This is a genomic window from Undibacterium sp. Tian12W (assembly GCF_049339405.1).
Classification (GTDB): domain Bacteria; phylum Pseudomonadota; class Gammaproteobacteria; order Burkholderiales; family Burkholderiaceae_D; genus Undibacterium.
The window spans coordinates 1-115,343 of record NZ_JBMPPK010000008.1 but is presented as its reverse complement, the minus strand read 5'-3'; the positions used below and the strand labels follow the sequence as shown (position 1 = coordinate 115,343).

Annotated in this window: 104 protein-coding genes (1 of these 104 running past the window's edge); 45 read left to right on the top strand and 59 right to left on the bottom strand. The window is 49.6% G+C overall.

Translation table 11 applies throughout. From position 1 onward, the window contains the following. The 9 genes from ACO0LI_RS11790 to mltG form a co-directional block, all read right to left on the bottom strand. A protein-coding gene (locus tag ACO0LI_RS11790; RefSeq protein ID WP_423032706.1) for a branched-chain amino acid ABC transporter permease crosses the window boundary here: on the bottom strand, nt 1–308 show its 5' portion. 640 nt of this gene lie to the left of the window's left edge; only the first 308 of its 948 coding nucleotides appear in the window; it begins with the start codon at nt 306–308; its stop codon lies off the left edge, out of view. 94 nt (nt 309–402) lie between these two features. Beyond that, on the bottom strand, nt 403–1,638 hold the full coding sequence (locus tag ACO0LI_RS11785; protein ID WP_422949793.1) for a branched-chain amino acid ABC transporter substrate-binding protein: 1,236 nt from the start codon (nt 1,636–1,638) through the stop codon (nt 403–405). A 98-nt stretch (nt 1,639–1,736) separates the two neighbouring features. After that, nucleotides 1,737–3,389 (bottom strand): 3-(methylthio)propionyl-CoA ligase, encoded by a 1,653-nt coding sequence (locus tag ACO0LI_RS11780; protein ID WP_423032705.1) that lies wholly within the window; start codon nt 3,387–3,389, stop codon nt 1,737–1,739. 265 nt (nt 3,390–3,654) lie between these two features. After that, complete coding sequence (locus ACO0LI_RS11775; protein ID WP_422949791.1) at nt 3,655–4,560, bottom strand: 23S rRNA (adenine(2030)-N(6))-methyltransferase RlmJ; 906 nt, start codon at nt 4,558–4,560, stop codon at nt 3,655–3,657. 94 nt (nt 4,561–4,654) lie between these two features. Beyond that, entirely contained in the window at nt 4,655–5,158 is a 504-nt protein-coding gene (locus ACO0LI_RS11770) for a GNAT family N-acetyltransferase (protein ID WP_423032704.1), read from the bottom strand. 5 nt (nt 5,159–5,163) lie between these two features. After that, nucleotides 5,164–5,553 (bottom strand): PilZ domain-containing protein, encoded by a 390-nt coding sequence (locus tag ACO0LI_RS11765; protein WP_162041274.1) that lies wholly within the window; start codon nt 5,551–5,553, stop codon nt 5,164–5,166. Nucleotides 5,554–5,577: 24 nt separating this feature from the next. Then, a complete protein-coding gene (gene holB / locus ACO0LI_RS11760) occupies nt 5,578–6,618 on the bottom strand; it encodes a DNA polymerase III subunit delta' (RefSeq protein ID WP_423032703.1) in 1,041 nt (346 codons plus the stop codon). Beyond that, complete coding sequence (gene tmk / locus ACO0LI_RS11755) at nt 6,615–7,262, bottom strand: dTMP kinase (protein WP_423032702.1); 648 nt, start codon at nt 7,260–7,262, stop codon at nt 6,615–6,617. The genes holB and tmk overlap by 4 nt, the downstream gene beginning before the upstream one ends. 38 nt (nt 7,263–7,300) lie before the next feature. Beyond that, a complete protein-coding gene (gene mltG, locus ACO0LI_RS11750; RefSeq protein ID WP_423032701.1) occupies nt 7,301–8,287 on the bottom strand; it encodes an endolytic transglycosylase MltG in 987 nt (328 codons plus the stop codon). A 140-nt stretch (nt 8,288–8,427) separates the two neighbouring features. On the opposite strand from mltG, the gene ACO0LI_RS11745 reads away from it, so the two are divergent. Genes ACO0LI_RS11745 through ACO0LI_RS11735 form a run of 3 tightly spaced genes read left to right on the top strand, consistent with a single transcriptional unit; the run spans nt 8,428 to nt 10,522 of the window. Next, the gene (locus tag ACO0LI_RS11745) at nt 8,428–9,468 is read left to right on the top strand and encodes a YgfZ/GcvT domain-containing protein (RefSeq protein WP_423032700.1); all 1,041 of its coding nucleotides are present in this window, start codon (nt 8,428–8,430) and stop codon (nt 9,466–9,468) included. 29 nt (nt 9,469–9,497) lie between these two features. Further along, nucleotides 9,498–9,785, top strand: a complete 288-nt coding sequence (locus tag ACO0LI_RS11740) for a DUF4936 family protein (RefSeq protein ID WP_423032699.1) — start codon at nt 9,498–9,500, stop codon at nt 9,783–9,785. Beyond that, entirely contained in the window at nt 9,776–10,522 is a 747-nt protein-coding gene (locus ACO0LI_RS11735; RefSeq protein WP_423032698.1) for an NRDE family protein, read from the top strand. Before ACO0LI_RS11740 ends, ACO0LI_RS11735 begins: the two co-directional genes overlap by 10 nt. A 26-nt stretch (nt 10,523–10,548) precedes the next feature. Here the strand turns inward: ACO0LI_RS11735 and ACO0LI_RS11730 are convergent, their stop codons facing one another. The 3 genes from ACO0LI_RS11730 to ACO0LI_RS11720 all read right to left on the bottom strand — a co-directional run bounded on the left by ACO0LI_RS11730 (nt 10,549) and on the right by ACO0LI_RS11720 (nt 14,444). After that, nucleotides 10,549–11,790: an MFS transporter gene (locus ACO0LI_RS11730; protein WP_423032697.1), complete on the bottom strand. Its 1,242-nt coding sequence runs from the start codon at nt 11,788–11,790 to the stop codon at nt 10,549–10,551. An 85-nt stretch (nt 11,791–11,875) separates the two neighbouring features. Continuing rightward, nucleotides 11,876–13,186 carry a homoserine dehydrogenase gene (locus tag ACO0LI_RS11725; protein WP_423032696.1) on the bottom strand — a complete coding sequence of 437 codons (1,311 nt, stop codon included), beginning with the start codon at nt 13,184–13,186 and terminating at the stop codon, nt 11,876–11,878. Between the two features lie 28 nt (nt 13,187–13,214). Beyond that, nucleotides 13,215–14,444 (bottom strand): pyridoxal phosphate-dependent aminotransferase, encoded by a 1,230-nt coding sequence (locus ACO0LI_RS11720; protein ID WP_423032695.1) that lies wholly within the window; start codon nt 14,442–14,444, stop codon nt 13,215–13,217. 363 nt (nt 14,445–14,807) lie between these two features. Here ACO0LI_RS11720 and bla point away from each other — a divergent pair, with 363 nt between their 5' ends. From bla to ACO0LI_RS11665, 11 genes are all read left to right on the top strand, one after another. Next, entirely contained in the window at nt 14,808–15,719 is a 912-nt protein-coding gene (bla, locus tag ACO0LI_RS11715; RefSeq protein ID WP_423032694.1) for a class A beta-lactamase, read from the top strand. Nucleotides 15,720–15,803: 84 nt separating this feature from the next. Beyond that, nucleotides 15,804–16,181, top strand: a complete 378-nt coding sequence (locus ACO0LI_RS11710; protein ID WP_423032693.1) for an Mth938-like domain-containing protein — start codon at nt 15,804–15,806, stop codon at nt 16,179–16,181. Continuing rightward, nucleotides 16,178–17,869, top strand: a complete 1,692-nt coding sequence (locus ACO0LI_RS11705) for a glycosyltransferase family 39 protein (RefSeq protein WP_423032692.1) — start codon at nt 16,178–16,180, stop codon at nt 17,867–17,869. The genes ACO0LI_RS11710 and ACO0LI_RS11705 overlap by 4 nt, the downstream gene beginning before the upstream one ends. A gap of 6 nt (nt 17,870–17,875) precedes the next feature. Beyond that, the gene (locus tag ACO0LI_RS11700) at nt 17,876–18,247 is read left to right on the top strand and encodes an EamA family transporter (RefSeq protein WP_423032691.1); all 372 of its coding nucleotides are present in this window, start codon (nt 17,876–17,878) and stop codon (nt 18,245–18,247) included. Nucleotides 18,248–18,309: 62 nt separating this feature from the next. Continuing rightward, on the top strand, nt 18,310–19,437 hold the full coding sequence (locus ACO0LI_RS11695) for a DegT/DnrJ/EryC1/StrS family aminotransferase (RefSeq protein WP_423032690.1): 1,128 nt from the start codon (nt 18,310–18,312) through the stop codon (nt 19,435–19,437). 19 nt (nt 19,438–19,456) lie between these two features. Continuing rightward, a complete protein-coding gene (locus ACO0LI_RS11690; RefSeq protein WP_423032689.1) occupies nt 19,457–20,422 on the top strand; it encodes a glycosyltransferase in 966 nt (321 codons plus the stop codon). A gap of 10 nt (nt 20,423–20,432) precedes the next feature. After that, a complete protein-coding gene (locus ACO0LI_RS11685) occupies nt 20,433–21,371 on the top strand; it encodes a formyltransferase (RefSeq protein ID WP_423032688.1) in 939 nt (312 codons plus the stop codon). Between the two features lie 57 nt (nt 21,372–21,428). Beyond that, on the top strand, nt 21,429–22,469 hold the full coding sequence (locus tag ACO0LI_RS11680) for a bifunctional UDP-4-keto-pentose/UDP-xylose synthase (protein WP_110253336.1): 1,041 nt from the start codon (nt 21,429–21,431) through the stop codon (nt 22,467–22,469). Between the two features lie 11 nt (nt 22,470–22,480). Beyond that, nucleotides 22,481–23,416 (top strand): polysaccharide deacetylase family protein, encoded by a 936-nt coding sequence (locus ACO0LI_RS11675; RefSeq protein ID WP_423032687.1) that lies wholly within the window; start codon nt 22,481–22,483, stop codon nt 23,414–23,416. Nucleotides 23,417–23,452: 36 nt separating this feature from the next. Continuing rightward, the gene (locus tag ACO0LI_RS11670) at nt 23,453–23,935 is read left to right on the top strand and encodes a peroxiredoxin (protein WP_423032686.1); all 483 of its coding nucleotides are present in this window, start codon (nt 23,453–23,455) and stop codon (nt 23,933–23,935) included. Nucleotides 23,936–24,051: 116 nt separating this feature from the next. Further along, on the top strand, nt 24,052–25,770 hold the full coding sequence (locus ACO0LI_RS11665; protein ID WP_423032685.1) for a PhoH family protein: 1,719 nt from the start codon (nt 24,052–24,054) through the stop codon (nt 25,768–25,770). Between the two features lie 100 nt (nt 25,771–25,870). Here the strand turns inward: ACO0LI_RS11665 and ACO0LI_RS11660 are convergent, their stop codons facing one another. The 6 genes from ACO0LI_RS11660 to ACO0LI_RS11635 form a co-directional block, all read right to left on the bottom strand. Next, nucleotides 25,871–26,068, bottom strand: a complete 198-nt coding sequence (locus tag ACO0LI_RS11660; RefSeq protein WP_162041255.1) for a hypothetical protein — start codon at nt 26,066–26,068, stop codon at nt 25,871–25,873. A 365-nt stretch (nt 26,069–26,433) separates the two neighbouring features. Next, complete coding sequence (locus tag ACO0LI_RS11655) at nt 26,434–28,320, bottom strand: MFS transporter (RefSeq protein WP_423032684.1); 1,887 nt, start codon at nt 28,318–28,320, stop codon at nt 26,434–26,436. A gap of 89 nt (nt 28,321–28,409) precedes the next feature. Next, nucleotides 28,410–29,141 (bottom strand): polysaccharide deacetylase family protein, encoded by a 732-nt coding sequence (locus tag ACO0LI_RS11650; protein ID WP_422949769.1) that lies wholly within the window; start codon nt 29,139–29,141, stop codon nt 28,410–28,412. A gap of 2 nt (nt 29,142–29,143) precedes the next feature. After that, nucleotides 29,144–30,541, bottom strand: coding sequence for a hypothetical protein (locus ACO0LI_RS11645; protein WP_423032683.1), 1,398 nt, complete (start codon nt 30,539–30,541; stop codon nt 29,144–29,146). Nucleotides 30,542–30,547: 6 nt separating this feature from the next. Next, entirely contained in the window at nt 30,548–31,285 is a 738-nt protein-coding gene (gene lolD / locus ACO0LI_RS11640; RefSeq protein ID WP_423032682.1) for a lipoprotein-releasing ABC transporter ATP-binding protein LolD, read from the bottom strand. Continuing rightward, nucleotides 31,278–32,534, bottom strand: coding sequence for a lipoprotein-releasing ABC transporter permease subunit (locus tag ACO0LI_RS11635; protein WP_423032681.1), 1,257 nt, complete (start codon nt 32,532–32,534; stop codon nt 31,278–31,280). The genes lolD and ACO0LI_RS11635 overlap by 8 nt, the downstream gene beginning before the upstream one ends. A 65-nt stretch (nt 32,535–32,599) precedes the next feature. Here ACO0LI_RS11635 and ACO0LI_RS11630 point away from each other — a divergent pair, with 65 nt between their 5' ends. Next, nucleotides 32,600–33,595 carry a hypothetical protein gene (locus tag ACO0LI_RS11630; RefSeq protein WP_423032680.1) on the top strand — a complete coding sequence of 332 codons (996 nt, stop codon included), beginning with the start codon at nt 32,600–32,602 and terminating at the stop codon, nt 33,593–33,595. Then, nucleotides 33,592–35,280, top strand: a complete 1,689-nt coding sequence (gene recJ, locus ACO0LI_RS11625) for a single-stranded-DNA-specific exonuclease RecJ (RefSeq protein ID WP_423032679.1) — start codon at nt 33,592–33,594, stop codon at nt 35,278–35,280. The genes ACO0LI_RS11630 and recJ overlap by 4 nt, the downstream gene beginning before the upstream one ends. A 22-nt stretch (nt 35,281–35,302) precedes the next feature. Here the strand turns inward: recJ and ACO0LI_RS11620 are convergent, their stop codons facing one another. After that, nucleotides 35,303–36,010, bottom strand: a complete 708-nt coding sequence (locus ACO0LI_RS11620; RefSeq protein WP_423032678.1) for an alpha/beta hydrolase — start codon at nt 36,008–36,010, stop codon at nt 35,303–35,305. A gap of 351 nt (nt 36,011–36,361) precedes the next feature. Between ACO0LI_RS11620 and ACO0LI_RS11615 the strand changes: the two genes are divergently transcribed. The 6 genes from ACO0LI_RS11615 (at nt 36,362) to ACO0LI_RS11590 (ending at nt 44,343) form a co-directional block, all read left to right on the top strand. Continuing rightward, on the top strand, nt 36,362–37,981 hold the full coding sequence (locus tag ACO0LI_RS11615; RefSeq protein WP_423032677.1) for an ABC transporter substrate-binding protein: 1,620 nt from the start codon (nt 36,362–36,364) through the stop codon (nt 37,979–37,981). A 134-nt stretch (nt 37,982–38,115) separates the two neighbouring features. After that, complete coding sequence (locus tag ACO0LI_RS11610; protein WP_110253324.1) at nt 38,116–39,120, top strand: ABC transporter permease subunit; 1,005 nt, start codon at nt 38,116–38,118, stop codon at nt 39,118–39,120. Nucleotides 39,121–39,168: 48 nt separating this feature from the next. Continuing rightward, on the top strand, nt 39,169–40,104 hold the full coding sequence (locus ACO0LI_RS11605; RefSeq protein WP_423032676.1) for an ABC transporter permease subunit: 936 nt from the start codon (nt 39,169–39,171) through the stop codon (nt 40,102–40,104). Nucleotides 40,105–40,118: 14 nt separating this feature from the next. Beyond that, entirely contained in the window at nt 40,119–41,135 is a 1,017-nt protein-coding gene (gene dppD / locus ACO0LI_RS11600) for a dipeptide ABC transporter ATP-binding protein (RefSeq protein ID WP_423032675.1), read from the top strand. Then, nucleotides 41,135–42,121 (top strand): peptide ABC transporter ATP-binding protein, encoded by a 987-nt coding sequence (locus ACO0LI_RS11595; RefSeq protein WP_422949759.1) that lies wholly within the window; start codon nt 41,135–41,137, stop codon nt 42,119–42,121. The genes dppD and ACO0LI_RS11595 overlap by 1 nt, the downstream gene beginning before the upstream one ends. 191 nt (nt 42,122–42,312) lie before the next feature. Then, on the top strand, nt 42,313–44,343 hold the full coding sequence (locus tag ACO0LI_RS11590) for a M13 family metallopeptidase (protein ID WP_423032821.1): 2,031 nt from the start codon (nt 42,313–42,315) through the stop codon (nt 44,341–44,343). A gap of 136 nt (nt 44,344–44,479) precedes the next feature. On the opposite strand, the gene ACO0LI_RS11585 is transcribed toward ACO0LI_RS11590, so the two are convergent. Continuing rightward, nucleotides 44,480–46,603: a hypothetical protein gene (locus tag ACO0LI_RS11585; RefSeq protein WP_423032674.1), complete on the bottom strand. Its 2,124-nt coding sequence runs from the start codon at nt 46,601–46,603 to the stop codon at nt 44,480–44,482. Between the two features lie 231 nt (nt 46,604–46,834). On the opposite strand from ACO0LI_RS11585, the gene ACO0LI_RS11580 reads away from it, so the two are divergent. Both ACO0LI_RS11580 and ACO0LI_RS11575 read left to right on the top strand, forming a co-directional pair. Beyond that, nucleotides 46,835–47,530: a response regulator gene (locus ACO0LI_RS11580; protein WP_422949757.1), complete on the top strand. Its 696-nt coding sequence runs from the start codon at nt 46,835–46,837 to the stop codon at nt 47,528–47,530. A gap of 62 nt (nt 47,531–47,592) precedes the next feature. Continuing rightward, on the top strand, nt 47,593–49,551 hold the full coding sequence (locus tag ACO0LI_RS11575) for an ATP-binding protein (RefSeq protein ID WP_423032673.1): 1,959 nt from the start codon (nt 47,593–47,595) through the stop codon (nt 49,549–49,551). Here ACO0LI_RS11575 and ACO0LI_RS11570 read toward each other — a convergent pair. Both ACO0LI_RS11570 and ACO0LI_RS11565 read right to left on the bottom strand, forming a co-directional pair. After that, nucleotides 49,548–51,548: an ATP-dependent DNA helicase gene (locus ACO0LI_RS11570; protein ID WP_423032820.1), complete on the bottom strand. Its 2,001-nt coding sequence runs from the start codon at nt 51,546–51,548 to the stop codon at nt 49,548–49,550. The two genes, ACO0LI_RS11575 and ACO0LI_RS11570, sit on opposite strands and share 4 nt — an antisense overlap. Nucleotides 51,549–51,592: 44 nt before the next feature. Beyond that, complete coding sequence (locus tag ACO0LI_RS11565; RefSeq protein WP_162041241.1) at nt 51,593–51,793, bottom strand: YdcH family protein; 201 nt, start codon at nt 51,791–51,793, stop codon at nt 51,593–51,595. A gap of 84 nt (nt 51,794–51,877) precedes the next feature. Here ACO0LI_RS11565 and ACO0LI_RS11560 point away from each other — a divergent pair, with 84 nt between their 5' ends. Beyond that, a complete protein-coding gene (locus tag ACO0LI_RS11560; RefSeq protein ID WP_162041240.1) occupies nt 51,878–52,678 on the top strand; it encodes a PP2C family protein-serine/threonine phosphatase in 801 nt (266 codons plus the stop codon). A 46-nt stretch (nt 52,679–52,724) separates the two neighbouring features. On the opposite strand, the gene ACO0LI_RS11555 is transcribed toward ACO0LI_RS11560, so the two are convergent. From ACO0LI_RS11555 to ACO0LI_RS11545, 3 genes are all read right to left on the bottom strand, one after another. After that, nucleotides 52,725–53,372 (bottom strand): glutathione S-transferase, encoded by a 648-nt coding sequence (locus ACO0LI_RS11555; RefSeq protein ID WP_423032672.1) that lies wholly within the window; start codon nt 53,370–53,372, stop codon nt 52,725–52,727. A 98-nt stretch (nt 53,373–53,470) separates the two neighbouring features. After that, complete coding sequence (locus tag ACO0LI_RS11550; protein WP_423032671.1) at nt 53,471–55,279, bottom strand: type IV pilus assembly protein FimV; 1,809 nt, start codon at nt 55,277–55,279, stop codon at nt 53,471–53,473. A gap of 518 nt (nt 55,280–55,797) precedes the next feature. Then, on the bottom strand, nt 55,798–56,556 hold the full coding sequence (locus ACO0LI_RS11545) for an RNA methyltransferase (RefSeq protein WP_423032670.1): 759 nt from the start codon (nt 56,554–56,556) through the stop codon (nt 55,798–55,800). A gap of 199 nt (nt 56,557–56,755) precedes the next feature. On the opposite strand from ACO0LI_RS11545, the gene ACO0LI_RS11540 reads away from it, so the two are divergent. The 3 genes from ACO0LI_RS11540 to mutS all read left to right on the top strand — a co-directional run bounded on the left by ACO0LI_RS11540 (nt 56,756) and on the right by mutS (nt 61,870). Continuing rightward, nucleotides 56,756–57,547, top strand: coding sequence for an inositol monophosphatase family protein (locus ACO0LI_RS11540; protein ID WP_422950012.1), 792 nt, complete (start codon nt 56,756–56,758; stop codon nt 57,545–57,547). Nucleotides 57,548–57,636: 89 nt separating this feature from the next. Beyond that, a complete protein-coding gene (locus tag ACO0LI_RS11535) occupies nt 57,637–59,013 on the top strand; it encodes a DEAD/DEAH box helicase (protein ID WP_423032669.1) in 1,377 nt (458 codons plus the stop codon). Between the two features lie 226 nt (nt 59,014–59,239). Next, nucleotides 59,240–61,870: a DNA mismatch repair protein MutS gene (mutS, locus tag ACO0LI_RS11530; protein WP_423032668.1), complete on the top strand. Its 2,631-nt coding sequence runs from the start codon at nt 59,240–59,242 to the stop codon at nt 61,868–61,870. A 95-nt stretch (nt 61,871–61,965) separates the two neighbouring features. Here the strand turns inward: mutS and ACO0LI_RS11525 are convergent, their stop codons facing one another. Continuing rightward, nucleotides 61,966–62,523 (bottom strand): FKBP-type peptidyl-prolyl cis-trans isomerase, encoded by a 558-nt coding sequence (locus tag ACO0LI_RS11525; RefSeq protein WP_423032667.1) that lies wholly within the window; start codon nt 62,521–62,523, stop codon nt 61,966–61,968. Between the two features lie 78 nt (nt 62,524–62,601). On the opposite strand from ACO0LI_RS11525, the gene ACO0LI_RS11520 reads away from it, so the two are divergent. After that, complete coding sequence (locus ACO0LI_RS11520) at nt 62,602–63,738, top strand: JmjC domain-containing protein (RefSeq protein ID WP_423032666.1); 1,137 nt, start codon at nt 62,602–62,604, stop codon at nt 63,736–63,738. Between the two features lie 444 nt (nt 63,739–64,182). Here ACO0LI_RS11520 and ACO0LI_RS11515 read toward each other — a convergent pair whose 3' ends face one another. From ACO0LI_RS11515 to ACO0LI_RS11505, 3 genes are all read right to left on the bottom strand, one after another. Continuing rightward, complete coding sequence (locus tag ACO0LI_RS11515) at nt 64,183–64,305, bottom strand: hypothetical protein (protein ID WP_422949748.1); 123 nt, start codon at nt 64,303–64,305, stop codon at nt 64,183–64,185. A 180-nt stretch (nt 64,306–64,485) separates the two neighbouring features. Further along, a complete protein-coding gene (locus ACO0LI_RS11510) occupies nt 64,486–64,833 on the bottom strand; it encodes a c-type cytochrome (protein ID WP_422949747.1) in 348 nt (115 codons plus the stop codon). A 27-nt stretch (nt 64,834–64,860) separates the two neighbouring features. Next, nucleotides 64,861–65,184: a c-type cytochrome gene (locus ACO0LI_RS11505; protein WP_162041229.1), complete on the bottom strand. Its 324-nt coding sequence runs from the start codon at nt 65,182–65,184 to the stop codon at nt 64,861–64,863. A 271-nt stretch (nt 65,185–65,455) separates the two neighbouring features. Between ACO0LI_RS11505 and ACO0LI_RS11500 the strand changes: the two genes are divergently transcribed. After that, complete coding sequence (locus ACO0LI_RS11500) at nt 65,456–66,319, top strand: AAA family ATPase (protein WP_162058843.1); 864 nt, start codon at nt 65,456–65,458, stop codon at nt 66,317–66,319. 82 nt (nt 66,320–66,401) lie between these two features. Here ACO0LI_RS11500 and acs read toward each other — a convergent pair whose 3' ends face one another. Beyond that, nucleotides 66,402–68,396 (bottom strand): acetate--CoA ligase, encoded by a 1,995-nt coding sequence (acs, locus tag ACO0LI_RS11495; RefSeq protein ID WP_423032665.1) that lies wholly within the window; start codon nt 68,394–68,396, stop codon nt 66,402–66,404. 301 nt (nt 68,397–68,697) lie between these two features. Here acs and ACO0LI_RS11490 point away from each other — a divergent pair, with 301 nt between their 5' ends. The 7 genes from ACO0LI_RS11490 to ACO0LI_RS11460 all read left to right on the top strand — a co-directional run bounded on the left by ACO0LI_RS11490 (nt 68,698) and on the right by ACO0LI_RS11460 (nt 74,895). Then, nucleotides 68,698–69,297 (top strand): YqhA family protein, encoded by a 600-nt coding sequence (locus ACO0LI_RS11490; RefSeq protein ID WP_422949745.1) that lies wholly within the window; start codon nt 68,698–68,700, stop codon nt 69,295–69,297. A 182-nt stretch (nt 69,298–69,479) separates the two neighbouring features. Then, nucleotides 69,480–71,003, top strand: a complete 1,524-nt coding sequence (locus ACO0LI_RS11485; protein WP_423032664.1) for a fumarate hydratase — start codon at nt 69,480–69,482, stop codon at nt 71,001–71,003. A gap of 65 nt (nt 71,004–71,068) precedes the next feature. After that, nucleotides 71,069–71,914, top strand: coding sequence for a glutamate racemase (gene murI, locus ACO0LI_RS11480; RefSeq protein ID WP_423032663.1), 846 nt, complete (start codon nt 71,069–71,071; stop codon nt 71,912–71,914). Between the two features lie 141 nt (nt 71,915–72,055). After that, a complete protein-coding gene (locus ACO0LI_RS11475) occupies nt 72,056–72,715 on the top strand; it encodes a MarR family winged helix-turn-helix transcriptional regulator (protein ID WP_423032662.1) in 660 nt (219 codons plus the stop codon). Between the two features lie 203 nt (nt 72,716–72,918). After that, nucleotides 72,919–73,689, top strand: coding sequence for a hypothetical protein (locus ACO0LI_RS11470; protein WP_422949741.1), 771 nt, complete (start codon nt 72,919–72,921; stop codon nt 73,687–73,689). 30 nt (nt 73,690–73,719) lie between these two features. After that, nucleotides 73,720–74,271 carry a carboxymuconolactone decarboxylase family protein gene (locus ACO0LI_RS11465; protein ID WP_423032661.1) on the top strand — a complete coding sequence of 184 codons (552 nt, stop codon included), beginning with the start codon at nt 73,720–73,722 and terminating at the stop codon, nt 74,269–74,271. Nucleotides 74,272–74,343: 72 nt separating this feature from the next. Beyond that, complete coding sequence (locus tag ACO0LI_RS11460) at nt 74,344–74,895, top strand: redoxin domain-containing protein (protein ID WP_423032660.1); 552 nt, start codon at nt 74,344–74,346, stop codon at nt 74,893–74,895. Between the two features lie 31 nt (nt 74,896–74,926). Here ACO0LI_RS11460 and ACO0LI_RS11455 read toward each other — a convergent pair whose 3' ends face one another. From ACO0LI_RS11455 to ACO0LI_RS11435, 5 genes are all read right to left on the bottom strand, one after another. Then, nucleotides 74,927–75,274 (bottom strand): hypothetical protein, encoded by a 348-nt coding sequence (locus tag ACO0LI_RS11455; protein WP_422949738.1) that lies wholly within the window; start codon nt 75,272–75,274, stop codon nt 74,927–74,929. Nucleotides 75,275–75,289: 15 nt separating this feature from the next. Continuing rightward, on the bottom strand, nt 75,290–75,805 hold the full coding sequence (locus tag ACO0LI_RS11450; protein ID WP_423004841.1) for a hypothetical protein: 516 nt from the start codon (nt 75,803–75,805) through the stop codon (nt 75,290–75,292). 126 nt (nt 75,806–75,931) lie between these two features. Further along, nucleotides 75,932–76,408, bottom strand: coding sequence for a hypothetical protein (locus ACO0LI_RS11445; protein WP_423032659.1), 477 nt, complete (start codon nt 76,406–76,408; stop codon nt 75,932–75,934). Nucleotides 76,409–76,467: 59 nt separating this feature from the next. Continuing rightward, complete coding sequence (locus ACO0LI_RS11440) at nt 76,468–77,661, bottom strand: aromatic amino acid transaminase (protein ID WP_423032658.1); 1,194 nt, start codon at nt 77,659–77,661, stop codon at nt 76,468–76,470. A 251-nt stretch (nt 77,662–77,912) separates the two neighbouring features. Continuing rightward, entirely contained in the window at nt 77,913–81,185 is a 3,273-nt protein-coding gene (locus tag ACO0LI_RS11435; protein ID WP_423032657.1) for an amidohydrolase family protein, read from the bottom strand. A gap of 286 nt (nt 81,186–81,471) precedes the next feature. Between ACO0LI_RS11435 and ACO0LI_RS11430 the strand changes: the two genes are divergently transcribed. Beyond that, the gene (locus ACO0LI_RS11430) at nt 81,472–85,368 is read left to right on the top strand and encodes an ATP-binding protein (RefSeq protein WP_423032656.1); all 3,897 of its coding nucleotides are present in this window, start codon (nt 81,472–81,474) and stop codon (nt 85,366–85,368) included. A 5-nt stretch (nt 85,369–85,373) separates the two neighbouring features. Here ACO0LI_RS11430 and ACO0LI_RS11425 read toward each other — a convergent pair whose 3' ends face one another. Next, the gene (locus tag ACO0LI_RS11425; RefSeq protein WP_423032655.1) at nt 85,374–86,525 is read right to left on the bottom strand and encodes a CaiB/BaiF CoA transferase family protein; all 1,152 of its coding nucleotides are present in this window, start codon (nt 86,523–86,525) and stop codon (nt 85,374–85,376) included. A 24-nt stretch (nt 86,526–86,549) separates the two neighbouring features. Further along, a complete protein-coding gene (locus ACO0LI_RS11420) occupies nt 86,550–87,692 on the bottom strand; it encodes an acyl-CoA dehydrogenase family protein (RefSeq protein WP_423032654.1) in 1,143 nt (380 codons plus the stop codon). A gap of 142 nt (nt 87,693–87,834) precedes the next feature. Between ACO0LI_RS11420 and ACO0LI_RS11415 the strand changes: the two genes are divergently transcribed. Continuing rightward, on the top strand, nt 87,835–88,497 hold the full coding sequence (locus ACO0LI_RS11415) for a TetR/AcrR family transcriptional regulator (RefSeq protein WP_423032653.1): 663 nt from the start codon (nt 87,835–87,837) through the stop codon (nt 88,495–88,497). Nucleotides 88,498–88,504: 7 nt separating this feature from the next. Here ACO0LI_RS11415 and ACO0LI_RS11410 read toward each other — a convergent pair whose 3' ends face one another. The 14 genes from ACO0LI_RS11410 to ACO0LI_RS11345 all read right to left on the bottom strand — a co-directional run bounded on the left by ACO0LI_RS11410 (nt 88,505) and on the right by ACO0LI_RS11345 (nt 100,346). After that, nucleotides 88,505–89,491 carry a hypothetical protein gene (locus ACO0LI_RS11410; protein WP_423032652.1) on the bottom strand — a complete coding sequence of 329 codons (987 nt, stop codon included), beginning with the start codon at nt 89,489–89,491 and terminating at the stop codon, nt 88,505–88,507. Between the two features lie 5 nt (nt 89,492–89,496). After that, nucleotides 89,497–89,883, bottom strand: a complete 387-nt coding sequence (locus tag ACO0LI_RS11405; protein ID WP_423032651.1) for a hypothetical protein — start codon at nt 89,881–89,883, stop codon at nt 89,497–89,499. Nucleotides 89,884–90,118: 235 nt separating this feature from the next. Next, on the bottom strand, nt 90,119–91,549 hold the full coding sequence (locus tag ACO0LI_RS11400) for an aldehyde dehydrogenase family protein (protein WP_423032650.1): 1,431 nt from the start codon (nt 91,547–91,549) through the stop codon (nt 90,119–90,121). A 27-nt stretch (nt 91,550–91,576) separates the two neighbouring features. Then, nucleotides 91,577–92,866 (bottom strand): FAD-dependent oxidoreductase, encoded by a 1,290-nt coding sequence (locus tag ACO0LI_RS11395; RefSeq protein ID WP_423032649.1) that lies wholly within the window; start codon nt 92,864–92,866, stop codon nt 91,577–91,579. 2 nt (nt 92,867–92,868) lie between these two features. After that, nucleotides 92,869–93,153 (bottom strand): 2Fe-2S iron-sulfur cluster-binding protein, encoded by a 285-nt coding sequence (locus ACO0LI_RS11390; protein WP_423032648.1) that lies wholly within the window; start codon nt 93,151–93,153, stop codon nt 92,869–92,871. Continuing rightward, the gene (locus ACO0LI_RS11385; RefSeq protein WP_423032647.1) at nt 93,146–94,273 is read right to left on the bottom strand and encodes an NAD(P)/FAD-dependent oxidoreductase; all 1,128 of its coding nucleotides are present in this window, start codon (nt 94,271–94,273) and stop codon (nt 93,146–93,148) included. Before ACO0LI_RS11385 ends, ACO0LI_RS11390 begins: the two co-directional genes overlap by 8 nt. Nucleotides 94,274–94,319: 46 nt before the next feature. Continuing rightward, complete coding sequence (locus tag ACO0LI_RS11380) at nt 94,320–95,216, bottom strand: dihydrodipicolinate synthase family protein (RefSeq protein ID WP_423032646.1); 897 nt, start codon at nt 95,214–95,216, stop codon at nt 94,320–94,322. Between the two features lie 315 nt (nt 95,217–95,531). After that, nucleotides 95,532–96,134, bottom strand: a complete 603-nt coding sequence (locus tag ACO0LI_RS11375; protein ID WP_423032645.1) for a HupE/UreJ family protein — start codon at nt 96,132–96,134, stop codon at nt 95,532–95,534. A 26-nt stretch (nt 96,135–96,160) separates the two neighbouring features. Next, on the bottom strand, nt 96,161–96,805 hold the full coding sequence (ureG, locus tag ACO0LI_RS11370) for an urease accessory protein UreG (protein ID WP_423032644.1): 645 nt from the start codon (nt 96,803–96,805) through the stop codon (nt 96,161–96,163). A gap of 24 nt (nt 96,806–96,829) precedes the next feature. After that, nucleotides 96,830–97,510: an urease accessory protein UreF gene (locus ACO0LI_RS11365; protein WP_423032643.1), complete on the bottom strand. Its 681-nt coding sequence runs from the start codon at nt 97,508–97,510 to the stop codon at nt 96,830–96,832. Nucleotides 97,511–97,512: 2 nt separating this feature from the next. Further along, a complete protein-coding gene (ureE, locus tag ACO0LI_RS11360) occupies nt 97,513–98,031 on the bottom strand; it encodes an urease accessory protein UreE (protein WP_423032642.1) in 519 nt (172 codons plus the stop codon). A gap of 3 nt (nt 98,032–98,034) precedes the next feature. Next, nucleotides 98,035–99,732, bottom strand: a complete 1,698-nt coding sequence (gene ureC, locus ACO0LI_RS11355) for an urease subunit alpha (protein WP_423032641.1) — start codon at nt 99,730–99,732, stop codon at nt 98,035–98,037. Further along, nucleotides 99,729–100,034 carry an urease subunit beta gene (locus tag ACO0LI_RS11350; protein WP_305260214.1) on the bottom strand — a complete coding sequence of 102 codons (306 nt, stop codon included), beginning with the start codon at nt 100,032–100,034 and terminating at the stop codon, nt 99,729–99,731. The genes ureC and ACO0LI_RS11350 overlap by 4 nt, the downstream gene beginning before the upstream one ends. A 9-nt stretch (nt 100,035–100,043) precedes the next feature. Further along, nucleotides 100,044–100,346, bottom strand: coding sequence for an urease subunit gamma (locus ACO0LI_RS11345; protein WP_110253278.1), 303 nt, complete (start codon nt 100,344–100,346; stop codon nt 100,044–100,046). A 290-nt stretch (nt 100,347–100,636) separates the two neighbouring features. On the opposite strand from ACO0LI_RS11345, the gene ACO0LI_RS11340 reads away from it, so the two are divergent. The 5 genes from ACO0LI_RS11340 (at nt 100,637) to ACO0LI_RS11320 (ending at nt 105,700) form a co-directional block, all read left to right on the top strand. Then, nucleotides 100,637–101,239: an RNA polymerase sigma factor gene (locus ACO0LI_RS11340; RefSeq protein ID WP_423032640.1), complete on the top strand. Its 603-nt coding sequence runs from the start codon at nt 100,637–100,639 to the stop codon at nt 101,237–101,239. Between the two features lie 8 nt (nt 101,240–101,247). Next, on the top strand, nt 101,248–101,745 hold the full coding sequence (locus ACO0LI_RS11335) for a hypothetical protein (protein WP_423032639.1): 498 nt from the start codon (nt 101,248–101,250) through the stop codon (nt 101,743–101,745). 85 nt (nt 101,746–101,830) lie between these two features. Beyond that, on the top strand, nt 101,831–103,075 hold the full coding sequence (locus ACO0LI_RS11330; RefSeq protein ID WP_423032638.1) for a hypothetical protein: 1,245 nt from the start codon (nt 101,831–101,833) through the stop codon (nt 103,073–103,075). Nucleotides 103,076–103,493: 418 nt separating this feature from the next. Next, nucleotides 103,494–104,567 (top strand): threonine ammonia-lyase, encoded by a 1,074-nt coding sequence (locus ACO0LI_RS11325; RefSeq protein ID WP_423032637.1) that lies wholly within the window; start codon nt 103,494–103,496, stop codon nt 104,565–104,567. Between the two features lie 188 nt (nt 104,568–104,755). Continuing rightward, the gene (locus ACO0LI_RS11320; protein WP_423032636.1) at nt 104,756–105,700 is read left to right on the top strand and encodes a VTT domain-containing protein; all 945 of its coding nucleotides are present in this window, start codon (nt 104,756–104,758) and stop codon (nt 105,698–105,700) included. Nucleotides 105,701–105,705: 5 nt separating this feature from the next. On the opposite strand, the gene ACO0LI_RS11315 is transcribed toward ACO0LI_RS11320, so the two are convergent. Beyond that, nucleotides 105,706–106,602, bottom strand: coding sequence for a LysR family transcriptional regulator (locus tag ACO0LI_RS11315; RefSeq protein WP_423032635.1), 897 nt, complete (start codon nt 106,600–106,602; stop codon nt 105,706–105,708). 97 nt (nt 106,603–106,699) lie between these two features. Between ACO0LI_RS11315 and ACO0LI_RS11310 the strand changes: the two genes are divergently transcribed. Beyond that, nucleotides 106,700–107,767: an NAD(P)H-binding protein gene (locus ACO0LI_RS11310; protein ID WP_423032634.1), complete on the top strand. Its 1,068-nt coding sequence runs from the start codon at nt 106,700–106,702 to the stop codon at nt 107,765–107,767. Here ACO0LI_RS11310 and ACO0LI_RS11305 read toward each other — a convergent pair. The 7 genes from ACO0LI_RS11305 to ACO0LI_RS11275 all read right to left on the bottom strand — a co-directional run bounded on the left by ACO0LI_RS11305 (nt 107,711) and on the right by ACO0LI_RS11275 (nt 115,128). After that, on the bottom strand, nt 107,711–108,589 hold the full coding sequence (locus ACO0LI_RS11305; protein ID WP_423032633.1) for an urease accessory protein UreD: 879 nt from the start codon (nt 108,587–108,589) through the stop codon (nt 107,711–107,713). The genes ACO0LI_RS11310 and ACO0LI_RS11305 overlap by 57 nt on opposite strands. 28 nt (nt 108,590–108,617) lie before the next feature. Then, nucleotides 108,618–109,316 (bottom strand): urea ABC transporter ATP-binding subunit UrtE, encoded by a 699-nt coding sequence (urtE, locus tag ACO0LI_RS11300; protein ID WP_162058805.1) that lies wholly within the window; start codon nt 109,314–109,316, stop codon nt 108,618–108,620. 12 nt (nt 109,317–109,328) lie between these two features. After that, the gene (gene urtD / locus ACO0LI_RS11295) at nt 109,329–110,171 is read right to left on the bottom strand and encodes an urea ABC transporter ATP-binding protein UrtD (protein WP_423032819.1); all 843 of its coding nucleotides are present in this window, start codon (nt 110,169–110,171) and stop codon (nt 109,329–109,331) included. Nucleotides 110,172–110,182: 11 nt separating this feature from the next. Continuing rightward, nucleotides 110,183–111,304 (bottom strand): urea ABC transporter permease subunit UrtC, encoded by a 1,122-nt coding sequence (gene urtC / locus ACO0LI_RS11290; protein ID WP_423032632.1) that lies wholly within the window; start codon nt 111,302–111,304, stop codon nt 110,183–110,185. Beyond that, on the bottom strand, nt 111,301–112,899 hold the full coding sequence (urtB, locus tag ACO0LI_RS11285) for an urea ABC transporter permease subunit UrtB (protein WP_423032631.1): 1,599 nt from the start codon (nt 112,897–112,899) through the stop codon (nt 111,301–111,303). The genes urtC and urtB overlap by 4 nt, the downstream gene beginning before the upstream one ends. Before the next feature lie 97 nt (nt 112,900–112,996). Next, entirely contained in the window at nt 112,997–114,250 is a 1,254-nt protein-coding gene (urtA, locus tag ACO0LI_RS11280) for an urea ABC transporter substrate-binding protein (protein ID WP_423032630.1), read from the bottom strand. A 515-nt stretch (nt 114,251–114,765) separates the two neighbouring features. After that, a complete protein-coding gene (locus ACO0LI_RS11275; RefSeq protein ID WP_423032629.1) occupies nt 114,766–115,128 on the bottom strand; it encodes an alpha/beta fold hydrolase in 363 nt (120 codons plus the stop codon). Between the last annotated feature and the right edge of the window lie 215 nt (nt 115,129–115,343).

Genomic DNA, 115,343 nt, shown 5'->3' with positions numbered 1-115,343 from the left:
ACATAAGACAGCCCGAAGGTAAATAGTAGTTCGGGGATATGTCCGTATTTATGCACGGAACGCAGGCCATATCGCTCCACCATCGCACCGAGCAAACCGACTAGCAGTGGTGCTAAAAACAAAGCCGGCCAAAAGCCGATCTTGACGCTGATGGTATAGGCGAAATAAGCGCCCAACATATAAAAACTGGCGTGGGCGAAATTGAGTACGCCCATCATGCTGAAGATCAGCGTCAGTCCGGATGAAAGCATGAACAACAGCAATCCGTAACTGACACCGTTCAGCAAAGTGATCAGTGTGAATTCCACAGCAAAGATCCTTTTCAGAAAATTCTTGAACGATCGTACTATTTATAGGTAAAAAAAGAGAGTGCGCATCAAGCGACTCTCTTTTTTTAAAGAATTAGCCTGGTCGTTTCATCTGGCAAGAAGATGGCTGCGATGCGACGAATGCATCTATCTTCTGATTGGTTTTCCAACCCATGCCGGTATTTTCCTGGTCAAATTTAACATCCTTGCCATTGGTTTTAACCCAGGTTGCTATATACAAAGGCTGTTGAATCTGGTGATCAACCTTACGCATGTTCGCGTCACCATTCAGGCTCTTGAAATTCAAGCCCTCCAGTGCAAATGCGACTTTGACTGGATCAACAGATTTAGCCTGCTTGACAGCCTGGCCCATGGCAGCCAGGACAGAATAAGTCGCCATGGAATAATAGTCATCCTTATACTTGGTTTTAAAGCCCTCTACGATATCCTTGCCAGCGAAGGTCTCGTTATTTGGATTCCAGTAACCCACATATTTGACGCGATCCATACCAGCAGCACCCATGGCCGTTGGCACGCCCGTTGTCGCTGCATAATAGGTATAGAAATTTGATTTCAGATCAGCATCCTTGGCAGATTTAATCAGCAAAGCCAGGTCGGCACCCCAGTTACCGGTGATGACAGTGTCCGCGCCGGAAGCTTTGATTTTTGCCACATACGGGGAGAAATCCTTGACCTGGCCAATTGGATGCAGATCATCGCCAACAATTTGTATATCAGGACGCTTGCGTGCCAAATACTCTTTGGCCGCACGGGTAACCTGTTGGCCAAATGAGTAGTTCTGACCAATGATGTATACCTTCTTGATATTCTTGTCGGCAGCCATGAAAGTTGTCAAGGCTTCCATTTTCATGTCTGAGTTGGAATCAAAGCGGAAATGCCAGAAACTGCATTTGCTATTGGTCATGTCAGGATCAACAGCTGCGTGATTCAGATAAACGATTTCCTTGCCTGGGTTACGTTCGTTATGTTTATTGACAGCATCCTGCAAAGCCAGGCCCACGGCAGAGCCATTACCTTGCGTGATGTAGCGAAAGCCTTTATCAATCACTGTTTTCAATACATTCAGTGACTCTTGTGCACTACCTTTATTATCAAAACCGACGACTTCGAATTTGTGTTCGCCAGCCCATTTTTCGGCATTGGCCTTATCAGCGATGTACTGATAGGAATTAAGGATATTTTGCCCAACTGGCGCAAAAGCACCCGACAGTGGATCGATGTAGGCGATCTTGATGGTATCGGCCATCACTGCGGGTACGGCGAAGGTTAAAGCGACTGCAGCGAGGCTGGCACGTAAAGGAAATTTCATTTGTCTCTCTCCGGTATTCTCATTGTTGGAATCTAGATTTTTTTCGTTTTATCGCTACTTCCAGAACTTGAACTATACATAGTCAGGTTCTGCACGTCTTATGCAGTTGGTAGTTTATATTCCTTAAATTGCTCCCTCAGTTTATTTTTCAAAATTTTTCCTGTTGCACCTAATGGCAGACTTTCAATAAAAACCACGTCATCAGGCAGCCACCATTTCGCAACTTTTCCATCAAAAAATTGCAGCAATTCTTCTCTTGTAACTTCTGCTCCGGGTTTCTTGACTGCTAACAACAATGGACGTTCATCCCATTTGGGATGAAATACACCGATACAGGCCGCTTGCAGGATTGCCGGGTGTGACACCGCTACATTTTCCAGGTCTATCGTACCTATCCACTCACCACCCGACTTGACCACATCCTTGCTGCGGTCAGTGATCTGCATATAACCATCATCATCGATGGTAGCCACATCACCAGTCGGGAACCAGCCATCTTCAAGAACATCACCGCCTTCATTCTTGTAATAGCTATTGATAATCCAGGGGCCTTTGACCAGCAGGTTGCCATAGGTTTTGCCGTCCCATGGCAACTCCTGACCAGCATCGTCAACGATCTTCATATCCACGCCGTACAAGACATGGCCTTGTTTCTGGAGTATCGCTTGCTTCTCTTCTTCGGCCAGATCAGCATGTTTGGTCATCAAGGTACCAGCAGTGCCAAGTGGAGACATCTCTGTCATGCCCCATGCATGCACGACTTCTACCCCGTAAGTGTTGCGCAAGGTTTTCATCATGGCTGGCGGGCAGGCAGAACCTCCGATCACCGTGCGTTTAAAAGTCGAGAATTTCAGATTATTCTGTGCCACATAAGTCAACAGGCCCAGCCAGACTGTGGGTACGCCAGCAGAGAAAGTGACTTTTTCCTGTTCAAACAATTCATAGAGAGATTTGCCGTCCAGATGCGGACCAGGGAAAACCAGTTTAGCGCCATTCAGAGGTGCAGAATAAGGAAGGCCCCATGCATTCACATGGAACATGGGCACTACCGGCAAAACAGAATCACGTGCCGATACATTCAAGCCATCTGGCAAGGATGAGCCATAAGAATGCAGGATGGTTGAGCGATGAGAATACAAGGCCCCTTTAGGGTTGCCTGTCGTGCCTGAGGTATAGCACAGACTGGAAGCAGAATTCTCGTCGAAGAGTGGCCAGACAAAATCATCACTATTGGCTTCGATTAAATCTTCATAGGCCATCAGGTTAGCGATTTTGCCATCGGTTGGCAATTTGTCCCGGTCGCACATCATGATATAGCCTTTGATACCAGGGCAATGCGCGACAATTGCCTGTACGATGGGCAGGAAGGTCATGTCAAACAACAGGTATTGGTCTTCTGCGTGATTGGCAATGTAAGCAATCTGTTCTGGGTGTAATCTCGGATTAATCGTATGCAAGACAGCGCCGGAACCTGACACAGCATAATAGGCTTCCAGATGACGGTAACCATTCCAGGCCAGGGTGGCAATACGGTCACCCAGTTGCACACCGAGTTTGGCGAAAGCATTCGCCAGTTGTTTTGATCTCTTATGACATTCGCTGTAGTTATAGCGATGAATATCCCCTTCCACCCGGCGGGAAACAATTTCATTTTTTCCAAAATAACGGTCGGCATGTTCAATGAGGCTGGAGATAAGCATGGGCTTGCTCATCATTTGCCCCATCACGGGACTCTTCACATAAGACGACATTTGTTCTCCTGAAATGTGCAGCGTTATCGATTACTTTGGCAATTAAGCAAATTGCTGAATTTTATTCTTCGTCGATTTTTGTACGACCGTACTAATCCGTCAATCAGTATTTTTTTTGCAATGCACAAAGTAGTCTCTATTCGCTTCCTATGTTTGTCCTTCCCCACAAACAAAAATGCGGAAGATAAGCTCTCCCGCATCGCACCATTCAACAAATTTACTTTGTGTCGAAAAAAGAGTCCGACACCCTTAGTCTGCCACCTTCTTAACGCTTACCCGGCGGGCCACCTTCTCCCGACTCCAGCACAAAACCTGCTTTTGCATCTTTTCCCAATACCTTGACCAGATAGGGCATGACTTCTTTTAGAGTAGCCAGCAAAGTCCATGGCGGATTAAGGATAAACATGCCACTGCTATGCAAGCCAAAACCATCTGGCGTTGGGCCACTGATGGACAAGGTGACATTCAGCCAGCTATTCGCCTGCAGGCGCTTGAGTTTTTCTGGCAAAGAACGGGATTCCTGACGTTGCAGTACCGGATACCAGACAGCAAAGGTGCCGGTAGGGAAACGCTTCAGGCCATCTTCCAGAGACACTTTGACGCGTCGGTAATCGTCCTTGACTTCGTAAGGGGGATCTATCAGCACCAGGCCACGACGTGATGGAGGTGGTAGCAAGGCTTTCAGGCTTTCAAAACCATCGCCGGCAGAAATGATGACGCGCTTGCCCCTGACGGTCTGACGCTGGCCCTGCTCTGCCGCATGGTTATCTAGCTTGCGGAAATTTTCGCTCAGTATTTTAATTTCGCTGGGGTGCAATTCAAACAGGCGCAGGCGGTCTTGTTCGCGCATGACGATATTGGCGCAGTAAGGCGAACCTGGGTAATAACGCATTTTGCCGCTGGGATTGAGGCCCTTGATCAAATCCATGTAGGCGGCAAAAGACTCAGGAATATCCTTTCTATCCCACAAAGGACCGATGCCAGTTTCAAACTCGGCATTTTTACTCGCATAACCACTGTCAAGTGCATACAAACCGGCACCTGCATGTGTGTCTATATAGGTATAGGCAGTGTCTTTCTGTCCCAGATATTCCAGCAATTGAATCAGAACAAAGTGCTTCAGGACGTCGGCATGATTACCGGCATGAAAGCCGTGGCGGTAGCTCAGCATAATAAATCTTTCAAAAATGAATAGGCGACCTGCCAATGGCAAGTCGCCCTAAAATGGTAGCAAGCGGTAAGAAACTAGCTAATTTAGCTTGAACCTAGCCTACCCGTTTGCCAAGTATGATCAAATCGCGCTCTATGCCGTCGAGCGTCGCCACCTTTGGCATATTTGCAAAGGTGGCAAAGTCAAATGCAGCAAATAACTTCAAACTTGGCACATTATGACCAAAAATGAAGCCCAGCAAAGTGTGAACCTTGATTTCAGGAGCATGCGCAATAGCCTGCGTTAGGAAATAACGCCCCAGACCCTGACCACGTGCCGCCTCATGCAAGTAGATGGATAATTCAGCAGTACCAGAATAAGCAGGCCTGCCATAAAAATTTGAGAATGACAACCAGCCTATGATTTGAGCATTTTGCTCGCAGACCCAAAGTGGCCGCGATTCAGGTTTGTGCTCATGAAACCACGCATGGCGCGATTCTACCGTAATTGGCTCTGTATCGGCGGTAACCACGCGCGAAGCAACGGTGGAATTATAAATAGCGACAATTTGCGGCAAATCTTCAAACTGTGCCAGTCTATGAGTAAATTCTGCTGCCATCGTCATTAAATTGTATGGGTAGCCCGGGAAGAACGTACTGCCGCACCTAACAATTCTTCTACACGCAAGCGTATGCGGTTACCACTTTCATCTTCAGGGAAATGCACACCTATGCCTTGCGACTTGTTATTACCCGCACCTGCCGGTGTAATCCAGGCAACCTTACCAGCGATAGGGTATTTATTGGGGTCATCCAATAAAGTCAAAATCAGGTAAATCTCTTCACCCAGACGATAAGTCTTATTGGTAGGCACGAAAATGCCGCCATTTTTTAAAAATGGCATATAGGCTGCAAACAGGGCAGCCTTTTCTTTAATCGCCAGCGACAACACCGAAGGACGATTCGGCGAAGGCATATTAAGCGGAGCACCTGGATCTGCTGGTAAATCTGACATGTTCTGGCTTTCGCAATTCTTTAATCAAATACTGCCGAATAATGCGGAATATTCAAGCAGCATATCTTCCAAAAATAATTTGGCCGACAAAGGGTGACTGGCAATCGCCTGCCTTTCATTGCAATTCTTGATGAATTGCTGCAAAGCTGACTCATCAACCTGCATGGACAATGCCTTCAACTCCCTCTCATAGCGAGGATGATACCGGATTCTGCCACTTTGTTTATAGGAAAATATATCGTAGAGCCAACGTTGTAGCCAGCCGACGACGACTGGCATTTCCATTTTCTGCATCTTGTCGGCAGTTTTCAGGCTGAGTTCCGTACCAGGTTTGCTCAAAAACCGTATAAATTCATCCAGATCAGCACGCAAGTCTGAATGTGCCATATCAAATGCCGCCAAAGGCGCTCCACCCTGCTGGGCCAGCCAGACATCAGCATCCTTGATACCCTGTTTATGCAGCCACTCCAGCGCAATACCGGCATCCGGCAAGCCGAGTCCAAATTTATGGCAACGCGATAAGATGGTAGGTAATAATCTGTCTATGCTATTCGATACCAGAATGAATACCGTATTGGCATTGGGCTCTTCCAGCGACTTCAACAAGGCATTTGCCGCTGGCACATTCAATGCCTCGGCTGGATACAAGACGATGACACGCCGGCCGCTACGATGGGTAGAAATATTCATGAAATCCGACAATGCCCGAACTTGATTAATGACGATTTCCTTCGAAGGAGCTTTGCTGGCCTTGCTGGTTTTCGCGGGAGCCTCAGCATCGTCACCAGCCGGCGCATCTTCTTCGTCCAGCAGTTCTGGCCTGACGCGGCGATAATCCGGGTGGCTGTATTGAGCAAACCAACCGCAAGAACCACATTGCTGGCAGGCGTGCCCACCCTGCCCCGGATTTTCGCAAAGCAGTGACTGTGCCAAATGCTCGGCAAACACGGTTTTACCTATACCTTGTGGCCCATGCAACAAAAAGGCGTGCGGCAGGCGCTGCCCCAGAGCCTGTATTTGTTGCCAGGAATCCTCTTGCCAGCTATATAAAGGGTGTTGCGTCATATTGCTTGCCGGGGAGAGCTGAGCAGATCATCAATCAATACATCCAGTTGCAAGCGTATAGCTTCTATACTTTGTGTGGAGTCGATGATCCTGAAACGTTGAGGAAATTCTTTGGCGCGGCGCAGGTATTCATTGCGGGTGGCGGCAAAAAAATCTGCTTTTTCCTGTTCAAACTTGTCCAGGTCGCGGGTTGCATCCAGGCGCGCGCGCGCCACTTCCAGCGGCACATCAAACAACAGTGTCAAATCTGGCTGCAAATGCGGATGCACCCATTGTTCCAGCGCATTGAGTTTATCCAGCGACAAATTCCTGCCTCCGCCCTGATACGCAAAGCTGGCATCGGTAAAACGGTCTGAAATAACCCAGTCGCCACGTGCCAGGGCTGGCTCTATGACCTGGGCAATGTGCTCGCGCCGGACGGCAAACATCAGCAAGGCCTCTGTTTCCAGATGCATTTTTTGTTTTAATAGCAATTCGCGCAAGGTTTCACCCAATGGCGTGCCACCAGGCTCACGGCTGCAAATCACTTTTACATCTTCAGCTTGCAGCTGGTTTTGCAAACGCTCTGCCACATAGGCGATATGAGTGGATTTACCCGCACCGTCTATGCCTTCAAAACTGATAAATTTTCCTGAGTGCTTCATTGTTTAATTCTATATTCTATTAATGCACCTTGACGCCATCAACGTTGGTACTTGTTCACTGCGCGATTATGGTCATTCAAATTATCGGAGAACTGACTGGTCCCGTTTCCACGCGCCACGAAGTATAAAGCATCGCTGCGAGCAGGGTCCAAAGCTGCAGAAATGGACTCCATGCCTGGCAAAGCGATTGGCGTAGGTGGCAGTCCAGCTCGTGTATAGGTGTTATAAGGTGTATCTGTCAGTAAATCACGCTTATAAATCTTGCCCTGATAACGTTCGCCCATGCCATAGATAACAGTAGGATCGGTTTGCAACAACATGCCCGTACGCAAGCGATTGACGAAAACCGAGGCTATCATGGGGCGTTCAGATTTTTGCCCCGTCTCTTTTTCAATAATGGAAGCCATGGTCAAGGCCTCATAGCGGTTCTTGTAAGGCAAGCCATCTGCACGTTTTTTCCAGGCCTCATCGAGCTTCTTCAATAATTGACTATGCGCCTGCTGGTACAGTTGCAGATCAGTGCTGCCCTTGGCAAAACGATAGGTATCCGGGAAGAACAATCCTTCTGCCTGCGGGAAATCTGGCGTGATCTTACGCATCAGTTCAGCTTCACTCATGCCCAGGGTTTCATGTTTGATGGCAGGATGCGCATCTACCAGTTTGCGCATTTGCTGGAAAGTCCAGCCTTCTATGACCGCCAGGCTGGCCATGGAAAAATCGCCATTGACGATCTTGTTCAGTAACTCCACCGGAGTTTTACCTGCCTCGATTTCGAAAGAACCAGCTTTCAGGCGATTTTCTTTACCCATCACGCGTGCCAGCGCTTCAAACATCAGGGGCTGAATCGGCACGCCAGCGTCATACACCTGGCGGGCAGACGAACGAACGCTACTGCCCGGCTTGATGGTGAATTCCTTGACCTCGCCCTCTGCAAAAATGGCTTGCTGCATCCAGTAATAGAAGCCACCACCTGCAGCTAGCGCCAACAGGATCAATAATACTAATAGTTTTTTTATGAAACCCATGTAGGCAGCTTAATCAAAATTGAGGGAGTTCTGACGAGATTTTACAGACGCTACTATAATTCGCCTGAACAGGTGCAGGCGGTATTGTAAAGCCAGCGCAGACAATAAGCGAATCAGCAAAGAAGAGTGAGTATAACAATATGACGTGGGAAAACTTTTTATCCAGCCAGGGCGCAACCGTGGAAGACCTGAATACAACCGGTTTTACTCCACACTGGCAATCAGATGCCCTGCAAACGGGATTTATTGCCCCTTTGACTGATCTGGGCCTGATCAGGGTTACTGGCGAAGACGCCCCTTCTTTTTTGCATAATCAATTAAGCAATGACGTAGAGCACTTGGGAAGTGCCGAGCTGCGCCGTGCCGCTTACTGCACCCCAAAAGGTCGCATGCTAGCCAGCTTTGTGTATTGGAAAGATGGCCAGGATATTATCTTGCAGCCATCAAAAAGCATACAAGCTACTGTACAAAAACGCTTGCAAATGTTTGTTTTGCGGGCGAAAGCCAAATTACACGATATCAATGCAGAGTACGTTGTTCTGGGGCTGGGTGGGATTGCTGCCCCGGCGGCACTGCAAGAATGGTTTCCTGAATTGCCAGCCAGACCTGACCAAAAGCTGACTAATGAGTATGGCAGCCTGCTACGCGTCGCAGATGCCAACAATGCACCGCGTTATCAATGGATAGTGCCGCTGGAAATTGCACAGCAAGGCTGGCTCAAATTGAGCACCCAGCTACAAGTGCTTAACACAAGTGCCTGGCGCGTAACTGAAATCCAGGCTGGCATCGCCATCGTCATCGCCAGCACGCAAGAAAAATTTGTCCCGCAGATGATCAATTTTGAACTCATCGGGGGCGTGAATTTTAAAAAAGGCTGCTACCCCGGCCAGGAAATAGTCGCGCGCAGCCAATACTTGGGCAAACTCAAGCGCCGTATGGCAATAGCTCTGGTGCACGCAAAAGATGTAGTAGCAGGAACCGAAGTATTTCATAGCGATGATGTCAGCCAACCCTGCGGCATGATCGTTAATGCAGAACAACATCAGGAAGACAGCTCACTGGCCTTGATAGAAATGAAGCTGGCTGATCAGGAGAGTGGTCAGCTCACCTTAGGCTCGGCAACTGGCACTGCAATAGAGCTATTGCCTCTGCCGTATGCAATAACAGACATCACGCAATAATCGCGCAATAAAGAATCAAAAGCAGGCATATGAATTGCTATATCTATTTTAAAGCCAGCGCTGGCAAAGAAGCAGAAGTACTGCAGCAGGAACGGCTGTTGCAAAACCTGATGCGCCAGGAAAATGAAAAAAGCCCGGCCTTGCAGAGACGCCCGACAGAACAGGATGGCATGCATACCTGGATGGAGATTTATCATCAGGTCACGTCTGATTTTGAACAGCGTCTTGAACTGGCTTACGCGCAAACTGGATTGAAGCAATTACAGTCTGGTGAGCGACATATGGAATATTTTGTGGATGTAGACTTATGTGCCTGATTGTCTTTGCCTGGAAACTGATACCTTGCACACCTATCGTGTTTGCAGGAAACCGTGATGAATTTTATGACCGGCCTGCAGTTGCTGCTGACTGGTGGCAAGACTACCCTAACATATACGGGGGGCGTGACCTGCAATCTGGCGGCACCTGGCTGGGCATGACTACAGTGGATGGCGCAGATAGTCTGACCAGCAAATTTGCCGCCATTACCAATATCCGTGCACCATCTGAAAAGCGTGAAGATGCCCCATCGCGCGGCGATCTGGTTGCCAATTACCTCAAGAGTGATTTAAGTGCGCAAGAGTATATTGCCAGCATTCGTGACACTGTTGCTGACTATAACGGTTTCAATTTACTGATCGGCGACAAGGAAGACCTGATCTGGTTTTCCAACCGCAATCAGGATGATGTACGGAATGGCCAGCCCCTGCCTCCAGGCATCTATGGTATTTCCAATGCATCACTGGATACGCCCTGGCCAAAAGTTGTCAGGACCAAGGCAGAATTTGCCAGCATGATATGCCAGCGTGCGCCAGTGGATGCCTATTTTGAAGTGCTGGCCAACACCACCCCCGCCCCCGATTGCCGCTTGCCTGACACCGGCGTTTCTTTTGAAATGGAACGACTATTATCATCGCCCTGCATAGTCTCGCCGAGTTATGGCACCCGGGTTTCTACGGTAGTCAAAGTCCATAAAGACTATCCTGCAGAATTCAATGAAAAATTGTTACGCTGAATAATTTTGCACGGCACTGTATACATCTATACTTTTTCCAAACTTGCTTTCCACAGCAAGGCAGCCGCCAGCAACTTTAATAGGCACGGTAAAGCTGCGTAAGCCAATGTCAACGCCTGCAAACCACTCTCGCTGGCAACACCCGGCACATAGCCCAGGTACTCAAGTGCTGGCAACGCCAGGCCTGCGGCCAGCGCCAGGTTCATCTTGCTGGCCCAGTTCCAGACACCAAAATAACTGGCTTCGTTCTTGTCACTATGTCCTGCTGCATGAATGACTCCTGCCAGCAAGGCGGGTGGCAAAGCCAGATCGGCTCCCAGGCTCATACCTGAAAAAATGCAAATCAGGGAAAAAGCCCACGCATCACCAACACCCAATGCAAGTACGCCAACAAAACTGAGTACTGACAAAAGCATTGCTAACAACCATGCTTTGACTTCACCTTTTCTGTGTGCCAGGCGAGTCCATAAAGGCATGGATAAAGCAGCGGCCAAAAAATACATCAACAACAAAATCCCGGACAAATGTTCCAGATGCAAACGATCTTTTGTGAAAAACAGAAACAAGGTTGCCGGTATCGCTGCGGCAATGCCGTTAACCACAAAGACTAGAAACAAGGCGCGAAAACTGCGGTTGGCGAATAGTTGGCGCAAAGACAGCGGCGCATGCGCCCCACCTGCCACCCCGGACTTTCGCGGTGTATGGCGTATCAGCAACCATGCCGTTATCAGCAGGCTGATACTCAACATGCCAGACAAGATCGTGACATTGCCAAACTGGATGATGATGGCTGTCGCGATCACACCAGCCAAACCACATGCCTCACGGACACTGGTCAGCCTTACTCTTTGCCCAGGCTCTTGCGTCAGGGACGCCCCCCAACTCTGGTAAGCAATACTGGCCAGACTGAATCCGGCATATACAACCACCAGTGTAACAAAGAACCACAGAAAAGCAGGATTGCCTGATAGTTGCGGAGGATGAAACAAGCCAATGAAACCGGCAATCAACAATGGCAAGGCCAAAACTATATACGGCGCGTAAGTACGGCTTTGCGGTCTCCGGTCTATCACTGCACCAATAAAAGGATCAATGAAAGCATCCATGATGCGGGTCAGTAATAGTGCCGTGCCTATAGCCGATAAAGACATGCCCAGGCGGTCTGCATAAAACTGGGGTACATAGACATAAATGGGCAATGCCACCATCGCCAGTGGGAAGCCAAACATGGCATAGGACAGCAAGTGCGATAGGGAGAGGCGCGGCATATCTTCCTGTTCATCCTGTCTTTAGAAAGTAAAAAAGCGTGGTCATTATTCCATGACCACGCTTTTTCGTTTGAAGCCTGCTGAATTAGCTCAATTCTTCCAGGCGCAGCTTCGTCACTTCGCCAAAGACTGAATCGAGCTTTTCTATCTTATCTATGGCTGCGACAATATTTTTTTCCTTGGTCTGATGCGTCAGGATGATGATATCTGTCTGCGTTTCGCCTTCTGCCGGTTCTTTTTGCAGCATGGCATCGATAGAAATCGTCAAATCTGCCAGGATGCGTGTGACATCGGCCAGAACACCAGGCTTGTCTGCCACATGCATGCGCAGATAATAGCTGGTGACGATTTCTGCCATAGGCAAGACTGGCAAATCACTGAGGGAATTAGACTGGAAGGCCAGATAAGGCACACGATGCTCAGGATCAGCCGTTGCCAGACGTGTGATATCAACCAGGTCGGCAATCACTGCGGACGCGGTAGGCTCAGAGCCTGCACCCTTGCCATAGTAAAGTGTCGCACCAACTGCATCACCATGCACCAGCACCGCATTCATGGCACCTTCTACATTGGCAATCAGGCGTTTTTCAGGAATCAGGGTTGGATGCACGCGCAGCTCTATACCGTCTTCAGTGCGCTTGCTGATACCCAGCAATTTGATGCGGTAGCCCAATTCTTCTGCATAGCGGATATCGCTGGCTTGCAGCTTGGTGATGCCTTCGACGTGGGCTTTATCAAACTGCATGGGGATACCATAGGCTATCGATGCCATGATGGTCGCTTTATGTGCAGCATCGACGCCTTCGATATCAAAGGTAGGGTCTGCTTCTGCATAGCCCAGTTCTTGCGCCTGTTTCAGCACAGTCGCAAAGTCCAAGCCCTTGTCACGCATTTCAGACAAGATGAAATTGGTCGTGCCATTGATGATGCCAGCAATCCACTGTATGCGATTGGCAGTGAGGCCTTCACGCAAAGCCTTGATGATAGGAATGCCACCAGCAACCGCAGCCTCAAATGCGACCATGACACCCTTTTCTTCTGCTGCTTTGAAGATTTCATTGCCATGTGTTGCCAGCAAAGCCTTATTGGCCGTAACCACATGCTTGCCATTGGCGATGGCTTTCATGACCAGGTCTCTGGCGATGCCATAACCGCCTATCAATTCAATGACGATATCGATATCAGGATTGCTGACCACCAGATTGGCATCATTCACGACTTCACATTCGCCATTGGTCAACTCACGTGCCCGCTCAACGTTCAGGTCTGCCACCATGGCAATCTCAATCGAGCGACCTGCGCGACGCGTAATCTCTAATTGATTGCGCTTCAAAACGTTGAAAGTGCCGGAGCCGACGGTGCCTATGCCTAACAGGCCTACTTTGATGGGTTTCATAAGTTTTCTAAACAGTAAATTAAATTAATTAATTGGTGCCGTGACGCTTTCGGTATGACTCCAGGAAACTGGCAATACGTCCGAAAGCATCTGTCAAATCATCCGTATTGGGCAAGAACACCACACGGAAATGGTCGGAATTGATCCAGTTAAATCCCGTTCCCTGTACCAATAACACGCGCTGCTCGGTCAGCAGTTCGTGGATAAACTCCTGGTCATCCTTGATGGGATACATCACAGGATCCAGTTTGGGAAACATATACAGCGCAGCCTTGGGTTTAACGCAAGTCACACCGGGAATTGCCGTCAACAGCTTGTGCGCCAGATCGCGTTGCTTGAGCAAACGTCCACCCGGCCCTACCAGGTCATTAATACTCTGGTAGCCGCCAAGTGCAGTCTGAATGGCAAACTGGCCAGGTGCATTTGCGCACAAGCGCATGGAGGCTAACATATTCAAGCCTTCAATATAATCCTTGGCATGACGTTTTTCTCCCGATACCACCATCCAGCCAGCGCGATAACCGCAAGAACGATAGTTTTTAGAAAGTCCATTCAGTGTCAGGAACAAGACATCATCGGCCAGAGAAGCAATGGAAGTATGCTCTTCGCCATCATACAAAGTCTTGTCGTAAATTTCATCTGCAAAAACGATGAGCTGGTGCTGGCGTGCTACTTCGACTATTTGCTGCAAGACCTCAACCGGGTACAAGGCACCGGTAGGGTTATTCGGATTGATGACAACAATTGCCTTGGTGTTGGGCGTGATCTTGCTCTTGATATCGTCAATATCCGGCATCCAGTCTGCACTTTCATCGCAGACATAATGCACAGGTTTGCCGCCTGACAGGCTGACAGCAGCTGTCCACAAGGGATAATCAGGCGCCGGCACTAATACTTCATCACCACTGTTGAGCAAGGCATTCATGCCCATGACGATCAGTTCAGAAGCGCCATTGCCGATATAGATATCTTCTATTGTCACACCACGGATATGCTTTTCCTGGGTGTAATGCATAATCGCTTTGCGCGGTGCAAACATGCCTTTGGAGTCGGTATAACCGGCAGCATTTTGCATGTTGCGTATCATATCCTGCACGATTTCATCGGGCGGGTCAAAATTGAAAACTGCCAGATTGCCGATGTTGAGCTTGATGATCTTGTGACCTTCATCTTCCATCTGCTTGGCTTTTTCCATGACCGGGCCACGGATGTCATAACAAACGTCTGCTAGTTTTTGTGATTTTTGTATGGGGCGCACCGCAACAATCCTTGATAATATTCATGAGTTGGCTACATCCACATTTCCAATCCAGACCGAAATGAGATAAAAGCACATGTTAAGCTGCAATACAGAAATGCTGCACTGCCAAACGTTCCATTCTGCACAATGCGCCGAATTTTATCAATCAGAACTTAGCAAAAGCTGAATTCCAGAATAGATTTGCATAGATAGAGTCGCATCATGTATCGTAAATGATGGTTTTACAACCTAATGCGCTTGAGCAAACATAGCTACGAGGACAAAAAATGGAAGTTATGGGTCTGAATACTAAATATTGAATATTGACTATCGGCCCCAAGCACACATATAGAGTGTGTACTTATTCCAGTAGAAACCACCATGAAAAAACTACTCCTATCTCTATTGTTCAGCATGGTCAGCGTGAATGCGGCATTTGCACAAAACGTGATTGAATCCATTGCGACAGACAGCGGCGGCAGGTTGGGTGCCAGCCTGCTGGTGCTGGAAACTGGCCAAAGCTTGTGGATATTGCCTGACACTGCTGCTCCCATGCAAGGTGTCAGCAAATTGCCTATCGTTATGGCTGCACTAGCTGCCGTCGATAAAAACAAGCTCAAGCTGGATCAAAAAGTCAGTATCAGCAAAGAAGATTTGATGCCTGCAGACCTGCCCAGCCCTCTGCGTGATGAACATCCAGACGGTAATTTTAAAATTACCGTCAAAGAATTGATGCATCACGCCATTGTTGATAGCGATGGAACAGCTAGTGATGCATTGCTGCGCTTGCTAGGCGGGCCACCTATGGTCATGCAATATCTGGTGCAACTGGACATCCAAGATATCAAAGTCCTGGACACAGAAAAGGACATGGCAAAATCGTGGAGTACGCAATACCGCAATACGGCCACACCCAAAGCCATGATCAAATTGCTGCAAACTTTGCAGCAAGGCAAGGCCTTAAGTCCCAAAAGCAGTGAATTATTGCTGAAATGGATGGTCGATACTGAAGCGGATCTGAAATCCACTGCAAACACTTCCCCCAATCCCAATGCTGCCCGCATCAAGGCTTTATTGCCTGCAGGCACAGCCGTGGTTCATAAAGCCGGTAGCTCGCCCACACACGGCAGCCTGACTGCTGCCCATAATGATGTAGGAATTGTTACTTTGCCTAATGGTCACCACATGGCGGTAGCTATATTTTTGACGGATAGTAAGGCTCCCCATGCATCCCGTGATTTAACTATCGCCAAAATTACCCGCGTTGGCTGGGATGCATGGTCAAAAAAATAGGCCCGCAACAATTGAACGCCCCATGACAGCGTATAAAAAACGTTACAATGCGCCTCTTTACAGTCTTAACCTTGAGCTATATCGATGAAGTTGCACTCTACTCCTACGCAGCAATACCAGACCATCACTGCTTATGAAAAAGACAGTGTAGAAATTAATGCAATTACTTATACCTACAGCCTGATCGTGTTGCCAGAGACCAAACCGCAGCAATGGTCGGCTACCAGTTTCGAGCAATTGAGCGCTGAAGATTTTGCGCAAATTGAAGCGACCGTGCCCGATGTCGTGATTTTAGGCACAGGCAATAAACAGCGCTTTGTTCATCCCAAACTAACCGCCGCACTGGCCGCCAAACGTATAGGTGTTGAATGCATGGACAATCAAGCCGCCTGCCGTACCTATAATATTCTGATGGCCGAGGGCCGTAAGGTTGCGCTGGCCTTGATTATGGAAACTGCATGAACCAGACCTCTCCCTACGATTCACCGCGTACATTATGGGCGCTGACTATCGCTTTTTTGCTGGCCTGGTTTTACATGCTGGGTGCCAGGACACTGGTGCCAACCGATGAAGGCCGTTATGCAGAAATGGCGCGTGAGATGCTGGCCTCGGGAGACTGGATTACCCTGCGACTGAACGGTATCAAGTATTTTGAAAAACCCCCCCTGCAAAACTGGATGAATGCTCTGACCTTTGCCGTCTTCGGCCTGGGTGATTGGCAAGCACGTCTATGGACTGGCTTGAATGGTTTGCTGGGCGTTGCCGCAGTAGCTTACACCGGCAATAAGATATTCAGCCGTCGCGTTGGCATCGTTGCTGCTCTGGTACTGGGCTCAAGTTTCTGGTGGGCGGGCATGGGTCATGTCAATTCTCTGGACATGGGCTTGTCCGGCATGATGACGCTGGCTCTGTGTGGCTTGCTGGTCGCGCAAATGGCTGATGCCAATAGCAAGACTGAGCGCAATGCCATGCTGCTTTGCTGGGCCGGCATGGCGCTGGCGACGATGTCAAAAGGCTTGATCGGATTTGTTTTGCCGGGAGGTGTATTGGTTATTTATACCCTGGTGACGCGTGACTGGGGTTTATGGAAGCGCCTGCACATGGCCAAGGGTTTAATCCTGTTTTTTGCTATCACAGCGCCTTGGTTTATCTTGATAGCGATAAAAAATCCTGAGCATCCGCATTTTTTCTTTATCCACGAACATTTTCAGCGGTTTACCAGTACTGTACACAAACGTGGCGGCCCATGGCATTACTTCATCCCTTTGCTGATCGTCGGTATCGTGCCCTGGATAGGGGTATTACTTCAAGGCTTATGGTCTGGAGTCAAAGATAAAACACCGGGTTTTCAACCGCAAAAAATGCTACTCATTTGGGCAGCCTTCCTGTTTTTCTTTTTTAGTATTTCAGGTTCAAAATTGCCAGGCTATATTCTGCCTATCTTCCCTGCGCTCGCACTTCTTATCGCTTGTCACCTGGAGAAATCAGATAATCATCCAGTGAAAATAGCGGGCATTCTGTTCATTATATTTGGCATAGCTATCGCGGTCGGCCTCACAATCTATCTGGGTAAATTACATGAAGCAGACGCATTTGACCAAGCCTTGGCGATTGCATACAAACCCTGGATAATCTGCGTCGCCGTGTTGGCGATCATCGGCGGGGCGCTCACATGGCTGCTGGCACGCAAAGGCACAACAGGAAAAGACTGGGCGATTATTTGCCTTGCTGCCAGTGGTTATCTGGTAGGTCAAATTGGTTTTCTGGGACATAATCCCTGGGGTAAATACATTGCGGGCAGCGAATATATACCTGCAATCAAGGCAGAATTGACCTCGCCAACAACGCCTTTCTATGCAGTTGGCCGTTATGAACAGGCTCTGCCGTTTTATCTGGAGCGCACTACGACACTGGTGGAGTTCCCTGATGAAATGCAGTTTGGTCTTGAGCAGCAACCTGAATTATGGATACCCAAGCGTGAAGACTTCGTCAAACAATGGCAAGCGCATCAGGATAAGGGCGAAGCTGCAGTTGCCATCTTGCGCAATGATATTTATGACGATCTGAAAAAAACTGATTTCCCCATGCGGATAATCGCCAAGGACCCGCGCCGGGTCATCGTCGCCAATCTGGTCAATAAAAACAAATAAATCATTATGAATATCAATACCTTTGGCTTTATCTTCACCGGCATCATGCTCAATGCTGTCGCCCAGCTTTTGCTGAAGAAAGGTACCAATGCAGTTGGTGCCATACATCTCACTGCAGAGAACTTGTTTTCTACAGGCTTGCAACTGGCGACACAGTTACCCATCATCGGCGGCCTGACATGCTATGTCTTTTCTGTCGTCGTCTGGATCATAGGTTTGTCGCGTGTTGATGTCAGTATTGCCTACCCCTTGCTGTCCTTGGGCTATATTGTTAATGCCATCGGCGCATGGTATTTCCTGGGTGAAGTGATGTCCATGCAAAGGATGCTGGCAATAGGTGTCATCATCATTGGCGTAGCTTTGCTGGTAAAAAGCTGAATTGCTACATTGGCGCCCCTCATATTCCATAAGAATAGCTTTGTTTTATTGAAAGGTTCACCATGAGTGACACATCCAAATTCCTGCCATTCACCAAACCGACTATCGATGAAGAAACCATCGCCGCCGTCACAGAAGTCTTGCGTTCTGGCTGGTTGACCAGTGGTCCTAAAGTTCAAGCTTTGGAAGCGCAATTGTCTGAATATTTTGGTGGCCGTTCAGTGCGTACTTTCAATTCTGGCACCTGCACCATGGAAATAGCCCTGCGCATAGCAGGCATAGGTGCGGGCGATGAAGTGATCACGACACCAAATTCATGGGTGGCAACCGCCAATGTCATCATAGAAACTGGTGCGACGCCGGTGTTTGCTGACATTGATCCAAAAACACATAATATCGATCTCGACAAAGTCGAAGCCGTGATCACACCACGTACCAAGGCCATCATCCCCGTGCACATGTGCGGCCTGCCTTGCGATATGGATAAGCTATATTCCATCGCCGAAAAATATAAATTGCGCGTTATAGAAGATGCGGCGCAAGCCATAGGTTCCAGCTGGAAAGGCAAGCGCATAGGCTCTTTCGGCGACTTTGCTTCATTCAGCTTCCAGGTCAACAAAAACATCATGACAGGCGAAGGTGGCTGCCTGGTCTTGAATAACGCAGAAGAAGTACGTCTGGCCGAAAAATACAGGCTGCAAGGCGTGACGCGCAGTGGGCTGGATGGTATAGATGTGGATGTACTCGGTGGTAAATACAATATGACCGATATTGCCGCTGCCATAGGTCTGGGGCAAATGAAACATCTGGCAGAGTTTAATGCCAAGCGTGCAGCCCTGGCAAAGCACTATTTCACCAGCTTTGGTACTGACTTTGAACAAAAGACAGGCGCAGAGTTGCCCGTTGCCGACTTTGAAAACAGTAACTGGCATATGTTCCACCTGGTCTTGCCAGAAAGTGTCAATCGTGCGACTTTCATGCAGCAAATGCTGGATCAACAAATTGGCCTGGGTTATCACTATCGCGCCATTCATTTATTCAGTATGTACCGCGAGCGCGGCTTTACTGATGGCATGTTCCCGATTGCAGAACGCATAGGCAAACAGATTGTTACTTTGCCACTATTTCCTTCGATGAACACAGAAGATGTCGAAAGAGTCGTGTCTGCGGTAAAATCCTGCCTTCTCTGAAATCGGCAAAACAATACCAATGAAACCCGAACTCTCTGTTGTCATACCCGTATATAACGAAGAAGCTGGCCTGGCCAAGCTGTTTGAACGCCTGTACCCGGCGCTTGATACGCTGGCAGCACGTGGTGTCAGCTATGAAATAGTCTTTGTCAACGATGGCAGTCGCGATAACACGCCTGCCTTGCTGGCTGACCAGTATCGCCTGCGCCCGGATGTAACCCGTGTCGTGCTGTTCAATGGCAATTATGGCCAGCACATGGCTATTCTGGCTGGATTTGAAGCTACGCGTGGTGAGATTGTTGTCACCTTGGATGCGGATTTGCAAAATCCGCCAGAAGAAATCGGTGCCCTCGTTGATAAGATGCGCGAAGGCTATGATTATGTAGGTTCCATACGCCGCAAACGCCAGGATTCTGCCTGGCGTACTTATGCATCCAAGGCGATGAACCGCTTCCGCGAGAAGATCACGCGCATCAAGATCACTGATCAAGGCAACATGTTGCGCGCCTATGGCCGCAATGTGATTAACCTGATTAATCAGTGCAGTGAAGTGAATACCTTCGTCCCTGCCCTGGCATATACATTTGCGCGCAAACCTACCGAAATTACGGTTGAACATGAAGAACGCTCAGCCGGTGAATCAAAATATTCACTGTACAGCCTGATACGCCTGAATTTCGATTTGATGACGGGGTTTTCCATCATGCCTTTGCAATGGTTCTCCATGCTGGGTATGGTGCTGTCAGTCTTGTCTGGCGCCCTGGTTTTGCTGTTGCTGATACGCCGCTTTGTACTGGGTGCAGAAGCGGAAGGCCTGTTCACCTTGTTTGCCATCGCCTTTTTCCTGATGGGAGTAATACTGTTTGGCATAGGTTTGCTGGGCGAATACGTAGGCCGGATTTACCAGCAAGTGCGTGGTCGCCCACGTTATGTGGTGCAAACCATACTTGAGCAATCCAGCGCAGATTTGCCTGAAGTTAATTAAGAAAGCAGAGATGACACCATCAGTATCCCCTGCAACAGAAGTGGTAAAAGCGGTGGTTTTTGCCTATCACAGTGTAGGCGTGCGTTGCATCAAGACTTTGCTGGCACGCGGTATAGATGTCAAACTGGTCGTCAGTCACACTGACAACCCGGCAGAAACCATCTGGTTTGAATCAGTGGCCGATCTTTGCCGTGAGCAAGGCATACCTTGCATCACACCAGATGATACAAAATCAGCAGAGCTGAAAGAACAGGTCGCAGCCATAGCGCCTGATTTCATTTTCAGCTTTTATTATCGCCACATGTTGCCGCTGGATGTATTGGCACTGGCCAAACGCGGAGCTTACAACCTGCATGGTTCTTTGCTGCCTAAATACCGTGGGCGTGTACCAGTCAACTGGGCAGTCTTGCATGGTGAAACTGAAACTGGTGCCACCCTGCATGAAATGGCCTTGAAACCTGATGCCGGTGACATTCTTGCTCAAGTATCAGCACCTATTTTGCCGGATGACACAGCCTATGAAGTATTTGGCAAATTGACTGTGGCAGCAGAGCAATGCCTGTGGGCCGCGTTACCGGATTTGATCGCTGGTACCGCCAGGCGTTTGCCCAACGATTTATCTGCCGGTAGTTACTTCGGTGGCCGCAAACCGGAAGACGGACGTATCAACTGGCAACAGACTGCCCAGCAAGTGTACAACCTGCACAGAGCCGTTGCCCCGCCCTACCCTGGTGCATTTACCGACCAGGCTGGCCATCGTTTTGTTATCGGAAAAGCACGCTTATCCAAATCTGATACTGCAAATTTGCCGACAGGCTTACATGTAGTAGATAATATCGTCCTTGGCGTGTGCGGCGATGGCCGGGCACTGCATATTATTGAATTGTTAATGGATGGCAAAATCGTGGGAACGCAGGAATTGGCGGCCCTATTGAAGCAAGCGGCATAAGCCTTTGTTTTGCGCATCTGAACTGGCAATCAACATTTACTTTAAAAAGAATTCATTATGAAAAAAGTCCTCATACTTGGCGTGAACGGTTTTATCGGTCACCATCTGTCCAAGCGCATTCTGGAAACCACAGACTGGGAAGTGTATGGCATGGACATGCAAACCGAGCGTCTGGGCGACATGATCAATCACCCACGCATGCATTTCTTTGAAGGTGACATCACCATTAATAAAGAATGGGTGGAATACCATGTCAAAAAGTGCGACGTCATCCTGCCTCTGGTGGCGATCGCTACACCTTCCACATACGTCAAACAGCCTTTGCGCGTGTTTGAGCTGGACTTTGAAGCCAATCTGCCTATCGTTCGCTCCGCTGCAAAATATGGCAAGCATCTGGTATTCCCATCTACTTCTGAAGTTTATGGCATGTGCCATGATGAAGAATTCGATCCAGAAGAATCTGAACTGATCTGCGGCCCTATCAATAAACCACGCTGGATTTATTCTTGCGCCAAGCAATTGATGGACCGCGTGATCTGGGGCTATGGCATGGAAGGCCTGAACTTCACTCTGTTCCGCCCATTCAACTGGATCGGTGCTGGTCTGGATAATATCCACACACCAAAAGAAGGCAGCTCACGTGTTGTGACGCAATTCTTTGGCCATATCGTCCGTGGTGAAAATATTTCCCTGGTCGATGGCGGCGCGCAAAAACGTGCTTTCACCTATATCGACGACGGTATTGATGCACTGATGCGCATTATCGATAACAAAAACGGCGTAGCCAGTGGCAAGATCTATAACATCGGCAACCCGACCAATAATTTCTCCATTCGCGAACTAGCTCACATGATGCTTGATCTGGCGGCTGAATATCCTGAGTACGCTGAAACAGCCAAAAAAGTAGAACTTACAGAAACCACTTCTGCAGCCTACTACGGCAAAGGTTACCAGGACGTGCAAAACCGCGTTCCAAAAATCACCAACACCTGTGAAGAACTGGGCTGGAAGCCAGTAACCACGATGCCAGACACCATGCGCAATATTTTTGATGCTTATCGCAGCCAGGTAGCTGAAGCACGCGCCTTGATGGACTAATACTGGACTACATGCCTACCATCGTTCTCAAGATCGACGTCGATACCTATCGCGGCACCAAAGAAGGCGTACCTAATCTGGTGCGCATTCTCAAGAAGCATAATGCAGGCGCAACTTTCCTGTTTTCTTTGGGCAAGGACCACACAGGCTGGGCCTTGCGCAGGGCATTTCGCCCTGGTTTTTTCCAAAAAGTGTCGCGCACATCGGTTTTGGAGCATTATGGCTTCAAGACCCTGATGTATGGTGTTTTTCTGCCAGCCCCGGATATCGGCAGTTGCACGACCGAAATGCAGGCAGTGCGTGATGCAGGTTTTGAATGCGGCATCCATACCTGGGACCATGTGGTCTGGCAAGACAATGTGCGCGTCCGCGATCTTGACTGGACACGCAAACAAATGCAGCAAGCCCAGCAGCGCTTCCAGCAAATTTTTGGTGTCACACCAAAAACCCATGGTGCTGCAGGCTGGCAAATGAATGATCACGCTTTTGCCCAGCTTGACCAGTTTGGCATGCAATACGCTTCTGACGGGCGCGCCATGCTCAATGATGATGGCAGCCTCGCCAATGCAGACGCTGGCCCCTACCGTCTGCAAGTGGGTAGCAATGTCATGTCCTGCATACAGATGCCAACTACCCTGCCAACTCTCGATGAGTTGCTGGGGCGCGACATCACTGGCAATGTCATTAGTGAGTCAAATATCGCTGCCAATATACTGAAACTGACAGCAAATCCAAAAGATCATGTATTTACCTTACATGCAGAGCTTGAAGGACAAAAACTCGCCCCCATATTCGAGGAATTGCTGACAGGCTGGCACAAGCAAGGTTATCGTTGTATTTCCATGGCGGACTACTATGCGTCCATCAAGAATAGTGACTTACCGACACGTCCATTGTCATGGGCAAGCTTGCCAGGTCGTTCCGGAGAGTTGGTCGCCCTGATCTAGTCAGTCAGCAACATTTCTCCACCCCTAACCAAGGAGATGAAAGTGGCTGAGACCCCTTCTGCACTAAATTGCCAGGTACCAGAATTTTCCGCCGTCATGACTGGCGACAAAGCGTTTCAATTAAATGATCACGTTGGTAAAAATATCATTATTTATTTTTACCCAAAAGACAACACTCCCGGTTGCACCACGGAAAGCATCGCCTTCCGTGACCTGCACCCGCAATTCCAGCAAGCTAATTCTGTGGTTTTTGGTGTCAGCCGTGACAGCCTGCGCTCTCATGATGGTTTCAAAAATAAATTAGACCTGCCTTTCGAACTGATTTCTGACCCTGACGAAACTTTATGCCTGTTGTTCAATGTCATGAAAATGAAGAACATGTACGGCAAACAAGTGCGCGGCATAGAGCGCAGCACATTTGTGATTGACGGCAACGGTAAATTAGTGAAAGAATGGCGTGGAGTCAAAGTAGCAGGACACGTAGATGAAGTACTCGAATTTGTGAGCGCCCAAACTTAATTGAACTCTCCAGAATTACTCTTGATAAAAGCCGCAAAAGACAGTGCCAGCAGCAATGCTGGTATGTGCTTAGCGGCTTTTAACTTTTCAGCTCTCACTTTTTGATTGAGGTTTTCATGCCATTGCCAAAAATGCCGACCAAGCCAGCAGCACTGCTTTCTCCCAAGGATTATCCGAAGGCAGAAAAAGGCAAACCAGCCAAAACAATAAAATCCGCAACGCCAGAGAAAATCAAAGCTATTGATGTAGCACCCGCACCACAAAGAAAAAAAGCCGCACCTGTACCAGCAGTCGTCAGTAAAGCGGTTGCAGAAAAAGTGGCACCAGCCGTTATTGCAAAAACCTTGCCGCTTGTTGCAGCAAACAAGGCCAAAACGCCGCAGGACAGCCGCGTCAAGTCGGGCACCAGCCGTGCTGCAGACAAGTCAGGTACTACCAAGTTGTTTGTGCTTGATACCAATGTCCTGATGCATGACCCGTCATCCCTGTTCCGTTTTGAAGAGCATGATGTTTACCTGCCTATGATCACTCTGGAAGAACTGGATGATCACAAGAAAGGCATGTCTGAAGTTGCCCGCAATGCGCGCCAGGTATCGCGTTCGCTGGATGCGCTGGTAGGTGATATCGACCATCACGATATAGAAAAAGGTATCTTGTTGTCCAAACTGGGCAACAAAGATGCCAAGGGCCATCTGTACTTCCAGACCAAGCTGCAAAGTGCAGACTTGCCAGTTGGCCTGCCAAAAGGCAAGGCAGATAACCAGATCCTTGGGGTCGTACGCGCCCTGGAAACAGAAATGCCTGGTCGCCCTGTGGTACTGGTGTCGAAAGACATCAATATGCGCATCAAGGCGCGTGCCATGGGCCTGCCTGCCGAAGATTATTTCAATGATCATGTGCTGGAAGATTCTGATCTGCTGTATTCAGGCATAGTACAATTGCCTGACGACTTCTGGAACAAGCACGGCAAGGGTATAGAAACCTGGCAAGAAAACCGCAATGGCCTGAGCACGACTTTCTACCGTATTACTGGCCCGGTCATCCCTTCGTTGCTGGTGAACCAGTTCGTGTATCTGGAACCCAAGAACGGTGAAGCCTCTTTCTATGGCCAGGTAAGGCAGATCAACGGCAAGACTGCAGTGCTGCAAACTTTGCGCGACTATGGCCATATCAAGCATAGCGTCTGGGGCATCACATCACGCAACCGCGAGCAAAACTTTGCATTGAATCTGTTGATGGACCCTGAATGCGATTTCGTTACCCTGCTCGGTCAGGCAGGTACAGGCAAGACCTTGCTGGCTTTGGCTGCAGGTTTGGCGCAAGTACTGGAAACCAAAACCTATAATGAAATCATCGTCACGCGCGTTACTGTGCCTGTAGGCGAAGACATAGGTTTCCTGCCGGGTACAGAGGAAGAAAAAATGTCGCCATGGATGGGTGCTTTTGACGACAATCTGGAAGTGCTCAACAAGTCTGACAATGATGCCGGTGACTGGGGTCGTGCAGCCACTCAGGATTTGATACGTTCGAAGATCAAGATCAAGTCACTGAACTTCATGCGTGGCCGTACTTTCGTCAATAAATTCCTCATCATCGACGAAGCGCAGAATTTGACACCGAAACAGGTCAAGACGCTGGTAACACGCGCAGGTCCTGGCACTAAGATCATCTGCCTGGGCAATATTGCCCAGATCGATACGCCATACCTGACTGAAGGTTCCAGCGGTTTGACTTATGTCGTAGACAGATTCAAAGGCTGGGCGCATAGCGGTCATGTGACACTGGCTCGTGGTGAACGTTCGCGCCTGGCAGATCACGCGAGCGAGATTTTGTAATCAATAAATAGCTGGCGGCAATTGAAAATGGCACCCAAATTTGGGTGCCATTTTTTTAGCTGCTCATGAGTTCAGTCGAGTAGAACCCATAACGAAACCATTAAGGTTTAGGCAACTCCCATGGATAAGGAACATAACCTGGAGGTGGTTCCTCACCTGCACTTGGATCGTGGTTTTGTCCGCCATCACTATTATCACCACCAGAAACCATCAATATTTCCTGCTCACTCAATTCGCGTGCAATCTTCATTCCCATAACATCAGCCTTCGCTTGATTTTTTTCAGCTTGGATATTCATTATCAAAATTTCCTATGATTGCGCAGATTTTATGTGCTTAGGTACATGGTCTGCGGTCCCATGCACCAAACAAGTGCATCACAACCATGTGTAGTCGTCATTCCCTGAAAGAACTATCAAGCAGACTAATTACACAGTACAAGCTAACTTTTATAAAAAATGTTAAATTGCGTATTAAGTATTAATTCCTTACCAAGGTATGTCAAGCGAATTGAATATTATATAAATAATTTGTTGTAAATCGGCTTACAAATCATAGAGAGAGTTGAAAATTATTTCACCACAAAAAAATTGGCACCCTAAGGTGCCAAAATTTTCTGTCATAGTCCAGCCGTGGGTGGCTTTGTCAAACTGAGCAGAGCACTTTATTTCCATTCACCACGCAACTCACTGACCTTTTCCTGCAACGCTTGAGGCGTCACATCCTGAGGCTGCATGACCTCGCCCACAACCAGTTCCAACTTGGAAAATGGCCCCTGACGGAATGCGCGACCAAAGGAATTACTTTTATCTCGTGAAAATACACTGCCCCATAGCCCACGCAAAGCTAGTGGATAAACAGGAACAGGGCTACGTTCCAGTATTTTCATAATGCCGCCTTTGAATTCATTCAATTCCCCTGTCGCGGTCAATTTACCCTCAGGGAAAATACATACCAAGTCGCCTTCATGCAAAGCCTGAGCTACATCGATAAAAGACTTTTCCATCAACCATGGATCTTCTTTGGCTGGAGCGATAGGAATGGCCTTGGCAGTACGGAATACCCAGGACAGGAAAGGTATTTTGAAAATACGGTGATCCATGACAAAGCGCACTGGCCTCGGGCTTGATGCCATGATGACGATGGCATCCATGTAGCTGACATGGTTACAGACCAGAATGCCCGCACCTTCATCAGGCAGTCGCTGAGTATTAATGGTTTTGACCTTGTATATGGTGTGTATCAATATCCAGGCAATAAACCGCATCAAGAATTCTGGCACCAGGCTGAATATGTAGATCGCGACGATGGCATTCAGGATGGCGGTCGCCATGAAGATTTGCGGTATCGTGAAGCCTTTTTCCAGCATGGCCACTGCAGACAATGAAGCAACTACCATGAACAAAGCGTTCAGGATGTTCATACCGGCGATCGTGCGTGACAGATGTTTTGGGTCGCAGCGCGTCTGTATCAGGGCAAACAAAGGCACGATGTATAAACCACCGAAGATACCTATCATTGTGATGTCGAACAGGATATGCAAACTCCCAGCTTGCTTGACGAACTCCATAGCACCGACCGTCGCCACATTGGTATAGCTGAGGCTGGATAAATACAAATCAAAACCAAATACCGACAAACCGATGGCACCAAACGGCACCAAACCTATCTCCACCTTATGGCCAGATAGTTTCTCACATAACAAAGAACCAGCACCTATACCGAAAGAGAATATAGTCAGCAAAAGCACGAAGACACTGTGATCGCCATGCAGGTAATTTTTGGCATACAAAGGGAATTGTGCCAATACGATGGCACCATAGAACCAGAACCAGGAATTACCCAGCAGAGATAAAAATACAGGACGGTTTTGTTTGCTAAAGCTGATGTTCCTGATGGTTTCAGTCGCCGGGTTCCAGTTAATTTTCAATTCTGGCGCTGGGGCTGGCGAATCAGGGATACGCAATGCCGCCAGATACCCCATGATGGCAACAACTATCGCGCCACCTGCTACTAACTCAGTACCCCATGGTTTGTGTACAACCAGCATGGCACCGAGAATTTCGCCGAGCAAAATGCCGACAAAGGTACCCATTTCTATCAGACCATTGCCACCGACCAGTTCATCAGTCTTCAGATGCTGAGGCAAGTAGGCATACTTGACCGGGCCAAACAAGGTGGAATGTATACCCATGCCGCAAACAGCGGCAATCAAAAGCCATAAATTATGTGTTTGCCAGCCAACTGCAGCAACCAGCATGATGCCGATTTCGAGCAATTTGACATTGCGGGCCATGCGGCCTTTTTCAAATTTATCAGCCAATTGTCCTGAGGTTGCTGAGAACAGCACGAAGGGCAAAATGAATAAGCCGGGGATCAAGTTATTCAGCAACCCAACATTCATGTCCGTCCAGGACAATGCGTCATAGGTCAGTATGGTCAGCAAGGCCGTCTTGAATACATTGTCATTGAATGCGCCAAGAAATTGCGTCCAGAAGAAAGGGGCAAAACGGCGCTGTGACAGCAGGGTAAACTGGCTATGTTGGCTCATGGATGTTGTCTGCTACCTAGAAATTAAGATTAAAACCGCAAGAATTGTAACTTACCCAAGTCTGAATTGAGTAAAAACCATGTGCACCGTCAGGAAAGAAAAAAATCAATTGCTTTTTGCACTGGCAATATCTGGCAACTTTCCTGTGTTGCTGTCTGCAAGGCGCTTTCCAACAAAGCAGGCGTTGCCCCCCATGGGCCAGGTGTTTCACTGACTTCATGGCTATACAAAATCAACCAGCCACCTGTTGAGGCAGTGTGTTTGATCAGTGCACCAATCTCATCCTGATTGTTGTTCGCAGAATACAGGGCTTGCGCACGCAATGCTGACAAGTCTGCACGGCCAGTCTGGGTGCCACCACCAGTAATGCGGTTATATGAGAAGCGTTTGGTTGCGGCCAGCTTGCTACCCAGGTCATAGGCACCAAAAGGAAAAGCAAAGCCGTGATTAGCGATATTGTTTTGCTTGAAAAAAGCCTGATTGCGTTCCCAGTCAGCCACTAAAAAATCGGAAGAAGCATTGGCGCAATTAGTATGTGAGTAGGTGTGACAACCAATTTCATGCTCGTTTTGTAGCAAGCGCTGCAAGTCTTGTACGCTATGACAAGGCTGATTTTGCTCGACACCACCAGTCAGGCTGCCACATATATAGAAAGTACCACGGGCCTGATACAACTCCAGCAGCATGGCACCCTGATGACAGGCACTGGCTGGTACATCATCAAAACTGAAACTGACCACCCCCCGGCCCTTATTGAGTGGCAACCAGCGATTTGCTGTGTGGCGCGCCGCAAAGCGGCTTAATTTTTGTGTCAGCCCCATGATCAGCGCAAACTATCCGAAGCACTCAGGGAATGCTGGTAGCGTTTCAAACCCATACGCGAATTACTCCCCGGTAAATTTTCGTAGGTATATTCCAGGCCCAGTTTGATCACGGCCTGCTTCAGATTAACACCATCAGATTCACGCTGGACTTTTTCATAAAAACTATCAAACACCAAGCGGAAGCCCCGCTCAAACTCATAAGCCCCCCCCAAACCGACGCGTATCAATTTCTCCTTGCGCGAGGTGCCATCAGCCAGTGTCGCCAGACGAGGCACTAACACATTATCGCTGTTTTGAAAAAGCGTGGAGAAATTCATCTGTGATTTGTCCGAATACTTCCATTGCGCGTCAAAGCGCAATGCCTTGCTCAGCACATAAACGACAGTGCGGTCAACAATGGTAAATGGCCGATCCCACAATTGCAAATCAAGCCGCACTTTAGGCGAGTAATGATAAGTGCCACGCAAAAGAATATTCGACAAATTGGTGTTTCGCTCAGTCAGTACGTCGTATTGGCGCCTGATCACCCCTAGATGCGCACTGGTCACAGACTTGCTACTGTAACGCCACTCAGTATCGAGAAAAACTTCAGATTCTTTATATGCCTTGTCGAGGTCAGCGATATCCTGCTCATTGCGGTCTGGAAAATTAGTTTCAGACAAACGCGTCCCTACCTCAACGCTTGACCCAGTTGGAGAATAATAGCGCCCACTCAATTGCCTGCCGCGCTCGTCAAAGTTATATAACTGATTCAAGGGCAAATCGTAACTCAGACCAGCCCTGTCCAGGCTGACATTCAAGGACCATTCATCAGTCAGTTTAAAATTGACATTGGCAGAGGCACGCTTTTGGTGCGAGATATCTTTATCTGTGAGACTGCCATTGATGTATTGAAATAACCTGTCTTCTTTACCAGCCGTGATTTGGCCGTTAATAATTTGCCCTGCCGCCCATTGCAGCGTGGCATCGCCGGCTGTCAGGTGGTGATCGAGTTCTTTATAGTTTTTGTAATGCCGGTTACCAAGTGAGCCAGTCAATATCAAGCGGGTTCTGTCCGACAAAATGGGAATGATGGCACCAGCACGCACATCGGTGCCAGTTACACTATCGCGATTGCGGAACTGCCTGTCATCTGCAACACCAGGCTGGACAGTCTGATCACCTTGATCAGACTGCACTGGTTTGGTTGTCTGCTCATAGAAGCGAAAAGGATTACTGTCGCTGGTCAGCGAGGTTTCCAGTTGTAAAACCAGCTCTACCGTATCTGCCGCATATACCGATGGATTCAATACGAATAACAGACCAGACACCAGCCAGCTACCTGGCCGGGTAGAAAAATGAGCTATGGAGAACGTGCCATGACGCCTCCTGAGTTTCATTTTGCTGGTCTTTTGCATGTCACTCTATTGTTGTTGCAGTCCACGATCAGTTAAACGGAAAACACGGTCACAACGCCCGGCCAATTCTGCATCGTGGGTCACGATAACAAAAGCAGTGCCCAGAGTACGCGACAATTCCAGCATCAGGGCAAATACCTGCTGGGCTGTGCTGCCATCCAGATTACCGGTGGGTTCATCTGCCAGTACACACGCAGGCTGGGTGACCAGTGCGCGCGCCAATGCTACGCGCTGGCGTTCACCACCGGATAACTCACCCGGCACATGTTTGAGTCTATGGCTGAGGCCTACTTTTTCCAAAATGGCTTGTGCTATTTTTTGCGCCTCAGTCCGCGCCATGCGACGAATGATAAGTGGCATGGCGACATTATCGAGTGCTGAAAATTCAGGCAGCAAATGATGAAACTGGTAAACAAAACCAAGGGCATGATTACGCAAAGTGCCGCGTGCCGTCTCACTCAGGCTGGCAAAATCCTTGCCTTGCAGTGTCACAGTACCTTTGCTCGGTGTATCCAGGCCACCCAGCAAATGCAGCAGCGTGGACTTACCGCAGCCAGAAGCACCTATGATGGCAACCCGTTCACCTCTGAAAACACTGAGGTTGATTTCTTTCAAAACATTGACAGATTCCAGCCCCTGAGAAAAAGTCTTGCCCAGGTCAATGCAAGATAAAACTGCCTCTTGCTTATTAACTTGCTTATTAACTTGTTTGTTCTCTTCTTTGTTCAATACTTGATCACTCATAACGCAATGCCTCCGCAGGTTTCACGCGTGAAGCACGCCAGCTAGGGTAAATGGTAGCCAGCATAGCCCAGATCAGGGCTACACCGCCTATGGTCAATACATCGGATAATCGCACGTCAGATGGCAACTTGCTGATGACATACACTTCTTTTGACAGTAATTGTATGCCCAGCAAGCGCTCTATGACAGGTACGATGACATCAATATTCAAAGAGATCAATAAACCCATACCGACGCCCAATAGCGTGCCAAGACAACCGACTATCGTTCCCTGTATTACAAATATTTTCATGATGGATGAAGGTGCTGCACCCAAGGTACGCAAGATAGCAATATCCGCCTGTTTGTCAGTAACCGTCATGACCAGCGTGGACACCAGATTGAAGGCCGCCACTGCGACAATGAGTGTCAGGATGATGAACATCATGGTTTTTTCTGCTTTTACTGCAGCAAAATACACTTTATTCTGTTGCGACCAGTCACGGATCAGCAAGTCGCCCGACAAGGTACGCGACAACTCTTGCGCAATTTGAGGTGCCTTGAGCATTTCCTTGATACGCAAACGCAAACCAGATGGAGAACTCAGACGGAAGAATTTTTGCGCATCTTCTATATGCATGAACGCCATGCCAGAGTCATATTCATAGTGACCAGCTTCAAATATCCCAACCACGTTAAAAGCTTTCAAGCGGGGCACGACACCTGCAGGTGTCATTTGCCCTTCTGGTGCGGCCAGGGTAATTTTTTCACCTATGCGCACCCGCAAGCTGCTGGCAAGCGCAGAACCCAGTACGATATTGAACTCGCCCGGCTTCAAGTCTGCCCATTTACCATACTTGATCTTGCTGGCGACATCCGAGACCTTGGGTTCTTCTTCCGGCAAGATGCCTCTGATAATAACACCGCGCATGACATCTTCGCGGATGATCATGGCCTGACCATCGACATAGGGTGCAGTACCCGTGACTGCCGGATTTTTTTGCACTTCCAGTGCCGTTGAGCGCCAGTCAGGCAAGGCACCGCTGGCATCAAAGACTTCGACGTGGGCCAGTACGGACAACATGCGGTCCCGCACTTCTTTCTGAAAACCGTTCATGACTGAAATGACAACAATCATGGCTGCCACACCCAGTCCTATACCCGCCATCGAGATCAGCGAGATAAAAGAAATAAAGCCATTACGTCCACTACGCCGCCCTGCCCGCGTATAACGCAAGCCGACCAGCCATTCAAAAGAGAGATTTTTCACTGCATTTACACTTGTTATGAAGGCAGCCAGCAGTTTGCCATACGTTTGCCCTACAATACAGCACTATGAGCTATTTAGAATTGATAATCCCTTTCGGGATACCGCCAGCAAGCCTTGCCAAAGACCTGTTAAAAGAAATGCATACCCCTGCGTTGGCCCGCTTGATTGCCTGTGCCGGCAAAGCACAGGTGCAGTCTGCAGACGATTTTTCACGCGCACTGAGCTATGAATACTGGCTTGCCGGCGAATTTCCTCCCAAAGAAAAAGCCAATAGTCCATCTATTGCCTGGAACCGCATGCAAACGCATGGTCTGACACCTGAAGCCGGTCATTGGTTCATCTTGCAACCGGTGCACATCCATATTGCCCGTGATCATCTGGTACTGACAGATCAGCGGCAACTGAATATCACCGAAGCCGAATCCCGCGCCTTGTTTCAACAAGCGAAAGCAAGTTGCGAAGAAATGGGGCTGCAACTCTTGCTCGGCGATGCGCAGACCTGGTTCTTGCGCGCTGATGAATGGGCTGAGCTGCAAACCGCAACAGTAGATGCTGGTTGTGGACACAATATTGACATCTGGATGCCAAAAGGCGAATTTGAACGGCCATGGCGCAAGCTGCAAAATGAAATACAAATGCAGTGGTTCACCCATGACATCAATGCCCAGCGTGAGATGCGCGGTGCCAAAGTCATCAATTCTGTCTGGATATCAGGCGGTGCGCAGAGTTTGAATCCGGACTTGAAACAAATTAGTACGGCCAGTAACTACGCGCAACATCTGTTTCAGTCACAAGCAGCGAATCAACAATTACCTGTTTTGCTCGGTAGTCTATGTGAAGCTGCCATCAATAATGACTGGGCGTTATGGCTGGATAATATGCATAAGCTGGAAAAAAACTGGTTTTCACCATTGATAGCAGGTTTGCAGAACAAACAAATCACGAGTTTGAAACTGAACTTCAGCGATGCTCATAGAATCGCCAGCTTTGATGCCACTCCTTGGTCCCTGCGTAAATTCTGGGTCAAACCCTCATTACATCACTTATTTTCGATTTCATGACACGTATTACTGTACGCCCCTGCCCTTTCCGTGAATCTGAAATGTTGCGTCAGAATGGCTTGCATCCAGTGCTGGCACGCTTGTACGCCTCACGCGGCGCAACAGGTGAAAAAGAACTCAGCACCGAATTGAATGCAATGCTGCCACCTGCCGGGCTCTTGCATATAGATCAGGCTGCAAAGTTTTTGGCAGATGCCATCGCGCAAAATAAAAAACTCGTCATCGTGGCCGATTATGACTGCGATGGTGCCACTGCCTGCGCAGTAGGCTTGCGTGGTTTGCGTATGCTGGGGGCAAATGTCGATTACATCGTGCCGAATCGCTTTGAATATGGCTATGGCCTGACGCCAGAAATCGTTGCGCTAACACAAAAAGAAAAGTCGCCAGACGTCATTGTCACCGTCGATAACGGCATAGCCAGTGTGGATGGCGTAGCGGCAGCCAATGCCCAGGGCATTGCCGTGGTCGTCACCGACCACCATTTGCCGGGTGATCATTTGCCGGACGCTGCTGTCATCGTCAATCCCAATCAGCCTGAATGCGGCTTCCCCAGCAAGAACCTGGCTGGTGTGGGCGTCATGTTTTATGTCTTGCTGGCTTTGCGGGCAGAATTGCGCCAACGCGGCGTGTTCGACCAGCAAAGTCAACCCAAACTCGATACTTTGCTGGATTTGGTTGCGCTGGGTACGGTTGCTGACGTGGTTAAGCTGGATGCCAATAACCGTATCCTGGTAGCGCAAGGCCTGAAGCGCATGCGCGCTGGCCGCATGTGTGCAGGCATCGCTGCCTTGTTCCGCGTAGCTGGCCGCGAACCGCGCAATGCCAGCCCATTTGATCTTGGTTTTGCCTTAGGGCCCAGGCTGAATGCTGCTGGCCGCCTGGCTGATATGGCACTCGGCATAGAATGCCTGACCACGGATGACGAAGGCCACGCCTGGCAAATCGCCCAGGAACTAAATAGCATCAATGCTGACCGCAAAGACATAGAACGTGAAATGCAGGATGTGGCTCTGCTGCACCTGGACGATTTCCAGCCGCAAGACAGCAATACCATTACGGTGTTTGATGAAAGCTGGCATCAAGGTGTCATTGGCATCGTCGCCTCGCGCCTGAAAGACAAGTTTTATCGCCCCACCATCACCTTTGCGCCTGGTGGCGAAGGCCTGATCAAAGGTTCAGGCCGTTCCATCCCTGGCTTTCATTTGCGCGATGCACTTGATCTGGTATCCAAGCACGCACCCAGCCTGATACAAAAATTTGGCGGTCATGCAATGGCCGCTGGCCTGACTTTGCGGGCTGAAGACTTTCCAGCATTCCAGCAGGCTTTTGAATCTGTAGGGAAAAGCTGGTTACAAGCACACCAGCTTGAACGTGTCGTGGAAACAGATGGCCCACTGGAAGAAGCGTATTACACGACAGACTTTATCCGCCTGCTGGATACTCAGGTCTGGGGACAGGGTTTCCCGCCTCCCATATTTTGTGATGACTTTAAACTGATATCACAGAGGATATTAAAAGAGCGTCATTTAAAACTGGTGCTGGAGAAAAACAAGCTGCGCTATGATGCCATCTGGTTCGGCCATACTGATACCCTGCCTGAAAACGTCCACGTCGCCTTCAGGCTCGATGCCAATGAATACAATGGCGTCACCAGAGTACAGTTAATGGTGGAACACATAGATTAACGCCGTGTTGGTGGCACTCAATTTATTGAAGCAAGAAGTCCTGGATGTGGGTGGCTAGCAAAGCCAGGTTGCGCTCCAGTTTGCTGGCCGCCACCGTCGTATCGTCATGAGGTATCTCCAGACTGTGGTTACCTTCCAGCACGACAATTTTGAATAGTGTTGCCATGGGCGCGGCAAACTCCCGCAGAGTATCGAGTTCGCAATAAGGATCTGCATTCCCGGCCAGCATAAGAACTGGCCTTTTTTCTAGCTCAGCGCCGGGATAATTCTGTTTCACCAGGCTGAATTCATCCCCTCCAAATTTGTCTGCCACACATAAGGGCGTCAATAGCACGCAACTTTTCACCGCAGGCTGTTTCTGAAAAAAGCGCCAGGCGACTATGGAGCCAAAAGATTTCCCTGCGACCGAAATATTCTGCTGTTGTATGCGCCCATCATTTGTTGCCAGGCGCAACACTGATGTCATGTCCTGCAACTCTGGTATTAAATCTGCTGAAGGCTGTCCATGGGCAGCGTCAGAAGTATAAAAAGACCAGTTGAACCTGAATACAGCAAAACCTTGCAACAGCAAGTGATGGGCAACTTGCGCCATGACTGGCCGATGCATGTCATAGCGCAGGCCTGGTGCCAATATCACTGCAGGAAACGGACCAGGCCCTGCCGGGAACCCTGCGATAACATCGGGGAGTATGGCATCCGACCAGTTGATTTCTTCTAAGTCGGCATGCATGAAACGCTGAGATGGATAGTGAAGTGCATTGTTTTTGTAAATTGCTTATACCTGAAACTCATATTGAGTTTGACGGCACAAGCAATCTTTTGGTTCCGCGCAAAAAAAGTGAAAAAATTTATTCTCTACTATGCATCATATTTGCAACACTGAGCAAATCTTCTTTGCAAGAGATTGCGTTCCATGGTGGCTATATGATTTGTCGATTTTGTTTTCAAAATTTTCTTCGGCCTTGTAACAAAATAATACAAATCTTATCGAATTGCTGCACAATACAAAAATCTGTGCGGTCGGCTATGGCACAATCGTTTTGTCGTTTTTACTGGTACTTATTCACTGTGGAGAGTCTGGATGAAAAAAGGTAATTGGTTGTTGAAGACTGGCGCTTTGGTTGTGATTGGCGCTTTTGCAGGTTTGCATGCTGGTGCAGCGATGGCCGCAAAGACTTTGGTATTTTGCTCCGAAGGTAGTCCAGAAGGTTTTAATCCGCAATTCTTTACTACCGGCACGACTGCAGATGCAGGCTCAGTGCCCATGTATAACCGCCTGGTGGAAATGGAAACCGGCACTACCAATATCACGCCTGCACTGGCAGAGTCCTGGGATATTTCTGCCGATGGCCTGACCTATACCTTCAAGCTGCGCAAGGGTGTCAAGTTCCACAGTAATGCCAAGTTCAAACCCAGCCGCGACCTGAATGCCGACGATATACTTTTCAGCTTCTATCGCATGGCAGATGAAAATCATCCCTTCCATAAAAATACGCCAGGTCAAACCTATGCCTACTTCCAGGATTTGGGTATTAACAAGATCGTTGATAAACTCGAAAAAGTCGACGACCTGACTGTACGTTTTAAACTCAAGCGTCAGGAAGCGCCTTTCCTCGCCACGCTGACAATGGATTTCATGTCTGTTCATTCTGCTGAATATGCGCAGAAAATGAAAGCAGCAGGAACGCCAGAACTGATCGATAAAGAAATCATAGGCACAGGTGCCTTCCAGTTCGTCTCTTACCAAAAAGACGCCATCATCCGCTACAAGGCACATGATGGCTATTGGGATGGACGTCCGAAAATCGACAATCTGATTTACGCAATCACCCCGGATGCATCAGTACGTTATGCCAAACTCAAGGCTGGCGAATGCCATGTCATGGCCTTGCCAAAACCGGCCGATGTTGAGTTGATGAAGAGTGATCCAAATATTAAACTGCTGACACAACAAGGTTTGAATATTGGTTATGTCGGCTTCAATGTCGAGAAAAAGCCATTTGATAGCAAGCTCGTGCGCCAGGCTTTGAATCTGGCGGTAGATCGCGCGTCGATACTGAAATCTGTCTATGCAGGTACGGGGCAAATCGCCAAGAATGTTATCCCGCCTACCATGTGGTCGTATAACGACAAGATCAAAGAATATCCTTACGATGTCGCCCAGGCCAAGGAATTGCTGGCCAAGGCAGGTTATGCGAATGGCCTGGAAGTTGAGCTTTGGTATTTGCCGGTATCCCGCCCCTACAATCCAGACGGCAAGCGCATGGCCGAATTGATACAGGCAGACTGGGCAAAAATCGGCGTTAAAACCAAGCTGACCACTTACGAATGGACAGAGTATAAAAAACGCAGCAAAACTGGTGAACAGCATGCCATGATGTTTGGCTGGTCTGGCGACAATGGTGACCCGGATAATTTCTTTGAACCAATTCTGGGCTGTGAAGCTGTCAAAGGCGGCGGCAATATTCCAAGATGGTGCAATAAGGATTATGAGGATTTGATCCAGAAAGCCAAATTGACACCAAAGCAAAGTGAAAGGGCCAAACTTTACGAGAAAGCCCAGGAAATAGTGCGCGAAGAAGCACCTTTACTCTTGCTGGCACACTCTTTGCGTTTCACTCCAGTACGCAAGAATGTGATTGGTTTCAAAATGGATTCCACTGCCCATCATTACTTCAAAAAAGTAGATTTGGATAAATAAGTACTGCTTACTGGTGAACAACACGTGGCACCATTTTGCTCAACACTTGCAATTTGGTGCCATCGTTGTATCTGCTTGTTGCTTTTTCAGTTTTTATAATGCTGTTGGCAGGTTTGTCTTAAAAAGGTTTTTCGATGCTGGGTTTTATTCTCCGACGCCTGGGTGTAGTCATCCCTACTTTCCTTGGCATCACGCTGTTGGTTTTTTCTTTGATACATCTGATACCTGGCAATGTTGTCGAAGCCATGACAGGCGAGCGCGGCATGGATGCCGAACGGTATGCCAGCCTCATGCATCTGTATGGGCTTGATCAGCCTCTGTACCAGCAATATTTTTCTTATCTGGGCAAAGTTCTGCAAGGCGACCTGGGTCGTTCCATTATCACGCAGGAACTGGTCAGCAAAGAATTTTTCACTCTGTTTCCGGCAACACTGGAATTGTCTCTATGCGCGATTATTTTTGCCGTTGTGCTAGGCTTGCCCGCAGGCATATTGGCTGCCTTGAAGCGTAATACTTTTCTTGATTACTCTGTCATGGGCGCTTCCTTGACTGGCTATTCCATGCCTATCTTCTGGTGGGCACTTTTGCTGATTCTGATGTTTTCTGTGACTCTGGGCTGGACGCCGGTGTCTGGCCGCATCGACATTTTGTTTGATCTGCCGCATGTGACTGGCCTGATGCTGGTCGATACCCTGCTGTCAGGTGAAGAAGGTGCTTTCAAATCAGCCGTCATGCATTTGATTTTGCCTGCGATTGCGCTGGGCACGATTCCACTGGCTGTGATTGCCCGCATGACCCGCTCTGCGATGCTGGAAGTACTCAAGGAAGATTATGTGCGTACTGCGCGTGCCAAAGGCATGTCTTGGATGCGGGTAGTCTGGGTACATGCCTTGCGCAATGCGCTGATACCAGTCGTTACCGTCATCGGCATGCAAGTCGGTACGCTGCTGGCGGGCGCCATTTTGACTGAAACCATTTTCTCCTGGCCTGGCATAGGTAAATGGCTCATCGAAGCGATACAAAGGCGTGATTACCCGACCGTGCAAGGTGGGATATTGCTGATCGCCACCATCGTCATCACCGTCAACCTGATTGTTGACGTGCTGTATGGCGTGATCAATCCGCGCATACGCCACTAATACAATGCGTAACTTCAATCCTCGTTTAAAAGATTTGATCGCAGAATTATGAGCAATACCAATTTACCTGCAAATGCCGTAGCTGTTACTGCAAACTTGTCACCGCCGCATCCCTTGATTGAGTTCTGGCATTACTTCAAGCAAAACCACGGTGCTGTCATTGGCCTGGTGCTGGTTAGCATACTGAGTTTATGCGCCCTGTTTGCGGATTGGATAGCGCCGCATTCTGCCATAGAACAATTTCGCGAATCCACGCTGGTACCACCCGCATGGACAGCAACTGGCAGCAGTAAATTCATACTTGGTACGGACCCGGTTGGTCGCGATATTTTGTCCCGTCTCATTCATGGCTCACGCCTGTCGCTGTTTATAGGTCTGGTCTCCGTCACCCTGTCCATGGGCGTGGGTGTGACCCTGGGTCTGATCGCCGGTTTTTCACGTAGCTGGACCGGGCGCTTTGCCCGCATGCTGGAAACGATCATCGTACGTTTCATGGATATCCTGCAAGCCCTGCCCAGTCTGCTTTTGGCAATCGCAGTCGTCGCGATACTCGGCCCTGGCCTGATGAATGCCATGTATGCCATTGCAATTGTTCTCATGCCTTCATATGCAAGGCTGACACGTGCGGCTGTCAGTGGTGAGCTGAACAAGGATTATGTCAATGCATCCCGCATTGCAGGCGCCGGCAATTTGCGTTTGATGTTTAATTGCGTGCTGCCTAACTGCGCGGCCCCTATCATTGTGCAGGCTACGCTGGGATTTTCTACCGCGATACTGGACGCAGCAGCACTGGGCTTCCTGGGTCTTGGTGCACAGCCGCCAACACCAGAATGGGGCTCTATGCTGGCCAGCGCCATGGAATTTATACAAAGTGCCTGGTGGGTGGTCACCTTCCCTGGTCTGGCGATTCTGATTTCCGTACTGGCCTTTAACCTCATGGGTGATGGCCTGCGCGATGCACTCGACCCCAAGTTAAAACGCTGAACAAAAGATTCAACATGAAACCATTATTGGATATTAAAAATTTGCGCGTTGAATTTGGCTCGGAAGCTCAGCCATTCAAGGCAGTTGATGGTCTTGATCTGTTCATAGAACAAGGTGAAGTGGTTGGCATCGTCGGAGAATCCGGCTCAGGCAAGAGTGTCACCTCGCTGGCCTTGATGGGGCTGATCGATTTTCCTGGACGTGTGCGTGCCGATCAAATGGAATTTGATGGCCGCGATCTGCTGAAGATGAAGGACAAGGAAAGACGGCAATTGCTGGGCAAGGATATTGCAATGATCTTCCAGGATCCCATGACCAGCCTGAATCCTTGCTACACCGTCGCTTTTCAGTTGATGGAGACCTTGCGTCTGCATCAAGGCGGCAAGGAAAAAGACTTACGCGCCAAGGCGCTGGCTTTATTGAAGCAAGTCGACATCCCCGACCCGGAAAGACGCATGGATGCCTACCCCCACCAACTGTCCGGTGGCATGAGCCAGCGCGTCATGGTGGCTATCGCCATTGCCTGCAACCCGCGCCTGCTGATTGCAGATGAACCTACTACGGCGCTGGACGTTACCGTGCAAGCGCAAATGCTGGAATTATTACTGCAATTACAGCGTGAACGCGGTATGGCCCTGATGCTGATTACCCATGATCTGGCCGTCGTTGCCCAGACTGCCAAACGTGTTGTGGTCATGTATGCAGGCCAGGTATTGGAAACTGGCACCGTGCCAGAAATATTCGATACCCCCAAACATCCTTACACCCAGGCATTGCTGGCAGCCCTGCCCGAACACAATATTGGCAAAGCACGCCTGCAAACCATACCGGGTGTTGTACCAGGTTTATATGACAGACCAACAGGCTGCCTGCTCTCACCGCGTTGCAGTTATGCGACAGAGCGCTGCCAAACTGACAGACCACAATTACAAGGACAGGCAAATGCCCAGGTGCGTTGCCATTTTCCTCTGGATGCGCAAGGTGTGCCGGGTAATGGATGGCAAGCACCACAAATTGATCAGGCAGCATGATGCAAAATACCACTACTACTCCCGTATTGCTCGAAGCAAAAAACCTGGCCAAGCATTACGCTGTATCACAAGGTTTTCTCAAACCCAAAGCGCTGGCAAAAGCACTCGACGGCGTCTCATTCCAACTGACTGCAGGCAAAACCCTGGCCGTGGTGGGTGAATCAGGTTGCGGCAAATCTACCCTCGCCCGCCAGATCACCATGATAGAAACGCCGAGCAGCGGCGAGTTATGGATGGGGGGCAAGAATATTGCCCATGCTGACAAACTCACACTCAAGCAAGTGCGCCCATTGGTGCAGATGGTATTCCAGAATCCTTATGCCAGCCTGAACCCGCGTAAAAAAGTCGGGGCCATGCTAGAAGAACCCTTGATCATCAACACTCGCCTGCCATCTACCGAGCGTGAAGAAAAAGCGCGCGCCATGATGGCAAAGGTAGGCTTACGACCTGAGCACTACGGACGCTACCCTCACATGTTTTCCGGAGGACAAAGGCAGCGCATCGCTATTGCCAGGGCACTGATGCTGGATCCTGAAGTCATCGTCGCCGATGAACCAGTCTCTGCCCTCGACGTGTCGATACAGGCACAGGTCTTGAATTTATTAATGGATTTGCAACAACAAAATGGTGTTGCCTATCTGTTCATCTCCCATAATCTGTCAGTGGTTGAGCATATAGCTGACGATGTGCTGGTCATGTATCTTGGGAAAACCGTTGAGCATGGCGACAAGCAAAGCATTTTCCAGCGCCCACTACATCCCTACACCAAGGCATTGCTGGCATCAACACCACGCATAGATCCGGCGCAGCGCCAGCAAAAAATGATGCTGGATGGTGAATTGCCCTCACCACTGGCCCCGCCACCAGGATGCGCCTTCAATAATCGCTGCCCGCATGCCATTGAAAGATGCCGTCAAGAAATGCCATTATTGAGGCCATTTGATAACCGACTCGTTGCCTGCCACAGAGTGGAAGAAATTACCTGAAACTTTTACTAAATCTAGCGAACTTCGTTAAACTCTTGCAGTCTTAAGCAGACAAGGAATTGTTGCAAACGATTTATTTACTTTTGCAATAATTACCAAAGACAGCCTAAAAGGCTGTCTTATTTTTATTCCTACCTTCACTCTCAGGAGACCCCAAAGTGAAAGCACAAGTACTTAGCGCTATCGCGCTGATGATCGCCGGCACAGTTGGCAGTCAGCTCGCAATTGCCGCAGAACCAGCAAAAGCGGCATCGGCGACACCAGTTCTGTTGTCAGGTATAGAATCCATGCATAACGATGCCACAGTGCGTGCCCAGGATGATTTTTTTCGCCATGCAAATGGCCGCTGGTTAAAAAATACCAAAATTCCTTCCGACAAATCTTCTGCGGGTGCCTTCATGGACTTGCGCGAAGCGACCATTCCTCATTTGCACGCTCTCATCGAAAGTTTGTCCAAAACAAAAAATGAGCCCGGAACAGACGCGCAAAAAATTGCGGATATGTATGCCAGTTACATGGATACGGCACACATTGAATCCCTGGGCCTGAAACCGTTGCAAGCTGAATTTGCCAAAGTAGATGGCATAACGGACAAAAAACAGATTTCTGGCCTGATGGCCTGGCTGAACCGTGCCAGCATAGGTGCGCCCTACGATTTCCAGGTTCATCAAGACAACAAGGATTCCACGAAATACGTATTTGACATAGCCCAGGCTGGTTTGGGTTTACCCGACCGCGACTATTACCTCAATAATGACGACGCGAAATTAAAAGATTTCCGCGCCAAGTATCAGAAGCATATAGCAAAGATGCTGACGCTGGCTGGTGACAAAGAGGCAGTAAAACATGCTGCAGATGTACTCGCCCTCGAAACAGAACTGGCAAAAATACAATGGACCGAGGTTGAAAAGCGAGATCCAGTCAAGGCTTACAACAAAATTGAAATAAGCAAACTTGATGCTTTAACACCGGGCTATGACTGGAACGCTTATCTTGCCGAAATGGGCGTCAAAGGCAAGGTCGATTACATCATCGTCAGCCAACCTAGTTACCTGACTGGCCTGAACAAGATTTTACAAGATACGTCCTTGGATACTCTCAAAGTCTATTTCAAATGGCATATCCTGCGTTCTGCAGCAGGGCAGTTGCCAACAAAATTCAGTGATGAAAGTTTTGCGTTTAACTCCACCGTATTGTCTGGTGTTCCAAAACAAGAAGCACGCTGGAAACGTGGCGTGCGACTGGCGGATTCTGCGCTCGGCGAAAGCTTGGGGAAACTTTATGTATCCAGACACTTTCCAGCGGAAAGCAAAGCAAGAATGGAGCAATTGGTCGGCAATTTACTGCTGGCCTATAAACAGAGTATAGATACGCTGGACTGGATGAGCCCGGAAACCAAGAAAGAAGCACAGGCAAAGCTGGCTACCTTCACACCCAAGATTGGCTACCCAAACAAATGGCGCGACTATTCTGGCCTGAACATTACTAAAGGTGATGCAGTCGGCAACTTGCGCAATGCCCGCATGTATGCCGCGCAATTTGAACTGAACAAACTTGGCAAACCTGTCGATCGTGACGAATGGGGTATGACGCCGCAAACCGTCAATGCCTATTACAATCCAGAGCTCAATGAGATCGTCTTCCCGGCAGCAATACTGCAACCGCCATTCTTTAACGCTAAGGCTGACGATGCAGTCAACTATGGTGGCATAGGTGCCGTCATTGGGCATGAAATCAGCCATGGCTTTGATGATCAGGGCGCGCAATATGATGGTCAGGGTAATTTACGCGACTGGTGGACGAAAGAAGATCATGACAAGTTCGCGGCCAAAACTGCTGTCCTGGTCAAGCAGTATGGTGCCTTCAGTCCTATCCCCGGCTACAAGGTCAACGGCGAATTGACTTTGGGTGAAAATATTGCAGACAATTCTGGTCTGGCAATTGCCTACAAAGCCTACAAGCTGTCACTTGGTGGCAAACCAGCACCAGTGATTGGAGGCCTGACTGGCGATCAGCGTTTCTTCATGGGTTTTGCACAAGTGTGGCGAGGGAAAATGCGTGAAGCAACCATGATTGCGCGCTTGAAAACAGATCATCACTCCCCAGGAGAAATCCGCGCAAATGGCAGCCTGCGCAACATGCAGGGTTTCTATGATGCCTACAAACTCAAGGAAGGTGACAAGATGTTCCTGGCACCTGCTGAGCGTGTCAGTATCTGGTAATGACTGCCGTTCTTTAAGTTTACATTAAGTTAAAAAGCCAGCATTGAAAACAGTGCTGGCTTTTTGCATTCAGACTTGATCAGTTTGACTTACTGATTGCCTGCAATTTCACGACTACTTCCCGGCTATTTCCCGGCTATTTGATCCTGACTCTGACGGCACCTTCGGCAAGCAGGAGTGCCTTTTTCGTCGGATCTTCGGTAGAGCTCAGACCCAGATTTTCCAGGGTAATCTCAAATTTTTTCCCGGCTATTGTCGCGTTGATCTCAGGGATGGTGTACACATCAAATGTCTTGCCACCCAGCCCCAATCTTACGGCAGCCATCACAACGGGATCAAAGGCATTCAATATGCCACTGATCATGCTATCCATCCAGCCAGGCAAGCCGTTGAAATGCCAGTTCACGACGATAGCGTCCAGTGACTGGAAGATCAGCCTGACCTTGTTGTCAGACGTGATATCAACCGACGCTGTCACATGCGCAAACCCATCGCCACCTGCACCTGGATTAACAATGCCTATGGCAAAATCTGCATATCCTGAAATATCTATTTTGAGTTTATAGGTATTGCCAGAGCGTGCTGTCACTGTGAAATTCGGGTTCTTGAATTTCAACTCATATCTTGCAGAGATATCAAAAGACCCGAGTATGCCAAAGTTGATGCGCGTACTCCATTTATCGTCAATCGAAAAATCTTTCAAGACACTGGCAGCGGCGGCGTCCAAAGCGTTTGCGTCTACACCACAGAACAGGCGTCCGCGCGGCCATGCTTGTGGAAATGGCGGGTTGACCGAGTCCGGAAGTATGCTGGTTGATGCCAGTATGTATGGTGGCTGGGAAGAAATAACTGGATTGGCAAATGGAATGCCATTCAACTCAAGAGCAGGAATCGCTATATGGTCCAGAATATTTTTATTCAGGTGATTCAACAAGAGTGGCAAGAAGACGTGATTCAAGGATGCTTCCAGCAGCTTTTGCAGATTCTCATCCATCTGATGACCAGGTAGATGCAACACGCCGGCATTCAAATGTATCGTCAGGCCATGCTCTGGATTAGTGTGAATAAGGGCAGAAGCATCCAGCGTAGCGTGTACTTCGGCGGCAATACCCCCTCCGACATTGAGTCTGATCTCATCCACCCGCACTGAAAAACTTGCCGAGTTTGCAGCCGTCAACCAGGCTTTTTTCTCTTCTGGCAAATCTTGCTGATTTTCCAGCTGCTGCTGGTAGAGTCGTGATGGCTGAAGACTGAAAACCGGTACGGTAGCAATATCAAAACCCACGGTCGTGATACCTTCGTTGCCTACGTCTATGGACTCTTTAAACACTTGCGGATAACAACCATGATAAATCGCCTCTGAAACCCTGTTCAATGCAATCTCATCGCTGCCTGCGACAACATTGTAAGTACGCATTGCTGTGCGCCACAGCTCATTGTCCCCACCAGCTGCCCATGGATACGCCAGTAAAGTATTACCCTGATCCCGATACGGGTAATTACCGCTGATGTTTAATTTTAATTCCCAGTTTGTCCATGAGTTAATGGCATTGTAGAGACCTGCAACATTGTCATCTCGCCAGACACAAGCATCGTTCTTGTCAATCTGGCTCACGTCTTTGAGCTCGGTTGACATACCCTGTCCACGAGCTATGCATAAATTTGGTTTTGCCTTATTGATCAAAGCATAGCCTTGCCCGGCTTTCACCATGCGCTTTTCCCATGTTTGTAAATCGTCATCGGTACGGACAGAGACTTCCAGCTCGTTGCGGACAGGATTAAGCGTTATGAGTAAAGGTTTTCCAGAAACCGACTTGGCCTTGGAAATAATCGACACATAATTGGGTGCCCTGAGAGCAAGTCTGACAATGATGCCGTCGATTGCCCTGGATTGCCCACGGCTTCCACAAAACGCTCCATTGGAAAACCAGGCTGTCTCTGTGCCATCCCGCAAATACGCCATATAAAAAATATCGTATTTCGCCAGTTTGTCACCGTTTACTTCGATCGCAAAACCTTCAACAGGCAGTCGCTTGCCACGATTACCAACAAATTCACCGTCGTTCACCCAGCCAGTGTCACCATTTTTGCTGACATGCGCCATGTATCGCAGCCCCAGACCGCTGGCAGGCGGGAAAGTTATTTGAAAACCTTCCAAGGCTTTAATCTTGCCAGTGTCACCGGCAAATTGATCCGGCCCAAAACTTAAATCACCTTTATCTTCCACATGCACGAGCACTGTAAAGTTGGGGGTAGTCATTTCTTTTCCTCTTTCAAAATAAAAAGCCAGCCTTCATCACCTGAATGACCTGACTGTCAGTTCTTCACCGCGTGGCATTTGTTTTCCACATGAATCTGATATTCAGTGATCCGGATTGAATCCTGAACTCAGTTTTTAAAACTGCTTTCAGTGTATTTATGCAAACAAATCTTGTATGTAGAACAAATGTGCTACAGATGCCGATTGCGATTACGTCGTACAATGTCATATATGCAACCAACAAGTCTCAGTCCAGAAACAGGTCCCATTCATGTCGCAATCGTCGAAGACGATCACGATTTTTGTAATGCTCTGAGCCAGGCGGTACAGGAAGCAGAAGACATGCGTCTGGTTGGTATAGCCGACACACGCCTGGCTGGTCTTGTTATGCTGGAGGGGCCACCTGCAGATGTACTATTGGTTGATTTAGGTCTGCCGGATGGCTCTGGTATAGACATCATCAAGGCAGCAAGCACATGCTGGCCGAGTTGCAACATCATGGTCAGCACCAATTTTGGTGATGAAACACATGTCATGCGCTCAATTGAGGCAGGCGCTGCAGGCTATCTGCTGAAAGATAGTTCACCAACAAAAATGGCGGTTGAGATACGTAGCCTTGCTAGTGGTGGTAGTCCTATCAGCCCTATCATTGCAAGGCAGGTTCTGGCCCATTTCAGGCATAACAGCAATGAAAACTCCGGCACGCAAGAGCGAGTGCCTGACTCATCGCAACTACTATCAGCGCGCGAAAAAGAAGTACTGGATTTCATCACCAAAGGTTTTACGGCCAATGAAATTGCCAAACTGATGCAGTTATCCCCTTTTACGATACGTGCCTTTGTACGGAGGATATATAGCAAACTCAAGGTCAAATCCAGGACGGAAGCCATCTATGAAGCAAGGGCACTTGGTTTGTCACTTGACTGAAGTAGATGCGTCCATATCTTGCCGCCCCCAAACCTGTTCTGCGCACTCTGCATCGTCTCTTTATGATGCAAAATAACCGCTATTCTCCGGCGAAGATACTGCTGGCCATTTTGCTGACTTTGTTGATTCTGTTGACTGGTGCGGTAATCTGGCATGTGGCTGCAGACACTGCGCAATCGTCTGCATCAAGCCTGCATCTGACAGAAGCCCAATGGCAGCTCGCAAGTGAACCGGGCATGCCCCCCCCGCCATCCATAGTCAACAGCAACAGTCTGCCAGCCAATTGGCAAACAGTGGCATTGCCGCTGGCACTTCCCGTTGCCTTGTTGCGCCAGGCTAAATCAGGCACAGGCAGTAATGCGGCGTCCTCGATTACCTGGCTCAAGCTTTCGCTTACTGGCTTGCATGAGCAAGCTGCTCCGCTGGCACTGTATGCCAGCCGTATTAAAACCGATGGCAGCATCGCCGTCTATGCAGATGGCCATTTAATACATAGCGCGCAGCAACAAGGCCCATTATGGAATAGTACCCGCACTCCTCTATGGATAATTCTGGGCAAAAATAGCGAGGCCCCACCCCCAAAAGAAATACTTATACGGCTTGAGCATTCGGCAAAAACGCAGATAGCAATGTCTTCTGTATGGATAGGTACTGTTGAATCATTGCGTGGCCGCTACAATGTGCGTCAATGGCTGCAACAAGAATTGCCTGCCATGCTCAGTGCAGCATTTCTTGCTGTGGGCATATTCGCGCTTTTTGTATGGTTAAGGCGCAGGCACGATATCGCTTATCTGCTTTTTTTTAGCCTCGCCGTGACGTCTTTTTTACGTGGCTTACATTTTTACGTGAGTTTTCCCATTGCGAACAACTGGTTTGCCTGGCTCACTGTGAACTCCCTGTTCTGGCTGGTCATTACGGTGCATTTTTATCTGCGCCTGCTGCACGGCAATCCACTGATCTGGCTTAGCCGTATCCTGACTAGTTTGACTGCATTGATAGCAGTATTGACGCTCCCAGTGCTTACCGTGCTGCCAAATACGCCAAAAGTGACTCCCCTGATCTATGTGATTGCGGCAATGATGGGCGCAGCAGTAGCACTAATTGGCGGATTGAACGTCTGGCGCCGCTCGCGGGATGGGCAATTAGTGGCTATCGGTGTAGGAATATGCACTTTATTTGGCGTTACTGACTGGTTATTGCAAAATAATTTTATCAGCCCTGAGGCTTTGTATCTGGGTTCATATGCCAATGCCGTTGCCTGCACTATCTTTGGTATTGTGATGTACCGACGCTATCTGAATGCGATCGTACAGGTGGAATTATTGAATGCCAGTCTGGCGCAACGTTTGCAAGTTCGTGAAGCCGAGCTGGAATTAAGTTATCAGCGTTTGCGCGAGATTGAATTACAGCAGCAAATCAGTGACGAGCGGCAGCGCCTGATGCAGGACATGCATGATGGGCTGGGATCATCGCTGATCAGCGCGATAAGATCAGTAGACCGGCACGACATCAGCAATAGCAAGGTCTCGCAAATCCTGAAAGATTGCCTGGATGATCTCAAGTTGACGATAGATTCATTGGAACCAGTCGCTGCAGACTTGCTGTTACTGCTGGCAACACTACGCTTTCGCCTGGAACCGCGCCTGGAGGGCACAGGCATCGTACTGCTGTGGGAAGTCCAGGAGTTACCTACTCTGCCCTGGCTGGATCCATCGAGTGCCTTGCATATACTGCGCATTGTCCAGGAAAGCATCGCAAATATACTGCGTCATTCACACGCCAGCGAAGTTAGGCTGGCCACTGCAGTGGCAGACGGAGGTGCAGTAGATGGTGTGGAAGTTACGGTCACAGACAATGGCCGGGGCTTTGATGTTGCCAAAGCGCTTAATACCGTTGCTGGTCGCGGCTTGCACAATCAACAGCGGCGCGCCAGGGCGCTGAATGGCACGGTCAGTTGGGATTCAAACCCTGCCGGTACGCGCTTCACACTCTGGTTGCCACTACAACGTATACTGACTTAAGCAGTTTCAGGTGGTGTTTTTATTTTTTTGAAAAATGCCTGCACATCTGCCAGTTCTCTGGTGCGTGCGAAACTCGGCAGGCTTTGCCAGATGCGCTTGCCATAAGGCTTTGAAATAAGCCTTGGGTCGCAGATCATCAAAACTCCTTTGTCGCCCTCATCACGGATCAGGCGACCGGCACCCTGCTTCAAATTGATAATCGCTTCCGGCAATTGGTGATGAACAAAACCGTTCAAACCTTTTTTCTCCATCGCGGCTATGCGTGCAGACAATACCGGGTCATCGGGTGGAGCAAAAGGCAGCTTATCGATAATCACCAGGGACAAGGCATCGCCACGTACATCTACGCCCTCCCAAAAACTTTGACTACCTATCAGCACGCCATTGCCTGCTGCCCTGAAACGGTCGAGTAATTCAGTCCTGCCAGCATCGCCATGCACGAACAAAGGGAAGTCCAGGCCACGCTTTTGAAATTCCTCGCGCAAACGTTCTGCACTGTGTTTCACTGCTTTCAGGGTCGTACATAACAGGAAGGTCTTGCCACCAGCTGCTTCTATGACCGGCAATGCGGCATCAATGACCGCATCCATGTAGCCAAAGGAATTTGGCTGTGGCATGCCGTTCGGCACATACAAATAACCCTGCTCCTGATAATTAAAAGGACTTGGCCAGGTGCGCGCCGGCTGATCCCACAAACCCATTTGCGACACATAATGGCTGAAGTCATTCTTGACGGCCATGGTAGCGGATGTAAATATCCAGGCACGGGGCACGCCTTCGCGCTGCTTGTTAAAAATCGGGGCGATTGACAAAGGAGTGCGATGCAATTGCAAAGAAGTAGAGAACGCTTCTACCCACAATACATAGTCGCCGGACTTACCATCATCTGCGGCATTCCATTTTTCATATTGCTCAGCCAGAGTGATGGCACGCGCCCGGCACTGCTCCAGGGTCTCGGCACGTTCGGCCTGTTTCTCCAGCACGGCTATCATGGCATCCATACTGGATTTCAAAGTTTCCAGGGCTTCAAAGAAAGGGCTGGATGGCGCAATCTGGTCTATGGAATAGCGCACGATATCTTGCGGGAAGGCCAGGCGTAAATCGCGTGCGGCCCTCTCAACAGGTGCGACCAGCTTGGACCACTCCGCTCCATCCCGTGCATGCGACAAACCTTCTGCCTGCACATCGCGGCAAAGCTCCAGCACTTGCGAGGTTGAAACGGTATCGCCAAAAAACAGGGTTGCGGTTTCCGGTAATTGATGTGCCTCATCGAAGATGACTGTATTGGCAGAGGGTAATAGCTCTGCAATACCGGTATCTTTCAAGGCCACATCGGCAAAGAAGAGATGATGATTCACCACGACCACATCTGCCTGCTGTGCCTCTTTGCGCGCCTTCATGACAAAACAGTCCTGATAATACTGGCATTCCGATCCCATGCAGGTATCTTTGGTTGAGGTAACCAGACTCCAGACCGAGGCATTTTCCGGTACCCGTGCCAGTTCAGCCTTGTCCCCCGTCATTGTGGTTTTAATGAAACGGCTTATGTCACGCAGATAACCAACATCTTCACGCGAGCTCAGACGGCCATTTTGTATGGTTCTCTCAAGATGGTAATGACATAGATAGTTTGCCCTGCCCTTCAACAAGGCAACCGATACTGGCGCCTTCAACACTTTGCGTATCGTCGGAATATCGCGCGAAAATAACTGATCCTGAAGGTTTTTTGTCCCCGTAGAGACAATAACCTTGCCCCCCCACAATAATGCCGGCGTCAGGTAGGCATAAGTCTTCCCGGTTCCAGTCCCAGCCTCTGCCAACAAGGTTTTTTGTCCTGCAATGGCATCAGCGATGGCTTTTGCCATCTCTGTCTGTGCCTGGCGCGGACGATAACCACTGATGGACGCACTTAATGGTCCGGTCAAGCCAAAAATATGTTCTACTTCTGTATCATGAATGCCGTTCGCATTCGGTGTGGCAAGTGGTTCAGTCAAAATGAGGCAATCAGAAACTAACTATAAAGCTAAGGAAAAGTGGATAATCATGCAGGGACATCAGGTGTCAATTGCATTCTTAGTAATGTAATATGATCTTTTAGCTGCAATTTGCGTTTTTTAAGACGCCGCAGCTGTAATTCATCATGAGAAGGATCTTTAATCAGGGTCTCGATTACCACATCCAGGTCTCTATGTTCAACCTCGAGCTCGATAATGCGTTGTTGTATTTGTTCAGGGTGGCTCATAGTCTTCTGGTTGCAGTAAAATAAAGTTTAATTAAGGAAAGACCATTTTTGGGTTTATCCCGTTAGTTTAATCTACCAAGACGTATGAGCCAATATAAGATCGAAGCTGGAACCGGACAACATATCGGCGACAGGCAGGAACAACAAGACCGCACTGCACTTTTTGCGGCACCACATGCGCCAGGTTATGTCATGGCCGTGGTGGCCGATGGCATGGGCGGCAAAAGCGGTGGCGCACTTGCCGCTGAGCAAGTCGTGCGCACGGCAAAACAATTATTTGATGAATTTTACCCAGGGAATGATGTACGCAGTCTTTTAGAAAATATCGTCAATGAAGCACACACCGTCATCAAACTGTCTGGAGTTTCATCAGAAAAAGAACCACATAGTACAGTAGTCGCACTGGTAATTACTCCGCAGCAAGAAGCTATCTGGGCTTATGTCGGCGATTCCCGCCTGTATCGGTTCGACGGTCCGAATTATGCCGAAAAAACCAAAGATCACTCTTACGTAGAAAAATTGGTGGATGAAGGAAAGATTACCGCTGAAGAAGCCAAGACCCACAGACTATCGAACATCCTAGTAAATGTACTTGGCTCAAGCACTGCGGCCCCCTATATCACCTTTGGTGAGCATACGCCTTTGAAAGCGCATGACAGCTTCTTATTGTGCTCAGATGGCCTCTGGCATTATTTTGAAGACCATGAGCTATCAGCAGCTGTTGCGGCCAATAGCCCTCGTCAGGCTTCAGAGTTCCTGATTAGAAAAGCCAGGGACAGAGCGAGTGGTCGCGGTGACAATTGCACCTTCGCAATTGTCAAACTAGTAGAGCCGCCCGCACAAGCCAAAACATATACAGTACAAAAAATGCGCAGAGCAGTCTGAATTTGCGCTGATGGCGCTACAAATCAGCTTTGTAGCGCCATCAAATTCATTTACCCTTGTTTGCCATCAACTCCTGATTTGCCTTGCGATCTGCATTGACCTTCTGCATGTGGGGCCGCTCTGAAATAAACTTCACATAGTCGCGCGTAGGCAACTCCGCCAGAAAATCCCTGCCATAAATAATCTTGGTCGCCATGGATATCAGTGGAAAATGTACAACGGCAGCGCAATCTGCCAATGTAAATTCCTTACCACCGACAAATGGGTCAAACTTTGCGAGCTTTGCAAATGCAGGGATGTTGCGGCTCAGTTGCTTTTCTACTTTTGCCTTGACCTCGTCAGTGATCTTGCCTCCAAAAAAGGCTTCGGCATAAAGCTCGCGTGCGGGCAACTCCATGTGCAGCTCAATAAAGGTAATCAATTCGCGTAATTTAGCGGCTGCGAATGAGTCTGCTGGCATCAGGGGATGATCAGGGAAGCGATTTTCCAGGTATTCAACAATCACTTGAGACTCACACAGCGAGCCGTGTTCAGTTTCTATATAGGGAATTTTCCCCAGAGGTGAATGCTGCAATAATTCAGGTGCTTTTCCGGTCCAGACTAATTGCTCCTCAAAGGGAATAGCTTTCTCCAAAAGCGCCAACTTGACTTTATTGTAGTAATTACTGACTGCAAAACCGCAAAGCTTGATCATATATCTCCATTCTTTATTTTTATTTGCATAACAAAAATTTGCAGTCAGGCTAGTAGAAACTGGCCTGCTGCATTCGGGCTTACCCGGATCACTAGGTGTTATTTTTCTTTCGGAAAATCGATCATCTCAAAATCAATGACATTCGACTCTGGTTCCGCTTGCTGTTCCTGACTGGAAGGCTCATCCGGTGGCAAACCTGGCACATTTGCCCAAGCGCGATTTCTTTCAGGCGCACCAAAAGAATTCGACTTCTCAAGCTCATTTGCAACCGAGATCAATAACAGGATATCGCGATAAACTGGCAATTCAAAACCCATGCGCTTACCATCCCTGTCATCAACCAGAAGACTTTCAAGGAAAGGCAAAATATCATTTGAGCTCCACATATTGCAGATGCGATTCATCAAGTGCTCAAAGTCATCAAGGTGTCTGCTAGGCAAGGTCGCCGGATCGACTTCAAATTCAGGGACATTTGCATTAAAAAATACAATGAACCTGTCTCTGAGCGTGTCGTATTTTTCTTTATTCGCAGTGACCCGGTATAAATCGATCAGGTATAGCCAAGGCACTGGCGACTCAGGGTGATCAACGTCAGCAAGGGGTTCAAGAATTTCAATCGCCCTTTGCGGGTCGTTGACAGAAATCCAGAATTCAGCTTCCTGAGTCACATCAGAAATTTCTTCTACCTTGACCGACTGACCTTTGGTGGAAAAGAAATTAAAGGTACTGCTATTACTGTCCTCCAGCGTCGGGACATAGGCTTTACTGAATATGGACGGCGTGTCGAGTTTGCCAAGACTGCTATCTGCCGCAACTTTTCTGGATGGTTTTGTCACCGGGCGACTGGAGCCAGGCTCGTCATCATCATGAACCTGATACAGTGAACTGGTTGTGGTAGGCCCATAAGAAGCCTGTATGCTGTCGACGATTTCTTCTATATTCTTTTTAGATTCAGGCTCAGAAGCAGGTTCTTTTTGCTGCCACCAGCTCTCATGCAATCTCTTACGCATGCGACTGACGTAGAGCAGGAGCAAAGCAATGATGGCGAGGCCTGCAGCGATGAATACACTCAGGCCCATCACCCAGTTGCGTGAAAAACTGGTTTCGTGAGCCTCTTCGAGCGCCGCCTTATCCAGCTGACTCTGACGCTTGAGTTGTTGTGCTTCTTGTTGCAGGCTCAGAATTTTTTGTTGTTCATTCTTGAGCTTGTCAGCAGCAAGCTGCCCTGGTTTTTCATCCCGTAACATGGCAGCAAGCTGTGCCTGCGCTGCGCGCAACTCTTCAATATTGGACTGCGGTGTGCCGATAGACAAACTGTCACTGAGACGCAAACCTTGCGTTTGTTCCAGCACTGGCAAGTCATCCGATAGTCTCAGCGTATCTCTGGGCTTGCTGATTGGTTTGTCAGTCGATTTGGCTGGCTTTTTTTTTGTTGCAGGTGCATTACCGGGTATAGCAACAATTTCTGTCAACTCACTGGCGGGCTTCTCTTGCTTCTCTTTCCTGATGCGCGGCCTGATTTTTACCTGAGGCGTTTGATCGCCTGTCGCGACGTCTTTGCCTGCGATATCTTTACCAATTAAAGCTGGTGCAGGACTTGCTTTCCCTCTGGCAGAGCTAGCAGTTGGTGCTGTCAAAGCCGGCGCAGACAGAGGTGGGTCTAGCAGGATCAGAAATTCTCTATGCAACTGAATTTCGCAACCCATGTTCACCAATATCTTGACTGCGGGCTCGGCGATGGTGCTTCTGGTGACCAGAGTCAGGAAACGTGCTCCCCCCCCCTTTTGCACCAAAGTGACATTCACTGGGGCGATGGCGTAGCCATCTGGACTTTCGACTTTTGCCTTGAAGCAGGACTGATCGATTTCTGCCGCATCATTTCCCGTCAACTCCAACTGAGCCCGCAATTGCTGCCCCAGTGCTGACTGTACAGTCAGATTGCTAAACCCCAGTGCATACGCATTCCCTGTTGCGCCGGATGCCAGGGCACCAAGGCAAAGCAGGTGTAGCGTTGATCGGCGAAATGGAACAAAAATAATAATGACCTCAGAATGAAAGTAATTACTTCAGAAAATCAATTGTTATTCCTGAATGTATATTAACTGCAATCTTACTGGCTTTATAACAATCCTTGAAGTCGTTACCAAATGTAAAACGCAAACAAAGGTAACAATGTTTGTTGATTTCAACATATTTATCAATTGCAACAACAGTACCTAATGCTATTTCCCTCAGCATACATCAAACTCTTAATGTATTTTCGATACATTTGAAAGAAAACTACGTATTAAAATAATAGCAAATGCAGGGTATAGTCATTTAGTACAATTTGCTAAAAAGACACAAAGTTCAAATCATTTATGCCTTATTCGCGCTTTACTGATGTCTTATTAAAGCAGAAATTCTATTATTTTTCAGGCACTGCCTATTTTTTACTGATATCCAGTATTTTATTTGCAATGCCACGCAAGATATTCACCTCTTCCACCTCCAATTGCGTACGCGACAGCATGCGCTTCAGACGGGGCATCAATTTCTTGGGTTTATCCGGATTCAAAAATTCTATGGCGACAAGTGCTTGCTCCAGATGGGTGTACATTCCATCTATTTCATTCACGGTTGCCAACTGCCCTTGAAAGCCGACATTCCCGGTATCTGGCGCACCAGTATCAGCAGCCATGCGACATTCATAAGATAAGAGTTGTATCGCTTGCGCCAGGTTCAATGAAGAATAAGCGGGATTGGCGGGAATATTGATGAGGGCATGGCAATTCATGACGATCTCGTTAGGCAGGCCAAATCGTTCATTGCCAAAAATCAGTCCCATTTTGGCATGCTGACTTTGCACCATGGTTTCAGCAAATACTCTGGGTGTGAGAATGGGCGGTGAAAATTCGCGCAATCTGGCGCTGACGGCGGCCACGTATTCGCATCCTTCCAAGGCTTCATCAATGTGATCTACGATACGGGCATTGTCGAGGATGTCTTGCGCACCGCTGGCAAGGGCGATCGCTTCCGGGTTTTGCAGGGCGTCAGCAAAGCGCGGCTTGACCAGCACTAACTCACTAAAACCCATGGTTTTAATAGCCCTGGCGGCTGAACCTATATTGCCGGGATGACTGGTTTCAACCAGAACGAAACGCAGGCGCTGAAAAAGAGATGTGTCAGTTTTGGGCAAGTTCATTTAAAATAGCGGTATCCCGCGTTAATTTTTTATTCGGTTGTGCGTCTTGTTGTACGTCTTATTTATCAGACGGATGGCAGTCGGACAAGAATTACGCACGCTCTTTATCATTTTTGTCTAGCATCTTAATGACGTCCTTACTCTTTTTGAGGGATAGTCGTTTGCATGCTGCCATTTTATCGGAAACCTTATGCACCCAATGCTGAATACGGCAGTTAAAGCCGCTCGTCGTGGCGCGACGATTATCAATCGCGCATCTTTTGACCTTGACCGTGTCCAGGTCACAGAGAAACAATTCAATGATTTCGTGACTGAAGTCGATCATGCTGCCGAAGCTGCCATCATCGAAGTATTGACTTCTGCCTACCCTGACCATGCCATTCTGGCTGAAGAATCGGGTGCCTCCGCTAATTTGCATGACGAAAATGATAATGTCTGGATCATTGATCCGCTCGATGGCACGACTAACTTCATCCACGGCTTCCCGCAATATTGTGTCTCCATCGCCCTGCAACAACGCGGTGTGATCACACAAGCCGTCATTTATGACCCTACCCGTAATGAAATGTTCACAGCCAGCAAAGGCGCTGGCGCGTTTCTGAACGACAAACGTATCCGCGTTACCCGCTGCGACAAACTGGCTGATGCATTGATAGGCACAGGCTTCCCGTCCCGCGACCTGTCTGGTCTGGATGAATACCTGGCCATGTTCAAAGTCATGACCACTAAATGCCAGGGTCTGAGAAGACCCGGTTCTGCCGCGCTTGACCTGGCTTATGTCGCTACTGGCCGTCTTGATGGCTTCTTTGAAAAAGGCCTGGCACCTTGGGACATCGCTGCCGGCTCACTTGTTATTACTGAAGCTGGCGGCATCGTCGGCAACTTCTCTGGTGATTCCGATTATCTGCATAAAGGTGATGTATTAGCAGGCACACCTAAAGTTTTTGCCCAGATGGTCAATGCATTGCAACCGTTTTCCGCTAAAAAGTAAATTCTCACGTCCCGGTTATTTGACCGGGACGCCCCTCTCTCCGGACTGGTGAAAATCAGTCTGGTCATAAAGAAACACAGTAAAACCACATGGCATCATTCAACGAACTCGGCTTATCCGAGAACATTGTCCGCGCAGTCAGCGAACAAGGCTATACCTCTCCAACGCCTATACAACAGCAAGCAATTCCTGCTGTCATCAAAGGTGGCGACTTGCTGGCTGGTGCGCAAACCGGCACTGGCAAAACAGCTGGCTTTACCCTGCCTATCTTGCAGCGTCTATCGACTTCAGCCAATGCGCCAAAAGACAAAACCAGCCGACGCCCTATCCGCGCCCTGGTACTGACACCAACCCGCGAACTGGCAGCTCAGGTAGAAGAAAGCGTCAATACTTACGGTAAATATGTACCTCTAAATTCTGGCGTGATTTTTGGTGGCGTTGGCATTAACCCGCAAATCAAATTATTGAAGCAAGGTGTCGATATATTGGTGGCAACACCAGGCCGCCTGCTTGACCATCACCAGCAAGGCACGATAGACCTGCGCAATATCGAAATCCTGGTATTGGATGAAGCCGACCGCATGCTGGACATGGGCTTTATCCATGACATCAAAAAGGTATTGGCGATTTTGCCTGCCAAGCGTCAGAATTTGCTGTTCTCTGCCACCTTCTCCGACGACATCAAGGCACTGGCAGACCGCCTGCTGGATAACCCAGCGATGATAGAAGTCGCACGCCGCAACTCTACCGTTGAAGTCATCGCACAAAAAGTGCACCCGGTTGATCGCGATAAAAAACACCCGATGCTGGCCCACCTGATCAAGACCCATCAATGGTCACAAGTGCTGGTGTTCACCCGCACCAAACACGGCGCCAACAAGCTGGTAGAGCAACTGGGCAAAGACGGCATTGCCGCCATGGCTATCCACGGCAACAAAAGCCAGTCTGCGCGCACTAAGGCCTTGGCAGAATTCAAGGATGGCAGCCTGACCGTGCTGGTAGCGACCGACATCGCAGCACGTGGCATCGACATCGACCAGTTGCCTCACGTCGTCAATTACGATTTGCCGAATGTGCCAGAAGATTATGTGCATCGCATAGGCCGCACTGGCCGTGCTGGTGCCACCGGCGAAGCAGTTTCCTTGGTTTGCGTTGATGAATTCAAATTGCTTGCAGACATAGAAAAACTCATCAAGCGTCAGATACCGCAAGAAATCATCGACGGCTTCATCCCCGACCCACATGCCAAGGCCGAACCTATACAGTTGCGCAGCTTTGATCATCGTGGCGGTGGCGGTGGCGGTGGTGGCAGAGGTCAACGTCCTGCAGGTAATGGCCGCGGACAGCCAGCACGCACACCGGGCAAGGCAGCGGCACCACAGGCAGCCAAACCTCGTCCAGCAGGCCCAAGACCGGCAGTGAAGCAGTCAGCTCCACGCAGGTCTGGCAGCCGTGGTAACGGTTAATATCCTGATCAAGCCGGATTAAAAAGCACAAGGGGCCAATTTGGCCCTTTGTGCTTTATCCGACGCCATTTTTTCTTATAGGCGTCGAAAGCAATAAAGCCAGACAACCATAGACCAGGGCAATCGTCTATGATATGGTGCGCACCAAATTTGAATTGACCGGCAAGAAATCACCAGCCAGCAGCAAACAAAATCAAGAAAATAAAACGAATAAAATCAACGTGTTATGACCGCAAAAGAAAATCAACATACTCCCATGATGCAGCAATATCTGCGCATCAAAGCAGACTATCCAGAAACTCTGGTGTTCTATCGCATGGGCGATTTTTATGAACTGTTTTTTGGCGATGCCGAAAAAGTTTCGCGTTTGCTGGGCATTACCCTGACCCAGCGTGGTAGCTCTGGTGGCGAACCGATCAAGATGGCGGGAGTGCCCTTCCATTCCCTGGAGCCTTATCTGTCCAAGCTGGTTAAGATAGGTGAATCAGCGGCAATCTGCGAACAGATCGGTGATCCGGCGACCAGCAAGGGGCCCGTAGAGCGCAAAGTCATGCGCGTGATCACCCCGGGTACGCTGACTGACACTGATTTGTTGCCTGAGAAATCTGACCGCCCATTGCTGTCGCTGTGCATGCTGCAGCAAAGAAAAACCGTCAGCATAGGCCTGGCCTGGCTGTCACTGGCCAGCGGCGCCCTGAAGTTGATGGAAGTATCGACGGATGAAAAATCCTTGCCACAACGTCTGCAACAGGAACTTGAACGTATCAGCCCTGCTGAAGTATTGCTGTCTGCCGGTACGCTTTTGCTGGATGAGCATTATGCTCAACTCCCGGGCAAATTCTCTGAATTACCCGACTGGCACTTTGATGTCAAGCAGGGGCAAAAAGCCTTGCAGGACCAACTGAGCACCGCCTCATTGACTGGCTTTGGGGTGGAAAACCTGAGTGCGGCACTAGGCGCCGCTGGTGCATTGTTGCGCTATGCGGAAAGCACGCAAGGCCGTGGCCTGAAGCATGTCAATACCCTTAATGTCGAGAGCGAACATGAATTCATAGGACTGGATACTGCGACGCGCCGCAATCTGGAATTGACAGAGACCCTGCGCGGTCAAGAATCACCTACGCTGTTTTCTTTGCTTGATCATTGCCGCACTGCCATGGGCTCACGCCTACTGCGTCACTGGTTGCACCATGCACGCCGCGATCAGGCAGTCGCCAGGGCACGTCATGACGCGATCAAGGCGCTGATACAGGCAGACTCCACCGATGGCCTGGCGACCACTTTAAAAGCCATCCCTGACATAGAACGCATCACTACGCGTATTGCCCTGCAGTCGGCGCGGCCACGTGATTTATCCGCGCTGCGTGATGGCATGCAAAACCTGCCGGGCTTGCGCAATTATGTCAGCCTGTGTATTGCCGATAACCAAACCAGCCTGCTGACCAAGGTCTTGTCTGACCTGGACACGCCAACAGAATGCCTGGATCTGCTGGAGCGTGGCTTGATGCTGCAACCAGCTACCATGGTACGTGACGGGGGTGTGATCGCGACTGGCTTTGATGCAGAGCTCGATGAATTGCGCGCACTGTCTGAGAATGCCGGGCAATTCCTGATAGATCTGGAAGTATCAGAACGTGAACGTACCGGCATTGCCAATCTGCGCGTCGAATATAACCGTGTGCACGGTTTTTATATTGAAGTCACGAATGGGCAAAGCGATAAAGTGCCGGACAATTATCGCCGTCGCCAGACTCTCAAAAATGCTGAGCGCTATATCACGCCGGAACTGAAGGCTTTTGAAGACAAGGCCTTGTCAGCACAGGAACGTGCACTGGTGCGCGAAAAAATGCTGTATGAACGTCTGCTGCAAGACTTGCTGCCACAAGTACCACTGCTGCAAAGAGTGGCGAATGCAATTGCCCAACTAGATACGCTGGTCAGTCTGGCTGAACATGCGACCAAAAATAACTGGTGCGCACCACAATTGGTGGATGAACCTACCCTGCATATCGTCCAGGGTCGCCATCCTGTGGTTGAAAACCAGATAGAACGCTTTATCGCCAATGATTGTGATTTTTCTGCCGAGCGCAAATTATTGCTGATCACTGGCCCCAACATGGGTGGTAAATCGACCTTCATGCGCCAGGTAGCCCTGATCACGCTGCTCGCTTATGTAGGCAGTTATGTACCAGCCTCTGAAGTGACGATAGGCCCGATAGACCGTATTTTCACACGCATAGGCGCGGCGGATGACCTGGCCGGTGGCCGTTCTACCTTCATGGTGGAAATGACAGAATCAGCAGCCATCCTGAACGGGGCAACTGACCATTCACTGGTATTGATGGATGAAGTGGGTCGCGGCACATCAACCTTTGACGGCCTTGCCCTGGCATGGGCAATTGCCAAGCATCTCATACAGGTATCCAAGAGCTACACGCTGTTCGCCACGCATTATTTTGAACTGACGCAATTACCTGAAGTGCACCCGTCGGCAGAAAATGTGCATTTATCGGCGGTTGAACATAAGGAAAACATTGTCTTCCTGCATGCAGTACAAGCTGGCCCTGCCTCTCAAAGCTATGGTTTGCAGGTGGCGCAACTGGCAGGCATACCTCAGCCAGTTATCCGCTCTGCACGCAAGCATCTGGCAGATCTGGAAGCACAATCACTGCAATCTACGCCACAGTTTGATTTATTCTCTTCAGCAGTTTCTGCTCCAGAAGCCGAAGTCGTGGAACAGGCTCCAGTCAATACTGAATTGATGGATACGCTTGATACCATGGATCCGGATAGCATGACGCCAAGAGAAGCATTGGCAGCCTTGTATGAATTAAAAAACCTGGCAAAACAGGCCTGATTTAAACAAGTCACTTCATTAAACAAGTCCCTTCAAATGAAAAATGCCGCTGAGATCAATCAGCGGCATTTTTTTATTCCTGCTTAGTGCAAAGCTTAATGCAAAGGATGGCTGCGATATTCGTCGGCAGTACCTTCGTCATCCTCATCATCTTCGTCGTGATGATGACCGTGAGCACCATGCACGTGACCGTGGGCGACTTCTTCATCAGAAGCGGCACGTACATCTTCTACCGTCAGGCTAAAACGCAAGGCGATGCCAGCCAGCGGATGATTGCCATCAAGCACGACTTTATCGTCAGCAATATCCGTGACAGTAAAAATATGCGCATTGTCTTCATCGACATCATCATCCGATTCTTCTGGCATGCCTTCAAACTGCATGCCGACTTCCAGTGGCGACGGGAAGCGGTCACGCGGTTCCACTTTCACCAGGGCGGCATCATAATCACCAAAGGCATCTTCAGGATTGAGCTGGATAATCGTGCTGAAGCCCTTTTCCTTGTCTTCCAGGGCTTCTTCTATCTTGGGAAACACATTGTCGTACCCGCCATGCAGGTAAACCATAGGCTCCTGACCTTCTTCTATCAGATTGTCTTGTGCGTCTTTCAAGGTATAGACTGCAGTAACAACTGAATTTTTGCCTATCTTCATAGCAATTCCTTAAAAATTTATTTGCCCTGCGATTATACCTGTCTAGTCGAGTCCTTTGCCTCGGCCTATAATGCGGGCATGAAAAAAAATACCACTCCCCTGCCCCTGCTGGGCGGCATTACAGCAGAAGAATTTCTCAGCGAATACTGGCACAAGAAGCCCTTGCTGATACGCCAGGCTATCCCTGACTTCCAGCCTCTGATCCCCAAAGATGATTTGTTTGACATGGCTAGCCGTGAAGATGTCGAATCCAGGCTTATCAGCTTCTTCAACAAACACTGGGAAATGAAGTCTGGCCCGCAAGCCAGCATACCAGTCAAGGAAAAAAAAGACTGGACCCTGCTTGTCCAAGGCGTTAATTTGCATGATGACAAGGCTGATGCGCTGCTCAGGCAATTTCGCTTCATCCCTGACAGCAGACTTGATGACCTGATGATCAGCTTTGCCGCTGACGGCGGTGGCGTTGGCCCACATTTTGATTCTTATGATGTATTCCTGCTGCAGGCGCATGGTCAGCGTAAATGGCGCATAGGCGCACAAAAAGACCTGACATTGATTGATGGCATGCCTCTCAAGATTTTGCGCAACTTCAAGGCTGAACAGGAATTCGTGCTGGAGCCGGGCGACATGCTCTATCTGCCGCCAAAATATGCCCATGATGGTGTCGCTATCGGTGAGTGCATGACTTACTCCATAGGTTTCCGTGCGCCGTCTTACCAGGAACTGGGGGAATCCTTCCTGCACTTCATGTCTGACTCGATAGACTTGCCAGGACGATATGCAGACCCTGACCTGAAAGTCAGTACCAAACCGGCAGAAATCAGTAATGAAATGCTGGAGCAGGTTGCTGAAGAGATTGCCAAGATTCAATTTACTGATGATGACGTACTCATTTTCCTGGGTGAACACCTGACCGAGCCCAAGCCCAGTGTTTTCTTCAGCGGACCGGAAAAACCACTGGCACCTAAACGCTTCCATCAATCGGCCCTGAAAAATGGTCTGAAGCTATCGCGCAAGTCGTTGATGTTATATAAAGGCAAACATGTGTTCATCAACGGAGAGTCGTTCGCCGTTGGCAAAGAAGACAAAATTTGCCTGAACAAATTAGCAAATCAAAGAGAGCTGGACGGCGCTGATCTGGCGAATATTTCCGCAGATGCGATAGAAACTTTTTGCCTTTGGTATGAAGACGGCTGGCTGGATCTATGTCAATGATTGCTGCAACGCGTCATTATTTTGAAATATGAAAGAAAATTTTCTTCCTAAAAGTAGTTTATTTTCATGGAAAACCTGAAATTTCCTACTAAAAATAGCGTCTTGTCTAGAAATAATGATTGATTTGAGTGCAAAAATGCATCTATGCCTATTCCATTAATGGAAAAATCATTATAATTCCGGGTTAGGAAACTTTCGTAGGGGCCGAATGTCGTTTTGGCGAGAAGCTCGCGAATTAACCTATAGAGCGATAATTACCGGTAATTATTCATCGCAAAGTTTTGATCTTCTTTTTTGATCTATTTATTGAAAGTACAAACATGAAAAAATCACTCTTGCTCGTTTCCCTGTTGGCATTGACTCTGGCTGCTTGCGGCGAGAAAAAAGCTCCTGAAGCATCCGCTCCAGCAGCTTCCGCATCTGCAACAGCACCAGCACCAGCTTCTACTCCAGCAGAAGCCCCAGCAGCAACTCCAGCTCCAGCTCCAGCTTCTGACGCAGCTGCAGCATCTGGCGCAGCTCCTGCGGCATCTGCAGCAGCTTCCGCTCCAGCAGCAGCTTCTGCATCTGCTTCCAAGTAATTTTTAATTACTTAAGAAAAACCGGCTTTCAGCCGGTTTTTTTTCGCCTTGAAATAGGCAAACAGTCATAACAAAGAAGCAAACAAGTTAAAGCGCAAAGATATAAAAAAAGCCACGAATCATCGTGGCTTTTTTGTATCAAGCAAAAACTGTTTTTTGCAAGAGCTTATTTCTTCAACACCAGCTCGCTTGGCAAGCTATGCAGATAAGCAGCGATATTTTGTATATCCTGGTTTGACAATGCCTTGGCCTGTGTTGCCATGGTCGGGTTGGAACGGCCATTTGCTGCATCACCTCCACGCTGATAAGCGTGCAAAGCCTGGGCAATGTAATCGGCGTGCTGACCAGCTAACTTAGGATAGCTGGGATCGATAGGCTTGGAATAATTGTCACCATGGCAAGAAGCGCAATTGAATTTTTTTGCCGCTTCTTTACCAGCTTCTATATTGCCACCCGCATGAGCTGCGAAAGACAAAGTGGACAACAAAGTTGCCATCAACAGAGTTTTCTTCATGATCGTATCCTATTCCTATTTCTATTCTTATTTTTGTTGAGAGTAATATGCCGCCAGATCTGCGATGTCCTGCTCTGTCAAACTGCCAGCAATACCACGCATGGATGGATGCTTGCGATCACCTTTTTGGTAGGCCTTCAAAGCACTCTCTATGTATTTGGCAGATTGCCCACCTATCATAGGCACCTGATACACCTCAGGGAAGCTCGCTTTGTAGCCAGGAATACCATGGCAACCAATACACATCGCGATTTTTTTATCAGCAGCATCTTTAGGATTGCCAACCGGATCTGCCGCAGTAGCAGCTTGAGCGAGGCTCGCCATAGCGAGGAGTGCAAACAATTTTTTCATATTAGCGATTATTAATTAGCAGGCAGATCAATAAATTCAGTGTTTTGATATAACTCAGCATTTTAGCTGATTACAATCAAATTTGCGTAAAAAACCTGGTACACGCGCCTCTCCAAAGGGCAAAAAAGCTGCACTTACGCAACTCCGGGTAAAAAAATTATTGCCTTTCTGCGCTGTCTGCACAGAAAAAAGAACAGCCGTTCACAAGAGGACAAATTCTCGCTTATACTCTTTACACTCTCAAGCAACCCTACACGTCGAGTTTATATCCATGACACAAGCGCCAACTACTTTACGCTTTGACGGTGCCGACAATTATGTCGCTACCGATGATTTGAAACTGGCAGTCAATGCTGCCCTGAGTCTGCAACGTCCACTCTTGATCAAAGGTGAGCCAGGCACAGGCAAGACCATGCTGGCAGAAGAAGTCGCTGCCGCCCTGAACATGCCCCTGATGCAATGGCATATCAAGTCCACGACCAAAGCACAGCAGGGACTGTATGAGTACGATGCTGTTTCGCGCCTGCGTGATTCCCAACTCGGTGATGAAAGAGTCAAAGACATCCACAACTACATCATCAAAGGTGTGCTGTGGCAGGCCTTTACTGCTGACGAGCCTGTGGTTTTGCTTATCGATGAAATCGACAAGGCAGACATAGAATTCCCGAATGATTTGTTGCGTGAGCTGGACCGCATGGAGTTTTATGTCTATGAAACCCGCGAGATGGTGCGCGCCAAACATCGCCCGCTGGTCATTATTACGTCCAACAATGAAAAAGAGCTGCCAGATGCCTTCTTGCGCCGCTGCTTCTTCCATTACATCAAATTCCCGGACAAGGAAACGATGCAAAAGATCGTTGATGTGCATTTCCCAAAATTAAAATCAGACTTGCTGGCCCAGGCATTGCAAACTTTTTACGAAATCCGCGATGTTGCCGGCCTGAAGAAAAAACCTTCCACCTCGGAATTCATAGACTGGTTAAAACTTTTGCTAGCAGAAGATATACCGGCAGAAGCGATGCGCAGCAAGGACAACAAGGCCATCGTCCCTCCTCTGCATGGTGCCTTGCTGAAGAATGAACAGGATGTGCATTTATTTGAACGCCTGGTGTATATGTCACGAACCAATCGCTAAACAAATGCAATAACAAAAATGGCGCTGCAATGCAGCGCCATTTTTTTTCGAATCAATTAATGCACTTGCTTATTGCGCTTGCCTATTGTGCTTGCTTCAGTTGCTCCAGAATAGCTGGATTTTCCAGTGTCGAAATATCCTGGGTAATTTCTTCACCCTTGGCCAATACACGCAGCAAGCGACGCATGATTTTGCCAGAACGTGTCTTGGGCAAATTATCACCAAAGCGGATTTCCTTGGGCTTGGCGATAGGGCCAATTTCTTTCGCTACCCAGTTGCGCAATTCAGTCGCAATTTGTTTGGCTTCATCACCTGTTGGACGTGTACGCTTCAATACCACGAACGCACAAATCGCTTCGCCAGTAGTCTCATCAGGCTTGCCAACTACAGCAGCTTCTGCGACCAGCGGGTTCGCCACCAGGGCAGATTCAATTTCCATCGTGCCCATGCGGTGACCAGAGACATTCAACACGTCATCGATACGGCCAGTGATTGTGAAATAACCGGTATCTTTATTGCGTATCGCGCCGTCACCGGCCAGATAAACTTTGCCGCCGAACTCTTCCGGGAAATAGCTTTTCTTGAAGCGCTCAGGATCACCCCAGATCGTGCGTATCATTGACGGCCATGGACGCTTCACCACAAGAATACCGCCCTGTCCGTTCGGCAAATCATGACCAGTTTCATCAACAATGGCGGACATGATGCCTGGCAAAGGCAAGGTGCAGGAACCAGGCACCATAGGTGTTGCACCTGGCAATGGTGTCATCATATGACCACCTGTTTCTGTCTGCCAGAAGGTATCGACAATCGGGCAATTGCTGCGGCCAATATTATTGTAGTACCACATCCAGGCCTCAGGATTGATAGGCTCACCAACAGAGCCCAGCAGACGCAGGGAGGACAAATCATATTTATTGGGATGGATATTGGCATCACCATCCGCAGCCTTGATCAGCGAACGTATCGCTGTCGGCGCAGTATAGAAAATGGTGGCCTTGTGTTTTTCTATCATGCTCCAGAAACGCCCGGCATTCGGGAAGGTTGGTATGCCCTCAAACACGATTTCAGTAGCGCCTGCTGCCAGCGGGCCATAGGTAATATAGGTGTGGCCCGTGACCCAGCCTATGTCGGCGGTACACCAGAACACATCAGACGGTTTGATATCGAAGGTCCATTTCATCGTCAGGATAGCCCACAACAAATAGCCACCCGACGAATGCTGCACACCTTTTGGTTTACCGGTAGAGCCTGAGGTATAGAGTATGAACAGAGGATGTTCTGCGCTGACCCATTCAGGCTCACACACTGCGGATTGCGTAGCTACCAGCTCATGCATCCAGACATCACGACCAGCCGCAAAATTAACATTGCCACCTGTACGCTTATAGACGACAACGCTTTTTACCTTTTCGCAATCGCCTAGAGCCAGCGCTTCATCGACGATGGCCTTCAGGGGTAAATGCTTGCCGCCACGGACTTGTTCATCAGCTGTAATAACAGCTACCGCCCCCACATCAACAATACGCTCTTGCAGGGATTTTGCTGAGAACCCACCAAACACCACAGAGTGTGTCGCACCTATGCGTGCGCAGGCCTGCATGGCGACCACGCCTTCAACGGACATGGGCATGTAGATCACCACACGGTCGCCCTTGCTGATACCCAGAGACTTCAAGCCATTGGCAAACTGACAGACTTTTGCATGCAAATCCTTGTACGTTACTTTGGTAACATCACCACCATCTGCCTCAAAAATCAGCGCTACTTTATCGCCATTGCCTTTTTGCAGATTCACATCCAGACAGTTGTAAGACACGTTCAATAAACCATCTTCAAACCATTTGTACATGGGTGCGGTGGATTCGTCCAATACCGTACTGAAATCTTTGTGCCAGTGCAGGTTTTCGCGTGCCAGACGCGCCCAGAAACCTTCGTAATCCTGTTCAGCTTCTTTGCATAGTGCGTTATACGCTTCCATGCTTGGGATAGCTGCATTGGCAACAAATGCGGCCGGGGGGTAAAAAACGCGGGATTCTGTTTTAGCTTCAGCTTGCGCAGCGTTGAGGTCAGACATTGTTATCTCCAGCTTGTTATCGTTAGATTAAAATCTTCACTACAGCTTCACCCCAAGCTGGCATTGCACCAGATTGTGGCAGTAATTATCACCTTTAAGCACAGGGCAAACCATAAACTTGGAGACTTACTCAAGCCTTACGCTTGCACTTTTGAAAAATGATACCACAAAGATACCATTACATCTCCACTACATACCTGATATTGAAATAGCTATATCTGCCGCGCTACACGAGCAGGCCCTGCACATGTAAAATACTGGCTTGCGTTAAAAACTGCCCTTTCCACCAACGATTGCCGACATGACCAAACCAGTTGCCCCAGCCAAACTATCCCCCCTTGCCAGCCTGATTTTCTTTAGCCGCTGGCTGCAGCTACCACTTTATCTCGGATTAATACTTGCGCAATGCGTTTATGTATTTCACTTCTGGGTGGAACTGGTGGATTTGATAGGTGCAGCAATGGGTAATGAATCCGCGCTGAAGCATATCTTGGACGCAGTTTCCACCGGTGGCACGAGACCAAGCAAACTCACAGAAACCACCATCATGCTGGTCGTGCTTGGCTTGATTGACGTCGTCATGATTTCCAACTTGCTCATCATGGTGATTATTGGCGGTTATGAGACTTTTGTATCTCGCCTGGGCCTGGATGGACATCCTGACCAGCCCGAATGGCTGTCTCATGTCAATGCATCAGTACTTAAAGTCAAACTGGCCATGGCGATTATTGGCATTTCATCCATCCATTTATTAAAGACTTTTATCAATGCAGGCAATTACGACGGTCAAGTCATACTTGCCCAGACGGGCATACACATGGTGTTTTTGTTGTCGGCCCTGGCAATTGCGCATTGCGATCGCATCATGACGGATACCGCACTGGCGGCCGATAAACATTGATAGTTGCCTATTGATAGCTACCTATTGAGAGTCGCAGACTAGCAACTACAATTAACAACAAGAGCTGCATGGCAATGAATGATTCCGTCATGCAGCACACACAAGTTTGAGTAATTTACTTTTAATTATCAGCTGTAATATCTGTAACACCAGTTTTCTTTCACCTAGCCCAGAGCCAAATCATGACAGTCATCAAGCAAGACGATCTGATCGAATCAGTAGCCGCCGCGCTGCAGTACATCAGTTACTATCATCCAGCCGACTATATCGCCCACCTGGCGCGCGCTTATGAAGCCGAGCAAAGCCCGGCAGCAAAAGATGCGATTGCCCAAATTCTGACCAACTCGCGCATGTGCGCGGAGGGCCGCCGTCCTATTTGCCAGGACACAGGTATCGTCAATGTCTTCCTGAAAATCGGCATGAGCGTGCGCTTTGAAGGATTCAGCGGCTCCATCATTGATGCAGTCAACGAAGGTGTGCGTCGTGGTTATAACGACCCCGACAATAAACTGCGCGCCTCTATCGTCGCCGACCCGCACTTTGAACGCAAAAACACCAAGGACAACACACCTGCTGTAGTACATATGGAACTGGTTCCTGGCGATACGGTAGATGTCAAAATCGCAGCCAAAGGCGGCGGCTCTGAGAACAAAACCAAGTTTGTCATGCTGAACCCGTCTGATTCTCTGATTGACTGGGTCATGAAAACCGTGCCTACCATGGGCGCGGGCTGGTGTCCGCCGGGCATGCTGGGCATAGGTATAGGCGGTACTGCAGAAAAAGCCATGCTGATGGCGAAAGAATCCTTGATGGATGACATCGACATGTATGAGCTCAAGCAACGTGGCCCGCAAAACAAAACTGAAGAATTGCGTATAGAACTGTGCGACAAGATCAATGCACTGGGCATAGGCGCACAAGGCCTGGGTGGCTTGACGACAGTACTCGACGTCAAGATCAATATGTACCCTACACATGCTGCATCCAAGCCGGTTGCCATGATCCCTAATTGCGCGGCCACACGTCATGCGCATTTTGTGCTGGATGGTTCTGGCCCCAGCTATATAGAACCACCAAAACTGTCTGACTGGCCAGATGTAAGCTGGGCGCCTGATACAGAAAAATCCAAGCGCGTTGATCTGAACACTCTGACCAAGGAAGAAGTCGCCTCCTGGAAACCAGGCCAGACCTTGCTCCTGAACGGCAAAATGCTGACTGGCCGTGACGCTGCCCACAAACGCATTCAGGACATGCTGGCCAAAGGTGAGCAATTGCCTGTCGACTTCACCAACCGCGTGATTTACTACGTAGGCCCGGTTGATCCCGTACGTGATGAAGCAGTTGGCCCAGCTGGCCCGACGACTGCCACCCGCATGGATAAATTCACCGACATGATGCTGGAAAAAACCGGCCTGATCTCGATGATAGGCAAGGCAGAACGCGGCCCGGTCGCCATCGAATCCATACGCAAACACCAGTCTGCATATCTGATGGCAGTGGGTGGTGCGGCTTACCTGGTTTCCAAGGCCATCAAATCAGCGACCGTAGTTGGTTTTGCTGACTTGGGCATGGAAGCGATCTATGAATTTGATGTTGTCGATATGCCAGTCACGGTTGCGGTTGATTCCAGCGGCATATCTGTACACAACACTGGCCCTAAAGAATGGCAGGCGAAGATAGGTATCATTCCTGTCAGTGCATCCTGATCACGTCTCGATCGCATCCTGATTATTGTTGAATATTACTGGCTGAAACAGGAATAAATACCCCGATGGCATCAGAGGAATTTGCACGCTCTGCTCCGGTTGGGGTATTTGATTCTGGCCTTGGTGGCCTGTCAGTATTGCAGCACATACGCCAGACCCTGCCACATGAAGCATTGCTGTATGTGGCAGATTCAGGTTTTGCACCTTATGGTGACAAGACCAGTGCAGAAATTCTGAAGCGCAGCATCGCCGTCACAGATTTTTTGCTGAGCAAGAAAATCAAGGCGTTGGTAGTTGCCTGCAATACGGCAACCGCCGCCGCCATCAAGCATCTGCGCTTACATTACCCTGACCTCATTATTGTTGGCATGGAACCTGGTTTGAAACCGGCAAGCCTGCTCAGCAAGACAAAAAAGGTCGGTGTGCTGGCCACCTTTTCCACAATACAAAGCGAAAAATATCAGCACTTGAGCACAAAGTTAAGTGCAGAGACCGGTGTGGAATTCATTCCCCAAGCCTGCGTAGGCCTGGTCGATCAAATAGAAAAAGCAGAAGCAAATGGAGATCAAACCCGGCTTTTGCTGGAAAAATATCTGAACCCTTTGCTAACCGCACAAGTCGATACCCTGGTCCTGGGTTGCACCCATTATCCTTTTGTAGCCAGGCTCATACAAGAACTCACGTCTGCGTATATTCCTGATGGTGAACCCATCACACTCATTGATACTGGAAAAGCCGTTGCATCACAAATGCAACGATTGCTGGCTGAGCACGATCTGACAAATACCAGCAGCGATATTCCCCGCATTAATGCTTACACGAACGGCAATCCGGATAAGCTGAAACACGCCTGCACCCACTGGATTAACATACCTGAAGACAAGTTAAGTGTTTCCAGCTTTAGCACCTGACTTAATCATCAGATTCATCCGGTTTCAACAGTACTGATAAAAACCAATCTATAGAAGCAGGCAAATCCACAATAAGTCAAAGCACAAACAATTTAATTAGGACTCCTTTACATATTCATTTTATTGCGTCATAATGCTCACATGAAAAAGCCATCCAGCCATCCTTGGGAGGAAACTCCAGCAACCAGTGAACGCATACTGGATGCGATTGCCAGAATTGCCGGCGTATTGCGCTCGGGCACCTGGCAGTTCGCTACCTCTGAAGGCTTGAACCCTACCCAAGTCGATATCATAGACATGCTGGCGGCTCGCAAAGATGCTGTCAGACTTTCATGGATAGCCGAGCAATTGGGTGTCAGCATGGCTAGTGCCAGCGACTCGGTGAGTTCATTGACTGCCAAAGGTCTGGTAGAAAAAGCCCGTGCACCAGACGATGGTCGCGCCATTGCCTTGAGACTGACTGCTGATGGTCATGTGCTGGTCAAAAAAATAGCTGGTGCAACTGGTTTTGCCAGCGAAGCCATAGCGCAATTATCCCCTGCAGCACAGGAGCAAACTTTTACCAGCCTGCTGAACCTGATAGGCAAATTGCAGCAAGCCGAGCACTTCCCTGATATACGCGCCTGTGTCACTTGTGCGCACTTCATGCCGGACAGACACGACGATGTGCTCGCGCCCCACCATTGTGCCTTGGTGGATGCGCCTTTACGCAAAGAGCAATTGCGCCTGGATTGCCCTGAACATCAACAAACAGCAAACAACATCATTCGCAATAACTGGAAGAAAATAGAAATGAAATAAAAATGGATAAGTAAGAATGGAATAGCTGAAAATGAGTTAACCAAGGCAGATCGCCTATTTTTTTGACTCATTTAATTAGGAGTCCTATTTATAATATTTGATGCTGTGGTTCTTGCGTCGAATGTAAGCAATACACGCATCAGAAATTAGCCTGGCAATGCGTGACAAAAACAGAACCGTCACATGAACTTTGAAAGATAAACATGGAACACAGATACAAAAAACTCTGCATCAGTCTTGGTTTTGGTCTCAGCCTGACAATGGCCAGCGCAACGCATTGGGCAGCAGCGCATGATCACGCACATCATGGCGGCATACAAACCGAAGCCAGCAGCAAGATCAAACCTGACTTTGATATTTTCCATACCAAGATCACGACTGAAGGCAATGTGGCGATTTTTCATATTGCCGTCTCTGGCAAGGCTGGCAAGACCAGGCCTACCAAATCAGGCAAGCTGGCGGGCAGCTCTGTTTTCTCTTATGTGTGGCCAACGACCCTGGACCCATCCGTAGTCGGTTTCGAGCCTAAAAGTGGCATCCTGGCTTTTGCCGTAACTTCTCACCCTGACTTTGATGACACCCCGTTGTTTGATGAAAACGGCGATGGTAATCCCAATAATGATGGCAATGTCTGGCACTCACACTGGGTGGTCTTGCAGCCCGACCAGGCTTGTGGCAAAGATTCGCTGAAGGTAGTTGATATTCCCGAGGGTAGCAAACCTCGTCTGCCCAAAACCTGGCCAGGCTTGCCAATACTCATAGACAGCCCTGGCTGGAGCCCCACATTCAAAGGCAAGACACTGGAAGTGCGTGTGCCCTTTGATGATATAGCCAGCATTCAATCTGCCGGTTTTGATGGTGTCACCGCTGCTCTGCGCGTCAATGCCAGTGTCCATGCCCCACTACTTTGCGTCAGTAATGTTTTCAAAGTCGCCTCTGGCAATCTCAGCCTGCCAGGTAAATTCAATCAATAAGTGGAAACCACAAACCAACAAGGAATCACCATGTCCAACGTCCAACTCATCAGTCTCAAAGAAACTTCTGGTACTCGTCATGCTATTTTGAATGACATCAATACTGCCTTTGGTGCTACGCCAAATATGTTCCGCGCTGTCGCCAACTCTACGGCGGCGCTCAACAGCATGTGGTCTGCTTTTGCAGCCCTGGGCAATGGCGTCATCCCGGCAAAACTGGGAGAGCAAATTGCAGTTGCCATAGCAAACCAGAATCAGTGCGAATACTGTCTGGCAGCACATACCGTATTGGGGCAAAAAGCAGGTGCCAGTGCCGCAGAAATGGTGGCAGCCCAGTCAGGCAATTCGCATGACGCGAAAACCGACGCCGCACTGAAATTTGTATTGAAGGTAGTCAGCAAGCGCGCCCAAATCAATAAAGATGATGTGGAAGCTTTGCGCTCACACGGCTATGACGATGAACATATCGTTGAAATCATGGCCCACGTCGCTCTCAATCTGTACACCAACTATATCAATGTGGCACTGGATGTACCGGTTGATTTCCCAAAAATCAAACTGAACGCAACCAGCAAAAATTAAACGGGTTTCCGGGTGCGGATAACTCCGCACCTTGATCAGATAAATTCAAATAAAAGAGAAATGGAGATATCCATGATTAATAGCATCGCACCTGAACTCATCACTTCAGACTGGCTCAACACTGATACGGCTATCAGCTTGCAGTCTTTACGCGGCAAAGTCGTGTTACTGCATAGTTTTCAGATGTTATGCCCTGCCTGTGTCACACATGGATTGCCACAGGCAAGTGCAGTAAGAAATGCATTTTCGCAGCAAGAACTTGCGGTGATAGGATTGCACACAGTGTTTGAGCATCACCATGCGATGGGCAAAGAAGCCTTGAAAGTCTTTATCCATGAATATCGTTTGCGCTTTCCAATCGCCATCGACATGCCAGATCCGGTCAGTGGAATACCTTTGAGCATGCAGAAATATGGCTTGCGCGGCACACCAAGTATCTTGCTTATAGACCAGCAGGGGCGCATCAGATTTCATCACTTTGGTCACATTGATGATCTTAAACTGGGCAGCATGCTGGGTCAGTTGGTGGCAGAGACAGATACTACAGAAGAGCATGTCAGCGCGAATGAAGGCAAACCCAAGCAGGCCATGGGATGCAATGAAGATTCGTGCAGTTTATCTTAGAAAAATCGGCTTTGGAATGTGCCAAGAAGCTTCAAGAATTCATGACCGGTACAGGCAATACCAGATTGGTCGCCTTGGAAATTGCAGACCAGAGTACGCCAACGACTGCATTCCAGACTTTTTCTATGGTGACCATCAGCAAACCCCGCAAGGTTTTAGCGAAGCTTAAGGCCATATCCTCCAGCCCATCCAGGAAAAACTGCTGGGTTTCAGGCGTAATCTGCTTGGTCAATATGCCCGTACTGACCAGCCCTGCCTGCTGTGCTATGGCTTTTACCTGCTGCTGTGTAAATCCGCGCAAGGTCGTCACATCAGCCTGCAAAACACCAGAAGCTGCGGCTTGCATATCAGCCACGAGTTGATCTATATCAAGTGCCATATTTATGCTCCCAGATTAACGCTGCAAGAAATTTTCATACGTAATTGCCTGATCGAGGTAGATCACGGCCTGCCCCTTGAAAGCCTGCGCCTCATAAGCAGTCACGCCTTGCAGACGATCAACATCACGCATTTTACTCAGGGTTTCCGATACTTTTTTGATGGCATAGGCGCTAGGTGGTGTACTGTCATCACCAGACATGGCTGGGCTGCCACGTTTATCAAGCAATTGATTAATGGTATCGGTCACCTTGTTTTTTGGCATGGGCCGGGCTCCGGCCTGCAAACTCAGTGCGTCCAGACGTCCAATCAATGAATTGTAATTATCAACGCGGGAGGGGAAGCTGTTTTTATCGCTGCCGTTAGACACGCTGGCGAGCAAAATCATGGTGTCAGTATTGACGGCGGCCAAGCCATCAACCACTGTTTTGTCATAAGCGGGTGCAAGTTGGGTTGCGCACCCTGAGAGCGCAATACAAAGCCCCAGCAGGTATACACGCATCCACCACAATAATTGCACTGCTGGCTTCATGACTACTCCACATGGAAAGAGAATGACAGAGATGCCATATTAACATTTGGAGTTGAATTTATCATCGCAAGAATTATCTTTTTTGATAATTTTTTTTGATGATCTCTCTATTTCAAAATAGAAAGATCAGGACTTAAAAGAGTTGGCGATGAGCCTGGTTGCCTCATCATATTTTTCTTTGTTACTGACAGCGTAATTCCATTGGAAGAAAGTACACCAGTTGCCGGTCGTCAGTAATTTATCGTAATAAATCTGCTTGCCCTTGGTGCCAGAGACAACGGCAAAACCTTTTCCTTTGGCGCGATAAGAAATAACCCTGCCTTCTTTTACTTTTTCTGTTTCAGCTTTTTTAAGGAATTCTGCCGGAGTCGTATCCCATTCCTCTATGCAGGCTCTGGCATAAACGCGCAGCTCAGCCTCACCATCTTTGGATAAAAACACCTGACCATCGCCATTGGCAGCTTCGCCTTGAGGAATAAGGTAATCTGGGTAATCTATCGAAAAACCATATCGACCATTCACATAGGTTTTATAAACCAGTTCAGCAGAAGAAGCATTTGCGGTCAAAAACACCAGCAAAGACAACAGGTAACTATTTTTCATATAAAGCCACAACGATGAAAGTCCCTGCCCGCAAGACGTGCGGACAGGGACAATGACAATCAGCCTAAAACAGCCGCGATTGCATTCGCAGTCGCTTCAACATTGCCAGTATTCAAACCGGCAATACACATACGGCCAGAACGGACCAGATAAACGCCGAACTCTTCTTTCAGACGATCACACTGCTCAGCCGTCAAACCTGTGTAGCTGAACATGCCGCGCTGAGTCAGGAAATAGCTGAAATCACGGCCTGGCAATTTTGCACTCAATACATCATGCAATTTACGGCGCATGAGCTGGATACGGTCACGCATGGCGACGACTTCTGCTTCCCACATAGGACGCAGCTCAGGGTCGCTCAGCACGCGGGCTACCAGTTGACCACCATGCAGAGGTGGATTGGAGTAGTTGCGACGTATCGTTGCCTTCATCTGGCCCAGCACATTCACTGCCTGTGCTGCGTCAGGGCAAACTACACTCAGGGCACCGCAACGCTCGCCATACAGGCTCATGCTCTTGGAGAAGGAATTCGCAACGAAGAAGCTCAAACCCTGGTCAGCCAGCAGGCGTACTGCGTAAGCATCTTCCACGATACCGTCGCCATAGCCCTGGTAAGCCAGATCAATGAAAGCGATGAGTTCACGCTCTTTCAATACCGGTACCAGTTGTTGCCACTGCTCTTGCGTCAGATCTACACCTGTAGGGTTATGGCAACAGGCATGCAGCAGGACGATGCTTTTCTTTTCTGCAGCTTTCAATGCTTCTATCATGGCATCAAAACGCAAGCCACCAGTTGCAGCATCATAGTAAGGATAGGTTTTGACAGTCAGACCACAACCTTCAAATACGGCCTTGTGGTTATCCCAGGTAGGGTCGCTGACCAGCATGGTCGATGTCGGGAAATAACGTTTGATGAAATCCCCGCCCACCTTCAGGCCACCGCTGGAACCAACTGCCTGGATAGTGACAACACGGCCAGCTTTGACTGCTGCATTATCTGCGCCAAACAAAAGTTCCTGCACAGCCGTGCGGAAATTTGCTGCGCCTTCCATAGGCAGATAAGGACGGGCGCCAGCATCTGCCACGACCTTGTGTTCTGCTGCACGTACAGATGGCAGCATGGGAATCTTGCCAGCATCGTCAAAATAAATACCGATAGACAAATTGATCTTGTTGGTACGAGGGTCCTTACCAAAGGCCTCGTTCAAAGACAAGATAGGATCGCCAGGATAGGCTTCGACGTGCTGAAACATGATAGAACTCCAGATGGTTGGACATAGAATCAAGGCTGCAAAACCGGCAACTTAAATATCATTAAAGCAATATAAAATGCACCAGACTAATGCGTCAAGCCTCTATTGTGACACATGCCACCAGCAACTTAGGATACAGGCGGCTTTAATCGTTATAAGAAACTGTATATCTTGACTGTGAGAAGATGTAAAAAATGCAGCTATTTTTCAATAGCTGCATTCTTCATTACACTGAGTAGCTTATTCAGGCATTAGTGGCCATGCGCATGCTCATCGGCCTCGATTGGCATTTCACCGCCGCTCTTGCCTTCAAAAAAGAAAGGCTTACGCACTTTTTTGGTTTTACCCACTTCATTCAAGGTAGCAGATTCATACAAACGTCCATTCAGCATGACATGGCTGAGTTTGTCTGATTGCTGTATGTCTTTGAGGACATCACCATCAATAATCATCAAGTCAGCTAGTTTGCCGACTTCCAGAGAGCCTATGTCCTTATCCATGCCCAGATAACGTGCGCCATTGATGGTACCGCTGCGTATCGCTTCCATCGGTGTCATGCCGCCTTTAACCAGGGTCCATAATTCCCAGTGTGCTGCCAGGCCTTCGCGCTGACCATGTGCACCCAGATTGACGGGAACACCAGCGCGTTGCAGGGCGGTTGCAGTCTGGGCCACCTTGATGACATTGAAGTCTTCTTCCGGCGCAGTCTCACGTCTGACGCTACGTGGCTCCAGTACTGAGCGCGGTACATATTTACTCAGCAGAGGATGTTTCCAGACATCGGTGTGGGCATACCAGTAGTGCTCGCCATCGAGGCCACCGTAGGCGACTCCCAGGGTCGGGGTATAGCCTACCTGAGTTTGCGACCACAGTTGCTTGACATCGTCATACACTTTTTCAACTGGCAAGGCATGCTCAACGCCAGTATGGCCATCGACTACCATGCTCATATTGGTCTGGAACAGCGAACCACCTTCAGGTACCACCATCATTTGTGTCAGACGTGCAGCTTCCAGAACTTGCTGGCGTTGCTCTCGCCTTGGCTGGTTATAACTCTTGACTGAGATAGCACCTGCTGCCTTGAGGCGTTTCAAATGCGTCAAAGCATCATCAAGATTATTGACGATAGCGGCGAAATTACCCTTGGCACCGTAAAGGATGGTACCGGTAGAGTAAATACGTGGCCCCAGTACTTGTCCGGCTCTTTGTAATTCACTTTGCGTGAAGATTTCTCCAGTGTCGTTCGATGGATCATGGATGGTCGTTACACCAAAAGCCAGCGAAGCATAATTCACCCAGCTTTGCTGCGGAATAATGCCGCTCTCGCCCATGCTGCCATGCCAGTGCACATCGACCAGGCCCGGCAAAATGGTTTTGCCCTTGGCATCAATCTGAGTTGCACCTGCAGGTATCGCCACATCAGCAGATTTGCCGACACTGACGATGCGGTTATCCTTGACGACAATACGGCCATCTTCTATGACCTCCTCGCCTTTCATGGTGACGATTCTGGCGCCGGATATGACTGTGTAACCACTAGGTTTGTCAGCAGCCTGGCGGAAGCCTATCTTTTGCCCCTGCTCTACCGGTTTAGGCAATTCAGCAGGTGCGCCCGGCACGAAAGCAAAAGCGTCTTTCAATTCACGGCTGAATAATTCATCGCCGAGTGAGAAGTTGATACGCTTGCTGTCGCCAGACCAGTGCAGGTATTGACCGGCATTGACGTCCAGCTGTTTGACAGGCAGCGCATCCATTTTCTGCCCTATAGTGACCGCCTTGCCAGCCAGCGGCAATGGCGTCACATAAGCATGGTAGCGTTCGCCAAAAGCCAGCCATTCACCATCTGGCGAAATCGCAAATTCACCGGCGAATTCACTTTTTGCAACTGGCTGCTCGGGCTTGCCATCCAGAGGTACGCGTACCAGTGAAGTAGTCCAATCGACTTCACCAGTATATTGTGTACGGGTGACATACACTGCCTGCGCATCTTTGCCAAATTGCGGTGCACCACCCTCTTCCGTCAACAGGCGCGGCTCGGTTTTACCGTCTGCATTCGCCAGGAACACGCCAGTTTCCATGCCATACCAGGGCGTAGTCAGGTAACCACCCTTGGCTTTGACATAGGCAACTTGCTTGCCATCAGGTGAAAAACGCGCCTGCAGGTATTTACCCGGGGCCTTGGTCACTATGGTTTCCTTGCCGCTGGCAAGCTCCACAGTTCTGACTGCGCCGAGCTTTTCATCATTCCAGCTACTGAATACGACCGACTTTCCATCGCGTGAAAAGCTGGGGAAGAATTCAAAATGTGTGTTTTGCGTGGTCAGGCGGCGTGGCGTGCCATTTGGCAGGTCCTTGACATAGATATGCCCCAGCGCCGAGTAAACAACTTTATCCCCCTGCGGTGCGACATTTACCCAGCGCAGCTGATGAACATCGAACTGATCAGGCGCGACCTCTTGCGGGAAGCGCAAGGCACTGCGCACTTCCCGGGTATCTTTCACATGAAAAGGAATTTCGACTGCCTTGTGGCTGAACGGATCAAGACGCCAGAGCTTACCCTTGGCCCAGACCACAATTTCTTTGCTACCTGGCATCCAGGAAAAGGCTGGATACACACCTTGAATAGCCCAGGCTTCTTGCATATCACGCTCCAGCTCTGGCCAGGCTGCTGTTTCTTCGCCCGTCTGTAGATTTTTCAGAAACAAAGCCGACTGGTTGCGAATGCGGCGCACAAAGGCCAGGTACTTGCCATCCGGCGAAGGCACCGGGCGCACTGCGCCGCCAGGGCCACTGACAAAAGCTTTGACCTTGCCATCTTGCAGGTCACGGCGGAAAATCTGGTAAATCTGTCCGTTGGAATTCTTATTGTATTCAAAGGACGTACCCGGCGTTGTGTCTTGGGAATAATAGACATAGCGGCCATCTGGCGAAAACGCCGGCTCTCCCAGGTCTTTTTGCCAGTTCGGCTTTTCATTCAATTGCACGCCCGTACCACCACTTTGATGATACAGCCAGATTTCACCAGAACCCAGTGAGCGGGTGCCGGTATAGTGCTTGCGCGCGGCGATGTACTGGCCATTCGGGTGCCAGACGGGATTGTTCAAGAGGCGGAAGTCTTCCTTGCTGACTGCATGCGCATTGCTGCCATCGACATTCATGACCCAGACATTGTCGCCGCCACCCGCATCAGACATATAGGCGATCTGTTTGCCATCCGGTGAAAAGCGCGCCTGCATTTCCCAGGCTATGGAGTGCGTCAAAGCCTTGGCTTCGCCACCCGCGATAGGCAGCGTATATAAATCGCCAAGCAGGTCAAACACCAGTTGTTTGCCATCCGGACTAACGTCCACGCTCATCCAGGTGCCGGTGCGGGTGTCAATATTGACTATCTTGCTTTCGCCGGGGGGATGATTGACATCCCATTTCTTTTTTTCTGCATCTGGCTTGGTGGCTGGCTCAGCGGCGAGCGCAGGCAAGCACAGCATGACAGCCCAGGCCAGCGGCAACAGTTTTGACACACGCATAAATTTTCCCTTTGGTTTATTATTTAATTTGCCAGATTTCAGACTTAGCCTGGATTTATCTGCATCCTCTCGCATTCATCAATATCGATGTGACTGCGATAATATATCAATAGAATATCAAGCTAGTGGAATCAGATTCATAGACCGCTGAAAAGTTCCTGTTTTGTAGCTGGCTAAACAGCGACTCTGTTTAGTCCCTGTCGAGTTTGCAACAAAGAGCGCTTCTTAATCCGTCAAGCAGCTTGTCATAAGGTATTATTTGATCAATTCTATATCGCCTGCGACCATGAATCTATTTGCCACTGAAGAGGAAGTGACCCAGCTTGCCAACGGGCTGGCTTCAGCGCAAGGTTTGGAAAAATTGATCAGTCAACTGACGTTAGCCTGGCATCTGCGGCAAAGGGATAGTCAAAGCGCAAGCGAGTTGGTGATCGCAGTCAAAGCCGATCTTGCAGACGCAAATATCTCCGATAAACTCAAAAATCAATTTCATGCACGGCTTTGCCTGATTGAAGCTGAAATCGCAGCATTGTTTTGCGACCTGACCGTTGCCGAGCAATTGCTGGCACAAGCCATCACCATATTCAATGAACTCGGCGATACCATCGGGCTGGGTGATGCCAGCCTGACCAGCGCCAGCCTCGCATTGGAACAAGGTGATGCAGGCAGAGAGGCCCGCTCATGCGCAGCAGCAAAGACATGGTATTTCAAAGCAAATGACACGCTCAGGGTAGCAATTGCTGAATCCTGGGTTATCTATGAACTGGCATTTTATGATCCGCTGGCAGCCTCGCGCCGCTATGCCGATTTTGACGAACAATACCTTCACCGCGATCATCCTGCAGTTGCGGCCCATATGGCAGCAGCCTATGGGGTGATTCATGGTCGTCGTGAACCAGCCAGGGCATCGGTTTATTATCTGCAGTCCAGCGAACTGGCCCGGCAGACTGGCATGGTCAGGCTGGCGATTGTCTCTGCCGGCAACTCTGGTGAATCCATGCAGACTGTCGGTGATCTGGAAGGCGCGGCTGGCGTCTTTGACTGGGCTGTGGAGCGTGCCCGTAAAACAGAATGGCCTGCATTGATAGGCAATGCCATGGCGCATTTGGGTAGTTTGCTAAGGCAACTGGGCCAGTATGAACGTAGTCAGAAAATACTGGAAGAGGCCTTGAATAGCTTCTCAAAAACGCCCGGCGGAATTAACAAGGCCATAGCCCATGCGGAATTAGCAGAATGTCTGCTCATTCAGGGCGAAACCAATAGAGCCCTGGCTTGTTTTAACGAGGCAATCCTGCTATTCCGGGCGGCTCAATCCATGGACGATTTACCGCAAGCCTTGATACGCTATGCCCGGGCATTGTCCGCCTCAAACCAGGCTGATGCTGCATTAGCCACCATCGCCGAGGCAAAATCCTTCATAGTCCAGCACCAGTTCACCGCCCTGGGGGTCACGCTTAATCAGACCCTCGCTGAAATACATGCCCGTCACGTTATTAGCAGCCCAGAAAAAATGGATGCGCCGAATGCCATCATCCACTATCTTGAAGAATCTTTGCGGGCGGGTGAATTGACAGAGGGCTGGCAAGCCAGCACAGAATTACTGATGGCCTTGAGCGATGCATGGGCTGATGCAGGAGACAGCAACAAAGCTTTACTTTATGCACGACTGGCCATAGCAGCAGAACAGCGGGAAAGCAAAAAACAGGCAAATAACCGTACTGCCATGGCGCAGGTCAGGCACGAAACTGAATTGATCAGGGCAGAAGCAGAACAACAAAGATTGATTGCTGTTTCTGAAGCCCGTCGCGCTGCCACCTTGCAGGAAGCGGGAACCACGCTTGAACGACTGGGCAGAATAGGTCAGGAAATCACATCCAACCTTGATCCCGAAGCAGTATTTGAAGCCATACATTATCATCTTAAGGATTTGCTGGACGCGACAACCTTCATCATCTACATGCTGTCAGCAGATGGGCAGACGCTGACACAGGCATTTGGCATAGAAGAAAATATGCCCCACCCTTACCATGAAGTCGCATTGACAGATACACGTGCGTCAAGTGCACGCTGTGTGCGTGAGAGACGGGAAGTCAAGCTTGAACTGCTGCCAGACAATGATTTTCCCGTGGTGCCAAATACGCTGGGAACATTGAGTCTGCTATTTGCACCGCTGAGCATAGGTGAACGCATATTGGGTGTGATGAGCATACAAACACCGCGTGAATATGCCTATGGTGAAAGAGAATGCCTGATCTTTCGTAGCCTGTGTTCTTATGGCGCGATTGCGCTGGATAATGCCAATGCCTATCGCGAATTGCGTCAGACTCAGCAACAACTCGAAGAGGCAAGTATCACAGAAAGACAGGCACGCAAAAAAGCAGAAGATGCCACCAAATTGAAAAGTGAGTTCCTGGCCAATATGAGCCATGAAATCCGCACGCCGATGAATGCAGTCATAGGCCTGGCGCATCTTGCCCTGCAAACCAGGCTCACCCCCAAACAATATGACTATGTCAGCAAGATCCATCATGCCGGCGAATCGTTGTTGGGCATCATCAATGACATACTGGATTTTTCCAAGATAGAAGCGGGTATGCTGGATGTGGAGAAAATTCCATTTTCCATCAAGGATGTGCTCAATAGCGTATCGACCCTGACCAGCCAGAAAGCCATAGAAAAACAGATCGCCTATATTGTGCGAATTTCTGAAGAAGTGCCTTCACGTTTGCGCGGCGACCCGCTGAGGCTGGGCCAGATACTGACCAATCTGGTCAATAATGCTGTCAAATTCACTCCCAGCGGCGGCGAAATTGAAGTCAGTGTCAAAAGATTGCCCACCCCTTCTGAAACAACTGATCTGACATTTTCAGTAAGAGATACGGGCATAGGCATGTCCGCCGAGCAGCAACAAAGCCTGTTCCAGCCATTTACCCAGGCAGATGGCTCGACTACCCGCAAATATGGGGGAACGGGCCTGGGCTTATCCATATCACGTCGTCTGGTGGAATTAATGGGGGGGCAGATTGCTGTCTACAGTCAGGAAAATCATGGATCGACATTTGCCTTCACCTTGCCGCTGGAAATAGACTTCAGCCTGAATGGTGAATCAGACTCCCATGCAGAATCACGTGTGACCCATAGCGCCAATATTGCAGCACAAAACCATGCGGGCCGTCGTGTCTTGCTGGCGGAAGATAACCCCGTCAATCAGCAAATTGCCATCGAATTGCTGAGCATGGTAGGCATTACCGCTGATGTTGCCGACAATGGTGAAGAGGCAGTACGCCTCATCATGGCAAACGAACCGGCGTATTACGCCATGATATTCATGGATCTGCAAATGCCGATCATGGATGGTCATGAAGCTGCTGCAAAAATCAGATTAGATGCCCGTCTGGATGACACGCCCATCATCGCCCTGACTGCGCATGCAGTCGGTGACATTCGCGAGCGCTGCATGCGTGAAGGCATGCAGGATTATCTGACCAAGCCTATACAACCGGACGCCTTGTTCAGCATAGTCTCACACTGGATGGATACCGAACATGAACTACCGGTGCCCGGCAGCCTGATCACCAGCACCGTGTTTGATGATGAAGATGCGGGATTCCCGCAATTCAATGAACTCGATACCAGCCTCGGCCTGCATTACATGGGTGGGCGTCACGAGTTTTATATCAATATGTTGCATAGATTTGAACAAAGCCAGGCAGATACTCTGCATGATTTAAACAGGTTCATACAAATTGGTGAGTACGGTAATGCAGAAAGGCTCAGCCATACCCTCAAAGGCCTGGCAGGCAGTATAGGCGCGACGAAACTGCAAAAAATAGCGGCAGAACTGGAATACAAACTCAGCAAGGAAGAAGACAGGGAGTTTATATTGAATACCCTGGAGCCACTTACCCAGTCGCTCAATGCGGTGCTGGATGAGTTGAAAATAGTATTGCCAGGAATTTTGCCTCAGCATGAAGAAGTCATCGTCGATGAAGCCGAGGCAAAGAATATTGTGGATGAACTACGCGCACTGCTCGCAGCCTCGGATGCTGATGCACAAAGTCTGTTTGAAGAAAACGAAACTGCCATTGCCACTCAGTTCAACCAGGATGCCATGATACAACTCAGGCATTTCATGCATCAGTTTGAATTTGAAGCTGCAGCAAAACTCATAGAGCAACAGTAGCAGCCTCAAATTACCTTATTTTCTTTTAAAGCAGCGATACTCTCTTCACTCATCCCCCAGTCGTGCAAAATCTCAGCACTATGCTGGCCTGGTGCTGCCGGCGGCATGCTGATTTCTGGCGCAGTCCTGCTGAAACGCGGCGCAGGTGCTGGTTGGACTATGCCTTCAATATCAGTGAAATTGGCTCTGGCCTGATTGTGCGGATGCTCAGGTGCTTCTGCCATATCCAGCACCGGGGCGAAACAGATATCTGTCCCTTCCATTAATTCACACCACTGCTGGCGGGTTTTAGTTTTGAACAGCGCTGTACATTTTTCTTTCAGTTCTGGCCATTTCTGGCCATCCATTTGCGCATTGAATGCAGGGTCAGTGATAGCTGCACGTTCCAGCAACAAAGCATAAAACTGCGGCTCTATTGCGCCTATGGAGATGAATTTACCGTCAGCGCAAGTATAGGTATCATAAAAATGCGCCCCTCCATCCAGCATATTCGCGCCACGCTGGTCTGACCATGCGCCAAAGGCACGGAAGCCGTAAATCATCGCGCCTAACAAGGCTGATCCATCGACCATGGCCGCATCCACCACCTGCCCCTTGCCAGAGCTGCGTGCTTCCAGCGCAGCGCAGACCACGCCAAAAGCCAGCATCATTGCACCGCCGCCAAAGTCGCCGACCAGATTCAAGGGCGGTGCAGGTGGGGTATCTGCCCGCCCCATGGCATGCAACATGCCGCTGAGGGCGATGTAATTCAGGTCATGCCCTGCCGCCTGTGCCAGCGGACCATCCTGGCCCCAGCCAGTAATACGGCCATATACCAGACGTGGATTGCTTTGCAGGCAGACTTCCGGCCCCAGGCCCAGTCTTTCCATGACACCTGGCCGGAAGCCTTCCAGCAGGATATCAGCACTCGCTACCAGATCCAGCAAGACGGCTTTCGCTTCTGCCTGCTTCAAGTCCAGAGCCAGCGAGCGCCGCCCTCTGGCCATGACATCATATTTGGTGCCAAGCATAGGGAAAGGATTATTCGCGCCCGGAGCCAGCTTGCGGTCTATGCGTATGACTTCTGCCCCCATGTCAGCCAGCATCATGGCGGCAAAAGGGCATGGTCCCAGGCCCACCATTTCTATGACACGTATGCCCTGTAAAGGTCCAGCCATGTTTCGCTCTCCGCTTTTTCTGGTTTATAAATTACGGGAAATTATTTCTTTCATGATTTCATTGGCACCACCATAAATGCGCTGTACCCGCGCATCGACATACATTTGCGCTATAGGATATTCCAGCATATAGCCATAACCGCCAAATAATTGCAGGCACTGGTCGATAACCTTGCACTGCAAATCAGATATCCAGTATTTGGCCATTGATGCCAGCTCGGTATCCATTCGCCCTTCCATCGTATCGACTATACAGCGGTCGATGAAGATACGGGCTATCGTCGCCTCGGTCTTGATCTCTGCCAATACAAAGCGGGTATTCTGCATCTCTATCAGGGCCTGACCAAAGGCCTTGCGCTCACGTGTATGCGTGATCGTCAAATCCAGTGCGCGCTCTATCGCAGCGACGCCAGAGACGCCCAGTATCGTGCGCTCATAAGGCAGCTCAGTCATCAACTGGGTGAAACCCTTGCCTTCTACGCCGCCAAGCACCCTGTCCAGCGGCACGCGCACATCATCAAAGAACAGCTCGCAAGTGTCCTGGCCTTTTTGCCCTATTTTTTCCAGTATGCGCCCTACCCTGTAACCGGGGCAGTCTCTGGTTTCGACCATGATCAGTGATACCCCCTTGGCGCCCGCTTCAGGGTCAGTCTTGGTCACGACCACCACCAGATCAGCCATAAAGCCGTTCGATATAAAGGTCTTGGAACCATTGATGACATAGCTGTCGCCATCACGTCTCGCTGTGGTGCGTATGCCTTTGAGGTCAGACCCGGCACCGGGTTCAGACATCGCGATGGCAGCGATCATTTCACCTGAGGCCAGCTTGGGCAGGTATTTTTGTTTTTGCTCTTCTGTCCCCTGATTCAAGATATAGTGCGCGACAATAGCATGCACATGGATGCCAAAGGCCATGTCACCGGCATAAGTCAGTTCTTCAAAAACAATGGATTGATGGGCAAAACTGCCACCAGAGCCACCATATTCTTCTGGTATGTCAGCCAGCAAGATGCCCATGGCACCGCCCTTGTCCCAGACATCACGATCTACATGTTGCTGTTTTTTCCAATGTTCCTGGTGCGGGATCACTTCGGCAGCGACAAAGCGGCGTACTGCATCGCGAAAAGTTTCCAGCTCAGGTGTCATCCAGCGTGGTTTGATTTGCATACTGTGTCTCCTATGTAATGAACTCAGGCTTTTGTGCCTGATTTTTATTGGCCTGATTGATGGCAGCTTTATTTAAGGTTACCATCAAGAGCTATCAGAAAAGCACGCCATCCCATTTTTTAGAAGACTATCCCCAATAGCAATGCCCAAAGAAATCATTACAGACACGACAGGGCGAGCATTGCCAGGGACACAAACTGCAAAGAAACGCGGTCGCCCAGTGCTGGATGGCTCAGAAAGCATACGCCAGGATTTGATCAGGAAATCAGCACAGCTGTTCAGGACAAAGGGTTACGACAACACCACTGTGCGTGATATTGCTGCTGCAGTGGGAATACAGTCTGGCAGTTGGTTTTATCACTTCAAGACCAAACAAGACATCCTGGTCGCCGTGATGGAACAAGGCATGCAAAAATCGCTGGAAGAAATAGAAAAGCTGGCTTTGGCAGATTTGCCGCCGCGGCTGGCGTTTCAGCATTTGGTCAAGGTTCATCTGAATACCTTGCTGGCTCCGGAGCATGATTTTATTGCAGTACTTCTGTATGAATGGCGCGCACTCGACAAACCGGCACGCGCACGTATCATTGCTCTTAAGGATAAGTATGAAGCTGCGTGGGAAAAAGTTATCACAGACTTGCATGCATCAGGAGATTGGGCCATGCCCACGCGCATAGACAAGTTGCTGATGTTTGGCACGCTGAACTGGACAGCACAATGGTATAGACGCGGTTCTGGTATCAGCATAGATGAACTGGCAGAGCAGGCGCTGCAATTCATCTTGCGTACCAAATCTGACCAAAGCTGAATAGTATTTACTCTTCCAGCGCTATTTCCATTTTGCGGGTATCGATAATCAGCTTTTTGCCCAAGAAGAGCTTATTCCCGACCATACCAGCTGAGCCCAGGCCGCTGATTGCAAGCTCTTGCAAGAAGCCGACATCCTCAATGTAACTGATTTCTTTCACTGGTAAGCTGATACCTCCTACCGTTACCTCGGCGCTGGTTTCTACCGTATGCGCAGTCAATATCTTGTCCCAGGGACGAATAGAAAAAGCCGCTGGCCTGGCATCCTTTTTCGCCAATCGCTGGAAAGTTTTCTCATTACTAATCCACGACAAAGCGCCGGAGCTACTGTCATACATCACGGTTTTCTCTTCGCCATCAAAAGTAACAGGCATGACTATCCTGCGGCCAGAAAAGCTGAAGGGCTGGAATTTACTGTTTGCAGAATACAAGCCCTCACGTTCACGGGCGAATTGCACTATGTCTTTCTTGAAATCCAGCACCACTATCCTGCCATCAATCAAATCCGCACCTATGCTGCCGATAACTTCTATGCTTCCCTTGCTCCACTCGACGCCGACACCTTCGCGCTGCATGATGGATATGTTTTTTGCCAGGACCTGCATGTCACCGAGTTTGAAATTAATGGCGGCAAGCTTGTCGCCAGAATTCACGAATTGATATTTCTCGGCAATCGCCTTCCATTTATTGGAATAAAAGACAGTTGATGCATGACCAAGATCAAGCTGCATGTAAAATATTTTTTCTTCGCTGCTGCCAAAATGCATGGGCAATAGCAAGGCTGCATGATCCAGTGGCGGCAACGGTGCAGTACGCGGTATCGCATCCCACACTATGGCCACCTCACCGCCATCACCTGACAACTCTACTTGCGCAGGTGTGAGCCTGTTGCCAGTTGCACAGGCTGAAAGGAACAGGGCCAGGCCCAAAAGCAAAAAGGAAGTGAGACACTTCCTGTATTTGCCTGGTTTGAAAGGCTTAACAAAGTCTGGCATTTGCTTTAAACAGTTTTACGGCGTGAAAACAGGGCAACCAGGCCGACCACCAGCAAGACAGGGAAAAGCAAGGGCAGCATTGCCAATGCCAGCGAACCCAGTACTACAGCGAAAATCACGCACAACAATATTGCCACGCCAGCCAGTACCATGCCAGTCAGGCCAAGGGCAAACACCACCGCCACTACAGCAATTCCGCAACCGAACAAGACACCAAAGAAACCAAAGAATCCACCCACGCCATCAATGTCGTCGCCGTCAATCTGCACATCGACGCCATGAGAGGACGACATTATTATCATGGCAAAAACCAGGATGGACAGAAGGACGATGGCGATGCCTTTATTTGAGGTGATGCGTGAGGCGATTCGTGATGTGTTAGTAGATGTCATGATAGGCTCCCTTTAGCTCAAGTGTGAATTTGATGATTTCTTGTGTTCTGTGATTCGATGTAAGCATCTTATAAAAGAACAACTGGCGCTTCCATGGGCTTGCGACAGAATGCGCAAATCACGGCTTGAACAGTGATAGGGAGGGAGGAATGGGGCAAAAACAGGCAAAAATAGACACGAAAAGCAAAAAAGCAGCCGTTAGCTGCTTTTTTGCCTGCTATAGAGCGATAAAAGATCAGCTACCGGTATAACTGGTCTTCATCGTAGTAAAGAATTCCACGGCAGCACTACCCTGTTCACGGGCACCATAGCTGGATGCCTTGCTGCCACCAAATGGAACATGGTAATCAACTCCCGCCGTAGGCAGGTTGACCATGACCATGCCTGCACGGGCATGACGTTTGAAGTGAGTCGCGTATTTCAATGAAGTCGTGCAAATACCCGCTGTCAGACCAAATTCAGTATCGTTTGCCAGTTGCAGCGCGTGCTCATAGTTTTTGGCAGGAATGACGGATGCTACCGGGCCAAAAATCTCTTCCCTGGTATGTTGCATGGCAGGGTCGCAATCAACGAACAGAGCTGGATTCAGGAAATAGCCATCGGTATCGCGTGACAGGCGCTCACCACCAAAGGCCAGTTTGGCACCTTCATCTTTGGCTATCTGTATATAGCGCAAGTCCTGTTCCAGCTGAGACTTATCGACTACCGGGCCTATATCTATTCCTGTCTGCAAGGCATGCCCTACTTTCAGGCTCTTCAATTTATCTATCATCGCAGCGACAAATGCCGGGTAGATTTTTTCTTCAACGATAAGGCGAGAAGATGCCGTGCAACGCTGGCCAGTAGAAAAATAAGAGCCCTGGATTGCGGCATTGACTGCCACATCCAGATCAGCATCTGCCAATATCACCAGCGGGTTCTTGCCACCCATTTCCAGTTGCACCTTGGCGCGGCGTGCCGCGCAAGCTGCCAGCACCCTGCTGCCAGTGCCGACGGAACCGGTAAAGCTAATAGCATCCACTCTGCTGTCTTTGCTCAAGGCTTCACCAACTATACGGCCAGGGCCAGACAAAAGATTGAATACGCCTGCAGGCAAACCAGAACGGCTGATGATCTCGGCCATGGCCCAGGAGCAGCCTGGCACCAGCTCCGCCGGTTTCAAGATCACGGTATTGCCATAGGCCAGCGCCGGTGCAGCTTTCCAGGCAGGAATAGCTATAGGAAAATTCCAGGGCGCGATAATGCCGACGACGCCTACCGGCTCACGGGTGACATCAACATCCACGCCCGGGCGCACTGAAGCCAGTTTGTCGCCGCGTATGCGCAAGGCTTCCTGGGCGAAGAATTTGAAGATAGCGGCTGCCCGGCCAACCTCACCTATCGCTTCTGGCAGGGTCTTGCCTTCTTCACGTGCCAGTAGGCTGCCGAGCTCGGCTTTGCGCTCATTGATTTCTGTGCCTATCTTATCAAGCGCATCTGCCCTTTGCTGCACGCCAGAATTACGCCAGCCTTCTGCAGCTTCACGCGCAGCGGCAATTGCCAGTTCTACCTGTTCATTACCTGCACTGGCGTACTCGCCAACTACCTCACTCAAATCAGAGGGGCTGTGAGTGACAGTTACGTTTGCGCCGTCATGCCAGCTACCATTGATATACAGTTGTTTCATTTTATTCTTCCTTGTTTTTCAGTCTTATTATTCAACATTACCCGGCGTACCACTCAGGACAGCAAGAGTTGATGTTTTTGTCGGGAAAACCGGTTGTCTCAGCCCCGGCGCATCCCAGCCAAACATGAACTGACAGGCCGCACCGCAAATACGCCCCTGGCATGCGCCCATACCTGCCCTGGTCATCAGCTTTGCGGTACGCCAGTCGTCATGTTCTCGCAATTGCCTGGCACTGACATCTTCACAGCGACATACCAGGGTGTCTGACTTGCATAACTTGCGCAGGCTGTCGTCTGTGGCAAAACTCTGCTTGAGTAAATCAGCAAATTGCCTTGCATGAGTGCGGCGCGCAAGATCATCTTGCTCAGCGGCCTGCCCAATTGCAGCCAGACCGGCAATGTGCCCTTCTGCCAAAGCCTTGTCAACACCGCCTATACCGCAAGCCTCGCCTGCCACCCATACATCGGCACGCGTACTGGCCTGATTAGCATCGACAACGATGCTGCCATCCCTGATCTGGCACCCCAACAGGGTACCGATTTCCAGATTGGGTAACAAACCAAAACCACAGGCCAGTAAATCACAGCTCAAGTCAATTTTTTTGTCACCATGTTGCAGGCTGATGCCCAGCAGGCGTTGCTCACCATGCGCCTTGAGCACCCTGGCATCATGGCGGTAATGTACAAATTTAAGCTGCCAGAACAATTTCAGTGCCTGCAACAACTTTCCGCGGTGCGATTTGAGCAAGGCCCAGAAAAATTGACGTAAATTTTTACTGTTTTTTGTTTCTATGATACTGACGACCTGGCCGCCAGCACGTATGACTGTCTCCGCTACTGCCAGCAGCAAGGGGCCACTACCGGCAACAGCGACGCGCTTGCCTTCCACTGGCATACCGCCCTTGATCAAGGCTTGCAAGCCACCGGCACCAGTAACGCCAGGCAAAGTCCAGCCGGGGAAAGGCAAGAGCAACTCACGGGCACCGCTACAGATAATCAGTTTGTTCCATTTTATTTTTTGGGCACCATCTGAAGTTTCGAGCAAAAATTCCTTGTCAGAAATAGCAGCAACAATACGCACACCATAGACCATGTGCACATTCAGGCAATTTGCCAAAGCACGCCACAAGTCATGCGCACGCTCGTCTCTCCATGAAGCAGGACCACCGCGCCAGATTTGTCCGCCAGGTGCCTGATTTTCATCAATAACGGTGATGATGGACGACTGGTTGGCTGCAGCCAGTGCCGCTGCCAGGCCTGCAGGGCCGGCACCTATGATAAGAATGTCCGTGGAAAACGGTAAAATCGCCGATACCATCGTCAAACTCCCAGGCCAGTGGTTTCAGTATTGATCACCATGCCCGAGCGACAGTATTCCTGGCAAGCCAGTTTATGCGACTGACCATTGATACGCACCCGACACTCCTGACATACGCCCATGCCGCATACGGCAAACCGCGGCTGACCAGAAACCGACTGACGTGTTTGCATATTGTCATACCGCATCAGGGCCGCAGCCACAGTCATGTTCGTTGTCGCCTCAAAGGGAGAGCCGTTAATCCAGATTTTTGCAATTATTTTTGTGTCCGGGCCGTGCTCACGCATATTTCAACTCCCGCACAGGAAAAAAACGTTCCGGCGAATAATGCTGATAATCTATTTCCCCTGCCCGCCCGGCAATCTGGTCTGCCAGCATTTTTGCTGTCGCCATGGCCGTCGTCACACCCAGCCCTTCATGCCCTGCTGCCAGCCAGAGGCCTGGCAGTTCAGGATGAGGCCCGATAATGGGATGACCGTCGGGCGATGCCGGACGCATGCCTGCCCAGGCGCGTATGATTTGCATGTCGGCCAGGCAAGGTAGCAGCTTTATGGCTGACTGCAAGACTGCTCCCAGCGCCTTGGGGTCCAGGTTGTTGTTGGTTTGCCCATCCTGTCTGCAAGAACCGATCAACCATTGCCCGTTGCTGCGCGGCTGCACATTGGCAGCCACGGCCAGTGCATCTGCAGTAACTGCAGCCTGACCATAATTCATACTGACAATTTGATGTGAAAGACGACCGGGATAGCGATCTGTAATCGCCAGATGGCCTTTGCGGCCAAACACGGCAATTTCAGGCAAGAGCTTGGCTACTTCGAGCCCGGCAGCAACAATAATGATATCGGCATTGAGCTTGCTACCATCCTCAAAAGTCAATTGCCTTGCTCCAAGCTGCACAACACGCTTGCGCAAGATCAGGTCGCCACCTCGTTTGACCAAAAGCTGGGCCATGAAATGTGCCAGTTTGGGTGGATACACCACACTGTCGCCAAATACCCTGACACCACCAGCAAGGCCGAGGCGCAAAGCCGGTTCCAGTTTCTGGACTTGCTCACCAGTCAATGCTTCAGCACGCCATAGCCGTGCATTCAAGCCTTGTGCCCTGTGATGCGCCTCCACCAGTTGATCTTCGTTCTCTGCCACCCACAAGGTGCCGCACTGGCTGACTTCTCCTGTACCAGGAAATTCAGTAAAGAAGTCTTTCCACATGCGCAAAGAAAGCAGGCACAGGTCCAGCTCTTGCTCAGTTTCATCCAGGGCAACCAGATGCCCCATCCCCACTGCGGTCACGCCGCAGCCGGGGGAAGCGGCCTCAATCAAACTGACCTGATAGCCCTCTTCCTGCATCTTCAAGGCGCAGGTGGTGCCGACTATACCGGCACCAATGACACACACTGTCGTATTCATAGGCATGCCCCCTGCACCTTCACACTGACCACATTAAATAAAAAAATCAGTTAAATGTTGGCAAAACCGGGCGATTAGCCAGGGAAGCGCTGACCACTTGCTCTACACGGGTACGCAGAGCACCTTCCAGCGGCAGACGTGGCGCACGTACGCGATCATTGGAATCGATGGCTAATGCTTCTACCAGTTTGATGTTTTGTACCAGGTAAGTAGAGACATCCAGGTCCAGCAAAGGACGGAACCAGCGGTAGATTTCCAGGGCTTCGTTATAGCGGCCAGCCTTGATGAGGCGGTAAATAGCGACCGTCTCATGCGGGAAAGCCACAACCAGACCAGCTACCCAGCCTGTTGCACCTGCAGTCAACGCCTCAAAAGCCAGGTTATCTACGCCAGTGAACAAGTCATAACGGCTACCCAGGCGGTTGATGATTTCTGTAGTGCGGCGGATATCATCAGAAGATTCTTTTACTGCGACAAAACGGGCATCGTCCGCAAGTTCTTCCAGCATGTCTATTGTCACATCAACGCGATAGGCCAGACGGTTGGAATAAATCATGACTGGCAAATCACCGGCAGCGGCGATGCTGCGCAGAGTTGCTACGGTTTCACGATGATTAGTGTGATAGATGGTGCTAGGCACAACCATCAAGCCATCAGCGCCAGCTTTGGCGGCTTTTTCTGCCAGGGCACAGGCATCACGTGTTGCTGCCTCGGCGACAGTCAAAATGGCAGGCTTGTTGCCTGTCACTTCTTTCGTCAATTTCAGCACATCAATACGCTCGGCATGGGATAACAAAGGGCCTTCGCCCAGAGAACCGCAAGCGATCAGACCATCACAACCGGCATCCATCAAATAACGGAAACAGCGCTCCATTTCCTTGAAGTCCAGCGTATCGTCCTGGTTGAATTTTGTTGTAACTGCGGGAATGACGCCTTGCCACATGATATTTGCCTTGTCTCCGGATAAAACCGGTCAATTTTTAATAACCAATCAAAAAACCTGAAGCTGACAAATCGCGAAGAAATCGATCACAGTAAATATAAGCTATTTGCAAACTTATTTCACGCGCTGCCAGATTCGAACATGACTAAGTGTAAGCCTGCAAAGAGGCCCAGTCTTGATGTTTGTATGCATTTTGAAAGACGAAATCGGCACAGTCGATTGTTACTGTGTGACAAGAGGGACGGACAAGGATAATTCACTCATTCTTGTCCATCAGACAAAACTTGGAGACTACGGAAAAGAATCAAGCAAAGTTCAGGCAAGTGAGGACAGAAAAAAAGCACCCGCGAGGGCGATACCCACACCAGCAAAACGTGGCAATTTGCCAGTGAGCATTTTTTGCGTAATATTGCTGGCAAACCAGCCCGCAGCATGAATCAGGGCCGTCGCCAGTACGAAACCTGTACCATACAACACCGCAGATTCATTAGCTGGCATTTCCTGACCGTGTGCATAGCCATGCGCCATTGCAAATATGGACACCAAAGCCACGCCTGCACTTACAGGCAATTTGACCGCAAAGCTGATCAACAAGCCGAGAACCAGCACTGAGACGGCGATACCATGTTCCACGCCTGGCAAGGCTATGCCTGCCAAAGCCAGCGCACCGCCAACGACCATCATCAAGGGGAAACTGGCTGGTATCAACCAGGCACGCCCATGTTTTTGTTGCGCCGCCCAGATACCTATTGCCAGCATGGCCAGCAAATGGTCGAACCCGGTAAATGGATGGAGAAAACCATCCTGCAGGGCATTCATGGAATGCAGCACACTGTCATGCGCCATAGCTGGCAATGAAATCATGGCACTGTCCAAGGCTGCGACCACATACAGGCAACGCAATTTATTAAGTTTCATATTTAACTCCAAATCCAGATTGAAAATTAGTTTTTAACTTCGTCCAGCATGCCTTGCTGACGAATGAAGCTGACCACTGCCTCCAGCCCATCACCGGTACGCAGATTGGTAAATACAAAGGGGCGTTCGCCACGCATGCGCTTGGCGTCTTGTGCCATGATGTCGAGATTGGCACCTACATGTGGTGCCAGGTCGGTTTTATTGATGATCAGCAGATCAGAGCGGGTAATGCCTGGCCCGCCCTTGCGCGGGATTTTTTCGCCACCGGCTACATCGATGACATAGATGGTCAGGTCTGAGAGTTCAGGGCTGAAGGTGGCTGCCAAATTGTCACCGCCAGATTCCACCAGGATCAAATCAAGGTCAGGAAAATCTGCGCTCATGCGGGCTATGGCTTCCAGGTTGATGGAGGCATCTTCACGTATGGCGGTGTGCGGGCAACCGCCTGTTTCCACACCCATCAAACGCTCGGCAGGCAAGGCATCTGCACGCAGCAGGATTTCCATGTCTTCCTTGGTGTAGATGTCATTGGTGATAACGGCCATTTCATAATGATCTCGCATGCTTTTGCATAGCATTTCACAGAGTGCAGTTTTACCGGAGCCGACCGGGCCGCCTATGCCCACGCGCAGAGGATTTGGTTCTGGTGAGCTTAAATTTGGGGTATTCATTTATTCGTTTCCTGTTTCTAATTTTTATGATCTATACAAACGGCTGTATTGCACCTCATGCTGCATGGACAACAAAGACAAACCTGGTGCCCAGTTCGATAATTGATCGTCTTCCAGTTCTTGCGCTAGCCTGGCGGCTTTTTCCAGTTCAGGTCGCAGCGAAAGTAGTAAACGCTGCCCGGACACCTGGCCCAGAGGGATGGATTTAACCCCCACCAGCACCTGGTTTTCTGCCCATGAAAACAGCATGCCCAGCAATACCGATTCTGGCGGCACCTGCAAGGCAACTGCAGCCGCAGCCATGGCCGTGGGCAAAGGCAATTCATGTTGAGCCAGCAAAATCGCCAGTAGCTCAGCATCGGCAATCTTCAGGTCGTTAACCAGTTTGCCCAGCGAATAACCCATCTGTATGCTCTCTGCCCGAAATTCTGCGGTATCCCGCGCGGCAATGAACAAGCTGGTCCAGTGCGATACGGCGACCAGATCTCTACTCTCAAAAGCCTGCAACAAGCGCCACAGTACCGGTGCTTCAAAACGGGCCACCACTTCATGCAGGCAATTGATAATCCATTCCCTGGCTGTGGCTTCGTTGCGCACCAGACCTTTTTCTATCGCTGCTTCCATCCCTTGCGAATAACTATAGGCACCGATGGGCAGAGACGGACTAGCCAATTGCAGGAGATGGAGTAAGGCCGCAGACTGCATGCTCAAGCCTTGCTGTCTGAAGGACGATGTATGCGCTGGCGCAAAGGTATCGGTGCGAGTGGATTATGCGGATGCCCGTCATCGCCACCATGATGATGTCCACCACCATAAGCACCTGATTCCGGCTCAAAACTGGCCTGCTCTTCGGTGACTACCGCGCCCAACCCTTGCAGCATTTCCTTCAGCACCGGGTCTTTGCGTATGCGCAAAAAACCGTCCCCGACCTGTGCCTGGGTATGCCGGTTACCCAGGTGGAAGGCACAACGCAATAAATTAAAGGCGGTATCACATTCCACCTTATAGGTTGGCTCAGCAGCGGCAATGACTTCAATCACGCGGCCATCATTGCCCAGCATCAGGTCGCCATGGCGCATGACTGTACCGCGCACGGTGAACACGGCCACATCTTCACCGCTGGCAAGGGTGGCACGCAAACGGCTTTTTTCGCGCAACTCATACGGCAAAACCAGTTGCCCGGCGATGCTGTCAGCAGTCTCTATCTTTGTTTGTAATGTCAGCATTGTTTAAAATAAAAAATAACGTTGGGCCATGGGTAGGATTTTTGCCGGTTCACACACCAGCAATTCACCATTGGCACGGACTTCATAGGTTTCGGAATCAACTTCCATTTTTGGCGTCAGGCTATTGTGTATCATGTCCTTCTTGCGAATCTGACGGGTATTCTTGACAGCGATCAGGGTCTTGCTCAGCTTCAGTTGCTCTGCCAGACCGGCATCCAACCCCGCCTGAGAGACAAAGGTGAACGACTTTTTCAAGCCCCCACCAAAGGCACCAAACATCATGCGGTAATGCACGGGCTGTGGCGTTGGTATCGATGCATTCGGGTCACCCATCTGGGCAGCGGCGATCATGCCACCCTTGATGATCATCGATGGTTTCACACCAAAGAAAGCTGGCTTCCACAAGACGATGTCAGCAATCTTGCCTACTTCCAGCGAGCCTACTGCATGGGCAATACCATGGGTCAGCGCCGGGTTGATCGTATATTTGGCGATATAGCGTTTGACACGGAAATTATCGTGGCGTGCATTGTCTTCCGCCAGCGAGCCACGCTGTTGCTTCATCTTGTCTGCCGTTTGCCAGGTGCGCATGATGACTTCACCTACACGGCCCATGGCCTGGGAATCGGAAGACATCATCGAGATGGCACCAATATCATGCAAAATATCTTCCGCAGCAATGGTTTCGCGCCGTATGCGTGATTCGGCAAAGGCAATGTCTTCGGCAATTGCAGGATCAAGGTGGTGACAGACCATGAGCATGTCGAGATGCTCGTCCAGGGTATTGACGGTGTAAGGCCGGGTAGGATTGGTGGAGGATGGCAACACATTCGCCTCACCGACTGCCGCAATAATATCCGGCGCATGGCCACCGCCCGCACCTTCGGTATGGAAGGTGTGGATAGTCCTATCCTTGAATGCCGCCAGGGTGTGCTCCAGAAAGCCGCCTTCGTTCAGCGTGTCACTGTGGATGGCAACCTGCACATCCATATTGTCAGCCACGGTCAGGCAATTGTCGATGGCTTGTGGCGTCGTGCCCCAGTCTTCATGCAGTTTCAGGCCTATGGCACCGGCCCTGACCTGTTCTTCCAATGGCAAAGGCAGGCTGACATTACCCTTGCCCATAAAGCCCAGGTTCATGGGAAACGCATCTGCCGCCATCAACATGGAATGCATATGCCAGGGGCCTGGCGTACAGGTAGTGGCTGCCGTTCCGGTCGCCGGGCCAGTGCCACCGCCCAGCATGGTAGTGACGCCACTCATCAACGCTTCTTCAATCTGCTGCGGGCAAATAAAATGGATGTGTGAATCGATGCCGCCAGCGGTCACAATCTTGCCTTCACCGGCAATGATCTCGGTTGCGCCACCAATGGCCATGTCAACGCCAGACTGTATGTCTGGGTTACCCGCCTTGCCTATGCAGGCAATCAAACCATTTTTAATGCCGATGTCTGCCTTGACGATACCCCAGTGATCAATGATGACAGCATTGGTGATGACGGTATCCATGACTTCTGCATGCGGCCTTTGCGACTGGCCCATGCCATCGCGTATCACCTTGCCACCACCAAATTTCACCTCTTCGCCATAAATAGCAAAGTCTTTCTCGATTTCTATGAACAGACCAGTATCTGCCAGGCGGATACGATCACCCGTGGTTGGCCCAAACATTTCAGCATAAGCATGACGTGAAATTTTCATAGCGCCCCCATGACTTTACCGCTGAAACCATAGACTTTCCGGTCACCTGCCAGGGCCACCAGTTCTATGCTGCGTTGCTGCCCAGGTTCAAAGCGGATGGCCGTGCCAGCGGCAATATTGAGACGCATGCCATAAGCAAGCTGGCGCTCAAATTGCAGGGCAGGATTGGTTTCATAAAAATGAAAATGTGAGCCCACCTGTATCGGCCTGTCGCCACTATTTGCCACAGTAATGCTGACAACGGCACGGCCTACATTCAGTTCTATGTCCCCATCCTCTATCAGGGTTTCGCCTGGTATCATGGTTTTCTCCTAAGGAATGGGGTGATGGACGGTAACCAGCTTGCTGCCATCCGGAAAAGTCGCTTCTACCTGGATATCAGGAATCATTTCCGGCACGCCTTCCATGACATCGGCACGACTGAGTATTTGCGTGCCTTCCGACATCAGTTCTGCCACCGTGCGGCCATCGCGCGCACCTTCCATGATGGCGGCAGTGATCAGGGCAACTGCTTCCGGGTAATTCAGCTTCAGGCCACGCGCCTTGCGTCTTTCTGCCAGCAAGGCAGCGGTAAATATCAGTAACTTATCTTTTTCTCTGGGTGTTAGATCCATATCTTCTTTCGCTTATTGTCTGTGCTATCACCAAACTTATTATTTATCGCCATTTGCAAAATAACAAGCAAGTCCACATTTAGTGGCAGGTCATCCCACTAAAAACATTATAAAAAGCAACACAGCAAGTTTTGAACCAAGGGTAAATAGCCTGGATTACCGGAATGCGCACCAAAAAAATGCAAACTATCACCAAATTAGTGCATTTCAAATAAATGCAGATAGCGCGAAAATATTTGGAACTTTTGATGCCACTGAGAGTAATACCTTAAAACAACCTACAAATAAACGTGGATAACCAAGAGACAGATTCCAGCTTGCTGACACAAATGCGCGACGGTGATGTTGCCGCATTTCAACGTCTGTACCAGCGCCATCAGGGGCCTATTTATCGCTACGCCCTGATGCGATGTGGCCAGACAGCGCTGGCGGCTGACGTAGTGCAGGATGTTTTCATGGGTTTGCTGAGCAAGTCTTACCGTTATGACGCAGGCCTGGGCAGTTTGCAAAATTTTCTGTTTGGCGTAGCAAGGAATCTATTGTTGAAACAAGATCAGGCAGAACGTCGCCACCAGTCATTACCAGGTTATAGCGACGAAGATGGGGAAGAAGTCTTGATGAGTGAAACAACAGAACCGGCGGACGTCATCTTCCATCAGCAAATGACTGAGCATGTGCGGCAAGCAGTCTCGGTATTGCGCCCTCATTATCGTGACGTGATTATTTTGTATGAATTGCAGGAACTGTCGTACGCAGAGATAGCCGTGATTTGCGACATAGATATAGGAACAGTGCGCTCACGCCTGTCAAGGGCGCGGGCCGCGATATTGCAATACAGCGAAAGACTGGGCTGGCGACCAGATGCAGCGGCAAAAACCGGAACACAGAGATGAAAGACCCTATGAATACCCCACAGGACGCCAGCAATACAGATGCAGTGCTGGACCAGCAGTTTAGTCTTTTGCGCAAAGATTTGCAGGAGCTGAATACGCCAACGGCTATAGAGCAGACTTTATTGCAAGCTTTCGGCAAGCAACAGGCCAAGGATAAAAAGCAGGCACGCAGCAGACGTTTGCGCCCGTGGCTGGCAGGTTTGCTGACGCTGAGTGGCAGCTTTGGTCTGGTCATGCTGACAGTCATGTTGCCTGCATCGCAGCATCAATTGACGCCGGACAGCAGCGCAGTTTCAAACTCGGAACTGCCTCCCTTTGTCGCCCTGGTGCCGATGGAACGTCTGGAAGAAGGTACACCGCACATGATGGAAACTGAAGTGCCAGCTGCGTGGCTGGCCAGTTTGGGCATGCCTGTTAGTCCAGAAATTGCTGGGGAAACGGTGCGGGCACAGATGCTGGTGGATGAGGAAGGCTCACCTTTGGCCATGCGCCTGCTCAAAAATTAATGTGCATCTGATTAAGCAAAATTTTTAATTTCGACATTGTTTTTTTATTTCAACTACCTTTCACCATGAATAAGAAGGAAACATCATGACTATCAAACTTCCAATATTGGTCCTTTTGAGTTATTCATGGACTGTGGTACAAGCAAATGTCATCAACGACAGTCCGGCACCAGTTGCGCCAGAAGAAAAACAAACACGCCTGCAACTTGAAGTCCATCGCGTTACTCCGCTTGCCCCCATGCCACCTGCTCCACCGATGCCACCTTTAGCACCTATGCCTCCAATGCCTCCAATGCCTCCAATTCCTGTCATGCCAACCATGCCGGCAGTTGTAGCATTGGCCGACTTACCCGAGGCTGGCACCATTAACAAAACTATCTCAGATGCAATGAGTGCAGCAAGAAATGCTAGCGATGCCATGAACGCTGTTTTCTCAGGCATGCAGGACATGCATATCTCCAACACGATTAAAAATGCGGCATACAGCGCAGAAATCATTACCGAAAAAACACAGACTTTAGCTGACGGCAATCAGATCAGCAATAAAACTTCCAGTTCGGTCTATAGAGACAACGCTGGCCGCACTCGCTATGAAGTACGCGACAGCAAAGGGAACTTGTCGCAAATTCTCATCACTGATCCGGTGGAGAACTCACGGTACATCGTCATCCCTGAAAGAAAGACCGTCACCAAAGTGATGCTGGCCAAAACACCAGACGGGAAAGTCATCGCCCCAAAAGAGAAACAGGAAGGAAATACAGGCCGGATTTATCTACAAACGAATGATGATGAAATCATTATCAAGACATTGAAAAAGAAAACTGATGATAAATCTGAAGGCAACAAAGAAGCACGAGAAGAAATCAAGGTCATTAATGCAAAATCTGCCAGCTATGTACCAGGACCTCATACTGCTTACATTAGTGCAACCGACAATCTGATTAACATCATAAAAACCTCGCCCCTCCCGACTGCGTTCATGGACACTCGCTGGAGTAACAAAACAAGCACTAAAGATATGGGCACAAAAGAATTCGATGGCGTTCGTGCAGAAGGGAAAATGCGTTCTTATCAAATCCCTGCCGGAGAGATCGGCAATAAAAATCCGATTACTGTCAGTTCTGAAGCCTGGTACTCCCCCGACTTGCAATTAACCGTTCTTATCAAGCAAAGTGATCCTCGCACCGGTGAATGGAGCTATCGTCTGAACAACCTGAAACGTACGGAGCCAGCCGCCAATCTGTTTACTGTTCCGGAAGGATACACCGTAAGAAACGTCAACCTGGCACAAAAAATCGTTATTGAAAAACGCGAAGAAAAGAAACCCTGATCCCTCTGGCCAGCCGGGCCGTTTTGCAGGGCTTGTGAGTGGACAGGGCCAGGATTCCCGACCTGCCCTGCCACTCTTTTTTAAAGTTGCTTGCCAATATTACCGGGATTGGTTATAGTTTTTCCATGCACGCAATTCCCCATCCCCTGCTGAGCAAGAACTTATGCGCAATTAATGCCGCATCTGCTGTCGTGCGCACGATTGCGCTGCCTGCTGCTTCCATCTGCGACATTTCCATTATTCGAATTATTCCGGGTCGTTAAGCTACGGCGTATGCCGGTGCCTGGCGGCCCTTCAGCTCATCCTATTTTGATGTCTTGAGCGCTATTGCTGTCGCTTATTATTGTCACTTATTGTTGTGACCATCGCGCTCACGCCTTCTCCGATTTTTTCTGCTGATTTCTATTCTGGAGTTTTTATGTCCCATGTCGCCACAGACAGGCCTTTGCACGCCCCTGCGTCCTTATCATCCGCCTTATTGAGGCCAGGTTTTCCTTATCCTTCGCTGGCAGATATCCGCAAGACTGCTGCCAGTTTATCCCAACAGGTTTTGCATACCCCTGTCTGGCACTGGCAAACCGGGTCTGCCCTGGACAAGCTGGAGCCTGATACTGAAGTCTGGCTAAAGCTGGAGTTATTCCAAAAAACCGGGACTTTCAAATTGCGTGGGGCGTTGAATTGCATATCTGCGCTGGATGCAGATGCGCGTGAGCGTGGCGTGGTCGCTGTCAGCGCAGGCAATCATGCGATGGCGGTTGCCTATGCAGCCAAGCTGGCGGGCGTGTCTTGCAAAGTGGTGTTGCCACGGCATGCCAGCCCTACCCGCATCAAGGCTTGTCGGCAGGATGGTGCAGAAGTAATACTGGAAGCGGACATGCATAAGGCTTTCGCGCTCGGACAGCGTATTATGGAAGAAGAGCAGCGCACCATGATCCATCCTTATGATGGACCGTTGACTGCACTTGGCACTGCAACAGTGGGGCTGGAACTGATGCAGCAGGTGGTGCAACTCGATGCTGTGATCGTGCCTATCGGTGGTGGCGGTCTATGTGGCGGCATTGCTTCTGCAGTCAAACAACTGGCACCACATTGCGCCGTCTATGGCGTTGAACCCTATGGCGCAGATGCCATGTACCGCAGTTTCCAGTCTGGCCAGCCTGAGAAGTTAAAGGAGGTCGACAGCATAGCTGACAGCCTGTGCGCACCGTATGCTATGGATTACAGTTTCAGGGTATGCCAGCGTTTTGTAGATGAGATTGTCAGGGTCAGCGATGATGAAATCTGTACAGCGATGTCGGATTTATATCATGACGTCAAACTGGTGGCTGAACCTGCGGCAGCGGTTGCCACGGCAGGCTTGTTTGGCCCTTTACGTCAAAGGCTTGCTGGCAAACGGGTAGCGGTGATTGTCTGCGGTTCAAATGTCGATCCTGCCAGATATGCAGAATTGCTTGCCAGGGCAGTATCATCAGCTCATGGGCTGGCTGCCTGATCTGAGAATCTGCACTACAGTTGGAAAGCAGCTGCTCAGTTTGCAACAGGCATCACACGCATGATATGCAAAGCCTTGCAATGCCATACAATAGGGGTTCAATCGGGCATAAACATATACGGATTTTACATTTACCGTTCCATGCCTGTTCACAACATGATTACTCATGATTACTAACGGAATTGCATATGCAACAAGGCTGGCTGGCAGATTTTTTTCGTCAAAACGATAGTTTGATGGTGTTTGTCAACGTCTTGCTGCAGCAACTGGGCTTGCCTGTGCCTGCAGTGCCGACCATGATGTTCAATGCCAGCCAGGCCACGCAGTCCGGGCAATTGCTGGTGTTGTTGATAGCAGCGGTGGGCGCTTCGCTGATTGCTGATCTGATCTGGTATCAGGCAGGCAAGAAATTTGGCTATAGCGTACTGAAGTTTTTATGCAAGATGTCGATCAACCCTGGGTCTTGCGTGAACCAGACAGAAGCACGTTTCCTGCGCTGGGGTGTATGGTCGCTGGTGGTGGGTAAATTTATTCCCGGCTTTTCTACCGTGGCACCACCGGTAGCTGGTGCTTTGGGTATGCCGCGTACGTCTTTCATGCTGGCTTCTGCCACAGGTGCCGCTTTATGGGCAGGCTTGGCTTTGCTGGCTGGTTTTGCGCTGCAGGCACAAATTGAAGCTGGCCTGGTATTTTTGTCGGCACAGGGCATACGTATTGCTGTCATTTTCATCGCCCTGGTATTGAGCTGGCTGGTCTGGAAATTCTGGCAAAAGAAACGCTTTGAAAAGCTGGCGTCCATACCTCACTTTAGTGCGACTGAAATGTCAGATACGCTGAAAACCAGTGCCCTGCCCCATATCATCGATTTGCGCAGCCCAGCGCTGATTGCAGAAACCGGCACCATACCCCATGCCATGGTCAGCGAGGTCAAGCAGGTTGGCAATGCGGCTAAGCACTGGTCACAGAATGAAATGATCATCACCATCTGCGCCTGCCCTGGTGATGCAGGCGCAGTACATGCAGCGCATACCCTGAGGCAGCTAGGCTTTAAGGATGTCAGGCCATTTTCAGGTGGTTTTGATGCCTGGCAGGAATTGTCTGCCCAGCACCCGCATTTGCTGGTCAAAGCCTGAGCAAATCATACCTTTTGCAACATGGCTTGCAGTTCCTTGACCAGATGATCAAAGGTAGTCCGGTAACGCTGGCTGGACCGTAAATCTTCATGCATGACTACCCAGACAGGAAAGTCGATTTGAAACTCATCTGCCAGTACGCGCTGCAAGTGAGTTTGCTGCCTGGCTAAGCCAAGCTGGCAAATGCCTATGCCATAACCCTGGCGTATGGCGGAAAACTGCACCAGATCACTATCCGCGCGCAAGGCAAAGGCTGCACGCTGTATCTGCGGATAACGTTTTTGCAAAGCCCTGATATAGGGAAACTCCCGGTCAAAACCTATCAGACTATGGTCTTTCAACGCGTCCATGTCAGCTGGCATGCCGTGACGTGTCAGATAATCTGCATGGGCAAAAAATCCCAGACTGATCATCCCCGCACGGCGCGCGATCAATGCATCCTGCAAGGGCTCGGTATTGCGTATGGCAATGTCCGCATCGCGCTTGAGCAAATCCTGGGTGTGGTTGGATATCTGTAATTCTATGCTCAGTTCAGGATAGCCTTGCCGCAAGCCCGCCAGTATGCCTGGCAATATCTCTACCCCCATGACTTCTGATGCGGTAACGCGTACCGTACCTCTTACCTCATTCGCTTCTGCCGACACGCTACGCAGCAAGGCGCTTTCGGTTGACCGCAAGCTTTCTGCATAAGGTTTCATGGCCAGCGCGGCAATGGTGGGCGACAGGCCAGACTGATTGCGCACAAACAAACTCGTACCCAAGGCCTGTTCAAGAGCCTCGATATGCCGCCCTACGGTAGGTTGGGTCAAGCCAAGGGAACGGGCAGCGCCTGATAGCGAACCTTCTTCCAGCACGGCCAGGGCAGTACGGTAGTAGTCCCAGTGGATATTCTTGTCATCCATACAGAAATGTATATCACCTATGCAGTTTTAGAGAATTGTATATAGCTTGGCAGAGATACACAATGGCTACATCAACCAAACATTAAGGAGTAACAAAATGAATCAGCAAACATCCAGCAACATCCAAAACAACACTCAAGTCAATAAGCAAGCCCTAGTATTGGGTGCAACTGGTGGCGTAGGCGGTGAAGTGGCACGCTTGCTGATGCAGCGCGGCTGGCAGGTCACTACCCTGCACCGCAATCCCGATCAGGTGAAGGACAAAACTGCGGCACATATCTGGATGAAGGGGGATGTCATGGTGCAGGATGATGTAGTGCAGGCTGCGGCCGGGAAATCTGTCATCGTCCACGCTGTCAATCCGCCTGGCTATCGTGACTGGGAAAAACTGGTACTGCCTATGATAGACAATACGATCGCAGCAGCCCAGGCCAGCGGCGCACGCATACTGCTGCCTGGCACGGTTTATAACTACGGCCCCGATGCCTTCCCGCTGATCGCAGAAAACGCGTCGCAATTCCCCATCACCAAGAAAGGGAAAATCCGGGTAGAGCTGGAACACCGTTTGCGCCTGGCTGCCAGCAAGGGTATCAAATCCCTCATCGTCAGGGCTGGTGATTTCTTTGGTCCCAAGGCAGGCAACAACTGGTTTTCACAAGGTCTGGTCACACCGGGCAAGCCAGTAAGTGTCGTGCGTTACCCTGGCAGTGCTGGCGTTGGCCATCAATGGGCGTATTTGCCTGACGTAGCAGAAACCATAGTGCGCTTGCTGGAGCGTGAAAACGAACTGGGTAATTTTGCCCGCTTCCATATGGAAGGCCATTGGGATCATGATGGCAAGCAAATGGTCGCCGCAATTGGCCGCGTCACTGCCCAACCGACATTGAAGGCAAGCTGGTTCCCATGGCCTGTGTTCGCTCTTCTGGCACCTTTCCAACAGACTTTGAAGGAAATGCTGGAGATGCGTTACCTGTGGCGTACAGAAGTCAAAATGTCGAACCAGGCTTTGGTAGATTTTTTAGGAGAAGAACCACGCACACCGCTGGATGTGGCAGTGCGTTCCAGCCTGGCAGGCCTGGGTTGCATCAAGCGTAATGCAGGCTATGAATCAAGTGTTCCAGATGCGCGGAATTTTGGCATCACACCCAATCACGACAGGGCGTAAATGCTGCCACACCAACTGCATCCAAAGCCGGGCAACTTCACTGGAGTTGCCCAGGTAGCGCGCAACAATGACAGACTTCATTTGCGTGAAGCCACACATGGTGTCCGCTTCACGCTCAGACAACAAGGCCGATGTTTGTTCACGCAAAGCCTGTAATTGTTCGCCAGACAGCATGGCACCAGAAGCCAGCACCATCGCCGACACTGATTTGCCATTCAAACCCAAAGGACTTTGCATGGCAGGGCTGCCACCTTGCAAACTACCCTGTTCATGCCAGATCATCTTGTCTTCACGATAAATACTGCAATGCTGTTTGATCCGGCCACTGTTATAGGTTTCGCCAGAGGCAGTGCGGCCAAAGCAAAAAATATCAGCCGCAATCAGCCTCGCATCTGCCGCCAGGTATATGGTCTGGTGCAAATCGACACAGGCATCGTCAAAAAAGATGGTTTCTTGCGGCAGCCATTCCAGCCTGGCACCCGCATCAAGTTTTAGATTGATATGTTGTGCGGATATATAGCCATTACTGCGATACCATTTCGCCGCGCCTGGTGTCGTTATCAGTGCATGCGTGTCAGCAGCCAACTTCACATCGACCTTTAACTGGTCGCCACCGACTACCCCACCTGGAGGGTGAATGATGATGGCATGGCACACCTCATCCCCTTCAGGATACAAAGGCTTTTGCACACGGAGGGGGCCATTGTGTTTGCGCTCCGTCAGGCGCGTGACATCACCATCCTTGCTAAAGCCCAGTTGCAGGCTGGCTTGCCAGTGTGATTTTGTGGCACTTGAAGGTAATGCCGGACTGCAGACATCCATATTCAGCTAGCGATAGGTAAAGACTGCACTATACCGCCAGATGCCGCTTGACGTCATCACCATCCATCAACTCCTGACCACCATAGGCAACCACTTCACCGCGCGACAGCACGACAAAATGATCTGCCAGTTCACGGGCGAAATCGAAATACTGCTCGCACAGCAAAATACCTATATCGCCCCGCTCACGCAGCAAACGGATGACGCGACCGATGTCCTTGATGATAGAAGGCTGTATGCCTTCAGTAGGTTCATCGAGGATGATGAGTTTGGGCTCAGCCAGCAAGGCGCGGGCAATGGCAAGCTGCTGCTGCTGGCCGCCAGATAAATCACCACCACGCCTGTGCAACATTTCTTTCAATACAGGGAACAACTGATAAACCTCATCCTTGATTTTGCCTGCCTTGCGTGCAGGCAGGCTAGCCATGCCCATGAGCAGGTTTTCTTCTACGGTAAGGCGTGCAAAAATCTCGCGGCCTTGCGGCACATAAGCTATCCCAGCCCTGGCCCTGTCATGCGGTGAGAGTTTGTTGATGTCGCGGCCTTCAAAACTGACCGTACCTTCAGTAACAGGCAAAACACCCATCAGGCATTTCAGCAAGCTGGTCTTGCCGACACCATTACGGCCCAGCAAGGCCATGCATTCACCTTTTTTCAGTGACAGTGAAATGCCACGCAAGGTGTGGCTGGAACCGTAATGCTGGTGTAGTTGTTTGACTTCAAGCATGTTTGGCTTTCATTAGCGTCCCAGATAAACTTCAATCACGCGTTCATCAGCCTGCACTTGCGTCATCGTGCCCTCGGCAAGGACAGATCCCTCATGCAATACCGTGACTTTGCCCTGTTGCGCAATTTCAGTAACGAAACCCATATCATGTTCGACCACCATGATCGAATGCTTGCCACGCAGTTCATTGAGTAATTCAGCAGTGCGCGCGGTCTCCGCATCCGACATGCCAGCTACCGGTTCATCGAGCAGGATTAATTGCGGTTCCTGTATCAGCAACATGCCTATCTCTAGCCACTGCTTTTGACCATGTGACAGCAGGCCCGCCTGTCTTTGCTCTTGCCCGTCCAGACGTATCAATTGCAGGATGGCGGCGATCTTGTCTTTTTGTTCGCTGTTCAAGCGGGCAAACAGGGTGGTCTTGACACGTTTGTCCATTTTCATGGCCAGCTCAAGATTCTCAAATACGCTATGCTGCTCAAATACTGTTGGTCGCTGGAACTTGCGACCTATACCAGCATGGGCAATGTCCACTTCGCTCATGCGTGTCAGGTCCATGGTCTGGCCAAAGAATGCAGTGCCGGATGTGGGCCGTGTTTTACCGGTGATCACATCCATCATCGTGGTTTTGCCAGCGCCATTGGGCCCGATGATGCAACGCAATTCGCCCACCGAAATATCCAGGTTCAGATTATTGATGGCCTTGAAACCGTCAAATGAAACGACGATGTCTTCCAGATAGAGGATAGCGCCGTGGGTGGTATCCACTCCTTCCTGTTTGATACGGCCATAAGACACGCCCTGGTCACCGGTAGCACTCTCGTACTGCTGCCCTGGCCGCAAGACGCCACTCATCATATAAGAAGTCATGCAGGCTCCCGCTGTTTTTTGAATTTGCTCACCAGGCCCAATACGCCTTGTTGCATGAACAAGGTCACCAATATGAACAGCAAGCCCAATGCATACAACCATAGGTCGGGAAAGGCCGCGGTGAACCAGCTCTTCAGACCATTGACAGTGAATGCACCTATGATAGGCCCCAGCAGAGTGCCGCGTCCACCGACTGCAGCCCAAATCACCATTTCTATGGAATTGGCCGGAGACATTTCAGACGGATTGATGATACCCACCTGTGGCACATACAGGGCACCAGCAATACCGCAGAGTATGGCAGACAGCGTCCAGACAAACAGCTTGAACCACAGTGGGTTGTAACCGATGAACATCAACCGCGATTCAGAATCACGCACAGCCTGCAGCACGCGCCCTAACTTGGAAGTGACTATCCAGCGGCACAGGAACAAAGCTGACAACAAGATCAGCAAGGTGATCAGATACAGCGCTGCCTTGGTGCCAGGTGCTGTGATGGTAAAACCCAGAATACGCTTGAAGTCGGTAAAGCCGTTATTGCCGCCAAAGCCCGTGTTATTACGGAAAAACAGCAGCATGAAGGCAAACGTCATGGCCTGGGTGATGATGGAGAAATACACACCCTTGATGCGGGAACGGAAGGCAAAAAAACCAAAGATAAAAGCCAGCACCCCAGGCACCAGCACCACCAGTGCCATGCAATACCAAAAGCTGTCTGTCATGGACCAATACCAAGGATAGGTTTTCCAGTCCAGGAAAACCATGAAGTCTGGCAGATTGCTTTGATAGACACCGTCCCGGCCAATCGCACGCATCAGATACATGCCATGTGCATAGGCACCCAGTGCAAAGAATACTCCATGTCCCAAAGACAGAATCCCGGTATAACCCCAGACCAGATCCAGCGCCAGCGCAGCCAAGGCATAACACATGAACTTGCCAACCAGAGCTATCGTATAACTGGAAATATGCAAGGCATGACCAGCAGGAAAACTCAGATTAAGAATGGGTAGCAATACAGCTATCACCGCACACACCAATATGCCAGTCCATGCAGGCCTGGAAAACAGCCCCTTTGCTGTAGCAAACGTTGCAGTTGTAGTCATAGTCGCACTCATTCCACACTCCTGCCTTTGAGCGCAAACAAGCCTTGCGGTCTGCGTTGTATGAAAATGATGATGAATACCAGGATGACGATCTTGGCCATGACGGCACCCGCCACTGGCTCCAGGAATTTATTCACTTCGCCCAGGCCAAAAGCCGCAATCACGGTACCCGCCAACTGCCCTACCCCACCCAGCACCACGACCATGAAAGAATCGACGATATAGTTTTGCCCCAGGTCAGGACCGACATTACCTAGTTGCGACAAGGCCACACCACCCAGACCTGCAATGCCCGAGCCCAGTCCAAAAGTCAGCATGTCTATCTTGCCAGTTGCCACACCTACGCAATCAGCCATGCGGCGATTCTGTGTCACAGCACGCACGAACAAACCTAGACGTGTCTTGTTCAGGATCAGCCAGACAGCCAGCACGACGAACAAGGCAAAGAAGATGATGATGATGCGGTTATAAGACAACACCAGCGAACCCAGCACAGTTATACCGCCTGACATCCAGGAAGGATTGGCGACCTCGACATTTTGCGCACCAAAAATCGAGCGTACTGCCTGCATCAGTATCAGGCTGATACCCCAGGTGCATAACAGGGTCTCCAGTGGGCGACCATATAACCAGCGTATGACCGTTCTTTCCAGCAAAATACCCACGGTGGCAGAGACCAGAAAGGCGGCAGGCAGCGCCATCAATAAATAGGCATCCACAGCACCCGGCATGAATTTACGGAACAGCATCTGGCAGACATAGGTGGTGTATGCGCCTATCATCAGCAATTCGCCATGCGCCATATTGATGATGCCCATCAAGCCAAAGGTGATTGCGAGACCCAGTGCAGCAAGCAGCAGCACGCTACCCAGCGATACTCCATAGAACAGATTGCCTACAAATTCCATGCGTGCCAGGCGACCATCAATGGCATTCAGAGTATTGGCGGCCTCCAGGCGTATGCTGGCATCGGCTTCGTTGTAACTGCCATCGGGATTTTGTGCCAGCATCTTTTGCAGCACAGGTTTTAAATTGGGATTGGGGCTGTCCAGCAAAGCCTTGACTGCTGCCTTGCGCACCACCGGATCACTGGCCTGCAAATTGGCGGTGGCAATCAGCATTTGCAGACGGGACTTGATTTCGCTATCGTTTTCTTTCAGATAGGCTTTGTTCAGCAAGGGCAATTGTTCTGGCGTTGCTTCTTTTTCCAGTGCCGTGGCGGCGACGAGGCGGGTATTCTTGTCCGGTGAAAATAATCTCAGGCCTGACAGCGCACTATCCAGCGCGGCACGCAGGCGATTATTGATGGTGATCGCCTCGGCATCATCCGGCAGTTTTTGTATCTTCCCTGTACTAAGGTCTTTTGCCTGTTCACCATCGACCAGATAGACGACGACGTCCCTGACAAACAATTGTTCATTTTTGAGTGCAGTCAATATTTCCACAGCCTCTTCATTACCCAAGGCTGCAATGGCATTGACGGCGGTAATACGTGCATCAGAATCTTCACCCGCCAGCACCTGCAAAAGCTTGCCATCGATAGCCGCATGCGCTGTCAGACTGAACACGAACAAGACTATGCTCGCGCAGATTTTACGAAATATCATAAGCAACCAGGTCAGGGATGGGAAATCCGGAACAGCACTCAGGGCAATTGATGTGAAAGCCCTGAGTGTCTGCATCAATCCTTAAACACTTCTTGAATTACAGTTTCTGCTTGCCTTCATTGCCCGGGATGAAAGGGCTCCATGGTTGCGCACGGATAGGTGTCTTGGTTTTGTAGACCACGCTGAACTGACCATCAGCCTTGATCTCGCCTATCATGACTGGCTTGTGCAAGTGATGATTGGTTTTATCCATCGTCAATTCAAAACCAGATGGCGCCTTGAAAGTCTGCCCGCCCATGGCAGCAATGACTTTGTCGGTATCTGTAGATTTGGCTTTTTCAACTGCCTGCTTCCACATATACATGCCTACATAAGTCGCTTCCATAGGATCATTGGTCACCACTGTTGCTGCATTAGGCAGTTTTTTGGCGACTGCATAGTCTTTCCATTTCTTGATGAACTCAGTATTCACCGGGTTTTTCACAGACTGGAAGTAATTCCAGGCGGCCAGGTGGCCGACCAGTGGCTTGGTATCTACACCGCGCAATTCTTCTTCACCGACTGAGAATGCGACGACAGGTACATCCGTGGCCTTCAAGCCCGCATTGCCGAGTTCTTTATAGAATGGAACGTTGGAATCACCATTGATGGTGGAGATAACCGCAGTCTTGCCACCAGCCGCAAATTTCTTGATGTTGGCTACAATGGTCTGGTAATCAGAGTGACCAAATGGGGTATACACTTCATCGATGTCAGTATCCTTGACACCCTTGCTATGCAAGAAGGCGCGCAGGATTTTGTTGGTGGTGCGTGGATACACATAATCAGTACCCAGCAAGACAAAGCGCTTGGCACCACCGCCCTCTTTCGACATCAGGTATTCAGTGGCTGGAATAGCTTGCTGGTTAGGTGCCGCGCCTGTGTAGAAAACATTTTTCTCCAGCTCTTCACCTTCATACTGTACCGGGTAAAACAGCAAGCTATTAAGTTCCTTGAAAACGGGCAATACTGATTTACGCGATACCGAAGTCCAGCAACCAAACACCACTGAGACTTTGTCTTGCGATACCAGTTGGCGGGCTTTCTCTGCAAACAGCGGCCAGTTGGAGGCCGGATCTACGATCACTGCTTCCAGCTTTTTACCCATGACACCGCCCTTGGCATTGATTTCATCTATCGTCATCAGGGCCACATCTTTTAATGATGTCTCCGAGATTGCCATAGTGCCAGACAGGGAATGCAGAATGCCGACCTTGATGGTATCGGCGGCCTGTGCCTGCGTGAGCCAGCCAGAAGCGGCCAGGGTCATTGCGGCGACAGCAGTTGCTTTCAAAACAGTACGACGTGACATGTTTTCTCCTGATAGTGTTGAGGTCATGAAAAGAAAAACCGAACTTCCATCAGGATAGATAGCAGATAACGTGCCAGCTGATAAAAACAAAAACTGCACTCAGATTTCTCTTGCTGAGCACTAATATGGCAAACGAAGGAGAATGCCTTGCAAGCCGGAACAGTGAAGAGCTCGGTTTACTAACTAAGTCGGTGCGCGATCACAGCAAAAACATGAGAAAAATGCCTGACAATAAGGCAATTCTACTTTTCAGTGCATGTATGCGCTGAAACTGTGCAAAACCGGTGCTTTTCTCGGAAACATGAGAAGCGCGAAAAATGTGCTATTTCAGCCAGCTGCTCCAGTTTCAGAGAAGAGTCCAGGTGCTGGTCTATATAATCAATAATACGATCCAGGCGTCTTGCGTATTAAGCCTGATAGACAAGAACAGAGACATGGACATGAGCATGCTCATTGACCTGGGCATCAATTTGAGATTGGGATGTAAGGAGCGCTTTCATGCTTAATATTATGCATCAAAGCAGCTTTTCCTCACGAGCTTCAATTTTTGAGATGAACTGTAGAATATCTTTTGCAACTTCATCTGCTTTCGTTTGTAGCAAAAAATGGGGCGCATCGTATCTATATGTTTCCATGTCATGCAATTGCCTGCTGATGTCAGCATGGGCGGATGCAGGTACCAAGCTGTCTCTGCTAGATTGCAGATAAATTACCGGCACTTTGATGAGCTTGAGTTTTTCCCTGACATCACAACACAGTACAGCGTGTAGCCTTGCCTTTAAGCTCGACGGTTTGACTTGCGCCAAAGCATAGACCAGTTGCCTGCTTAATTCTTTACTGGAAAATCGACCCAACAGCACGTGACTGACTACACTCAAAGGTGCCAGCCTGGTTGGCAAATAAGGCAGAGCATACCTGGACGCCGCCAGTAAAGGATAAGGGTTGCTGGCAAAAGTCGCGCAAAGTATTAAGGAATCTCTGATTAAGTCCCCGAGCAATGATTCAGAAACGGTAATATAAGCTTATTTTCCATTGAATCATAAATACCATGAGACAGACAACATTTGCCGAAGGTGGCTTTGAACGCTATGCC

Bases quoted from the DNA above. Each gene is read 5' to 3' on its own strand.
- urtB (WP_423032631.1), bottom strand. From the start codon at position 112,899: ATGATATTTCGTAAAATCTGCGCGAGCATAGTCTTGTTCGTGTTCAGT.
- ACO0LI_RS11680 (WP_110253336.1), top strand. From the start codon at position 21,429: ATGAAAAAAGTCCTCATACTTGGCGTGAACGGTTTTATCGGTCACCAT.
- ACO0LI_RS11405 (WP_423032651.1), bottom strand. From the start codon at position 89,883: ATGACATCTACTAACACATCACGAATCGCCTCACGCATCACCTCAAAT.
- ACO0LI_RS11735 (WP_423032698.1), top strand. From the start codon at position 9,776: ATGTGCCTGATTGTCTTTGCCTGGAAACTGATACCTTGCACACCTATC.
- ACO0LI_RS11615 (WP_423032677.1), top strand. From the start codon at position 36,362: ATGAAAAAAGGTAATTGGTTGTTGAAGACTGGCGCTTTGGTTGTGATT.
- ACO0LI_RS11595 (WP_422949759.1), top strand. From the start codon at position 41,135: ATGCAAAATACCACTACTACTCCCGTATTGCTCGAAGCAAAAAACCTG.
- ACO0LI_RS11485 (WP_423032664.1), top strand. From the start codon at position 69,480: ATGACAGTCATCAAGCAAGACGATCTGATCGAATCAGTAGCCGCCGCG.
- ACO0LI_RS11365 (WP_423032643.1), bottom strand. From the start codon at position 97,510: ATGCAGTCTGCGGCCTTACTCCATCTCCTGCAATTGGCTAGTCCGTCT.
- ACO0LI_RS11325 (WP_423032637.1), top strand. From the start codon at position 103,494: ATGTCCCATGTCGCCACAGACAGGCCTTTGCACGCCCCTGCGTCCTTA.
- ACO0LI_RS11515 (WP_422949748.1), bottom strand. From the start codon at position 64,305: ATGCAGAAGCTGCTGCTGGAGCGGAAGCTGCTGCAGATGCCGCAGGAG.
- ACO0LI_RS11645 (WP_423032683.1), bottom strand. From the start codon at position 30,541: ATGCAAAAGACCAGCAAAATGAAACTCAGGAGGCGTCATGGCACGTTC.
- ACO0LI_RS11350 (WP_305260214.1), bottom strand. From the start codon at position 100,034: ATGATACCAGGCGAAACCCTGATAGAGGATGGGGACATAGAACTGAAT.
- ACO0LI_RS11510 (WP_422949747.1), bottom strand. From the start codon at position 64,833: ATGAAGAAAACTCTGTTGATGGCAACTTTGTTGTCCACTTTGTCTTTC.
- ACO0LI_RS11305 (WP_423032633.1), bottom strand. From the start codon at position 108,589: ATGGATGTCTGCAGTCCGGCATTACCTTCAAGTGCCACAAAATCACAC.
- ACO0LI_RS11725 (WP_423032696.1), bottom strand. From the start codon at position 13,186: ATGAAACCCATCAAAGTAGGCCTGTTAGGCATAGGCACCGTCGGCTCC.
- ACO0LI_RS11610 (WP_110253324.1), top strand. From the start codon at position 38,116: ATGCTGGGTTTTATTCTCCGACGCCTGGGTGTAGTCATCCCTACTTTC.
- ACO0LI_RS11320 (WP_423032636.1), top strand. From the start codon at position 104,756: ATGCAACAAGGCTGGCTGGCAGATTTTTTTCGTCAAAACGATAGTTTG.
- urtD (WP_423032819.1), bottom strand. From the start codon at position 110,171: ATGAGTGGCGTCTTGCGGCCAGGGCAGCAGTACGAGAGTGCTACCGGT.
- ACO0LI_RS11695 (WP_423032690.1), top strand. From the start codon at position 18,310: ATGAGTGACACATCCAAATTCCTGCCATTCACCAAACCGACTATCGAT.
- dppD (WP_423032675.1), top strand. From the start codon at position 40,119: ATGAAACCATTATTGGATATTAAAAATTTGCGCGTTGAATTTGGCTCG.
- ACO0LI_RS11670 (WP_423032686.1), top strand. From the start codon at position 23,453: ATGAAAGTGGCTGAGACCCCTTCTGCACTAAATTGCCAGGTACCAGAA.
- ureG (WP_423032644.1), bottom strand. From the start codon at position 96,805: ATGAATACCCCAAATTTAAGCTCACCAGAACCAAATCCTCTGCGCGTG.
- ACO0LI_RS11555 (WP_423032672.1), bottom strand. From the start codon at position 53,372: ATGATCAAGCTTTGCGGTTTTGCAGTCAGTAATTACTACAATAAAGTC.
- ACO0LI_RS11415 (WP_423032653.1), top strand. From the start codon at position 87,835: ATGCCCAAAGAAATCATTACAGACACGACAGGGCGAGCATTGCCAGGG.
- ureC (WP_423032641.1), bottom strand. From the start codon at position 99,732: ATGAAAATTTCACGTCATGCTTATGCTGAAATGTTTGGGCCAACCACG.
- ACO0LI_RS11660 (WP_162041255.1), bottom strand. From the start codon at position 26,068: ATGAATATCCAAGCTGAAAAAAATCAAGCGAAGGCTGATGTTATGGGA.
- ACO0LI_RS11385 (WP_423032647.1), bottom strand. From the start codon at position 94,273: ATGAATACGACAGTGTGTGTCATTGGTGCCGGTATAGTCGGCACCACC.
- ACO0LI_RS11490 (WP_422949745.1), top strand. From the start codon at position 68,698: ATGACCAAACCAGTTGCCCCAGCCAAACTATCCCCCCTTGCCAGCCTG.
- ACO0LI_RS11400 (WP_423032650.1), bottom strand. From the start codon at position 91,549: ATGAAACAACTGTATATCAATGGTAGCTGGCATGACGGCGCAAACGTA.
- murI (WP_423032663.1), top strand. From the start codon at position 71,069: ATGGCATCAGAGGAATTTGCACGCTCTGCTCCGGTTGGGGTATTTGAT.
- ACO0LI_RS11445 (WP_423032659.1), bottom strand. From the start codon at position 76,408: ATGAAAAATAGTTACCTGTTGTCTTTGCTGGTGTTTTTGACCGCAAAT.
- ACO0LI_RS11585 (WP_423032674.1), bottom strand. From the start codon at position 46,603: ATGACTACCCCCAACTTTACAGTGCTCGTGCATGTGGAAGATAAAGGT.
- ACO0LI_RS11740 (WP_423032699.1), top strand. From the start codon at position 9,498: ATGAATTGCTATATCTATTTTAAAGCCAGCGCTGGCAAAGAAGCAGAA.
- ACO0LI_RS11770 (WP_423032704.1), bottom strand. From the start codon at position 5,158: ATGGCAGCAGAATTTACTCATAGACTGGCACAGTTTGAAGATTTGCCG.
- recJ (WP_423032679.1), top strand. From the start codon at position 33,592: ATGACACGTATTACTGTACGCCCCTGCCCTTTCCGTGAATCTGAAATG.
- ACO0LI_RS11630 (WP_423032680.1), top strand. From the start codon at position 32,600: ATGAGCTATTTAGAATTGATAATCCCTTTCGGGATACCGCCAGCAAGC.
- ACO0LI_RS11330 (WP_423032638.1), top strand. From the start codon at position 101,831: ATGACTATCAAACTTCCAATATTGGTCCTTTTGAGTTATTCATGGACT.
- ACO0LI_RS11440 (WP_423032658.1), bottom strand. From the start codon at position 77,661: ATGTTTCAGCACGTCGAAGCCTATCCTGGCGATCCTATCTTGTCTTTG.
- ACO0LI_RS11730 (WP_423032697.1), bottom strand. From the start codon at position 11,790: ATGCCGCGCCTCTCCCTATCGCACTTGCTGTCCTATGCCATGTTTGGC.
- ACO0LI_RS11505 (WP_162041229.1), bottom strand. From the start codon at position 65,184: ATGAAAAAATTGTTTGCACTCCTCGCTATGGCGAGCCTCGCTCAAGCT.
- ACO0LI_RS11745 (WP_423032700.1), top strand. From the start codon at position 8,428: ATGACGTGGGAAAACTTTTTATCCAGCCAGGGCGCAACCGTGGAAGAC.
- ACO0LI_RS11665 (WP_423032685.1), top strand. From the start codon at position 24,052: ATGCCATTGCCAAAAATGCCGACCAAGCCAGCAGCACTGCTTTCTCCC.
- ACO0LI_RS11375 (WP_423032645.1), bottom strand. From the start codon at position 96,134: ATGAAACTTAATAAATTGCGTTGCCTGTATGTGGTCGCAGCCTTGGAC.
- ACO0LI_RS11410 (WP_423032652.1), bottom strand. From the start codon at position 89,491: ATGCCAGACTTTGTTAAGCCTTTCAAACCAGGCAAATACAGGAAGTGT.
- ACO0LI_RS11535 (WP_423032669.1), top strand. From the start codon at position 57,637: ATGGCATCATTCAACGAACTCGGCTTATCCGAGAACATTGTCCGCGCA.
- ACO0LI_RS11780 (WP_423032705.1), bottom strand. From the start codon at position 3,389: ATGTCGTCTTATGTGAAGAGTCCCGTGATGGGGCAAATGATGAGCAAG.
- ACO0LI_RS11620 (WP_423032678.1), bottom strand. From the start codon at position 36,010: ATGCATGCCGACTTAGAAGAAATCAACTGGTCGGATGCCATACTCCCC.
- ACO0LI_RS11565 (WP_162041241.1), bottom strand. From the start codon at position 51,793: ATGAGCCACCCTGAACAAATACAACAACGCATTATCGAGCTCGAGGTT.
- ACO0LI_RS11785 (WP_422949793.1), bottom strand. From the start codon at position 1,638: ATGAAATTTCCTTTACGTGCCAGCCTCGCTGCAGTCGCTTTAACCTTC.
- ACO0LI_RS11685 (WP_423032688.1), top strand. From the start codon at position 20,433: ATGACACCATCAGTATCCCCTGCAACAGAAGTGGTAAAAGCGGTGGTT.
- ACO0LI_RS11465 (WP_423032661.1), top strand. From the start codon at position 73,720: ATGTCCAACGTCCAACTCATCAGTCTCAAAGAAACTTCTGGTACTCGT.
- ACO0LI_RS11690 (WP_423032689.1), top strand. From the start codon at position 19,457: ATGAAACCCGAACTCTCTGTTGTCATACCCGTATATAACGAAGAAGCT.
- ACO0LI_RS11420 (WP_423032654.1), bottom strand. From the start codon at position 87,692: ATGCAAATCAAACCACGCTGGATGACACCTGAGCTGGAAACTTTTCGC.
- ACO0LI_RS11460 (WP_423032660.1), top strand. From the start codon at position 74,344: ATGATTAATAGCATCGCACCTGAACTCATCACTTCAGACTGGCTCAAC.
- ACO0LI_RS11705 (WP_423032692.1), top strand. From the start codon at position 16,178: ATGAACCAGACCTCTCCCTACGATTCACCGCGTACATTATGGGCGCTG.
- ACO0LI_RS11335 (WP_423032639.1), top strand. From the start codon at position 101,248: ATGAATACCCCACAGGACGCCAGCAATACAGATGCAGTGCTGGACCAG.
- mutS (WP_423032668.1), top strand. From the start codon at position 59,240: ATGACCGCAAAAGAAAATCAACATACTCCCATGATGCAGCAATATCTG.
- mltG (WP_423032701.1), bottom strand. From the start codon at position 8,287: ATGGGTTTCATAAAAAAACTATTAGTATTATTGATCCTGTTGGCGCTA.
- acs (WP_423032665.1), bottom strand. From the start codon at position 68,396: ATGTCTGACCTCAACGCTGCGCAAGCTGAAGCTAAAACAGAATCCCGC.
- urtC (WP_423032632.1), bottom strand. From the start codon at position 111,304: ATGAGTGCGACTATGACTACAACTGCAACGTTTGCTACAGCAAAGGGG.
- ACO0LI_RS11500 (WP_162058843.1), top strand. From the start codon at position 65,456: ATGACACAAGCGCCAACTACTTTACGCTTTGACGGTGCCGACAATTAT.
- ACO0LI_RS11560 (WP_162041240.1), top strand. From the start codon at position 51,878: ATGAGCCAATATAAGATCGAAGCTGGAACCGGACAACATATCGGCGAC.
- ACO0LI_RS11310 (WP_423032634.1), top strand. From the start codon at position 106,700: ATGAATCAGCAAACATCCAGCAACATCCAAAACAACACTCAAGTCAAT.
- ACO0LI_RS11450 (WP_423004841.1), bottom strand. From the start codon at position 75,805: ATGAAGCCAGCAGTGCAATTATTGTGGTGGATGCGTGTATACCTGCTG.
- ACO0LI_RS11765 (WP_162041274.1), bottom strand. From the start codon at position 5,553: ATGTCAGATTTACCAGCAGATCCAGGTGCTCCGCTTAATATGCCTTCG.
- ACO0LI_RS11545 (WP_423032670.1), bottom strand. From the start codon at position 56,556: ATGAACTTGCCCAAAACTGACACATCTCTTTTTCAGCGCCTGCGTTTC.
- urtA (WP_423032630.1), bottom strand. From the start codon at position 114,250: ATGTCACGTCGTACTGTTTTGAAAGCAACTGCTGTCGCCGCAATGACC.
- urtE (WP_162058805.1), bottom strand. From the start codon at position 109,316: ATGCTTGAAGTCAAACAACTACACCAGCATTACGGTTCCAGCCACACC.
- ACO0LI_RS11605 (WP_423032676.1), top strand. From the start codon at position 39,169: ATGAGCAATACCAATTTACCTGCAAATGCCGTAGCTGTTACTGCAAAC.
- ACO0LI_RS11650 (WP_422949769.1), bottom strand. From the start codon at position 29,141: ATGGGGCTGACACAAAAATTAAGCCGCTTTGCGGCGCGCCACACAGCA.
- ACO0LI_RS11390 (WP_423032648.1), bottom strand. From the start codon at position 93,153: ATGCGTGAGCACGGCCCGGACACAAAAATAATTGCAAAAATCTGGATT.
- ACO0LI_RS11655 (WP_423032684.1), bottom strand. From the start codon at position 28,320: ATGAGCCAACATAGCCAGTTTACCCTGCTGTCACAGCGCCGTTTTGCC.
- ACO0LI_RS11525 (WP_423032667.1), bottom strand. From the start codon at position 62,523: ATGAAGATAGGCAAAAATTCAGTTGTTACTGCAGTCTATACCTTGAAA.
- ACO0LI_RS11430 (WP_423032656.1), top strand. From the start codon at position 81,472: ATGAATCTATTTGCCACTGAAGAGGAAGTGACCCAGCTTGCCAACGGG.
- ACO0LI_RS11475 (WP_423032662.1), top strand. From the start codon at position 72,056: ATGAAAAAGCCATCCAGCCATCCTTGGGAGGAAACTCCAGCAACCAGT.
- ACO0LI_RS11425 (WP_423032655.1), bottom strand. From the start codon at position 86,525: ATGGCTGGACCTTTACAGGGCATACGTGTCATAGAAATGGTGGGCCTG.
- ACO0LI_RS11380 (WP_423032646.1), bottom strand. From the start codon at position 95,216: ATGTGGCAAGGCGTCATTCCCGCAGTTACAACAAAATTCAACCAGGAC.
- holB (WP_423032703.1), bottom strand. From the start codon at position 6,618: ATGACGCAACACCCTTTATATAGCTGGCAAGAGGATTCCTGGCAACAA.
- ACO0LI_RS11345 (WP_110253278.1), bottom strand. From the start codon at position 100,346: ATGGATCTAACACCCAGAGAAAAAGATAAGTTACTGATATTTACCGCT.
- ACO0LI_RS11575 (WP_423032673.1), top strand. From the start codon at position 47,593: ATGATGCAAAATAACCGCTATTCTCCGGCGAAGATACTGCTGGCCATT.
- ureE (WP_423032642.1), bottom strand. From the start codon at position 98,031: ATGCTGACATTACAAACAAAGATAGAGACTGCTGACAGCATCGCCGGG.
- bla (WP_423032694.1), top strand. From the start codon at position 14,808: ATGAAAAAACTACTCCTATCTCTATTGTTCAGCATGGTCAGCGTGAAT.
- ACO0LI_RS11700 (WP_423032691.1), top strand. From the start codon at position 17,876: ATGAATATCAATACCTTTGGCTTTATCTTCACCGGCATCATGCTCAAT.
- ACO0LI_RS11315 (WP_423032635.1), bottom strand. From the start codon at position 106,602: ATGGATGACAAGAATATCCACTGGGACTACTACCGTACTGCCCTGGCC.
- ACO0LI_RS11775 (WP_422949791.1), bottom strand. From the start codon at position 4,560: ATGCTGAGCTACCGCCACGGCTTTCATGCCGGTAATCATGCCGACGTC.
- ACO0LI_RS11590 (WP_423032821.1), top strand. From the start codon at position 42,313: ATGATCGCCGGCACAGTTGGCAGTCAGCTCGCAATTGCCGCAGAACCA.
- ACO0LI_RS11520 (WP_423032666.1), top strand. From the start codon at position 62,602: ATGAAAAAAAATACCACTCCCCTGCCCCTGCTGGGCGGCATTACAGCA.
- tmk (WP_423032702.1), bottom strand. From the start codon at position 7,262: ATGAAGCACTCAGGAAAATTTATCAGTTTTGAAGGCATAGACGGTGCG.
- ACO0LI_RS11455 (WP_422949738.1), bottom strand. From the start codon at position 75,274: ATGGCACTTGATATAGATCAACTCGTGGCTGATATGCAAGCCGCAGCT.
- ACO0LI_RS11580 (WP_422949757.1), top strand. From the start codon at position 46,835: ATGCAACCAACAAGTCTCAGTCCAGAAACAGGTCCCATTCATGTCGCA.
- ACO0LI_RS11470 (WP_422949741.1), top strand. From the start codon at position 72,919: ATGGAACACAGATACAAAAAACTCTGCATCAGTCTTGGTTTTGGTCTC.
- ACO0LI_RS11675 (WP_423032687.1), top strand. From the start codon at position 22,481: ATGCCTACCATCGTTCTCAAGATCGACGTCGATACCTATCGCGGCACC.
- ACO0LI_RS11395 (WP_423032649.1), bottom strand. From the start codon at position 92,866: ATGGTATCGGCGATTTTACCGTTTTCCACGGACATTCTTATCATAGGT.
- lolD (WP_423032682.1), bottom strand. From the start codon at position 31,285: ATGAGTGATCAAGTATTGAACAAAGAAGAGAACAAACAAGTTAATAAG.
- ACO0LI_RS11435 (WP_423032657.1), bottom strand. From the start codon at position 81,185: ATGCGTGTGTCAAAACTGTTGCCGCTGGCCTGGGCTGTCATGCTGTGC.
- ACO0LI_RS11540 (WP_422950012.1), top strand. From the start codon at position 56,756: ATGCTGAATACGGCAGTTAAAGCCGCTCGTCGTGGCGCGACGATTATC.
- ACO0LI_RS11710 (WP_423032693.1), top strand. From the start codon at position 15,804: ATGAAGTTGCACTCTACTCCTACGCAGCAATACCAGACCATCACTGCT.